Source organism: Citrobacter sp. On2M (assembly GCF_018035235.1).
In the GTDB taxonomy this organism is placed as follows: Bacteria; Pseudomonadota; Gammaproteobacteria; order Enterobacterales; family Enterobacteriaceae; genus Citrobacter; species Citrobacter meridianamericanus.
Genome location: NZ_WPCV01000001.1, coordinates 230,687 through 346,029, shown reverse-complemented (window position 1 = coordinate 346,029; position 115,343 = coordinate 230,687). Strand labels below are relative to the sequence as shown.

100 protein-coding genes, 1 pseudogene and 1 riboswitch (2 of these 102 running past the window's edge) are annotated in these 115,343 nt (G+C 53.0%); of the genes and pseudogenes, 43 read left to right on the top strand and 58 right to left on the bottom strand.

What is annotated here, in order from left to right; all coding sequences use genetic code 11:
• The 4 genes from On2M_RS01540 to feoC all read left to right on the top strand — a co-directional run.
• Nucleotides 1-1,205, top strand: the 3' portion of a protein-coding gene (locus On2M_RS01540) for a Tex family protein (protein ID WP_151224128.1). The gene continues 1,129 nt to the left of window position 1, outside the view; 1,205 of the gene's 2,334 nt are visible here — the last part of the coding sequence; its start codon lies beyond the left edge, outside the window; the stop codon is at nt 1,203-1,205.
• A 373-nt stretch (nt 1,206-1,578) separates the two neighbouring features.
• Nucleotides 1,579-1,806, top strand: a complete 228-nt coding sequence (gene feoA, locus On2M_RS01535; RefSeq protein ID WP_003023519.1) for a ferrous iron transporter A — start codon at nt 1,579-1,581, stop codon at nt 1,804-1,806.
• 18 nt (nt 1,807-1,824) lie between these two features.
• Nucleotides 1,825-4,143 (top strand): Fe(2+) transporter permease subunit FeoB, encoded by a 2,319-nt coding sequence (gene feoB, locus On2M_RS01530; protein ID WP_151216862.1) that lies wholly within the window; start codon nt 1,825-1,827, stop codon nt 4,141-4,143.
• Between the two features lie 11 nt (nt 4,144-4,154).
• Entirely contained in the window at nt 4,155-4,391 is a 237-nt protein-coding gene (feoC, locus tag On2M_RS01525; protein WP_003023516.1) for a [Fe-S]-dependent transcriptional repressor FeoC, read from the top strand.
• Between the two features lie 96 nt (nt 4,392-4,487).
• Here feoC and bioH read toward each other — a convergent pair whose 3' ends face one another.
• Complete coding sequence (gene bioH / locus On2M_RS01520; protein WP_187253799.1) at nt 4,488-5,267, bottom strand: pimeloyl-ACP methyl ester esterase BioH; 780 nt, start codon at nt 5,265-5,267, stop codon at nt 4,488-4,490.
• A 37-nt stretch (nt 5,268-5,304) separates the two neighbouring features.
• On the opposite strand from bioH, the gene gntX reads away from it, so the two are divergent.
• From gntX to gntT, 3 genes are all read left to right on the top strand, one after another.
• Nucleotides 5,305-5,988, top strand: coding sequence for a DNA utilization protein GntX (gntX, locus tag On2M_RS01515; RefSeq protein ID WP_151216864.1), 684 nt, complete (start codon nt 5,305-5,307; stop codon nt 5,986-5,988).
• Between the two features lie 58 nt (nt 5,989-6,046).
• Nucleotides 6,047-6,622 (top strand): Fe-S biogenesis protein NfuA, encoded by a 576-nt coding sequence (nfuA, locus tag On2M_RS01510; protein ID WP_003023509.1) that lies wholly within the window; start codon nt 6,047-6,049, stop codon nt 6,620-6,622.
• 315 nt (nt 6,623-6,937) lie between these two features.
• Nucleotides 6,938-8,254, top strand: a complete 1,317-nt coding sequence (gntT, locus tag On2M_RS01505) for a gluconate transporter (RefSeq protein WP_003023507.1) — start codon at nt 6,938-6,940, stop codon at nt 8,252-8,254.
• Between the two features lie 45 nt (nt 8,255-8,299).
• On the opposite strand, the gene malQ is transcribed toward gntT, so the two are convergent.
• Both malQ and malP read right to left on the bottom strand, forming a co-directional pair.
• Nucleotides 8,300-10,387 (bottom strand): 4-alpha-glucanotransferase, encoded by a 2,088-nt coding sequence (gene malQ / locus On2M_RS01500; RefSeq protein ID WP_210904194.1) that lies wholly within the window; start codon nt 10,385-10,387, stop codon nt 8,300-8,302.
• A gap of 9 nt (nt 10,388-10,396) precedes the next feature.
• Nucleotides 10,397-12,790: a maltodextrin phosphorylase gene (malP, locus tag On2M_RS01495; protein ID WP_210904192.1), complete on the bottom strand. Its 2,394-nt coding sequence runs from the start codon at nt 12,788-12,790 to the stop codon at nt 10,397-10,399.
• Nucleotides 12,791-13,386: 596 nt separating this feature from the next.
• Here malP and malT point away from each other — a divergent pair.
• Entirely contained in the window at nt 13,387-16,092 is a 2,706-nt protein-coding gene (gene malT / locus On2M_RS01490; protein WP_210904190.1) for an HTH-type transcriptional regulator MalT, read from the top strand.
• Between the two features lie 41 nt (nt 16,093-16,133).
• On the opposite strand, the gene On2M_RS01485 is transcribed toward malT, so the two are convergent.
• The 3 genes from On2M_RS01485 to glpE all read right to left on the bottom strand — a co-directional run bounded on the left by On2M_RS01485 (nt 16,134) and on the right by glpE (nt 18,286).
• Nucleotides 16,134-16,892 (bottom strand): DeoR/GlpR family transcriptional regulator, encoded by a 759-nt coding sequence (locus On2M_RS01485; protein WP_151216868.1) that lies wholly within the window; start codon nt 16,890-16,892, stop codon nt 16,134-16,136.
• 161 nt (nt 16,893-17,053) lie between these two features.
• The gene (glpG, locus tag On2M_RS01480) at nt 17,054-17,884 is read right to left on the bottom strand and encodes a rhomboid family intramembrane serine protease GlpG (protein WP_210904188.1); all 831 of its coding nucleotides are present in this window, start codon (nt 17,882-17,884) and stop codon (nt 17,054-17,056) included.
• A 75-nt stretch (nt 17,885-17,959) separates the two neighbouring features.
• Nucleotides 17,960-18,286, bottom strand: coding sequence for a thiosulfate sulfurtransferase GlpE (glpE, locus tag On2M_RS01475; protein ID WP_151216870.1), 327 nt, complete (start codon nt 18,284-18,286; stop codon nt 17,960-17,962).
• A 198-nt stretch (nt 18,287-18,484) separates the two neighbouring features.
• Here glpE and glpD point away from each other — a divergent pair, with 198 nt between their 5' ends.
• Nucleotides 18,485-19,993, top strand: coding sequence for a glycerol-3-phosphate dehydrogenase (gene glpD, locus On2M_RS01470; RefSeq protein ID WP_151216871.1), 1,509 nt, complete (start codon nt 18,485-18,487; stop codon nt 19,991-19,993).
• Nucleotides 19,994-20,183: 190 nt separating this feature from the next.
• Here the strand turns inward: glpD and On2M_RS01465 are convergent, their stop codons facing one another.
• From On2M_RS01465 to asd, 7 genes are all read right to left on the bottom strand, one after another.
• Complete coding sequence (locus On2M_RS01465; RefSeq protein WP_151216872.1) at nt 20,184-20,954, bottom strand: hypothetical protein; 771 nt, start codon at nt 20,952-20,954, stop codon at nt 20,184-20,186.
• 42 nt (nt 20,955-20,996) lie between these two features.
• Complete coding sequence (gene glgP / locus On2M_RS01460) at nt 20,997-23,444, bottom strand: glycogen phosphorylase (RefSeq protein ID WP_151216873.1); 2,448 nt, start codon at nt 23,442-23,444, stop codon at nt 20,997-20,999.
• Between the two features lie 19 nt (nt 23,445-23,463).
• Nucleotides 23,464-24,897, bottom strand: a complete 1,434-nt coding sequence (glgA, locus tag On2M_RS01455) for a glycogen synthase GlgA (protein ID WP_151216874.1) — start codon at nt 24,895-24,897, stop codon at nt 23,464-23,466.
• Complete coding sequence (gene glgC / locus On2M_RS01450) at nt 24,897-26,192, bottom strand: glucose-1-phosphate adenylyltransferase (protein WP_151216875.1); 1,296 nt, start codon at nt 26,190-26,192, stop codon at nt 24,897-24,899. Before glgC ends, glgA begins: the two co-directional genes overlap by 1 nt.
• A 13-nt stretch (nt 26,193-26,205) precedes the next feature.
• The gene (gene glgX / locus On2M_RS01445; RefSeq protein WP_210904187.1) at nt 26,206-28,182 is read right to left on the bottom strand and encodes a glycogen debranching protein GlgX; all 1,977 of its coding nucleotides are present in this window, start codon (nt 28,180-28,182) and stop codon (nt 26,206-26,208) included.
• Nucleotides 28,182-30,365: a 1,4-alpha-glucan branching enzyme gene (glgB, locus tag On2M_RS01440; RefSeq protein WP_187259963.1), complete on the bottom strand. Its 2,184-nt coding sequence runs from the start codon at nt 30,363-30,365 to the stop codon at nt 28,182-28,184. The genes glgX and glgB overlap by 1 nt, the downstream gene beginning before the upstream one ends.
• A gap of 273 nt (nt 30,366-30,638) precedes the next feature.
• Nucleotides 30,639-31,745 carry an aspartate-semialdehyde dehydrogenase gene (gene asd, locus On2M_RS01435; RefSeq protein WP_151216877.1) on the bottom strand — a complete coding sequence of 369 codons (1,107 nt, stop codon included), beginning with the start codon at nt 31,743-31,745 and terminating at the stop codon, nt 30,639-30,641.
• A 191-nt stretch (nt 31,746-31,936) separates the two neighbouring features.
• Between asd and yhgN the strand changes: the two genes are divergently transcribed.
• On the top strand, nt 31,937-32,530 hold the full coding sequence (gene yhgN / locus On2M_RS01430; RefSeq protein ID WP_151224134.1) for an NAAT family transporter YhgN: 594 nt from the start codon (nt 31,937-31,939) through the stop codon (nt 32,528-32,530).
• Between the two features lie 179 nt (nt 32,531-32,709).
• On the opposite strand, the gene On2M_RS01425 is transcribed toward yhgN, so the two are convergent.
• Complete coding sequence (locus tag On2M_RS01425) at nt 32,710-33,120, bottom strand: hypothetical protein (protein ID WP_210904240.1); 411 nt, start codon at nt 33,118-33,120, stop codon at nt 32,710-32,712.
• A gap of 268 nt (nt 33,121-33,388) precedes the next feature.
• On the opposite strand from On2M_RS01425, the pseudogene On2M_RS01420 reads away from it, so the two are divergent.
• Nucleotides 33,389-33,713, top strand: a pseudogene (locus On2M_RS01420) (hypothetical protein).
• A gap of 94 nt (nt 33,714-33,807) precedes the next feature.
• Here On2M_RS01420 and gntU read toward each other — a convergent pair.
• The 5 genes from gntU to On2M_RS01395 all read right to left on the bottom strand — a co-directional run bounded on the left by gntU (nt 33,808) and on the right by On2M_RS01395 (nt 38,801).
• A complete protein-coding gene (gene gntU, locus On2M_RS01415) occupies nt 33,808-35,148 on the bottom strand; it encodes a gluconate transporter (protein WP_003023477.1) in 1,341 nt (446 codons plus the stop codon).
• Nucleotides 35,148-35,678: a gluconokinase gene (gntK, locus tag On2M_RS01410; RefSeq protein WP_003023475.1), complete on the bottom strand. Its 531-nt coding sequence runs from the start codon at nt 35,676-35,678 to the stop codon at nt 35,148-35,150. Before gntK ends, gntU begins: the two co-directional genes overlap by 1 nt.
• Before the next feature lie 141 nt (nt 35,679-35,819).
• A complete protein-coding gene (gntR, locus tag On2M_RS01405) occupies nt 35,820-36,815 on the bottom strand; it encodes a gluconate operon transcriptional repressor GntR (protein ID WP_106107687.1) in 996 nt (331 codons plus the stop codon).
• Nucleotides 36,816-36,944: 129 nt separating this feature from the next.
• The gene (yhhW, locus tag On2M_RS01400) at nt 36,945-37,640 is read right to left on the bottom strand and encodes a quercetin 2,3-dioxygenase (RefSeq protein ID WP_003023472.1); all 696 of its coding nucleotides are present in this window, start codon (nt 37,638-37,640) and stop codon (nt 36,945-36,947) included.
• A gap of 123 nt (nt 37,641-37,763) precedes the next feature.
• On the bottom strand, nt 37,764-38,801 hold the full coding sequence (locus On2M_RS01395) for an oxidoreductase (RefSeq protein ID WP_187253808.1): 1,038 nt from the start codon (nt 38,799-38,801) through the stop codon (nt 37,764-37,766).
• Between the two features lie 457 nt (nt 38,802-39,258).
• On the opposite strand from On2M_RS01395, the gene yhhY reads away from it, so the two are divergent.
• The 6 genes from yhhY to On2M_RS01365 all read left to right on the top strand — a co-directional run bounded on the left by yhhY (nt 39,259) and on the right by On2M_RS01365 (nt 45,046).
• Nucleotides 39,259-39,747: an N-acetyltransferase gene (gene yhhY, locus On2M_RS01390; protein ID WP_151216880.1), complete on the top strand. Its 489-nt coding sequence runs from the start codon at nt 39,259-39,261 to the stop codon at nt 39,745-39,747.
• Nucleotides 39,748-39,794: 47 nt separating this feature from the next.
• A complete protein-coding gene (locus On2M_RS01385) occupies nt 39,795-40,679 on the top strand; it encodes a hypothetical protein (RefSeq protein ID WP_210904186.1) in 885 nt (294 codons plus the stop codon).
• A gap of 319 nt (nt 40,680-40,998) precedes the next feature.
• Complete coding sequence (locus tag On2M_RS01380) at nt 40,999-42,213, top strand: PfkB family carbohydrate kinase (protein ID WP_187253810.1); 1,215 nt, start codon at nt 40,999-41,001, stop codon at nt 42,211-42,213.
• A 15-nt stretch (nt 42,214-42,228) separates the two neighbouring features.
• Nucleotides 42,229-42,990, top strand: a complete 762-nt coding sequence (locus On2M_RS01375; protein WP_210904185.1) for a glutamine amidotransferase — start codon at nt 42,229-42,231, stop codon at nt 42,988-42,990.
• A gap of 53 nt (nt 42,991-43,043) precedes the next feature.
• Nucleotides 43,044-44,012 (top strand): DMT family transporter, encoded by a 969-nt coding sequence (locus tag On2M_RS01370; protein WP_187253812.1) that lies wholly within the window; start codon nt 43,044-43,046, stop codon nt 44,010-44,012.
• Entirely contained in the window at nt 44,012-45,046 is a 1,035-nt protein-coding gene (locus On2M_RS01365; protein WP_187253949.1) for a phosphotriesterase, read from the top strand. Before On2M_RS01370 ends, On2M_RS01365 begins: the two co-directional genes overlap by 1 nt.
• A 44-nt stretch (nt 45,047-45,090) precedes the next feature.
• Here the strand turns inward: On2M_RS01365 and ggt are convergent, their stop codons facing one another.
• Nucleotides 45,091-46,836, bottom strand: coding sequence for a gamma-glutamyltransferase (ggt, locus tag On2M_RS01360; protein WP_016151116.1), 1,746 nt, complete (start codon nt 46,834-46,836; stop codon nt 45,091-45,093).
• A gap of 118 nt (nt 46,837-46,954) precedes the next feature.
• Here ggt and On2M_RS01355 point away from each other — a divergent pair, with 118 nt between their 5' ends.
• Nucleotides 46,955-47,395 (top strand): DUF2756 family protein, encoded by a 441-nt coding sequence (locus On2M_RS01355; protein WP_151216885.1) that lies wholly within the window; start codon nt 46,955-46,957, stop codon nt 47,393-47,395.
• On the opposite strand, the gene ugpQ is transcribed toward On2M_RS01355, so the two are convergent.
• The 10 genes from ugpQ to livK all read right to left on the bottom strand — a co-directional run bounded on the left by ugpQ (nt 47,392) and on the right by livK (nt 57,474).
• Nucleotides 47,392-48,135: a glycerophosphodiester phosphodiesterase gene (gene ugpQ, locus On2M_RS01350; protein WP_210904184.1), complete on the bottom strand. Its 744-nt coding sequence runs from the start codon at nt 48,133-48,135 to the stop codon at nt 47,392-47,394. The genes On2M_RS01355 and ugpQ overlap by 4 nt on opposite strands.
• The gene (locus tag On2M_RS01345) at nt 48,132-49,202 is read right to left on the bottom strand and encodes a sn-glycerol-3-phosphate import ATP-binding protein UgpC (protein WP_151216887.1); all 1,071 of its coding nucleotides are present in this window, start codon (nt 49,200-49,202) and stop codon (nt 48,132-48,134) included. The genes ugpQ and On2M_RS01345 overlap by 4 nt, the downstream gene beginning before the upstream one ends.
• A gap of 2 nt (nt 49,203-49,204) precedes the next feature.
• Nucleotides 49,205-50,050, bottom strand: coding sequence for a sn-glycerol-3-phosphate ABC transporter permease UgpE (gene ugpE, locus On2M_RS01340; protein WP_151216888.1), 846 nt, complete (start codon nt 50,048-50,050; stop codon nt 49,205-49,207).
• Complete coding sequence (gene ugpA, locus On2M_RS01335; RefSeq protein ID WP_151216889.1) at nt 50,047-50,934, bottom strand: sn-glycerol-3-phosphate ABC transporter permease UgpA; 888 nt, start codon at nt 50,932-50,934, stop codon at nt 50,047-50,049. Before ugpA ends, ugpE begins: the two co-directional genes overlap by 4 nt.
• Before the next feature lie 62 nt (nt 50,935-50,996).
• Nucleotides 50,997-52,313 (bottom strand): sn-glycerol-3-phosphate ABC transporter substrate-binding protein UgpB, encoded by a 1,317-nt coding sequence (ugpB, locus tag On2M_RS01330; protein ID WP_151216890.1) that lies wholly within the window; start codon nt 52,311-52,313, stop codon nt 50,997-50,999.
• A 294-nt stretch (nt 52,314-52,607) separates the two neighbouring features.
• Nucleotides 52,608-53,321, bottom strand: coding sequence for a high-affinity branched-chain amino acid ABC transporter ATP-binding protein LivF (gene livF, locus On2M_RS01325; protein WP_151216891.1), 714 nt, complete (start codon nt 53,319-53,321; stop codon nt 52,608-52,610).
• A gap of 17 nt (nt 53,322-53,338) precedes the next feature.
• A complete protein-coding gene (livG, locus tag On2M_RS01320; RefSeq protein ID WP_003023438.1) occupies nt 53,339-54,106 on the bottom strand; it encodes a high-affinity branched-chain amino acid ABC transporter ATP-binding protein LivG in 768 nt (255 codons plus the stop codon).
• Complete coding sequence (gene livM, locus On2M_RS01315; protein WP_003023436.1) at nt 54,103-55,380, bottom strand: branched chain amino acid ABC transporter permease LivM; 1,278 nt, start codon at nt 55,378-55,380, stop codon at nt 54,103-54,105. Before livM ends, livG begins: the two co-directional genes overlap by 4 nt.
• Nucleotides 55,377-56,303, bottom strand: coding sequence for a high-affinity branched-chain amino acid ABC transporter permease LivH (gene livH / locus On2M_RS01310; protein ID WP_003023435.1), 927 nt, complete (start codon nt 56,301-56,303; stop codon nt 55,377-55,379). The genes livM and livH overlap by 4 nt, the downstream gene beginning before the upstream one ends.
• A 61-nt stretch (nt 56,304-56,364) precedes the next feature.
• Nucleotides 56,365-57,474, bottom strand: coding sequence for a high-affinity branched-chain amino acid ABC transporter substrate-binding protein LivK (gene livK / locus On2M_RS01305; protein ID WP_151216892.1), 1,110 nt, complete (start codon nt 57,472-57,474; stop codon nt 56,365-56,367).
• Between the two features lie 546 nt (nt 57,475-58,020).
• Here livK and panM point away from each other — a divergent pair.
• Nucleotides 58,021-58,404, top strand: coding sequence for an aspartate 1-decarboxylase autocleavage activator PanM (gene panM, locus On2M_RS01300; RefSeq protein WP_151217210.1), 384 nt, complete (start codon nt 58,021-58,023; stop codon nt 58,402-58,404).
• A gap of 157 nt (nt 58,405-58,561) precedes the next feature.
• Here panM and livJ read toward each other — a convergent pair whose 3' ends face one another.
• The 5 genes from livJ to ftsY form a co-directional block, all read right to left on the bottom strand.
• Nucleotides 58,562-59,665, bottom strand: coding sequence for a branched chain amino acid ABC transporter substrate-binding protein LivJ (livJ, locus tag On2M_RS01295; protein WP_151216893.1), 1,104 nt, complete (start codon nt 59,663-59,665; stop codon nt 58,562-58,564).
• Between the two features lie 271 nt (nt 59,666-59,936).
• Nucleotides 59,937-60,791, bottom strand: coding sequence for an RNA polymerase sigma factor RpoH (gene rpoH, locus On2M_RS01290; protein ID WP_003023425.1), 855 nt, complete (start codon nt 60,789-60,791; stop codon nt 59,937-59,939).
• A gap of 270 nt (nt 60,792-61,061) precedes the next feature.
• Nucleotides 61,062-62,120: a permease-like cell division protein FtsX gene (gene ftsX, locus On2M_RS01285; protein WP_103769551.1), complete on the bottom strand. Its 1,059-nt coding sequence runs from the start codon at nt 62,118-62,120 to the stop codon at nt 61,062-61,064.
• Complete coding sequence (ftsE, locus tag On2M_RS01280) at nt 62,113-62,781, bottom strand: cell division ATP-binding protein FtsE (protein ID WP_003023420.1); 669 nt, start codon at nt 62,779-62,781, stop codon at nt 62,113-62,115. Before ftsE ends, ftsX begins: the two co-directional genes overlap by 8 nt.
• A 2-nt stretch (nt 62,782-62,783) precedes the next feature.
• Complete coding sequence (ftsY, locus tag On2M_RS01275) at nt 62,784-64,310, bottom strand: signal recognition particle-docking protein FtsY (RefSeq protein WP_210904183.1); 1,527 nt, start codon at nt 64,308-64,310, stop codon at nt 62,784-62,786.
• A 150-nt stretch (nt 64,311-64,460) separates the two neighbouring features.
• On the opposite strand from ftsY, the gene rsmD reads away from it, so the two are divergent.
• Both rsmD and On2M_RS01265 read left to right on the top strand, forming a co-directional pair.
• Nucleotides 64,461-65,057, top strand: a complete 597-nt coding sequence (gene rsmD / locus On2M_RS01270) for a 16S rRNA (guanine(966)-N(2))-methyltransferase (RefSeq protein WP_210904182.1) — start codon at nt 64,461-64,463, stop codon at nt 65,055-65,057.
• Nucleotides 65,047-65,322, top strand: a complete 276-nt coding sequence (locus tag On2M_RS01265) for a DUF1145 family protein (protein WP_042311836.1) — start codon at nt 65,047-65,049, stop codon at nt 65,320-65,322. Before rsmD ends, On2M_RS01265 begins: the two co-directional genes overlap by 11 nt.
• Nucleotides 65,323-65,365: 43 nt before the next feature.
• Here the strand turns inward: On2M_RS01265 and On2M_RS01260 are convergent, their stop codons facing one another.
• Nucleotides 65,366-65,725, bottom strand: coding sequence for a DUF2500 domain-containing protein (locus tag On2M_RS01260; protein WP_187253818.1), 360 nt, complete (start codon nt 65,723-65,725; stop codon nt 65,366-65,368).
• Nucleotides 65,726-65,866: 141 nt separating this feature from the next.
• Between On2M_RS01260 and On2M_RS01255 the strand changes: the two genes are divergently transcribed.
• On the top strand, nt 65,867-66,493 hold the full coding sequence (locus On2M_RS01255; protein ID WP_210904181.1) for a lysoplasmalogenase: 627 nt from the start codon (nt 65,867-65,869) through the stop codon (nt 66,491-66,493).
• 74 nt (nt 66,494-66,567) lie between these two features.
• Complete coding sequence (gene zntA / locus On2M_RS01250) at nt 66,568-68,766, top strand: Zn(II)/Cd(II)/Pb(II) translocating P-type ATPase ZntA (protein WP_210904180.1); 2,199 nt, start codon at nt 66,568-66,570, stop codon at nt 68,764-68,766.
• Between the two features lie 41 nt (nt 68,767-68,807).
• On the opposite strand, the gene tusA is transcribed toward zntA, so the two are convergent.
• Nucleotides 68,808-69,053, bottom strand: coding sequence for a sulfurtransferase TusA (tusA, locus tag On2M_RS01245; protein ID WP_005121576.1), 246 nt, complete (start codon nt 69,051-69,053; stop codon nt 68,808-68,810).
• Nucleotides 69,054-69,221: 168 nt separating this feature from the next.
• Here tusA and On2M_RS01240 point away from each other — a divergent pair, with 168 nt between their 5' ends.
• Together On2M_RS01240 and On2M_RS01235 are read left to right on the top strand one after the other, a co-directional pair.
• Nucleotides 69,222-69,887 (top strand): 7-cyano-7-deazaguanine/7-aminomethyl-7-deazaguanine transporter, encoded by a 666-nt coding sequence (locus tag On2M_RS01240; protein ID WP_019078120.1) that lies wholly within the window; start codon nt 69,222-69,224, stop codon nt 69,885-69,887.
• A gap of 72 nt (nt 69,888-69,959) precedes the next feature.
• The gene (locus On2M_RS01235; protein ID WP_151216899.1) at nt 69,960-70,517 is read left to right on the top strand and encodes a DcrB family lipoprotein; all 558 of its coding nucleotides are present in this window, start codon (nt 69,960-69,962) and stop codon (nt 70,515-70,517) included.
• A 3-nt stretch (nt 70,518-70,520) separates the two neighbouring features.
• Here On2M_RS01235 and On2M_RS01230 read toward each other — a convergent pair whose 3' ends face one another.
• Nucleotides 70,521-71,738, bottom strand: coding sequence for an MFS transporter (locus On2M_RS01230; protein ID WP_187253820.1), 1,218 nt, complete (start codon nt 71,736-71,738; stop codon nt 70,521-70,523).
• A 132-nt stretch (nt 71,739-71,870) separates the two neighbouring features.
• Between On2M_RS01230 and On2M_RS01225 the strand changes: the two genes are divergently transcribed.
• The 3 genes from On2M_RS01225 to nikR all read left to right on the top strand — a co-directional run bounded on the left by On2M_RS01225 (nt 71,871) and on the right by nikR (nt 74,012).
• Entirely contained in the window at nt 71,871-72,920 is a 1,050-nt protein-coding gene (locus On2M_RS01225; protein WP_151216900.1) for an AI-2E family transporter, read from the top strand.
• Between the two features lie 62 nt (nt 72,921-72,982).
• Nucleotides 72,983-73,561 (top strand): 4'-phosphopantetheinyl transferase AcpT, encoded by a 579-nt coding sequence (acpT, locus tag On2M_RS01220; protein WP_151216901.1) that lies wholly within the window; start codon nt 72,983-72,985, stop codon nt 73,559-73,561.
• Nucleotides 73,562-73,610: 49 nt separating this feature from the next.
• Nucleotides 73,611-74,012 (top strand): nickel-responsive transcriptional regulator NikR, encoded by a 402-nt coding sequence (nikR, locus tag On2M_RS01215; protein WP_151216902.1) that lies wholly within the window; start codon nt 73,611-73,613, stop codon nt 74,010-74,012.
• A gap of 17 nt (nt 74,013-74,029) precedes the next feature.
• On the opposite strand, the gene On2M_RS01210 is transcribed toward nikR, so the two are convergent.
• Genes On2M_RS01210 through On2M_RS01200 form a run of 3 tightly spaced genes read right to left on the bottom strand, consistent with a single transcriptional unit; the run spans nt 74,030 to nt 78,965 of the window.
• Nucleotides 74,030-75,154: an ABC transporter permease gene (locus On2M_RS01210; protein ID WP_187259953.1), complete on the bottom strand. Its 1,125-nt coding sequence runs from the start codon at nt 75,152-75,154 to the stop codon at nt 74,030-74,032.
• Nucleotides 75,154-77,901: a ribosome-associated ATPase/putative transporter RbbA gene (rbbA, locus tag On2M_RS01205; RefSeq protein WP_210904179.1), complete on the bottom strand. Its 2,748-nt coding sequence runs from the start codon at nt 77,899-77,901 to the stop codon at nt 75,154-75,156. The genes On2M_RS01210 and rbbA overlap by 1 nt, the downstream gene beginning before the upstream one ends.
• The gene (locus On2M_RS01200; RefSeq protein ID WP_151216905.1) at nt 77,898-78,965 is read right to left on the bottom strand and encodes an HlyD family efflux transporter periplasmic adaptor subunit; all 1,068 of its coding nucleotides are present in this window, start codon (nt 78,963-78,965) and stop codon (nt 77,898-77,900) included. Before On2M_RS01200 ends, rbbA begins: the two co-directional genes overlap by 4 nt.
• Before the next feature lie 401 nt (nt 78,966-79,366).
• Nucleotides 79,367-79,550: riboswitch (M-box (ykoK) riboswitch) on the top strand.
• Between the two features lie 56 nt (nt 79,551-79,606).
• Here On2M_RS01200 and On2M_RS01195 point away from each other — a divergent pair.
• Entirely contained in the window at nt 79,607-80,620 is a 1,014-nt protein-coding gene (locus On2M_RS01195) for a magnesium transporter (RefSeq protein ID WP_151216906.1), read from the top strand.
• A 38-nt stretch (nt 80,621-80,658) separates the two neighbouring features.
• Here On2M_RS01195 and On2M_RS01190 read toward each other — a convergent pair whose 3' ends face one another.
• Nucleotides 80,659-81,852 (bottom strand): NAD(P)/FAD-dependent oxidoreductase, encoded by a 1,194-nt coding sequence (locus tag On2M_RS01190; protein WP_210904178.1) that lies wholly within the window; start codon nt 81,850-81,852, stop codon nt 80,659-80,661.
• A gap of 229 nt (nt 81,853-82,081) precedes the next feature.
• Here On2M_RS01190 and pitA point away from each other — a divergent pair, with 229 nt between their 5' ends.
• The gene (gene pitA / locus On2M_RS01185; RefSeq protein WP_187253825.1) at nt 82,082-83,581 is read left to right on the top strand and encodes an inorganic phosphate transporter PitA; all 1,500 of its coding nucleotides are present in this window, start codon (nt 82,082-82,084) and stop codon (nt 83,579-83,581) included.
• Between the two features lie 64 nt (nt 83,582-83,645).
• On the opposite strand, the gene uspB is transcribed toward pitA, so the two are convergent.
• Complete coding sequence (gene uspB / locus On2M_RS01180) at nt 83,646-83,981, bottom strand: universal stress protein UspB (RefSeq protein WP_151216907.1); 336 nt, start codon at nt 83,979-83,981, stop codon at nt 83,646-83,648.
• Between the two features lie 392 nt (nt 83,982-84,373).
• Between uspB and uspA the strand changes: the two genes are divergently transcribed.
• Together uspA and dtpB are read left to right on the top strand one after the other, a co-directional pair.
• Complete coding sequence (uspA, locus tag On2M_RS01175) at nt 84,374-84,811, top strand: universal stress protein UspA (RefSeq protein WP_003023368.1); 438 nt, start codon at nt 84,374-84,376, stop codon at nt 84,809-84,811.
• A gap of 281 nt (nt 84,812-85,092) precedes the next feature.
• On the top strand, nt 85,093-86,565 hold the full coding sequence (dtpB, locus tag On2M_RS01170; protein WP_048215357.1) for a dipeptide/tripeptide permease DtpB: 1,473 nt from the start codon (nt 85,093-85,095) through the stop codon (nt 86,563-86,565).
• A gap of 86 nt (nt 86,566-86,651) precedes the next feature.
• On the opposite strand, the gene On2M_RS01165 is transcribed toward dtpB, so the two are convergent.
• A complete protein-coding gene (locus On2M_RS01165; protein WP_210904177.1) occupies nt 86,652-87,155 on the bottom strand; it encodes an Rrf2 family transcriptional regulator in 504 nt (167 codons plus the stop codon).
• Nucleotides 87,156-87,385: 230 nt separating this feature from the next.
• Here On2M_RS01165 and On2M_RS01160 point away from each other — a divergent pair, with 230 nt between their 5' ends.
• Entirely contained in the window at nt 87,386-88,585 is a 1,200-nt protein-coding gene (locus tag On2M_RS01160; RefSeq protein ID WP_210904176.1) for an NAD(P)/FAD-dependent oxidoreductase, read from the top strand.
• Nucleotides 88,586-88,628: 43 nt separating this feature from the next.
• On the opposite strand, the gene rsmJ is transcribed toward On2M_RS01160, so the two are convergent.
• Complete coding sequence (rsmJ, locus tag On2M_RS01155; protein WP_210904175.1) at nt 88,629-89,378, bottom strand: 16S rRNA (guanine(1516)-N(2))-methyltransferase RsmJ; 750 nt, start codon at nt 89,376-89,378, stop codon at nt 88,629-88,631.
• 8 nt (nt 89,379-89,386) lie between these two features.
• Entirely contained in the window at nt 89,387-91,429 is a 2,043-nt protein-coding gene (prlC, locus tag On2M_RS01150; protein ID WP_151223965.1) for an oligopeptidase A, read from the bottom strand.
• A 214-nt stretch (nt 91,430-91,643) separates the two neighbouring features.
• Here prlC and On2M_RS01145 point away from each other — a divergent pair, with 214 nt between their 5' ends.
• Nucleotides 91,644-92,486 (top strand): 23S rRNA (adenine(2030)-N(6))-methyltransferase RlmJ, encoded by an 843-nt coding sequence (locus tag On2M_RS01145; RefSeq protein ID WP_187259780.1) that lies wholly within the window; start codon nt 91,644-91,646, stop codon nt 92,484-92,486.
• Nucleotides 92,487-92,590: 104 nt separating this feature from the next.
• The gene (gene gorA, locus On2M_RS01140) at nt 92,591-93,943 is read left to right on the top strand and encodes a glutathione-disulfide reductase (RefSeq protein ID WP_187259781.1); all 1,353 of its coding nucleotides are present in this window, start codon (nt 92,591-92,593) and stop codon (nt 93,941-93,943) included.
• Between the two features lie 66 nt (nt 93,944-94,009).
• Here gorA and dinQ read toward each other — a convergent pair whose 3' ends face one another.
• The gene (dinQ, locus tag On2M_RS01135; protein ID WP_003837776.1) at nt 94,010-94,093 is read right to left on the bottom strand and encodes a damage-inducible type I toxin DinQ; all 84 of its coding nucleotides are present in this window, start codon (nt 94,091-94,093) and stop codon (nt 94,010-94,012) included.
• Nucleotides 94,094-94,120: 27 nt separating this feature from the next.
• Between dinQ and On2M_RS24355 the strand changes: the two genes are divergently transcribed.
• Nucleotides 94,121-94,252: a hypothetical protein gene (locus On2M_RS24355; RefSeq protein ID WP_005122496.1), complete on the top strand. Its 132-nt coding sequence runs from the start codon at nt 94,121-94,123 to the stop codon at nt 94,250-94,252.
• 223 nt (nt 94,253-94,475) lie between these two features.
• Here On2M_RS24355 and On2M_RS01130 read toward each other — a convergent pair whose 3' ends face one another.
• Nucleotides 94,476-95,870 carry a cytochrome-c peroxidase gene (locus tag On2M_RS01130; RefSeq protein ID WP_151216911.1) on the bottom strand — a complete coding sequence of 465 codons (1,395 nt, stop codon included), beginning with the start codon at nt 95,868-95,870 and terminating at the stop codon, nt 94,476-94,478.
• A gap of 427 nt (nt 95,871-96,297) precedes the next feature.
• Between On2M_RS01130 and On2M_RS01125 the strand changes: the two genes are divergently transcribed.
• A complete protein-coding gene (locus On2M_RS01125; protein WP_151216912.1) occupies nt 96,298-97,947 on the top strand; it encodes an alpha,alpha-trehalase in 1,650 nt (549 codons plus the stop codon).
• A 27-nt stretch (nt 97,948-97,974) separates the two neighbouring features.
• Here the strand turns inward: On2M_RS01125 and On2M_RS01120 are convergent, their stop codons facing one another.
• Nucleotides 97,975-99,564 (bottom strand): STY4199 family HEPN domain-containing protein, encoded by a 1,590-nt coding sequence (locus On2M_RS01120; RefSeq protein WP_187253830.1) that lies wholly within the window; start codon nt 99,562-99,564, stop codon nt 97,975-97,977.
• A gap of 168 nt (nt 99,565-99,732) precedes the next feature.
• On the opposite strand from On2M_RS01120, the gene On2M_RS01115 reads away from it, so the two are divergent.
• On the top strand, nt 99,733-100,272 hold the full coding sequence (locus On2M_RS01115) for a GNAT family protein (RefSeq protein ID WP_151216914.1): 540 nt from the start codon (nt 99,733-99,735) through the stop codon (nt 100,270-100,272).
• An 86-nt stretch (nt 100,273-100,358) separates the two neighbouring features.
• Nucleotides 100,359-100,709, top strand: a complete 351-nt coding sequence (locus On2M_RS01110; protein ID WP_151223970.1) for a lysozyme — start codon at nt 100,359-100,361, stop codon at nt 100,707-100,709.
• 18 nt (nt 100,710-100,727) lie between these two features.
• Here the strand turns inward: On2M_RS01110 and On2M_RS01105 are convergent, their stop codons facing one another.
• The 4 genes from On2M_RS01105 to On2M_RS01090 form a co-directional block, all read right to left on the bottom strand.
• Complete coding sequence (locus tag On2M_RS01105; RefSeq protein ID WP_187253833.1) at nt 100,728-101,330, bottom strand: response regulator transcription factor; 603 nt, start codon at nt 101,328-101,330, stop codon at nt 100,728-100,730.
• Between the two features lie 404 nt (nt 101,331-101,734).
• The gene (locus tag On2M_RS01100; protein WP_210904174.1) at nt 101,735-101,845 is read right to left on the bottom strand and encodes an EAL domain-containing protein; all 111 of its coding nucleotides are present in this window, start codon (nt 101,843-101,845) and stop codon (nt 101,735-101,737) included.
• Between the two features lie 148 nt (nt 101,846-101,993).
• Nucleotides 101,994-102,434, bottom strand: a complete 441-nt coding sequence (locus On2M_RS01095) for a winged helix-turn-helix domain-containing protein (RefSeq protein ID WP_151216916.1) — start codon at nt 102,432-102,434, stop codon at nt 101,994-101,996.
• Between the two features lie 588 nt (nt 102,435-103,022).
• Nucleotides 103,023-103,781 carry an SDR family oxidoreductase gene (locus tag On2M_RS01090; protein ID WP_210904173.1) on the bottom strand — a complete coding sequence of 253 codons (759 nt, stop codon included), beginning with the start codon at nt 103,779-103,781 and terminating at the stop codon, nt 103,023-103,025.
• Between the two features lie 119 nt (nt 103,782-103,900).
• Between On2M_RS01090 and On2M_RS01085 the strand changes: the two genes are divergently transcribed.
• The 3 genes from On2M_RS01085 (at nt 103,901) to On2M_RS01075 (ending at nt 107,493) form a co-directional block, all read left to right on the top strand.
• Nucleotides 103,901-104,800: a LysR family transcriptional regulator gene (locus On2M_RS01085; RefSeq protein ID WP_151223973.1), complete on the top strand. Its 900-nt coding sequence runs from the start codon at nt 103,901-103,903 to the stop codon at nt 104,798-104,800.
• A gap of 47 nt (nt 104,801-104,847) precedes the next feature.
• Nucleotides 104,848-105,876 (top strand): inner membrane protein YhjD, encoded by a 1,029-nt coding sequence (gene yhjD, locus On2M_RS01080; RefSeq protein ID WP_151216919.1) that lies wholly within the window; start codon nt 104,848-104,850, stop codon nt 105,874-105,876.
• Between the two features lie 294 nt (nt 105,877-106,170).
• Nucleotides 106,171-107,493: an MFS transporter gene (locus tag On2M_RS01075; RefSeq protein ID WP_003023312.1), complete on the top strand. Its 1,323-nt coding sequence runs from the start codon at nt 106,171-106,173 to the stop codon at nt 107,491-107,493.
• Between the two features lie 44 nt (nt 107,494-107,537).
• Here On2M_RS01075 and On2M_RS01070 read toward each other — a convergent pair whose 3' ends face one another.
• Both On2M_RS01070 and pdeH read right to left on the bottom strand, forming a co-directional pair.
• Nucleotides 107,538-109,598, bottom strand: a complete 2,061-nt coding sequence (locus On2M_RS01070; protein ID WP_210904172.1) for an AsmA family protein — start codon at nt 109,596-109,598, stop codon at nt 107,538-107,540.
• A 77-nt stretch (nt 109,599-109,675) separates the two neighbouring features.
• Nucleotides 109,676-110,443 (bottom strand): cyclic-guanylate-specific phosphodiesterase, encoded by a 768-nt coding sequence (pdeH, locus tag On2M_RS01065; RefSeq protein WP_210904171.1) that lies wholly within the window; start codon nt 110,441-110,443, stop codon nt 109,676-109,678.
• 230 nt (nt 110,444-110,673) lie between these two features.
• Between pdeH and On2M_RS01060 the strand changes: the two genes are divergently transcribed.
• On the top strand, nt 110,674-111,603 hold the full coding sequence (locus tag On2M_RS01060) for a sugar kinase (protein WP_187259786.1): 930 nt from the start codon (nt 110,674-110,676) through the stop codon (nt 111,601-111,603).
• A gap of 60 nt (nt 111,604-111,663) precedes the next feature.
• Here the strand turns inward: On2M_RS01060 and On2M_RS01055 are convergent, their stop codons facing one another.
• The 3 genes from On2M_RS01055 to hmsP all read right to left on the bottom strand — a co-directional run.
• Nucleotides 111,664-113,157, bottom strand: coding sequence for a pitrilysin family protein (locus On2M_RS01055; protein WP_151216922.1), 1,494 nt, complete (start codon nt 113,155-113,157; stop codon nt 111,664-111,666).
• 222 nt (nt 113,158-113,379) lie between these two features.
• Entirely contained in the window at nt 113,380-114,666 is a 1,287-nt protein-coding gene (gene dctA, locus On2M_RS01050; RefSeq protein ID WP_003023301.1) for a C4-dicarboxylate transporter DctC, read from the bottom strand.
• Between the two features lie 157 nt (nt 114,667-114,823).
• Nucleotides 114,824-115,343, bottom strand: the 3' portion of a protein-coding gene (gene hmsP, locus On2M_RS01045; protein ID WP_151216923.1) for a biofilm formation regulator HmsP. 1,487 nt of this gene lie beyond the right edge of the window; only the last 520 of its 2,007 coding nucleotides appear in the window; its start codon lies off the right edge, out of view; its stop codon occupies nt 114,824-114,826.

Here is a 115,343-nt window from a genome sequence, read left to right as displayed (position 1 = left end):
AATACCACGTTGAGCTGGTAGCGATTGGTAACGGCACGGCGTCACGCGAAACCGAGCGTTTCTTCCTCGACATGCAGAAACAGTTCCCGAAAGTCACCGCGCAGAAAGTGATCGTCAGCGAAGCCGGGGCATCGGTTTACTCAGCTTCCGAGCTGGCGGCGCAGGAGTTCCCGGATCTCGACGTTTCATTGCGTGGCGCGGTGTCCATCGCCCGTCGTCTGCAGGATCCACTTGCAGAGTTGGTGAAAATCGATCCTAAATCGATCGGCGTGGGCCAATATCAGCACGACGTTAGCCAGACGCAGCTGGCACGTAAGCTGGATGCGGTGGTGGAAGACTGCGTGAACGCCGTCGGCGTCGATCTCAATACCGCCTCCGTACCGTTGTTAACCCGCGTTGCCGGTCTGACGCGCATGATGGCGCAAAACATCGTCGCCTGGCGCGATGAGAACGGTCAGTTCCAGAACCGTCAGCAGTTGCTGAAAGTCAGCCGTCTGGGGCCTAAAGCCTTTGAACAATGCGCGGGCTTCCTGCGTATCAATCATGGCGATAACCCACTGGATGCCTCCACCGTTCACCCGGAAGCCTACCCGATTGTGGAACGCATTCTGGCCGCCACCGAGCAATCGTTGCGTGACCTGATGGGTAATAGCAACGAACTGCGCAATCTGAAAGCTGCCGATTTTACCGATGAACGTTTCGGGGTGCCGACCGTCACCGACATCATTAAAGAGCTGGAAAAACCGGGCCGCGACCCGCGTCCTGAATTTAAAACCGCACAGTTTGCTGATGGCGTAGAAACCATGAATGACCTGCTGCCGGGGATGATTCTGGAAGGGGCAGTCACCAACGTCACCAACTTCGGCGCGTTTGTTGATATTGGTGTTCATCAGGACGGTCTGGTGCATATCTCTTCATTGTCGAATAAGTTCGTCGACGATCCGCACACCGTGGTGAAAGCGGGCGATATTGTGAAGGTGAAAGTGCTGGAAGTTGACCTGCAACGCAAGCGTATCGCGCTGACCATGCGTTTGGACGAGCAACCGGGTGAAACCAATGCGCGTCGCGGCGGTGGGAACAACGATCGCGCTCAGGCTAATCGCTCGGCCCCCAAAGCCGCGAAACCTCGCGGTCGTGACGCACAGCCTGCGGGCAACAGCGCCATGATGGATGCGCTGGCGGCGGCAATGGGTAAAAAACGCTAAGTTTGGATCGTGTGCCGGATGGCGGTGTAAACCTCTGTCCGGCATATTTAATATATTATTTTCTCTTCCCTCCTTATATTTATCATTTCGTTAACAAATAAAACCTTAATTACACATTAAGAAAGTCAATAATGACACTGCAGAAACATTCATTCCAAAGCGGAATAAATGTTGAGAAATATCAAAATTGGCTCAAATTATTGTTCAATTCTACATTCCGTCACATTTATTCTATTGATGATAGAAACCATTCTCATTATCATTGTTCTGTTGATTATTTACTCTTTCCTTACGTTGGCTAATCATCTGGTCTCATGCCGCCCTGTCGCCCCATGAGGTAATCATCCAGTTAGCGAGATATAAGTAGGTCCCTATGCAATTCACTCCTGACAGTGCGTGGAAAATTACCGGTTTTGCCCGTGAAATCAGCCCGGCTTATCGTCAGAAACTGTTGTCACTTGGCATGCTGCCCGGCTCCTCCTTCAACGTGGTACGCGTCGCCCCGCTCGGCGATCCTATCCATATCGAAACGCGTCGTGTAAGTCTGGTATTGCGTAAGAAAGATCTGGCGTTATTAGAAGTGGAAGCGGTTTCCTGTTAATACAGTGAGTCTATAAAAATGAAAAAACTAACCATTGGTTTAATTGGTAATCCTAATTCCGGCAAGACAACCTTATTCAACCAGCTCACCGGCGCGCGCCAGCGTGTAGGTAACTGGGCTGGCGTTACCGTTGAGCGTAAAGAAGGTCATTTCGCCACAACGGACCATCAGGTCACGCTGGTGGATTTACCCGGCACCTATTCTCTGACGACAATCTCATCTCAGACTTCTCTCGATGAGCAGATTGCCTGTCACTATATTTTGAGCGGCGACGCAGATCTGTTGATCAACGTGGTCGATGCGTCAAACCTTGAACGCAATCTCTACCTGACGTTGCAACTGCTTGAGCTGGGCATCCCCTGCATCGTCGCGTTGAATATGCTGGATATCGCTGAAAAGCAGCAAATCCGTATCGATATAGACGCCCTCTCAGCGCGTCTTGGCTGCCCGGTGGTTCCGCTGGTTTCCACCCGCGCCCGCGGCATAGAAGCGCTGAAGCTGGCGATCGACCGCTACAAAGAAAACGACACCGTCGAGCTGGTCCATTATGCCCAGCCGCTGCTGCAGGAAGCGGACTCTCTCGCCGACGCGATGGCCAAAGATATGCCGCTACAACAGCGCCGCTGGCTGGGCCTGCAGATGCTGGAAGGCGATATCTACAGCCGCGCCTACGCGGGTGATGCCGCGCAAAATCTCGATGCCTCCATCGCACGCTTGAGCGAAACAATGGACGATCCGGCGCTGCATATCGCCGATGCGCGCTATCAGTGCATTGCCGCTATCTGCGATACCGTAAGCAATACCTTGACGGCAGAGCCAAGCCGATTCACCACCGCAGTAGATAAAATCGTTCTCAACCGCTTCCTCGGGCTGCCGATTTTCCTGTTCGTGATGTACCTGATGTTCCTGCTCGCCATTAACATTGGCGGCGCGCTGCAACCTTTGTTTGACGTCGGCTCCGTAGCGCTCTTTATCCATGGTATTCAGTGGATTGGCTACACGCTGCACTTCCCGGACTGGCTCACTATCTTCCTGGCCCAGGGGCTTGGCGGCGGGATTAACACTGTGCTGCCGCTGGTACCGCAAATCGGCATGATGTACCTGTTCCTCTCCTTCCTTGAAGACTCCGGTTACATGGCGCGCGCCGCGTTTGTGATGGACCGTCTGATGCAGGCGCTGGGACTGCCGGGCAAGTCCTTCGTCCCGCTGATCGTCGGCTTTGGCTGTAACGTACCGTCAGTGATGGGCGCACGTACGCTGGACGCCCCGCGTGAGCGTCTGATGACCATCATGATGGCGCCGTTTATGTCCTGCGGCGCACGTCTGGCGATTTTCGCCGTCTTTGCCGCGGCGTTCTTTGGTCAGAACGGCGCACTGGCGGTCTTCTCGCTGTACGTACTGGGTATCGTGATGGCGGTGTTGACGGGCCTGATGCTCAAACACACCATTATGCGTGGTGAAGCAACGCCGTTCGTGATGGAGCTGCCGGTATACCACGTGCCGCACATCAAGAGTCTGATCATTCAGACCTGGCAACGCCTGAAAGGCTTCGTTCTGCGTGCGGGTAAAGTCATCATCATCGTCAGCATTTTCCTCAGCGCGTTTAACAGTTTCTCACTGAGCGGGAAAATCGTCGATAACATCAACGACTCTGCTCTGGCCTCCGTTAGCCGTGTTATTACTCCCGTGTTTAAACCGATTGGCGTTCACGAAGATAACTGGCAGGCAACCGTAGGTTTGTTCACCGGCGCGATGGCAAAAGAAGTGGTCGTTGGTACGCTGAACACGCTCTATACCGCAGAAAACATTCAGGAAGAAGAGTTCAATCCGGCAGATTTCCACCTCGGTGACGAGCTGCTCGGCGCAGTGGATGAAACCTGGCAAAGCCTGAAAGACACCTTCAGCCTGAGCGTACTGGCTAACCCTATCGAAGCCAGCAAGGGCGACGGTGAAATGGCTACCGGCGCAATGGGCGTGATGGGCGAGAAATTTGGCAGCGCCGCCGCCGCGTACAGCTACCTGATCTTTGTTTTGCTGTATGTGCCGTGCATTTCAGTGATGGGCGCTATCGCACGTGAATCCAGCCGTGGCTGGATGGGCTTCTCGATTCTGTGGGGCCTGAATATCGCCTACTCTCTGTCGACGCTGTTTTATCAGACGGTCAGCTACAAAGAGCACCCGACCTACAGCCTGGTGTGCATTTTAGCGGTCATCCTGTTTAACATCGTGTTACTGGGCCTGCTGCGTCGAGCTCGTAGCCGCGTAGACCTCGCCCTGCTGGCAACCAACAGAACGGCGAGTTCCTGCTGTTCCAGCACAACTGGCGATTGCCACTAAGGTTATCGACAATGGCATCACTAATTCAGGTTCGTGATTTATTGGCTTTGCGGGGGCGCATGGAGGCAACACAAATTAGCCACACGCTACATACCCCACAGCCTATGATTGACGCCATGCTGAATCAGTTAGAAAAAATGGGCAAAGCGGTGCGGATTCAGGAGGATGCCGACGGGTGTCTTTCCGGAAGCTGCAAAAGTTGCCCGGAAGGTAAAGCCTGCCTGCGCGAATGGTGGGCCTTGCGTTAATTTGCCGCTCCTGCCGGATGGCGCTACGCTAATCCGGCCTACAAATAACTGCAAATGTTCAGGCCGGATAACTCGTTTATGCAGATATCCGTTACTTTAGAAACAATTCAGTTTCTGTTTTAACGCCACCAGCGCTGCGCAAAACTCGGCAGGATGCGAGATAAACGGTGCATGCGCCGCTTTGGCAAACACCAACGACTCGCTCTGTGGCCACAGGGCATCGAGCATCGGGACGACTTTGCGCGGAACCAGTCCATCGAGATAGCCGTACAACCGCAGGAAAGGCATTTCCACCGAGCACAATGGCTCACGCAAATCGACCGTTTTCAGGATCTCCAGCCCGCCATTAAGTACCTCAACATCCGGCATGGGTAAAGCCAGTACCGTTTTCTTCAGCGCTCGCGCATCCTGACGGGCGGTTTCCGTGCCCATCGTTTGCAACGCCAAAAAACGCTCCACCGTACGCTGGAAATCTTCACTCAGTTGCTGCTGGAAACCGGCCAGCACTTCTGGCTTGATGCCCGGCCACTCCTCACGCGCGCTAAAGCAAGGGGATGACGCCACGGTCACCAACGCCTGAACACGCTCAGAATGAGTTAACGCCACCTGGCTTGCAACCAACCCCCCCAGACTCCAGCCGAGCCAGATAGCGTTCTCCGGCGCCTGTTTTAATACCCGCCCAGCCATCTCTTCCAGCGACATCGCGCCGAAACCCTGGCTGCGGCCAAATCCCGGTAAGTCGACAAGATGCAGCGTGAAATGCGAGCTCAGTTCCTCGCTTATGCAATGCCACACTTGCGCATTCAGTCCCCATCCGTGCAGCAGCACAAGATGGCAATTTCCCGAACCCTGGGTCTGCCACCAGATGTCATTCATCAGTTATTGTTCTCTTTTAGCCTAACAGGATGTTTCTATGCTAACAGTACCGGGATTGTGCTGGCTATGCCGAATGCCCCTGACGTTAGGGCATTGGGGGATCTGTTCAGTCTGCGCACGGGCAACGCGTCAGCACGTCAGCCTTTGCCCTCAATGCGGACTCCCTGCCGCCCACGCCGTCGTTCCCTGCGGACGTTGCTTGCAAAAACCCCCACCGTGGCAGCGCCTGGTCACCATCAGCGACTATCTTCCGCCGTTGAGCGGACTTATCCACCAGTTCAAGTTTTCGCGACGCAGTGAAATGGCCTCCGCCCTTTCACGTTTGCTGTTGCTGGAGGTATTACAGGCCCGGCGCGTCAGCGGTCTTCCCCTGCCAGACAGGCTCGTCAGCGTCCCGCTCTGGCAACGACGGCACTGGCGCAGGGGGTTTAATCAGAGCGAATTGCTGTGTCGCCCACTGGCGCACTGGCTGGGTTGCGACTGGGACAGCCGGACCATCTCGCGGGTTCGGGCAACCGCCACGCAGCACCATCTCAGCGCCCGATTGCGTAAACGTAACCTGAAAAACGCCTTTCGCCTTGAATTGCCGGTGCAGGGACTCCATATGGTTATTGTGGATGATGTCGTCACTACCGGAAGTACCGTCGCGGAAATCGCGCAGCTGCTTTTACGCAACGGCGCCGCGACTGTCCAGGTATGGTGCCTGTGTCGAACCTTGTAGAGCCTCGATGATGGGCGTATTATAACCAAGTAAAATAGTCAACTATTAGGCCATTACTATGATCCATATTTCCGATGCTGCACAAGCGCACTTTGCCAAACTGCTGGCAAATCAGGAAGAAGGGACACAAATCCGCGTATTTGTGATTAATCCCGGCACGCCTAACGCTGAATGCGGCGTTTCTTATTGTCCGCCGGACGCCGTGGAAGCAACCGACACCGCCATTAAATTTGACCTGCTGACCGCATATGTTGATGAACTGAGCGCACCGTATCTGGAAGATGCAGAAATCGATTTCGTTACCGACCAGTTAGGTTCCCAGCTGACGCTGAAGGCACCAAACGCCAAAATGCGTAAAGTGGCCGATGATGCACCGCTGATGGAACGCGTGGAGTACATGCTGCAATCACAGATCAATCCACAGCTGGCAGGCCATGGCGGTCGCGTCTCACTGATGGAAATCACCGATGAAGGCTACGCCATTCTGCAGTTTGGCGGCGGCTGTAACGGCTGTTCAATGGTCGATGTGACGCTGAAAGAAGGTATCGAGAAGCAGCTGCTGGCTGAATTCCCTGAACTGAAAGGCGTTCGCGATTTAACCGAACACCAGCGTGGCGAACACTCTTACTACTAAGCCCGTCTGTATTTGCCCGGTAGCCTAATCCCTGCCGGGTCGAAAATTCTTCGCATATCTCCTGCAACAATCTCCCTCATAATTTGACCAGCCTCTCATAATTTAAATTTTGCCTGCCCAGGTGATTTTCAAGCGCCATATGTTACCCGTATCATTCGTATCAGCACCTAACACACACATAATAGTCCGCTAAACTGATTAGTTTTGCAGGCAACCAGCATTGGTGCTGAGAATACTCTGTTCCCGGTCGGGACAATCGGAATTTGTCATCTAAACACTGACGTTACCCATAACAAAGTTAAGGCCAGGTAAATCATGCCATTAGTCATCGTTGCTATCGGTGTAATCTTGTTACTCCTCCTGATGATCCGTTTCAAAATGAACGGTTTCATCGCTCTCGTCCTGGTGGCGCTTGCTGTCGGATTGATGCAAGGGATGCCACTGGATAAAGTCATCGGTTCGATTAAAGCCGGCGTCGGCGGAACCCTTGGCAGCCTCGCCCTGATTATGGGTTTTGGCGCCATGCTGGGCAAAATGCTGGCGGACTGCGGCGGCGCACAGCGCATCGCAACCACCCTGATTGCTAAATTCGGCAAAAAACATATTCAGTGGGCGGTGGTATTAACCGGCTTCACCGTTGGTTTTGCCTTGTTCTACGAAGTTGGTTTCGTACTGATGCTGCCGCTGGTGTTCACCATTGCCGCAGCTGCCAACATCCCGCTATTGTACGTTGGCGTGCCGATGGCTGCGGCGCTGTCCGTAACGCACGGCTTCCTGCCACCGCACCCGGGTCCGACTGCTATCGCCACTATTTTCCATGCAGATATGGGCAAAACCCTGCTGTTTGGTACGATTTTGGCAATCCCGACCGTTATTCTCGCCGGTCCGGTATACGCACGTTTCCTGAAAGGTATCGACAAGCCGATCCCGGAAGGTCTGTACAGCGCAAAAACCTTCACTGAAGAAGAGATGCCTGGCTTTGGCGTCAGCGTCTGGACCTCTCTGGTACCGGTGATCCTGATGGCGATGCGTGCCGTGGCGGAGATGATTCTGCCGAAAGGTCATGCTTTCCTGACGGTTGCAGAATTCCTCGGTGACCCGGTTATGGCAACGCTTATCGCGGTGCTGATTGCGATGTTCACGTTTGGTCTGAACCGTGGACGTTCGATGGATCAGATTAACGACACGCTGGTGTCCTCAATCAAAATCATTGCGATGATGCTGTTGATCATCGGCGGCGGCGGTGCCTTCAAACAGGTCCTGGTTGATAGCGGCGTGGACAAATACATTGCATCAATGATGCACGGCTCTAACGTGTCTCCACTGCTGATGGCATGGTCTATCGCGGCGGTCCTGCGTATCGCACTGGGTTCTGCAACTGTTGCAGCAATCACCGCAGGCGGGATTGTGGCACCACTGATTGCAACGACCGGCGTAAGCCCTGAGCTAATGGTTATTGCGGTGGGTTCCGGTTCGGTCATCTTCTCCCACGTGAACGATCCAGGCTTCTGGCTGTTCAAGGAGTACTTCAACCTGACTATCGGTGAAACCATCAAGTCATGGTCAATGCTGGAAACCATTATCTCCGTCTGCGGCCTGGTAGGGTGTCTGCTGCTGGGTATGGTAGTTTAACAACACACGTTTCAGACAAAAAAAGCCGGGGAATCCCCGGCTTTTTTACTTCTTCTTCGCGGCCACTTTTCGCCGCTTATCCAAATCCTTAATCAGCTTGTTCACTCTCTCATCGGCAAACATCTGCTCCAGCATGGCGGTGAGCTTACGCCGCCAGTTTTTGTACTGGTCGCTGGTCCCCGGAATGTTGACCGGTTCAGCCATATCCAACCAGTCTTCCGGTTGTAGGCCCAGCAGCGCACTGTTGCTGTCAGCGATGTAGCGTTGCATGCCGCGATTAAGAATCGGCGTCATCGACATCAGTGACGCCTTGTGACCAGCACGTTTTGGCAAACAGCCGTACTTGTGCAACGCGTCCAGCAGCCCCTGCTTCGCCAGTTCTCGGTCCTGATACAACCCACGCAGCACAACCTCATCCGGGTACAGGCCCAGCGCCTTACCCAGCGTCAGATCGCCGCTATCCCAATAACCTTTAAGCGTAGGAAGGTCATGCGTCGCCGCGACTGCCATTGATTGTTCCGGGTACGCTTTCGGCGCACGGAAGTTTTTCTCATGGTCATTCTCAAAATAAAGCACTTTATAGGAGTACACGCCGCTGTCGCGCAGCTTGCTGACGATTTCTACCGGCACGGTGCCCAGATCCTCACCAATTACCATGCAATGATGACGTTTACTTTCCAGCGCCAGAATTGAAAGCAGGTCATCGACCGGATAGTGCACGTAAGCGCCGTGATCGGCAGTTTCACCGTAGGGGATCCACCACAGACGCAGCATCGACATAACATGGTCGATACGCAGCGCGCCGCAGTTCTGCATATTGGCGCGCAGCAGTTCGATAAACGGTTCGTAGGCGCGTGCCGTGATGATGTGCGGATCCATCGGCGGCAGCCCCCAGTTTTGCCCGAGCGGACCGAGAATATCCGGCGGAGCGCCAACCGAGGCTTTCAGGCAATACAGCTCGCGGTCGCACCAGGTTTCCGCCCCGCCTTCGGCCACACCAACCGCCAGATCGCGATACAGTCCAATCGGCATCGCAAAACTTTGGCTGGTTTTCCAGCAGTCAGCAAACTGGGTATACGCCAACCACTGTAACCACAGATAGAAATCCACATCGTCACGATGTGCTTCGCAGAAGCGTTTTACTTCCGGTGAGTCCACCGTCTGGAGTGCCTGCGGCCACACCGGCCAGCCCCAGCGCAATGCATCCTCTTGCACCTGATGCGCATGCAGCGCGTCAAAGGCTGCCTGCCAGTACAGGCTATCTCCCTCCCGAGTGACAAACTGGCGAAATGCCGCCATCTGCTCATCGTCACGTGCAGAGAAATTTTTCCATGCCATACGTAACGCGGTCATCTTCAGGACGGTAACGGTAGAGTAATCAACCCATTCACTATCGCGCGCGCGTTGCAGCGCTTGCTGAGTCGCGGGTTTCTGCCACCAGGCCTGCGCCTCTTTACTCAGGCGGAAATCATCTACTGCGTTAACATCAATATAAATAACGTTCAGCCAGCGACGTGACGACGGGCTGTACGGGCTGGCGCTCTCCGGGTTCGCCGGGTACAGCGCATGAATCGGATTGAGCCCGATAAACGCGCCGCCGCGTTGCGCCACATCCACCAGCATGGCGCGCAAATCGCCAAAGTCGCCAATCCCCCAGTTTTTTTCTGAACGCAAGGTGTAGAGCTGAACGCATGCGCCCCACAGCTTCTGCCCGGCTAACAGCGCCTGCGGTTCATAACAGCGTTTTGGCGCCACGATGACGCGACAATGGCTACGCAGCTCACCCTGGGTCAAGGTCAGCGTGTGATATCCCTCCGGCAGCCTGGCCGGAAGGTTGAAAGATTTACCACCGACGGCATGCCCTTTGTGCTGCACGCCCTCTTCGGTAGTCAGCAGCCAGGTAAACTCTCCGCTTCCCTCAACCGCCAGCGGCATTTTCTTACCGGCGGTATAAACCATGACATTCGGCACTGGGGTCACCGCCACCGGAGTGGCGGCGGTGGTGCGATGCATGGCGTCAAGCAAACGCCGCTTGGTTTCGGTACCAATAGACTGCGGTTTACCGTGGGCATTAATGTAATTGGGGCTGATCCCCGCCGCCAGCGCGGCATTATCCAGACGTTTGCTTTCCATCGCGATTCCTTAACGTTTCGCCTGCCAGATACGCGCCTGATAATCGCGGATGGAGCGATCTGAACTGAACATGCCGCAACGGGCAGTATTCAGAATCGCCGCCCGGGTCCAGGCTTCCTGGTCACGATACAACACGTCAACCTGCTTCTGCGCTTCAACGTAAGCCGCGAAGTCTGCCATCACCAGATACGGATCACCGCCCTGCTTGCCGATACTGTGCAGCATCTGGTCAAAAGCATGTTTGTCGCCGTTGCTGTATTTCCCGCTTTCCAGCTCTTTCAGGACCGCATCCAGTACTTTGTCTTTCTTACGCCATTTCACCGGATCGTAACCTTTGGCCTTGAGCGCCTTCACCTCTTCCACAGTATGACCAAAGATAAAGATATTCTCGTCGCCCACTTTTTCGGCGATTTCGACGTTTGCACCATCCAGCGTACCGACGGTTAAGGCACCGTTCAGCGCCAGCTTCATGTTGCCGGTGCCGGAAGCCTCTTTCCCTGCTGTTGAGATCTGCTCGGAGATATCCGCCGCCGGGATCAGCATTTCCGCCGCCGAGACACAATAATCCGGCAGGAACACGACTTTCAGCTTGTCACCCACTTGCGGGTCGTTATTGATGGTTTCCGCCACCTTATTGATGGCGAAGATGATATTTTTCGCCAGGTAGTAACCCGGCGCGGCTTTCGCGCCAAACAGGAATACGCGCGGCACGCGATCGGCCTGCGGGTTCTCACGAATTTCTTTGTACAACGCCAGAATATGCAGCAGGTTCAGGTGCTGACGCTTGTACTCATGCAGGCGTTTGATCTGAATATCAAAAATCGCGTTAGTCGTTATTTCAATACCGGTACGCGCTTTAATAAACTTCACCAGACGCGCTTTGTTCGCCAGCTTGATGTCACGATACTGCTGACGGAACTTCGCGTCGTCGGCGTATTTTTCCAGATTAATCAGCTGGTCGAGATCGTTGGCCCACTCTTTTTTCAGCGATTTATCCAACAGCGCGGCAAGCGCCGGGTTGCACTGCTTAATCCAGCGACGTGGGGTAATCCCATTAGTGACGTTGTGGAATTTGTTCGGCCACAGTTGGTGATATTCCGGGAACAGATCTTTCACCACCAGATCGGAGTGCAGTGCCGCCACACCGTTAACCGCAAAGCCGCTGACCACACACATGTTGGCCATGCGCACCTGTTTGTTATGTACCACCGCCAGCTTCGCCCAGACTTCAGCATCACCCGGCCAGGTTTTATCGACCAACATCTTAAAGCGGTCGTTAATCTCTTTGATGATTTGCATATGGCGCGGCAGTAGCGCTTTCACCAGCTTCTCGTCCCAGCACTCCAGCGCCTCTGGCATCAGAGTATGGTTGGTATAAGCAAAGGTTTTGCTGGTGATGGCCCACGCATCGTCCCAGCTCATCTGGTGCTCATCAATCAGTACACGCAACAGCTCGGGAATAGCGATGGTCGGGTGAGTATCGTTGAGCTGGATAACTTCAAAATCAGCCAGCTCATGAAGTTTACGCCCAGCCAGATGATGGCGGCGCAGAATATCGGCTACGGAGCAGGCGCACTGGAAGTACTGCTGCATCAGGCGCAGCTTTTTACCTGCCGTGTGGTTGTCGTTAGGATACAGCACTTTGGTCAGTTTTTCGGCGTCGATACCCTGCTGCTCTGCGCGCAGGAAATCACCGTCGTTGAATTTTGTCAGGTTAAACGGATGCGCGTGGCTGGCCTGCCACAAACGCAGCGGCTGCGCCACGCCATTACGGTAGCCGAGAACCGGTAGATCCCAAGCCTGACCGGTGATGATGAATCCCGGCTCCCAGTGGCCTTGTTTGCTGACCTTGCCGCCAATCCCTACCTGCACATCCAGCGCTTCGTTGTGACGGAACCACGGATAGCTGTCGCGATGCCAGTCGTCCGGGGCTTCCATCTGCTGCCCATCGGCAAAGGACTGACGGAACAGGCCGTATTGATAGTTGAGGCCATAACCCGTCGCCGACTGGCCGACAGTCGCCATCGAATCGAGGAAGCAGGCTGCCAGACGCCCCAACCCACCGTTACCCAACGCCGGATCGATCTCTTCTTCAAGCAGATCGGTCAGGTTGACGTCATGCGCTTTAAGCTCATCGCTCACCCCCTGATACCAGCCGAGGTTGAGTAAGTTGTTGCCGGTCAGACGGCCAATCAAAAACTCCATCGAGATGTAGTTAACATGACGCTGGTTTTTTGCCGGCTTAGCCGCAGGCTGGGCGCTGAGTAACTCAGCCAACGCCCCACTCACTGCCTGCCACCACTGGCGTGACGTCATTTCTTGAGCCGACAGTAAACCGAAGCGCTGCCACTGACGCGTCAGGGCAGCCTGAAATTGATCTTTATTGAAAGTAGGCTGTGACATAGGGGTTCCAGATCCTTAGGTAATAAAACAACGTTATCGCTAGTTTGCCTGGCTCGTTGTTGACATTCCTCATCCTGGCACGGATTAGGCAGGGAGGAGGAGCGGGGATGAGCATAAAAGTGTGATCGACACCGCTTAAAGGGAAGCGTAATCACCCATGGGCCACGGCGTCCCCCTTATTACCGGGCAATTAATCGACAATATCAAATAGAGGGGTGACGATGGGAAACAATGTGTAAACAGAGAAATAGTTTCTAACCTGAAACACCTGTGATGAATAAGATGATTCACATAAAAACTTTAAATCGGCCACAAAATTCGGACATTTTTATTAACCCGCCGAATAACCTTGCAAAGAGATGGGGTTTTTTACGCATCGTAAAAATCGCGACGGATCCAGTCACCACGCCTGTTGCGACTCTTTAAAGTAATTATTGCAATAGATGTATAGATTTGTGACATAGTGCAAAATCAGACACACAAAAAGGCCGCTTAGCTTGCATAAAACATTAATCTGGCCGACCTTATACCCATTAATTACGAAGCGCAAAAAAAATCATTCTTCCCCCATGTTCACACAGTGAAGTGACAAACATATGTTGATTCCGTCTAAATTAAGTCGTCCGGTTCGACTCGACCATACGGTGGTCCGCGAGCGCCTGTTGGCTAAACTTTCCGGCGTGAATAATTTCAGGCTTGCCCTGATAACAAGTCCCGCTGGCTATGGAAAAACGACGCTGGTCTCACAATGGGCAGCGGGGAAGAACGACTTAGGCTGGTACTCACTGGATGAAGGCGATAATCAACAAGAGCGTTTTGCCAGCTATCTGATCGCCGCTATTCAGCAGGCAACCGGTGGACACTGCACCACCAGCGAAGCGATGGTGCAAAAGCGCCAATACGCCAGTCTGACGTCACTGTTTGCACAGCTATTTATTGAACTGGCCGAGTGGCATCGCCCACTCTACCTGGTGGTGGACGATTATCATCTGATCTCCAACCCAGCTATCCACGAAGCGATGCGTTTCTTCCTGCGTCACCAGCCTGAAAATCTCACGCTGGTCGTGTTGTCGCGCAATCTCCCACAGTTGGGCATTGCCAACCTGCGAGTACGCGATCAGTTGCTGGAGATAGGCAGCCAGCAACTGGCGTTTAACCACCAGGAAGCCAAACAATTTTTCGATCGCCGTTTGTCTTCTCCTATCGAAGCAGCGGAAAGCAGTCGAATGTGCGACGACGTTGCGGGCTGGGCCACGGCGTTACAGCTGATTGCCCTCTCCGCCCGCCAGAACAACCATTCTGCACACCAGTCCGCACGCCGCCTCGCGGGGATAAACGCCAGCCATTTGTCCGATTATCTGGTTGATGAAGTGCTGGACAGCGTTGACCTCGGCACCCGTCACTTCCTGCTGAAAAGCGCCATTCTGCGCTCCATGAACGACGCGCTGATCGTCCGGGTTACCGGGGAAGAAAATGGCCAGATGCGGCTGGAGGAGATCGAGCGCCAGGGATTATTTCTGCAGCGGATGGATGACGTCGGTGAATGGTTCAGCTATCACCCGCTGTTTGGCAGCTTTTTACGTCAACGCTGTCAGTGGGAACTGGCGAGCGAACTGCCCGAAATACACCGCGCGGCTGCTGAAAGCTGGATGGCGCAAGGTTTTCCCAGCGAAGCTATCCACCATGCGCTGGCGGCAGGCGATGCCCATATGCTGCGCGATATCCTGCTTAACCATGCGTGGGGACTGTTTAACCACAGTGAGCTGACGCTACTGGAAGAATCCCTGAAAGCGCTGCCATGGGAAAGCCTGCTGGAAAATCCGCGTCTGGTTCTGCTGCAAGCGTGGCTGATGCAAAGCCAGCACCGCTACAGCGAGGTGAATACCCTGCTGGCACGCGCTGAGCAGGAAATGAAAGGCGACATGGAGCCGACGCTGCATGCCGAATTTAACGCCCTGCGAGCGCAGGTCGCGATTAACGACGGAAATCCTGATGAAGCCGAGCGTCTGGCGAAACTGGCACTGGATGAGCTACCCATCGCCTGGTTCTACAGCCGAATCGTCGCCACCTCGGTGCACGGCGAAGTTCTGCACTGTAAGGGCGACCTCACGCGTTCTCTGGCGTTGATGCAGCAAACCGAACAAATGGCGCGCCATCATGACGTCTGGCATTACGCCCTGTGGAGTCTTATTCAGCAAAGTGAAATCTTGTTTGCCCAGGGCTTTTTGCAGGCCGCCTGGGAAATCCAGGAAAAAGCGTTCCAGTTGATCAAAGAGCAGCATCTCGAACAGCTACCGATGCACGAGTTCCTGGTGCGCATCCGTGCGCAGCTCCTGTGGGCATGGGCGCGCCTGGACGAAGCGGAAACGTCTGCCCGCTCGGGTATTGAACTGCTTTCCACTTTCCAGCCGCAGCAGCAGCTACAGTGCCTGGCACTGCTGGTTCAGTGTTCGCTGGCGCGGGGCGATCTGGACAACGCGCGTAGCCTGCTCAACCGTCTGGAAAACCTGCTGGGTAATGGCCACTATCACAGCGACTGGATCTCGAACGCTGATAAAGTCCGGGTGATTTACTGGCAAATGGTCGGCGACAAAAATTCAGCCGCCAACTGGCTGCGCCACACGCCGAAACCGGAATTCGCCAATAACCACTTCCTGCAAGGCCAATGGCGCAACATCGCCCGCGCGCAGATCCTGCTGGGCGAATTTGAACCGGCTGAGATTGTGCTGGAAGAGTTGAATGAAAATGCGCGCAATCTGCGTCTGATGAGCGATCTGAACCGCAACCTGCTACTGCTTAATCAGTTGTACTGGCAGGCAGGGCGCAAAAATGACGCACAGCGCGTGTTACTCGACGCGTTACAGCTGGCGAACCGCACCGGGTTTATCAGTCACTTTGTTATCGAAGGTGAGGCTATGGCGCAGCAACTGCGTCAGCTGATTCAGCTCAATACGCTGCCGGAACTCGATCAGCATCGCGCCCAACGCATTTTGCGTGAGATTAACCAGCACCATCGCCATAAATTCGCCCACTTCGATGAAGGGTTCGTTGAGCGTCTGCTTACGCACCCGGAAGTACCGGAGCTTATCCGCACCAGCCCGCTGACCCAGCGCGAATGGCAGGTTTTGGGACTGATTTATTCGGGCTACAGCAACGAGCAGATCGCCGGAGAGCTGGCCGTCGCGGCAACGACTATCAAGACGCACATCCGCAATTTGTACCAAAAACTCGGCGTCGCACATCGCCAGGATGCAGTGCAACATGCGCAGAAGCTGCTGAAGATGATGGGATATGGGGTGTAGTGAGAGCCTGACGAGCGATGCTAATCAGGCCTGTAATTAACTTAGCACAGCTCTAACTGAATATGATGGTCAGCGATCACCTGCATCACGCCTGCGGGCGGTAGCGTGTCAGTATACACCGCATCCACCATGCTGATACTGCCCATATTCACCATCGCGTTACGACCAAACTTCGAGTGATCCACCACCAGCATCACATGGCGTGAATTCTCAATAATCGCGCGTTTGGTGCGGACTTCGTGATAATCAAATTCCAGCAGGGAACCATCGCTGTCGATGCCGCTGATGCCTAAAATGCCGAAATCCAGACGGAACTGAGAAATAAAGTCGAGGGTCGCTTCGCCCATAATACCGCCGTCACGGCTACGCAGTTCGCCACCCGCCAGAATAATACGGAAATCCTCTTTCGCCATCAGGGTATTCGCCACATTGAGGTTGTTGGTCACAATGCGTAAATTGCTGTGACTGAGCAGCGCGTGGGCCACCGCTTCCGGGGTAGTGCCGATATCAATAAATAGCGTCGAGCCGTTCGGGATCTGCGTGGCGACTTTGCGGGCAATGCGCTCTTTTTCAGCCGTCTGCGTCGCTTTACGGTCATGCCACGGGGTATTGACCGAGCTGGATGGCAGCGCCGCGCCGCCGTGATGTCGCAAAATCATATTCTGATCGGCCAGATCGTTGAGATCGCGGCGAATCGTCTGTGGGCTGACGGAAAAATGCTCCACCAGCTCCTCGGTGCTGACGTATCCTTGTTTCTTTACCAGTTCGATGATCGCGTCATGTCGTTGTGTTTGTTTCATTATAGTTCCCTGAAAATATAGAATTCGTCTATCAGGCGTTATCGTTGCAGGCCGTCTGGGCATGGCCAGCGCGCAGAAACCGCAGCGTACTTACGGTACGTGAGGATTTTGAGCACTGCCCTGGCTCATACAGGCAAATAAGATTACCTACAGGCGAATTTCTACGTTCGTTTTCGCACATGAATAGTATCAGCAAACGCCATTGCCAGACCCACGGCCAGCCCGGCGATATGTGCGCCATTCGCCATCGACATACCGAACACATCAAACCAGCCGGCAACAATCCAGATCAAAGCAAAGATAATCAAACCACGCTGCAGGAAAATACCGCTTTGCGGATCGCGCTCGCCGCGCAACCACACGTAGCCCATCAGCGCATATACCACGCCAGACAACCCACCAAACCACGGGCCGCTAAACTTCTGCTGAACATACCCGCTCAGCAGGGCGCTAATCACGGTAATGACTATCAGTTTTCCGCTACCCAGACGTTTTTCCACCGCGCCGCCGAGATACCACCACCACAGCAGGTTGAACAGAATATGCATCAGCGAGAAGTGCATAAAAGCGTGGGTGAAATAACGCCAGAATTCAAATTTCAGCGAAGGATCAAACGGCCATGCCAGCCAGAGCATCACCGCCTGGTCGCCCAGCGCGCTCATCGCGATAAACACCAGCACGCATGCGGCCATCACTATCCAGGTTACCGGGCCTGCACGTTCGCGCAATGTGGCAAGGAAAGGATAACGCTGATAGCGTAAACCGCTGTCGGTCTGACCCGACTGCCAGCTTGCCGCGAGGTAACGCGGGTCGCCCGGGTTCTCCAGAAATTGCGCCAGTTCGGCGCGTACGCGCTCGGCCTGGGACTCATCCGCCAGCCAGACATCCGTTTGCTGATGTTGTTGAATTGTCAGGATAACGCCCTGTGTCGCCATATAATCAACAAATGCCTGCGCCACGCGGGGGTTAGCAAAAGAGGTAATCATCAACATGGTTGCTGTCGCTTATTCCACACAAAAGAGGACAGTATATAGACCCTGCCTGTTTCAGGCTGCATCTTTGTTAGCTTACGAACCGTATGCCACTTCTGCCGGAAAATGTCGATGCCAGGCGTCGAAGCCGCCGTCAACGCTGTAAACCGCGTCATAGCCTTGCTGAAGAAGATATTGCGCCGCGCCTTTACTGCTGTTGCCGTGATAACACATTACTAACACAGTGGTGTCAAAATCATGCTCACGCATAAATAACCCAAGCGTGTCGTTCGTCAGATGAAACGCCTGCGGGGCGTGCCCCATCGCATAGCTTTGCGGGTCGCGGATATCCACTAGCACCGCAGCGCCCTGATTCAGCTTCTGATGCGCTTCTTCGACATTAATACATTCAAACTGATCCATTGCTCTCTCTTCTTAATATTGCAGGTGACGCTTTTCAGACATGTTACTTCTTAGTGTACGTCCCGACGGCAGTTAAACGCCATAATGTTATATGTATCACTGTAAATTGTTTATCCGATGTTACCAATAGCGCAATTCTTTGCTATTATGCTCGATAACGAACATTAATGAGCTATAACGAAAGTGCGAGAGGCCAGCATGGAAACCAAAGATCTGATTGTGATAGGTGGAGGCATCAACGGTGCCGGTATCGCGGCAGATGCCGCTGGACGCGGTTTATCCGTGCTGATGCTGGAAGCGCAGGATTTAGCCTGTGCCACCTCTTCCGCCAGCTCCAAACTCATCCACGGTGGCCTGCGCTACCTGGAACACTATGAATTTCGACTGGTGAGTGAAGCGCTGGCCGAGCGTGAAGTGCTGTTGAAAATGGCACCGCATATCGCCTTCCCGATGCGCTTTCGACTGCCCCATCGCCCGCACCTGCGTCCGGCGTGGATGATTCGTATTGGTCTGTTTATGTACGATCATCTGGGCAAACGCACCAGTTTACCAGGTTCTACCGGTTTGCGTTTTGGCGCGGATTCTGTAATGAAACCTGAGATTGTGCGCGGTTTCGAATATTCTGACTGCTGGGTAGACGATGCACGACTGGTTTTGGCAAACGCCCAAATGGTCGTACGTAAAGGCGGAGAGGTGTTAACCCGCACGCGTGCCACTTCCGCGCGCCGTGAAAACGGTTTGTGGATTGTGGAAGCTGAAGATATTGATACCGGCAAAAAGCACACCTGGCAGGCGCGTGGTCTGGTCAACGCCACCGGCCCGTGGGTGAAAGAGTTCTTCGACGACGGCATGCATCTGCCATCACCGTACGGTATTCGCCTGATTAAAGGCAGCCACATCGTGGTGCCACGCGTCCATACCCAGAAGCAAGCTTATATTCTGCAAAACGAAGATAAACGTATTGTGTTTGTCATCCCATGGATGGACGAATTCTCAATCATCGGGACGACTGACGTCGAATACAAAGGCGACCCGAAAGCGGTGAAAATTGATGAGAGTGAAATCAATTACCTGCTTAAGGTCTACAACGCACACTTTAAGAAACAACTGGGCCGTGATGATATCGTCTGGACTTACTCGGGCGTGCGTCCGTTGTGCGACGATGAGTCCGACTCACCGCAGGCAATCACCCGTGATTACACGCTGGATATCCACGACGAAAACGGCAAAGCGCCGCTGCTGTCGGTCTTTGGCGGTAAGCTGACGACCTATCGTAAGCTGGCTGAGCACGCGATGGAAAAACTGGCGTCGTACTATCAGGGCATCGGTCCGGCGTGGACCAAAGAGTGCGTTCTCCCAGGCGGAGACATCGGCGGCGATCGCGAAGATTACGCGGCCAAACTGCGCCGTCGCTACCCGTTCCTGACCGAGTCGCTGGCGCGCCATTATTCACGCACCTACGGCAGCAATACCGAATGGATTATCGGCGAAGCCACCTCGCTTGCCGAGTTAGGTGAAGACTTCGGCCACGAGTTCTATGAGGCCGAACTGAAGTATCTGGTTGACCACGAATGGGTTCGTCGTGCAGACGATGCGCTGTGGCGTCGTACGAAAGAAGGGATGTGGCTGAACGCCGAGCAGCAGTCGCGCATGACCCAGTGGCTGGCTGAATACATTGAGAAGCGCCAACTGTCGCTGGCGTCCTGATAAAAATGCCGGGTGGCGGCTGACGCCTTATCCGGCCTACAAAAGTGCATAACTACAAAAGTGCATAACTACAAAAGTGCATAAACGTAGGCCGGGCAAGCGAAGCACCCCCGGGCATTTTGCCGGATGGTGGGTAGCGAAAGGTTTCAACAGCAAAATAACGTTGCAGATATGTCACTATCACGTAAGGTTATTTGCCACCAATTCTTCCCAAATTAGGAGCAATAATACTGAATGCCAGTAACTGTAGTGGCGCAGTGACAACATCCAGAGCAACTGTAAAAGGGGCCAGAATCCATTTTCCTTGATTTGAAGAGTATTGATATTTTACAAACTCAACGGTAAAAGGATGATAAAACTTCATTATTTTTCTAGGGTCTTGCTCAACATTCTTTTTATGGATCGTACCTTCAAGCCCATTATACGTACGCTGACAATCATTTTTTATACATGAGAATCCTTTCTCAAGGATTTGTTTTTTATCATCCTCATTCTGAGCCTGATAATTAATTTTTAACAAACCAGTGAAATTTTTCTTACTTGTATCAATAGCAAAATTAGCATGTTCATCTACTGATAATTGCTCACGATGAATATTCTTATTATTCAGCAGATTTATAATTTCATCCCCTCCCTTATACAGCAAGTAATCAAAGCTTCTGCCAATAAAGACCCATCCCTTCTCACCATTTGTATTCTCAGCAAGAGATAACCCTCTGATCTCATCAGAGCGCCATTTTTTTGAAGTGGATGATATTCCCTGAGTACTGTCATCAAGCATCATCGTCATACATCCAGATAATAGACCGGTACTAACAATAGCCAACAATACGCCTCTAGCTGCCTGTCTAATCGAGTGTTTTTTCCCTTTGCTCATACTTTCAATCCATCTAAATAAGATTTGCAATATCAAAACTGTTATTGCTAGCACATTAGTAAAAAATAAAGGCAGTAACGACATTCGCTACTGCCTGAACAGATTATATTAGCAGCCGTGTAATAGTTACAACCGCACCGAATCAATATGCCAGATGTTTTCGGCGTACTCTTTGATCGTCCTGTCAGATGAGAAGTAGCCCATGTTGGCGATATTAATCATCGACCTGGTAGTCCACTCTTCCGGGTGACGATACAGTTCATCAACCTTATCCTGACAATCAACGTAACTGCGATAATCCGCCAGCACCTGATAGTGGTCGCCAAAGTTGATCAATGAGTCCACCAGGTCGCGATAGCGTCCCGGCTCCTCTGGGCTGAATACGCCACTGCCGATCTGCGTCAGCACCTGGTGCAGCTCTTCGTCTTTCTCGTAATATTCACGCGGCTTGTAGCCCTGACTACGTAAGGCTTCAACCTCTTCCGCCGTATTACCAAAGATAAAGATATTTTCTGCGCCCACATGTTCCAGCATCTCGACATTGGCACCATCCAGCGTACCGATGGTCAACGCGCCGTTCAGCGCAAATTTCATGTTACTGGTCCCGGAGGCTTCGGTCCCAGCTAGTGAAATCTGCTCAGACAGGTCGGCAGCAGGAATTATCACCTGTGCCAGGCTGACACTGTAGTTCGGGATAAACACCACTTTCAGTTTGTCGCCAATTTGCGGATCGTTATTGATCACTTTCGCGACATCGTTGATCAGATGAATGATGTGCTTCGCCATGTAATAGGCCGAAGCCGCTTTACCGGCGAAGATATTCACGCGCGGCACCCACTCAGCGTCAGGATCGGCCTTCATGCGATTGTAGCGGGTGATCACATGCAGCACGTTCATCAGCTGGCGTTTGTATTCATGAATACGTTTGATCTGCACATCAAACAGCGATTTCGGATTCACCACCACGTTAAGCTGCTGGGCAATAAGCGTGGCCAGACGCTTTTTGTTCTCCAGCTTCGCTCGGCGTACCGCCTGGTTCACCAACGGGAAATCACAGTGCTGTTCAAGCTCGCTTAGCTGACTGAGATCGGTACGCCAGGTGCGGCCAATATTCTCATCCAGCACCTCGGAGAGCGGCGGGTTAGCCAGTGCCAGCCAACGACGCGGCGTCACGCCGTTGGTAACGTTACAGAATCGGGTCGGGAAGATCTTCGCAAAGTCAGCGAACAGCGACTGCACCATCAGGTTGGAGTGCAGCTCGGAAACACCGTTAACCTTGTGGCTTACCACTACCGCCAGCCATGCCATACGCACCCGGCGGCCGTTGGATTCATCGATGATCGACGTCCGCCCCAGTAGAGCGGTGTCGTTCGGATACTGTTCCTGAAGCGTCTTCAGGAAGTAGTCATTGATCTCAAAGATGATTTGCAGATGACGCGGCAGGATTTTGCCCAGCATATCAACAGGCCATGTCTCCAGCGCTTCGCTCATCAAGGTGTGGTTGGTATACGAGAAGACCTGGCAACAGACCTCAAACGCGTCGTCCCAGCTGAATTTGTGCTCATCGATTAGCAAGCGCATCAGCTCAGGGATCGACAGCACCGGATGGGTGTCGTTGAGGTGAATAGCTATTTTATCCGCCAGGTTATCGTAAGTTTTGTGCAGTTGATAATGACGATTCAGAATGTCCTGCACTGTGGAGGAGACCAGGAAATACTCCTGGCGTAAGCGCAGTTCGCGTCCTGAATAGGTAGAGTCATCCGGGTAAAGCACACGGGAGACGTTCTCGGAGTGGTTTTTATCTTCCACCGCCGCAAAATAGTCACCCTGGTTGAATTTCCCAAGGTTGATCTCGCTACTGGCCTGGGCACTCCACAGGCGCAGCGTGTTGGTGGCGTCGGTGTCGTAACCGGGGATAATCTGGTCGTAGGCAACCGCGAGGATCTCTTCGGTTTCTATCCAGCGCGTTTTCTTGCCTTCCTGCTGTATACGCCCGCCAAAGCGTACTTTGTAGCGCGTATTGTGGCGTTTGAACTCCCATGGGTTGCCGTATTCCAGCCAGTAGTCCGGCGACTCTTTCTGTCGGCCATCGACAATGTTCTGCTTGAACATGCCGTAATCATAACGAATACCGTAGCCGCGTCCCGGCAGCCCAAGCGTTGCCAGCGAGTCCAGGAAACAGGCCGCCAGACGCCCGAGACCGCCGTTGCCAAGACCCGGGTCGTTTTCTTCATCGATCAGATCTTCAAGATCCAACCCCATACCTTCCAGCGCATTTTTAACATCGTCATAAATGCCCAATGATAACAGTGCATTGGAAAGCGTGCGGCCAATCAGAAACTCCATTGACAGGTAATAGACCTGACGAGTTTCCTGGGATAATTGCGCACGGTTAGAACGCAGCCAGCGCTCCACGAGACGATCGCGCACCGCGAACAACGTGGCGTTCAGCCACTCATGTTTATTGGCAATGACCGGGTCTTTACCAATCGTGAACATCAGCTTGTAGGCAATAGAATGCTTAAGTGCCTCTACGCTGAGTGTGGGCGATGCATAAGTAAATGGAGCATTCATATAGGTGATTCCTGGATATCTATTTCAAGCGATAGTAAAGCTCACGGTATGACTTCGCCGCGACTTGCCAGCTAAAATCCATGGTCATGGCCTGACGTTGTACAAACCGCCACAGCGAAGGCCGGGACCACAATACGAAAGCACGCCGGATCGCGCGTAACAGCGACCAGGCATTACTATCTTCAAATACAAACCCACTGGCGATACCGTCCGCCAGGTTTTCCAGCGAACTGTCAGAGACCGTATCAGCCAGCCCGCCGGTGCGCCGCACCAGCGGCAGCGTGCCGTACTTCAGTCCATACAATTGCGTTAAGCCACACGGCTCAAAACGGCTGGGAACCAAAATGACGTCGGCCCCACCCATGATGCGATGCGAGAAGGCTTCGTGATAACCAATCTGTACGCCCACCTGCCCCGGATGTTCCGCCGCTGCGGCGAGGAAACCTTCCTGCAACACCGGATCGCCCGCGCCAAGTAACGCCAGTTGTCCCCCCTGCTCTAACAACCCCGGCAGCGCTTCCAGCACCAGATCCAACCCTTTCTGGCTGGTCAGGCGGCTGACTACGGCAAACAGCGGCACTTTGTCGTTAACCTTAAGTCCCATCGCGATCTGTAGCTGACGTTTGTTCTCCGCCTTCTCTTCCAGCGTGTCACGCGTATAGCGCGACGCCAACAGCAGATCGGTTTCCGGGCTCCAGATTTTTTCATCAACGCCGTTCAGAACGCCGGAAAGACGCCCTTCGCGATGGCGCTGCTGCAACAAACCTTCCATGCCGTAGGCGAACTGCGGTTCGGTAATTTCCCGCGCGTAGGTCGGACTGACCGCCGTAATGTGGTCGGCGTAGTACAACCCGGCTTTCAGGAACGAAATCTGCCCGTTAAACTCCAGTCCGTGCACGTTAAAGAACGACCATGGCAATTGGATGTCATCCATATGCTTTGCATAAAACATGCCTTGATACGCAAGGTTGTGTACGGTAAACACCGATTTCGCCGGATGGCCGCGCGCCGCCAGATAAGCCGGAGCCAGGCCGGCATGCCAGTCGTGCGCGTGCACCACATCCGGGCGCCAGAATGGGTCAAAGCCGCAGGCCATTTCACAGCCAACCCAGCCCAACAGCGCAAAACGCAGCACGTTATCGGTATACGCAAACAGGTTAGTGTCGTGATACGGGCTACCGGGACGGTCATAAAGATGCGGCGCGTCAATCAGGTAAATACCGACACCGTTGTAGTGACCGAATAAAAGCGTGACCCGCCCAGCGAAGGTATCCCGGCGCGTCACGACCTGCGCATCGGGAATGCCGCGACGGATATCAGGAAATGCCGGGAGCAGTACGCGGGCATCTACACCGTCCGCTATTTGCGCTGCGGGTAGCGCCCCAAGAACATCCGCCAGTCCCCCAGTTTTTAACAGGGGGAACATCTCTGAACATACGTGTAAAACCTGCATTATCGCTCCTGTTTGATCTGCAGTTTGCGCAGCATTTCACGCGTGACCAGCACAATACCTTCCTCTGAACGGTAGAAGCGACGTGCATCTTCTTCCGCGTTTTCACCAATTACCATGCCTTCAGGAATAACGCAGGCGCGGTCGATGATGCAGCGACGTAAGCGGCATGAGCGTCCCACCCACACTTCAGGTAACAACACTGCCGAATCAATGTTACAGAATGAATTCACCCGCACGCGCGGGAACAGAACGGACTGCACCACCACAGAACCCGAAATAATACAGCCGCCGGAAACCAGCGAGTTCAACGTCATTCCGTGGCTACCCGAACGGTCCTGAACAAATTTCGCTGGTGGCAGCGATTCCATATGCGTACGGATTGGCCAGTCCTGGTCGTACATATCCAGTTCAGGCGTCACTGAAGCCAGATCAAGGTTCGCTTTCCAGTAGGCTTCCAGTGTTCCCACATCGCGCCAGTACGGCTCGGATTCCGGGTCAGACTGCACGCAGGACAATGGGAATGGATGTGCGTACGCCATGCCAGCTTCGGTGATTTTTGGGATGATGTCTTTGCCAAAATCGTGACTGGATTTTTCATCGAGATCGTCTTCCGCCAGCAGTTCATACAGATAATCGGCGTTGAAGACGTAGATCCCCATACTGGCAAGCGATTTGGTCGGATCGCCAGGCATCGCCGGCGGGTTGGCTGGTTTTTCAACAAACTCGATAATTTTATCGGTGTCGTCCACATCCATCACGCCAAACGCGCTGGCTTCTTCGATCGGCACCGGCATACAGGCCACAGTGCAGCGCGCGCCTTTCTCGACGTGGTCGATCAGCATGCGTGAGTAGTCCTGCTTATAAATATGATCGCCCGCGAGGATCACCACGTATTCCGCTTTATAGCGTCGAATGATGTCCAGGTTTTGGGTCACTGCGTCCGCCGTGCCGCGATACCAATTTTCACCCTGCATTCTCTGCTGGGCAGGCAGCAGATCGACGAACTCGTTCATCTCTTCGCTGAAGAACGACCAGCCGCGCTGAATATGCTGCACCAGCGTGTGGGACTGGTACTGAGTGATCACGCCGATACGGCGGATCCCGGAGTTAATACAGTTGGATAAAGCAAAATCGATAATGCGGAACTTACCGCCAAAGTGCACGGCAGGCTTGGCACGTTTGTTGGTTAAATCTTTCAGACGGGTTCCGCGGCCACCGGCCAGGATCAGGGCAACAGATTTTAATGGCAGCTGGCGCGCCAACATTACACGATCGTTCTTCTCTAAACTCACCATGACTAACTCCTTTTTATCTTCTCTGGAACACACACAGTCCGTGCGCAGGTCCCTGCCAGACAGCCGTAAGCACCGGATTATCCTCTCCGGCAAATGGGGGAATAGCGTGCCATTCCCCTTCAGGTAAAACGATATCTGTCACCTCAAGCGTGGCGTTTATTGCAATCAGGAAACGGTCTGAAAGCTGGATTTGCATCTGCCTCGGGCCGTTTTGCCACTCATCCGCACTTAAGGGTTGTGCGTACTTATTCAGCCAACGAACATTGCCATCGCCCTCTTCCCACCAGCAATCCCCCGTTAATGCGGGTATTTGCCGGCGCAGATGAATCAGCGCGGCAGTAAATGTGGTTAACCCACTGTTTGCCTGCTGCCAGCCCAGCCACGTTAAGGCGTTATCCTGACAGTAAGCGTTATTGTTGCCGTGCTGGCTATGACCATGCTCATCGCCCGCCAGCAACATCGGCGTCCCCTGGGAAAGCAACAGCGTGGTTAACAGCGCATGAATGCTGTCACGCCGCCGCTCAATCAGGTCCAGCGTGCCACCTAATCCTTCTTTACCATGATTGTCGCTGTAGTTATTGCTAGTACCGTCGCGATTTTCCTCACCATTCGCTTCATTGTGCTTATTTGTGAAGCAAACACAGTCGCGTAGCGTAAAACCGTCGTGCGCGGTCACCAGATTCACCGTGGCACTGGGTTTGCGGCCCTGGCGTTTAAACACATCGCTGGATGCGGCAAAACGCCCGGCAAACTCGCCCAACGAGAGATTACGCTGGAGCCAAAAGCGTCGCGTCGCATCGCGGAAATGGTCATTCCACTCGGCAAACGGCGGGGGAAAATTCCCCACCTGATACCCGCCTTCACCAATATCCCACGGTTCCGCAATCAGCTTAACGCGTGAGAGCAGCGGACAGTTTTGGATCGCGGTAAACAGCGGCGCATCCTGACGAAACGCAGGCGTACGCCCCATGACGGAAGCCAAATCAAAGCGAAAGCCATCCACATGGCAGGTTTCAACCCAGTAGCGCAGGCATTCACATGCGTATTCCACAACGCCAGGATGGCTCAGATTGAGGGTGTTCCCACAACCGGTCCAGTTGTAGTAATCGCCATCATCCCTGATCCAATAATAGCTACGGTTATCAATTCCGCGCAGTGAGAAGACGGGGCCGTCGAGATCCAGCTCGGCACTGTGGTTCAAAACGATGTCGAGAATGACCTCAATTCCCGCTTTGTGCAGCGCTTTTACCGCATCGCGAAACTCATCGAGTGCGCTCTCCGGCGAACAGGCATAGGCCGGATGTAACGCGAACATTGCCACCGGGTTGTATCCCCAGTAGTTCGACAGACCCAGCCGTTGAAGCCGCGGCTCGCTGGCGAAATGCGCCACCGGTAACAGCTCCAGCGCGGTAATGCCGAGGCGCTTGAAATAGTCGAGCATCACCGGATGACCCAACGCTTTGTAAGTCCCGCGAATCTCTTCCGGCAAGTCAGGATGCAAATACGTCAGCCCTTTGACGTGGGCTTCGTAAATCACGGTATTGCCCCACGGCGTGCGCGGTGGGACATCATCCTCCCAGTCATAATGGTCGGACACCACCACGCCCTTCAGCGCGATGGCTGCGTTATCATGGTGATTCGGTTCATTTAGCCCGCCGTGTAGCAGCGGATTATCTTTTAACTCGCCCTCTACCCGACGCGCGCAAGGGTCGAGCAGCAGTTTCGCCGGATTAAACCGGTGGCCCTGCTGTGGTTGCCACGGACCATGTACACGATAGCCATAGCGCAGACCGGGACGGGCGTTGGCCAGATAGCCGTGCCAGACATCGCCGCTACGCCCCGGCAGGTCGTAGCGGAGTTCGCAACCGTCCTCGTCAAATACGCATAATTCAACGCGTTCAGCGTGGGCTGAGAAGAGAGTAAAATTGACGCCATGGCCGTCATACGTTGCGCCATGGGGAGTGGCGTTGCCGGTTGCCAGTTGCGTCATTACCCCTCCCGAACCAGCCAGACCGTTGCCAGCGGCGGCAACGTAAGGCTCAGTGAGTGCTGCCGACCATGACTGGCGATCTCATCGCTGTGCACCGTGCCGCCATTTCCAGTATTGCTGCCGTGGTAGTGCATCGAGTCGGTATTGAGAATTTCACGCCATTTGCCCGGCTGGTTAATACCGAAGCGATAGCCGTGGCGCGGCACTGGCGTAAAGTTGCTGATAACGATGATTTCATTACCCACCTTGTCACGACGTACGAAAGCCAGCACCGAACGTTCTTTATCATCCACCACCAGCCATTCGAAGCCATAGCCATCAAAGTCGAGCTCATGCAGCGCTTTGTGATGACGATAGGTGAGGTTCAGATCGCGCACCAGACGCTGTACGCCGTGGTGCCAGTTGTCGCCGCCTTCCAGCAGGTGCCAGTCGAGGCTGACGTCATGGTTCCATTCGCGTCCCTGAGCAAACTCATTGCCCATAAACAGCAATTTCTTGCCGGGGAAGGCCCACATCCAGCCATAGTAGGCACGCAGGTTGGCAAATTTCTGCCACGCATCGCCCGGCATGCGATCGAGGATCGATTTCTTGCCGTGCACCACTTCATCGTGCGACAACGGCAGGACAAAGTTCTCGGTGTAGTTGTACAGCATGCCGAAGGTTAGCTTGTCGTGATGGTACTGACGATGAACCGGATCCAGTTTCATGTAATCCAGCGTGTCGTGCATCCAGCCCAGGTTCCACTTATACCAGAACCCTAAGCCGCCCATGTCCTGCGGTCTTGAGACGCCGGCAAAGTCGGTGGACTCTTCCGCCATACTCACCGCACCTGGCACCTGTTCGCCAAGAATACGGTTGGTATTGCGTAAAAACTCAATAGCCTCGAGGTTTTCACGACCGCCAAATTCGTTCGGAACCCATTCCCCTTCTTTACGGCTGTAGTCGCGATAAATCATCGAAGCCACGGCATCCACGCGCAGCGCATCAATACCAAAGCGTTCAATCCAGTACAGAGCGTTGCCGACCAGGTAGTTGCTGACTTCACGGCGACCATAGTTGTAGATCAGGGTGTTCCAATCCTGGTGATATCCTTCGCGTGGGTCGCTGTGCTCATACAGCCTGGTGCCATCAAACTCTGCCAGACCAAAGTCGTCCGACGGGAAATGGCCCGGCACCCAGTCGAGAATGACGTTCAGCCCCGCCTGATGCGCGGCATTCACAAAATAGCGGAAATCATCACGCGTGCCGAAACGGCGGGTCGGCGCATACATACCGGTTGGCTGGTAGCCCCAGCTACCGTCAAACGGGTGTTCATTAATTGGCAGCAGCTCAAGATGGGTAAAGCCCATCCACTTCACGTAGGGGATCAGTTGATCCGCCAGTTCGCGATAACTCAGCCAGAAGTTATTGTCGGTATGACGACGCCACGAGCCCAGGTGCACTTCATAGATGGAGATTGGCGCATCAAACTGGTTGGCTTTTTTGCGCTCTTCGGTTTGCACCACTTTTTCCGGCAGACCGCAGATAAGCGACGCGGTTTCCGGGCGCATTTGCGCTTCGAAGGCGTAAGGATCCGCTTTAATGCGCAGCTTACCGTTCGCATCGATCATCTCGTATTTATACAGCTGACCATTATGCGCACCGGGGATAAACAGCTCCCAGATACCACTTTCTTTGCGCAGGCGCATCGGGTGGCGACGTCCATCCCAGTAGTTGAACTGCCCTACTACTGACACACGTTGCGCGTTAGGCGCCCATACGGAGAAGCGCGTACCGGTTACGCCATCCATGGTATCCGCATGCGCGCCCAGCGTTTCGTAAGGTCGCAGGTGCGTACCTTCAGATAGCAACCAGGCATCCATATCCTGGATTAGCGGGCCAAAACGATAAGGGTCATCAATCAGATTCTGCTGTCCATGCCAGACAACGGCCAACTGATAGCGAAAGAAATTTTTACGGCGGGGAAGTACAGCACAGAAAAAACCGCGAGAGTCGAGGCAGTCCAGCTTGCCGACTTTGCGTCCGGTTTTGGGTTCGATCACCCACACTTCGGTGGCGTCAGGTAATAGGGCGCGGACTTCAAGTCCAGCGTCAGTTTGGTGCATACCGAGTACGGAAAAAGGATCCGCAAAATGGCCTGCAATTAGCGCATTAATCACGTCTCTATCGATACGAACGGACATGGTTGTCATCCTGTTTTATGGTGTCACCCCTTCCAACTGATCTTCGACATCAGGTAGCGACACTTTTTTTTGACCTGAACGGCGCAGCACAATTGTGCATCCTCTCTGCGTCGTCCCACCTTCAGGCAACAACTTAATACCTCCGGTACTAAGTCACCCTTAAAGAATAGCCAATGCTTTATCTTACTCCTGGTAAAAAATGAAACATCTGCGCTTACTCCTGTATTACGCAAAAAAAGGGTGACTTAGCACCCTTTGATCATTAACAAACCATTACGCCAGTTGACGTAACATGCGGCGCAATGGCTCCGCAGCGCCCCAAAGCAGCTGGTCACCTACGGTAAAGGCTGACAGGAACTCCGGTCCCATATTCAGTTTACGCAGACGACCTACTGGCGTGGTCAACGTGCCGGTAACGGCCGCTGGGGTTAACTCACGCATGGTGATTTCACGATCGTTTGGTACTACTTTCGCCCACGGGTTGTGCGCCGCCAGCAGTTCTTCCACGGTCGGAATAGACACATCTTTTTTCAGTTTGATGGTGAACGCCTGGCTGTGGCAGCGCAGCGCGCCGACGCGCACGCACAGACCATCAACCGGGATCACGGAAGACGTGTTAAGAATTTTATTGGTCTCCGCCTGTCCCTTCCATTCTTCTCGGCTCTGACCGTTATCGAGCTGTTTATCGATCCACGGAATCAGGCTACCGGCCAGCGGTACGCCGAAGTTATCAACCGGCAGTTCACCGCTGCGGGACAGCGTCGTCACTTTACGTTCGATATCGAGAATAGCAGAGGACGGCGTCGCAAGTTCATCGGCCACATGACCATACAAATGGCCCATCTGAGACAACAGCTCGCGCATATGACGTGCGCCGCCGCCAGAAGCAGCCTGATAGGTCGCTACAGATACCCAGTCGACCAGGTCGTTGGCAAACAGGCCACCGAGGGACATTAGCATCAGGCTAACGGTGCAGTTACCGCCGACAAAAGTTTTAATCCCTTTATTCAGGCCATCAGTGATGACATCCTGGTTAACCGGATCGAGGATAATGATGGCATCGTCTTTCATGCGAAGCGAAGAGGCCGCGTCAATCCAGTAACCCTGCCAACCGCTTTCACGAAGCTTTGGATAGATTTCGTTGGTATAATCGCCGCCCTGACAGGTCACGATGATATCGAGCGCCTTCAGCGCGTCCAGATCATAAGCGTCCTGAAGCGTGCCGGTCGCGGTTCCACCGAACGTCGGTGCCGCCTGCCCGAGCTGGGAAGTAGAAAAGAAAACAGGGCGAATGGCGTCGAAGTCACGCTCCTCAACCATGCGTTGCATGAGAACAGAGCCGACCATACCGCGCCAGCCGATAAAACCAACATTTTTCATAGCGTTTTTTTCCTGCAGAGATGTGTGCTGTGTATGTATGCCAGTGTCCTGGTGGCATATCCTTCACCATACAAAATGCAGCCAAAGTCGCAAGTGAAATTAATCAATGATAGCGAAGCCATCAGTAATGCGACTTATCCCGCTGCGCAAGCAAGCAGAAAGTCCGCGGTAATTATCAGGGAATTTGACTTATGAGTGAAATCATTTCTGCAGCAGTTTTATTGATTCTGATTATGGATCCGCTTGGAAACCTGCCCATTTTCATGTCCGTATTGAAACATACCGAACCAAAACGCCGCCGCGCGATTATGATTCGCGAGCTGTTCATTGCGCTGTTGGTGATGCTGATATTCCTGTTTGCGGGCGAGAAAATTCTGGCATTTCTGAATCTGCGCGCGGAAACCGTGTCGATTTCCGGGGGCATCATTTTGTTCCTGATTGCCATTAAGATGATTTTCCCCAGCGCCACCGGGAATAGCGCCGGACTTCCGGCGGGTGAAGAGCCGTTTATCGTTCCGCTGGCGATCCCGCTGGTAGCGGGTCCAACAATCCTGGCTTCATTAATGCTGTTGTCGCATCAGTATCCTAATCAGATGGGGCATCTGGTAATCGCCCTGCTGATCGCATGGGGCGGTACGTTTGTGATTCTGTTGCAGTCGTCGCTGTTTCTGCGTCTGCTCGGGGAGAAAGGGGTGAACGCGCTGGAGCGCCTGATGGGGCTGATTCTGGTGATGATGGCAACCCAGATGTTCCTCGATGGCGTACGGATGTGGATGAAGGGGTAACCGTTTTGAAGCTGGAGAACATGGCATTTAGAGAACGATTCCGTTCACGTTATGTTCATTGCTTCTCTGAGATCTCGTCACCAGTGAACGTGTTAAGGGGGCTACGCAGCCCCCTTAACAATCCCGGCTCCCGGCAGGAAAATTACCACTTCGTGGTTCCCTCCACTTATTCCTCCAGTCTACCGGGCCGGGCGCGAGGCAGCGTCCATGCAAAACGCGCCCTGAACCCGCATCCCTGCGGGTTCTCCCGGCCTTACGGAAACGCGTCGGCAATTTTCAGCCGGACCAGCCCACACCTGACCACCTGAGCGTTTACTTGAATACCTCTGAACAGCAAAACGGATATAGCTGAAAGCCAGAGCGCTGAAGCGACACCCTGGTCCGGCTGAAAATCGATGAGGTGTTGACGGCTGACCGGGTCTGCCCGCAGGGATGCGGGCAGAGGGGACGGCCTGCATGGATGCAGGCTCGGCCCCGACCCGACAGGCAGACGGAATAAGACGAATAACTCGCGCAGCGACGATTTTCCCGCCGGGAGCCTGGGTTGCAAGGGAGGCGGCGGTGAGCCTCCCTTGCACGTTCACGGGCATCAGCGCTTCAGAGAAATGACACCACTGAGGTGAACGGAACCCTGAGCAATAATCACATGTTCACCCTACATGCTCAACTGAACGGCATTGCACTGTAATACCAGGTATTCCTTATGCTTTTAAACCGCTGAGAAAACGTATTTTCATTTCTGCGAAGCGCCTTCCGGAATACCCTCTTGCCAGCATCGCGGATAAGCATTATCTTCTCGCTGCACCTGCAAAATCAGGTGCCAGAATTAGCCTTCTGAACGCCTTCAGAGACTGCCCTATGGCGACGCCCCCTCTCTTTTCACACTCTTTATTTACCCTGCCCTTTAGCCATGCCACGGACTTCACCGAACTGGCGGATAACTGCGAGCGTGTTGTTGAAGGGCTGGTTGAATGTCATGACCCGTTTTCCCCTTTTCGAGCCTGAAACAGACCAGATGGGGCGTTACTGCCAGCTTTTGACGCATTTACTGATGAGCAAAACGCTTTCTGATGATATGGAGCGAGTAGCGGGTGATTTGCTGCAGGATTTGGTGGGCTATTTCGCCGACACGCTGAAAGCGCCGCGCTGGTTGAAAACCGAGGATGGTATGATGGTGCTGTAAAAAGCCGGGTGGCGCTTGCGCTTACCCGGCCTACGATGCGGATGTGTGCTCGTTTCCAGGCCCGGTAAGCGCAAGCGCCACCGGGCAACAAGACTCAGCTCAACAGCTGGAAAGCAATCATACCGACAATTGCGCCGACCGTGCCGAGGATGGTTTCCATCATCGTCCAGGTCTTCAGCGTTTGTGCTTCCGTTGCGCCGGTAAATTTACCGAACAACCAGAAACCGGCGTCGTTAACGTGGCTGACCACGATCGAGCCGCCTGCGATACAAATAGACAGTGCTGCCATCTGCGCACCGGAGAAGTTTAGCTGTTCAATCACCGGCATCACCAGACCGACCGCCGTTAAGCAGGCCACGGTCGCGGAACCCTGAATGATACGCACCGCTGCCGCCAGCACGAAGCAGGTAATGGCAATCGGCAGACCCATTCCGGTTAATGCTTCGCCCAGCGCTGGACCGACGCCAGAATCAACCAACACCTGTTTAAACACGCCACCTGCACCAATCACCAGCAGGATAATCCCCGCCGGTTGCAGCGCGTGGCCGCAGATCTCCATCACTTTGTCTTTTGGCATACCCTGGCGAATCGCCAGACCGTAAATCGCCACCAGACACGCTACCAGAATCGCAGTAAACGGGTGACCGATAAACTCAAACCATTCATAAGTTGAAGAACCAACCGGCACAAAACGCGCGGCGATGGTTTTCAAACCAACCAATACCAGCGGCAGCAGGATCAGCGACAAGCTAAAGCCGAAGGACGGCATTTTACCTTCGCCCAGATGCGGCTCGGTAATGTCATCAGGAATGTTCAGCTCAACGTAACGGCTGATGAAATTCCCCCACAGCGGTCCGGCGATAATCATGCCCGGAATCGCGGCACACAGGCCAATCAGGATCATCCAGCCAAAGTCAGCGTGCATCTGCGAAGCCAGCAACATCGGCGCTGGCCCTGGCAGTAAAAACGCCGCAGCTGCCGCTACGCCTGCAAACAGCGGAATGACTAATTTAACCAGGTTGGTACCGGTGTGACGCGCCATCGAGAACGCTACGCTAATCAGCAGCACAATTGCCACCTCAAAGAACAGCGGCAATGCACAGATAAGCCCGGCCAGGCCAATCGCGTAATGTGCGCGACTGTGACCGAAGGATTTCAGCATTTTGACGGCAATTTGATCGACTGCGCCGGTCTCATGCAAAATCTTGCCGAACATCGCCCCCAGTGCCACAACAATCGCCAGGAAGCCAAGCGTGCCGCCCATCCCCTTTTCCATGGTTGCCGCGATTTTATCGAGCGGCATACCGGAAAAGAGACCTGCACCAATAGACACCACCATCAAAGCAAGGAAGGCGTGCATACGCGCCTTCATCACTAAAAACAGCAGTAATAAAACGGACCCTACTGCTGTTAAAACAAGCGTTAATGTACTCACTACTTACTGCCCTGGTTAATAACCTCAATGGTGCTGGCGACCACACCGTCCAGTGGCTGATCGATATCGACCACCAGTACATCGTTTTCATTCGCACCCGGTTCTTCCAGCGCTTCAAACTGAGTTACCAGCATCTGCGTTTTGAAGAAGTGGCCTTTACGTGCTTTCAGGCGGCTTTCGATAACGTCAAAATCCCCTTTCAGATAGATGAAAGAGAGGTTCGGGTTACCGTCGCGCAGCTGGTCGCGATAGACTTTTTTCAGGGCGGAACAGACGATCAGCGAAACCTTGTTGGTACGCTGCATCGCAAAGGCGGCGTCATTCAGCGCCTGTAACCACGGTTTACGGTCGTCATCGTTGAGTGGCTCACCAGAAGCCATTTTCATGATGTTGCTGCGCGGATGGAGAAAATCGCCATCAAGAAACGCGGCCTGCAGTTGATGCGCCACTTCACTGGCTACAGCAGATTTACCGCTGCCCGATACGCCCATCAGAACGTAAACGTGGTGATCATGATTAGTCGTGCTCAAAGCGTTGCCCCCACTGGTACAAGAATCTGGAAATTGTTACGGGTAACTGTTATCGGTAACATTGTCCAGCCGGATAAATAGAGAAGCAATATCCATTCGTGCTCGAAGTGTATAAGTGTGAGCTACTTCAAACTTGTTGGCTTAAATAGATCCGCCCGGTGACAAGGTGAAACCTAAATCTAACATTTTAGGTGTGACTGCTTCACCACGGATGCGCGCCAGCAGACGTTCAGCGCCAATGCTGCCCATGCGTTCACGCGGCGTGAGCACGCTCGCCAGACGCGGCTCCATCACCTGTCCGATGTCGTGACCGTGGAAACCGGCAATCGCCATATCGTCAGGAATTCTCAGCCCTAAACGCTGGCATTCAAAGGCCGCCCCTACCGCCAGGTCATCGTTGGTACAGAAGACGCCATCAAGCTGCGGGTATTCACGTCGCGCCTGACGGATGAGTTCAATACCGGACGAATAGGAGGAAGATTGTTCCACCATCACGCTATATGGCACCAGACCGGCATCATGCATGGCCTGCTCGTAGCCTCTCTGTTTGATGATAGTACGTTCATCAAGACGTGCGCCAAGATAGGCAACATGACGATGCCCGCGGGCAATGATCGCCGCAGTCATTTGGCGCGCAGCTTCGAAGTTGTCAAAGCCGACGGCAATATCCAGACACGGAGACTGGCTGTCCATCAGCTCAACCACCGGGATACCGGCGACCTCAATCATTTTCAGGGTACGAGGCGTGTGGCTACGCTCGGTGAGGATCAGACCGTCGATATTCCACGACAGCATCGACTCCAGACGCTCCTGCTCCATTTCGGGTTTATAACCGTAGTGCGCCAGCATGGTCTGATACCCATGGGCGTCGGTAACGGCCTCAATGCCGCGTAATACTTCAGCAAAAACCTGGTTGGTGAGAGAGGGCAACAGAACGCCGATAGCGCGGCTGGTGGCGTTGGAAAGGATATCAGGAGCGCGATTGGGAATATAACCCAGCTCATCAAGTGCAGCGGCAATTTTGCCCCGCAGCGCCACGGAGACCTGCTCCGGATTACGCAAAAAGCGGCTGACCGTCATTTTGGTCACGCCCACGCGGTCGGCTACATCCTGAAGTACGGGTCTTTTCTTTTTCATCGTCCTGAAGCGTTAAAAAGGGATAGATTTCCCCAGTTTACCACGGACGCATGGAATTAATGACAAACGATGAAAAGCCGGATGTCGACGTTTTCGCGTCTTATCCGGCCTACAAAGGGTTACAGCACGTTAGACTGGCGGCAGATCAAACAGTAACACTTCGCTGTCGCTGTCGGCATGAATAGAAATTGCCTGTTCATCCCAGATTGCCAGGCCATCGCTGGTAGTCGCTTTAGTTCCGTTAATGGTGACGTTGCCTTTAACGACCTGGATCCAGACGCGACGTTCAGCGGCAATCTGATGTACCGACTGCTCATCTTTGACCAACGCCCAACGGTACAGCTCCATATCCTGGTACACTTTCAGCGAGCCATCACGAGCATCCGGCGACAGCACCAGTTGTTTGCCCTGAGCGGCATCGAAACGACGCTGTTCATAGCGCGGCGTAATACCGTTCTCTTGCGGCATGATCCAGATTTGATACAGATGCAGCTTCTCAGTATTGCTCGGGTTGTACTCCGAGTGACGGATCCCCGTCCCGGCGCTCATAATCTGGAACTCACCGGCAGGAACCTGCTCTTTGTTACCCATGCTGTCCTGATGTTCTACCGCGCCTTCCAGCACGTAGGTCAGGATTTCCATATCTTTATGGGGGTGAGTGCCAAAGCCCTGGCCTGCGTCAATCACGTCATCGTTAATCACGCGCAGTGCCGAGAACCCCATAAAATTCGGGTCATAATAGTTGGCAAAAGAGAAGGTATGCCAGGAATCGAGCCAGCCATGATTCGCATGACCACGGTCATTAGCTTTGCGTAAATAGATCATTGTGTTCACCCCCAGATGTTTTCGATGGAGTAAGTGTGGACTCAATCCGCCTGGGATCATAGAGGGTGAAAATTGACTCCTCTGTTCAAAAAATATGAACAAGCCCAGAGGAGTCTGTGCAAGCTATTTGGCGAGGGTTATCGTCGCCGGAGATGCCTGTTCAAAGGCGCGTTCGAGAAGTTCCAGGTTGGTAAGAACTTCAGATTCCTTGACGTAATTAGGCGTACCGGCGGTCAGCGTCTGGTATAGCGCATCATAGACGCGACCATAGTCCCCTACTTCCGGTTTCATCTCTTCTTTTATCGTCAGGCCGTCATCGTTAACGTACTCCAGTACCCCGATGGAATCGTCAGCAGCGAAACCTGGATCACCCGGCATGATATTGGCCTTCAGGCTGGTTTCCTGCTGGTCGATGCCGTACTTCACAAACGAGCCTTTGGTGCCGTGAATGATAAACTTCGGATAGTCGATTTTCACCAGATGGCTGGTTTTAACAATGGCTTTCAGGTCACCGTAGAACAGTTGCGCTTCAAAGGTGTCGTCCGGGTTCGCTTTATTACGCAGGCTGCGAATGTCATAGGCCACGTGTTCAGGGCGACCGAACAGCGAGATAATCTGGTCCATAGTGTGTACGCCCAGGCCATAAAATGCGCCGTCCTGCGGCAGTCCCGGCTTAATTTCCGCCTCGGGACGGTAGTAATCAAAATGGCTTTCAACCTCAACAATTTCGCCGAGTTTACCGCTCTCAATCGCCTTTTTAGCGGTTAGGAAGCAGGAGTCAAAACGACGATTCTGATACGGCGTAACGGTCAGCCCTTTGCTTTGCGCCAGTTCGAACAGCACTTTTGCTTCTGCCAGCGTCGGCGTGAACGGCTTCTCAACCAGCACGTTTTTACCCGCCTCCAGCGCACGTTTGGCGTAGTCAAAATGGCTGTCAGCATGGGTACAGACGATCACTAACCTCACCTGCGGATCGTTTAAGATCTCGTCGAGGTCGCTGGTGAAGTGAATATGCGAATACTGCGGCGCCTGCTCTTCCGGCCTGGCGTTACGGCGGAAAATGTGCGCGACATGCCAGCTATTTTTGCGGTTGAGGACGTACGGCAAATGGTAGCGAGTGGTACTTTTACCAAAACCAATAAATGCGCAGTGTAAGGTCATGAGACAGTCCTTTTGAAGATGATTGTCTACACCATAGCGCAAAGCGTGAGGAGACTGAATGTTGGATTCTTTGCCGGATAGCGCTTGAACGGCACCACTGGTGCGACAGGATCGGCCGCCGGCGTCGCAGGCAGTTTGTTCACGGCAAGCGCGCAGGGCCCGGAGCGTACTAAATGTACGTGAGGAGCACGAGCACTTCCCGGGGACAAAATGACAAGTAAGCCAGGCTGAAACAAAACCCCAAAAAAAAAGCCAGCAAAAGCTGGCTAAAGTAATACTGGAAGCAATGTGAGCAATGTCGTGCTTTCAGGTTCTCCATAGGGGTTCCCCTGAATGCAGAGCAATAATAATCATTCTCATTCGCACTTGTCTACTTCTTTTTGCAAAAAAATGCAGTTGACGGAATTTTCTTTCTCAGCGAGGGTAAAGACTCAATTAACCCTGAAGGAGATAAGGAATGAGTGAGATAGTGATTCGCCACGCTGAACCTAAAGATTACGACGCAATTCGTCAGATCCATGCCCAGCCGGAGGTGTATCACAACACGCTACAGGTTCCTCATCCTTCCATGGAGATGTGGCAAGAGCGACTAACCGAACGGGTCGGAATCAAACAACTGGTCGCGTGCATTGATGATATCGTCGTCGGACATCTCTGCATCGACGTTGCTCAGCGCCCCCGCCGCAGCCATGTCGCCGATTTTGGTATCTGCGTTGATGCCCGCTGGCAGAATCGCGGCGTTGCCAGCGCGCTTCTCCGTACGATGATCGACATGTGCGACAACTGGCTGCGCGTCGACCGTATCGAGTTAACGGTGTTTGTTGATAACGAACCTGCAATTGCGGTCTATAAAAAGCATGGCTTTGAGATCGAAGGGACAGGTAAGAAATACGGACTGCGCAACGGCGAGTACGTGGATGCGTATTTTATGGCGCGTGTGAAATAATGTTGAAGGGCGAGTCATCTCGCCCTGCTTATTGAAAGGACGCAATAGTGAAAAAGTTTGTTCCCCTGGTTTTACTGGCCTCGCTCTCTCCAGCTTTCGCCACGACCGTACAAAATCTCGATGCTGTCCCCGGCGCTATTCAACATCCTGAAGGTAAACAGATTTTTGCTGAGCAAATGGCAGGGGCAACACCTGCGAAAGGATTTGGTGAACTTCCGCAGGGATTATCAGAGAACCAGTGGATTGGCTGGGTTGCGCCAAACGAAAATCCTAATAATCTGATCCTCACCGGCGCCAAAGCCTGGGGCAAAGACGGAAAATACATTGGCGTCGCCTGTTTCGCAGACAATCAGGCCGATGCCGGGCAGGCAAAAAAGTACGCGGATAACACCTGTCCGGAAAACTACAGCAACGGACGCGCCAATAAATTATATCTCGGCGTTTTTTCCTGGCAGAACCAACAGCTAGTGCCTATTGCCCGCTCAGAAAAACCGTTAAACCAGATCTCGGCGTGGAATAAAGCCACCGATAAAGAGAGCGATGATGAGTCCGTCAGAGCGCTGGCTTATTATACAAAATTGGATCTGGCACCGTACCGGATCTCTCCCGATACTCTGGCGTTCGGGGTGCGCGGTGGCTACTCTGAGGCGTATTCAGGCGGCGGCGCATTTTATGAAGTGCTGGAGTTGTACACGATCAAAGACAACAAGATAATCAACGTGTTTTCCGACCTTGTTTATCAATATCAGGACATCGCCGGAGACTGGAACCAGGACGGAACGCGACAGCACGACATCAGCGAGAGTAAGTACATCCTGAAATTGCGGTCAGCAAAGACGCAGGGATTTTATGATTTGGAGGTCGTTAACCTGCAGGATAAAAGCAGTCACATATTTCGCTGGTCCGAATCACTGCAACAGTATGTTCCTTAACGAACTAATAAGGCCTACAACTTTCAGAGCGTTGTAGGTCATTATCCTTTATTTCCCCGCCGTTAAATCCAGAAGCGGAATTGCCATCCAATCCTGACATAAAGTTGTTGATTACGGCTCATCCCCCAGCGTCACCTTGAGGCTAACAACCATCTGAATCATAGGACTATTCTACTTATTATCTTCATCGATATTTTTCGTGACTTTAATAAAATTAATATTTCATTTTTGTTTTTTTTTGGTTTCTGCCATCACTTTATGGTGACAATCACAACAATATACTTCACCTGGGATTAACTTAACCACGGTGAGGTAAAAAATGAAATTTGAACGCCATCATAGAATATTGAAAGAACTCAGTATTTCGGGAGTTGTAAAAGTTTCCAATCTGGCGAAAAGTCTCAAGGTAACAAAAGAAACTATTCGCTCAGATCTCAATGAACTTGCCGGACAGGGATATCTCACTCGCTGTCATGGTGGTGCATTTATTACCCTTGACTCTCTTGATAACGTTGCAAAAAACGAAATTGCTTATGTGCTGGAAAAATATGAATCAGCACAAAAAATAAAAAAAGGTCTCTCTGCCATGAAAAATAATGTATGTGTTATTGGCTCCTTCAATGTTGATATTATAAGTTACCTACCGAGGCTACCCTCGACAGGCGAATCATTACTTGCCGATAATTTTATTTTTTCGCCAGGCGGTAAAGGATGTAATCAGGCATTAGCGGCAAGCTATGCCGATTCTGATGTACATTTTATTACTAAAGTAGGGTCAGACCATTTTAGCGATTACGCCATTAATTTTATTAACTCATCAAAGATCCATAAAAGTGTTATCTATCAAACCAAAGAAACACAAACTGGCACAGCCACCATCATGGTGAATGGGGATACCGGAGATAACGTCATCGCTATCTATCCCGGTGCGAACATGACAATTTCCCCTGATGAAATCACCATACAAAGAGAAGCTATTATTCATTCAGATATTGTTCTTGTACAGCTGGAGACAAATTACGAGGCGCTTCACCAAACAATTCGAATCGCGCAGAAAAATGATATCCCTGTCATTATCAATCCAGCACCATACAATGAAATGGTCAATACCATTATTGATAATATTGATTATATTACGCCAAATGAAACCGAAGCTGGTCTGCTGGCAAATATGTCCGTCAATGATATTGAGTCGGCAAAAAGTGCGGCAAAGATTATTCATCAGAAAGGCGTCAAAAATACCATTATCACCCTAGGGAGCAAAGGCTCCCTCGCTTATGACGGAACACAATTCATCTATTCCCCGGCGTTCCCGGCAGTTGTAAAAAATACCGCTGGAGCGGGCGACGCCTTTAATGGCGCTCTCGCATCAGGCCTTGCTAAAGGAAAATCACTGGCATCCGCATTGTGCTATGCCAGCGCATTCGCCTCACTTGCTGTTGAAACACCCAATGCCTCTGACATGCCAGAGAACGATTCTGTTCTTCATCGCATTCAGGGTTCAAATTATAAACAAACTATCTCGACTCACTAAATCAAGGAGCAGACTATGAATAATACGCAGAAAAAATTAAAGGTGCTCTTTATTGGAGAATCCTGGCATATTCACATGATTCATTCAAAAGGCTATGACAGTTTTACCTCCAGTAAATACGAAGAAGGTGCCACATGGTTACTGGAATGCCTAAAGAAAGGCGGAGTGGAAGTTGATTATATGCCTGCTCACACCGTACAAATCGCTTTTCCAGAAAGCGTTGATGAGCTAAACCGTTACGATGCCATTGTCATTAGCGATATCGGCAGCAATACGTTCCTGTTGCAAAACGAGACGTTCTATCAGCTAAAAATAAAGCCGAATGCTCTGGAATTAATTAAAGAGTACGTCAAAAATGGTGGTGGACTGCTCATGATTGGCGGCTATCTGTCATTTATGGGTATTGAGGCCAAGGCTAATTACAAGAACACCATTCTTGCCGAAGTCCTGCCAGTTATTATGCTAAACGGCGATGACCGGGTGGAAAAACCAGAGGGTATTTACGCTGAGGTAGTCTCGCCTGAACATCCTGTTGTTAACGGATTCTCAGACTACCCGGTATTTCTTGGATATAACCAGGTTGTAGCCAAAGAAGATACCGATGTCGTATTAACCATTAATAATGATCCATTGTTGGTGTTCGGTGAATACCAACGGGGCAAAACCGCCTGTTTTATGAGTGACTGCTCACCACACTGGGGAACGCAGCAATTCATGTCCTGGCCGTTTTATACCGACCTGTGGGTTAACACGCTTCAATTCATTGCCAGAAAATAAAAAACAATGGAGTAACGAAAGTTACTCCTTTTATAAAATATAAGGATTGATGTATGAACAAGAATAAGTACTCAACCCCCTTACTGATGCTTGCAACTATCTTAGCAGGTATGCTTTCCCCCATGCAGTCTGCCGTTAATGGACAATTGGGACACTGGTTGCAAGATGGTAATGCTTGCGCAGTAATCTCGTTCGCCAGTGGTCTGGTCGTCATGTTTTTTATTATTATTGCACGCAAAGAAACACGCCAGCAATTCGCGTCGATCCCTGCTCTGATTAAAACGCGGAAAATCCCGTTGTGGAATTGGTTTGCCGGATTATGCGGGGCGATGGTCGTATTTTCTGAAGGCGCATCAGCCAGTGCGTTGGGCGTTGCTACTTTTCAAACCGCATTGATTTCCGCTCTGCTCCTTTCCGGCCTACTGTGCGACCGTTTTGGTATCGGTGTGGATGAGAAGAAATATTTCACGCCATGGCGCATTACTGGCGCATTATTCGCTGTTATTGCCACCATTTTTGTCGTATCGCCACAGTGGCACTCAACATCGTTTATTCTGCTCGCTATCCTTCCATTTTTGGCAGGGTTACTTGCTGGCTGGCAGCCAGCAGGAAATGCCAAAGTCGCCGAGGCAACGGGCTCCATGCTGGTTTCCATTACCTGGAACTTCATCGTCGGCTTTTGTGTGCTGGGCGCTGCGCTGGCGATACGTGTCGCATTAGGTCATGTCACCGTCCAGTTACCCGATACGTGGTGGATGTATCTCGGTGGCCCGCTGGGTCTGCTGTCCATCGGGCTGATGGCGATTCTGGTCAGAGGCTTAGGTCTGTTGATGCTCGGAGTTGCTTCTACCGCAGGTCAGTTGCTTGGCTCAGTGTTGATTGATGAACTTATCCCATCACTAGGCAATACGGTCTACCTGGTCACGATCATTGGGACGCTGTTTGCGCTAGTAGGCGCAATTGTTACCACCATCCCCGAATACAGAGCATCCAAAATGGCGCAAAAAATGGAGGTGTCATGATGAAAGGTTTCCTGCAAACCGTAACAGGCCCCATTGCGCACACGGATATGGGTCTGACGCTACCGCATGAGCACCTGTTTAACGATTTATCATCAGTTGTTGACGAACCGCAATATGAATTTTCACAGCAACTCGTGGGGAAAAAAGTCAGCGCTGCTCTGCAGTGGGGATTGAAACACGATCCCTACTGCTGCGCCGATAACATGGACAGAAAGGAGATTGATGATGTCATCTTTGAAATCAACAACTTTATGTCATTGGGAGGCCGAACTATTGTCGACGCGACAGGTTCTGAATCGATCGGCCGGGACGTCTTATCTTTACGAGAAGTAGCATTAAAAACCGGTTTGAACATCGTGGCTTCATCAGGACCTTATCTGGAGAAGTTCGAAAGCGCCAGGATCCATAAACCTGTCGAGTTGTTAGCCTCACTTATTGATAAGGAACTGAATCAGGGGATAGGCGAGACGGATATTCGCGCCGGCATGATCGGTGAAATTGGTGTATCACCCGCTTTTACGCAGGCGGAACGCAACAGTCTGCGGGCGGCTTCTCTGGCACAACGTAATAACCCCCACACGGCGATGAATATCCATATGCCAGGGTGGCTGCGGCTGGGCGACGAGGTACTGGATATTGTCCTTGAAGAGATGAACGTCTCTCCGGCAAAAGTCTCGCTGGCGCATTCAGATCCTTCAGGAAAGGATGTTGCTTATCAATGTAAAATGCTTGACCGCGGCGTATGGCTAGAATTTGACATGATTGGCCTGGACATCACCTTCCCAAAAGAAGGGATAGCCCCGGGCGTTCAGGAAACCGCAGATGCGGTAGCACATCTGATTGAACTGGGATACGCCGACCAGATCGTCTTAAGCCATGATGTCTTTCTCAAACAAATGTGGGCAAAAAATGGGGGAAACGGCTGGGGATTTGTCCCGAATGTTTTCCTCGCCTATCTGGCTGCCCGTGGAGTAGACAACGATATTCTTCGTAAACTCTGTATTGATAATCCAGCACGATTACTCACGGCGTAACCAATAAAGAGCCCGGTGCCAGGCACCGGGCTATGAAAAAAAAATCAGTATCCCGCCGTTAAATCATCCACGGAACGCGGATCGGACGCGCCATACAGTGCGCCATCCGGTCCTACCATAATGCTCTGCGTGCTGCCCATCGCTTCCTTCAGTGCGACTTTCTGCCCTTTCTGTTCCAGCAGCTTAATGGTGTCCGGGCTAAACCCTTTCTCAACGCGCAGTTCATCGGGCAACCACTGATGATGGAAGCGCGGCGCGTTGGTCGCTTCGGCGACATTCATTCCAAAATCAATGCTGTTGACTACCATTTGCAGCACAGTAGTGATAATTCGGCTTCCGCCAGGACTGCCAGTAACCAGCCAGGTTTTCCCGTCTTTAACCACGATAGTCGGCGACATTGATGACAGTGGACGCTTCTTCGGCCCAACCGCGTTGGCATCGCCACCCACCAACCCGTAAACGTTCGGCACGCCCGGTTTGGCGGAGAAATCGTCCATTTCGTTATTAAGCAGAATGCCGGTGTTTCCCGCCACAATCCCGGTGCCAAAGGTGGTGTTCAGCGTATACGTCACCGCCACAGCATTGCCGTCTTTATCCACCACCGAGAAATGGGTGGTCTGATTGCTTTCATACGGCGCGAGCTTGCCAGGTTTGATCTGGCTGGAAGGCTTAGCCTTGTTGATATCAATCTGATCGGCAAGCGATTTGGCATAGGCTTTATTGGTCAGCGCCTGCCACGGCACTTTCACAAAATCCGGGTCGCCCAGATACTCCGAACGGTCGGCGTAGGCATATTTCTCCGCTTCAGCCATTACCTGCATGGCATCAGCGCTGCCAAACCCGTACTTCTTCATATCGAAGTTTTCGAGAATATTGAGGATCTGCACGATATGAATTCCGCCAGAGGACGGCGGCGGCATCGAGAAGACCTGATATCCGCGATAGTCGCCGCTAATCGGCGTACGCTCCACGGCTTTATAGGCGGCTAAATCCTCTTTGGTCATCAGCCCGCCGTTCTTCTGCATTTCCTCAGCAATCTGATCGGCAATCGCCCCTTTATAAAACGCATCCGGGCCATTTTCGGCAATCATCTCCAGGCTTTTCGCCAGGTTCGTTTGCACCAGCTTGTCGCCCTTTTTCAGCGGCTCGCCGTCTTTCCAGAAAATGGCTTTGCTGTTTTCGTGATTAGGGAGCACTTCGCTGCCATAGGTTTTCAGATCGTCAGCCAGCGCGTCGTTAACAACAAAGCCTTCTTCCGCCAGCTTCATTGCCGGGCGCACGACTTTGTTCAGCGGCATCGTGCCATATTTCTCCAGTGCCAGCGAGAACCCCGCCACGGTACCCGGCGTACCGGATGCCAGATGTGAGGTTAGCGATTTTTTCGCATCGGCGTTGCCCTGCTCATCGAGGAACATGTCGCGGGTCGCGCCAGCAGGGGCCATTTCACGAAAATCAATCGCTGTGGTGTTACCGTCTTTGGTGCGCAGCAGCATAAACCCACCGCCGCCCAGATTGCCCGCCTGCGGATGCGTCACCGCCAGCGCGTAACCCACGGCAACGGCGGCATCAACGGCATTCCCGCCCTGTTTAAGAATATCCACCCCAACCTGGGTGGCTAACGCATCCACGGAAGCCACCATCCCCTGTTGCGCACGCACGGGATGGAACACATCTTCCTCTACACCGTAAGACACCGGCGGTGGTGCAGCCGGCGCAGCAGCCACGCTAAAACAACTTCCTGAGAGCAGAGCAGCAATGGCTACCCGGCGTAAAAACGTCGGTTTTATCATCGTTATTCTCCAGATGTATGGGGGTCGGCCCCCACTAAGCCTGGTGCATAACTCTGAAATAATCATCGTCACGGCGAGAAAGGAGTAAACTTAAACGATCCCCGAGAGGAGAAAAGCGATGAAACGACTCTTACTTTTAGCCATGCTCTTGCCCTTTGCAGGCTTTGCACAGCCCATCAACACCATGAATAACCCGAATCAGCCCGGTTATCAGATCCCGAGCCAGCAGCGTATGCAAACCCAAATGCAATCACAGCAGATTCAGCAGAAAGGGATGCTCAACCAGCAGTTGCAAACGCAGACGCGCATGCAGCAACAGCATATGGAAAACCAAATCAACACGAACACCCAGCGCGTGCTACAGTCGCAGCCGGGCGAGTTGAATTCTGGACGGCAGCAAATGCTGCCTAACAGCAACGGTGGGATGTTGAGTGGACCCCGTAATCCGGACAGCTCGCTGAATAAGCAACATATGCTGTCGGAGAAAAAGAACGGCGACATGCTGAAGCCCTCCAGCACGCCGCAACCTAACGTTCCGTTAAAAACGATTGGGCCTTAACTGGGCTGGAAATCCGGACCAATGGTATCAATGGCATCGGTACAGATGCTGTCTACGCCCCAGCGCAGCAGTTCTGCCGCGCGCTGGGGTCGGTTTACGGTATAAACCAGTATACGTAGCCCCGCGTCGTGCAGCGCATCCACGCGCGTTTCATCCAACAGCTTGTGATTAAGGTGAATAGAAACGCAGCCAAGCCGGGTGGTCAGCTCAGGCCAGTCCTCGCGCCACTCATCAAGCAGCAAGCCTCTCGGCAGTTCAGGCACCGCCTGTTGCGCCGCTTCAAGAGCATCAATCTCAAAGGATGACAACAGCGGTGGCGTCATTCCCGCCCACAGTTCACGCGCGGCCAGCGCCACGACCTTCCCGGTGAGCGCCCCCGTCCCGGTGGTGGGTTTGATCTCAATATTTGCCATCATGCCGTGTTGGCGGCAGCGCTCAGCAACTTGCGTGAGCAGCGGCAGCGGTTCGCCTTTAAACTCACCGCTAAACCAGCCCCCGGCGTCCACGCGCAATAAATCCTGCCAGTTCAATTCGCCTGCCACGCCCCAGCCGTTGCTGGTGCGTTCCAGGTTGTCGTCATGCAGCAAGAAGATCTCACCGTCTTTCGACAATTTAGCGTCAAACTCAATCATGGTATGCCCGTATCGCGCCCCCACGTCGATCGCCGCCAGGGTATTTTCCGGTGCCAGCTTACCGCCGCCACGATGGGCGACAATATGGGGGTAAGGCCAGTTACTCATACACGTTGTCCTGTTTCGCCATCAAAAAGATGCAGATGATTTTCTGGCAGATGCAGCCACAGCGTGCTGCCTGCAGTCGGGCGATGCTGATGCGCCAACCGCACCACCAGTTTTTGCTCACCCCAACGTCCATGTGCCAGATTATCCGCACCCAGCATTTCCAGCGTGTCGACGACCAACGGCACGCCACCTTCGGCCTGCGAGCTTAGCGCAATATGCTCCGGGCGGATACCCAGCGTCATGTTACGCCCAACACACTCCCCGGCGCTTCTACCGATAGGTAACGACATACCATCGCCCAGCTCAAAATGCGTACCCGAGGCGCTGATGCGACCGTCCAGCAGATTCATTGCGGGGCTGCCGATAAAGCTCGCCACAAAGCGGCTGGCAGGTTTCTCATACACCTCAACCGGGGTACCGATTTGCTCGGCAATGCCTTTGTTCATCACCATTACCCGTTGGGCGAGGGTCATCGCTTCAACCTGATCGTGTGTCACGTACAGCGAGGTGGTTTTCAGCCGACGATGCAGATGTTGTAATTCCAGACGCATCTGTACGCGCAGCTTGGCATCGAGGTTAGAAAGCGGCTCATCGAACAGGAATACCGCCGGGTCGCGGACAATCGCCCGCCCCATGGCCACGCGCTGGCGCTGGCCGCCGGAAAGCTCACGTGGACGACGTTTAAGCAGGCCATCCAGTTCGAGAATACGCGCTGCCTCTTTCACCCGCTCAGCAATATGCTCCTTGCCCATCCCGCGAATTTTCAGCCCCCAGGCCATATTTTCTTCCACGCTCATATGCGGGTACAACGCATAGTTCTGGAAGACCATCGCAATACCACGATCCTTTGGCTCCATTTCGGTGACGCGTTTATTATCAATCCAGATATCGCCGCCGCTCACCCGTTCAAGCCCAGCCACCATCCGCAATAGCGTAGATTTACCGCAGCCGGATGGCCCAACCATCACAATAAATTCCCCGTCCGCGACGTCCAGCGTCAGCGGTTTAATTACCTGGGTTTTGCCGTCCCAGCTTTTGGTTACTGCCTGTAGTTTTAAACCAGCCATTTTTATTTCTCACTATCGACCAGGCCACGTACGAAGGCACGCTGCATGGCTAACACGATGATTACCGGAGGGATGAGCGTCAGCAGCATGGCTGCCATTACCTGGTTCCACTGTGTGGTGCCTTCACCAGTGGCAATCATGCCTTTGATGCCCGCCACCGCAGTGCCCAAATTGACGTCGGTAATAATTAACAACGGCCACAGATACTGGTTCCAGCCGTAGATAAAGGTGATCACGAATAGCGCAGCCAGATTGGTTTTTGACAGCGGTAGTACGATATCGCGGAAAAAACGCATCGGTGACGCGCCGTCAATACGCGCCGCCTCAACCAGTTCATCCGGCAGGGTCATAAAGAACTGACGGAACAGGAAAGTCGCTGTCGCTGACGCCATCAACGGCAGCGTCAGACCTGCATAGCTGTCGAGCATTTTCAGGTTGGCAATCACTTCTACCGTCGGGAAAATACGCACCTCAACCGGTAGCATCAGGGTGATAAAAATCATCCAGAAAAACAGGTTGCGCAGCGGAAAGCGGAACCAGACGATGGCGAATGCGGAGAGCATAGAGACAGTAATTTTCCCTACCGTAATGCTGAATGCCATGATGAAACTGTTGAGCATCATCAGCCAGAACGGCGCGCTGTTGACGCCCACGCCGTTGACCCAGATGTATTTCATGTTTTCCAGCAACTGTGTGCCGGGAACCAGCGTCATCGGCGTCTCAAACACCGCTTTATTGTCCAGCGTCGCCGCGACAAACGCGACGTACAGCGGAAACAGGATCACCATGATCCCCATAATCAACATGGTATGGCTGAATATTGTCAGCCCAGGACGGTTCTCAATCATTGGTAACGCACCTTACTTTCCACATAGCGGAACTGCACCACCGTCAAAATAATGACCAGGAACATCAGCACCACCGATTGTGCAGCGGAAGACGCCAGATCCAGCCCGACAAACCCTTCGCGATAGATCTTATAAATCAACGTAGTGGTCGCCTGTACCGGTCCACCTGCCGTGGCGGCATCGATCACCGGGAAGGTATCAAAGAAGGCATAAACCAGATTCACCACCAGCAGAAAGAAGCTGACCGGCGCAATCAGCGGCAGCGCCAGTTTAAAGAAGCGGCGAACCGGTCCTGCGCCGTCGATCGCGGCGGCTTCGATCAGCGACCGCGGAATAGACTGCAGTGCGGCAAAGAAGAACAGGAAGTTGTAACTAATCTGCTTCCAGACCGACGCGAACACCACCAGAAACATCGCCTGACCGCTGTTTTGCGCATGGTTCCAGTCATAGCCAAACTCACCGAGAAAATGGGTAATTAGCCCGCGTCCCGGGTTAAACAGGAAGATCCACAATACGGCAGCGACGGCCGGCGCAACGGCGTAAGGCAATAGCATCAGTGTCTGGTAAAAACGGCTGCCGCGTACCACGTAATTCACCAGCGCCGCAAAAAATAACGACACCAGTAAGCCGCTCACCGTGACTAACGTACTGAACTTAATGGTGGTCCAGAATGAATCAAGGTAGTACGGGTCATGGAACAGCGCGACAAAATTCTCCAGTCCGACAAACTGGCTGGAAAGACCAAACGGATCAACGGATAGTAGCGAGTACCACAGCGCTTCACCGGCGGGCCAGATAAAGAAAATAACAGTGATAACCAGCTGCGGGGCCACCAGCAAATAAGGAAGCCAGCGCGAGCGGAACACCGGACGAGATGAGGACATGTAGATTCTTTTCCTGGAAGGTGCCGGATGGCGGTGCAAGCACCTATCCGGCACTTATACACTTAAGACTTGGTCGATTGCTCAAAGCGGCGCAGTAACTGATTACCACGCTCAACGGCGGCATCCAACGCCTGCTGTGGGGTTTTCTTCCCGGTCCATACCCCTTCCAGTTCCTCGTCCACAATAGTGCGGATCTGCGGCATGTTGCCCAGACGCAGCCCTTTGGTAAACGGCAACGGCGGTTTGTTCAGCATCTGGCGGGTGGCAATATCGGCCCCAGGATTCTTATCATAATAACCCTGCTCACGTGTCAGGTCGTATGCGGCAGTCGTGATCGGCAGGTAACCGGTTTTCTGATGCCATTCAGCCGCAATTTCTGGCTGTGCCAGGAAGTTGAGGAACTTTGCCACGCCTTCGTAGGTTGCTTTATCTTTGCCCTGCATCACCCACAGGCTGGCCCCGCCAATAATTGCGTTCTGCGGTGCGCCCTTCACATCAGCATCGTACGGCATCATGCCGACGCCGTAATTGAATTTGGCGTACTGGCGGATATTCGCTAATGAGCCGGAGGAAGCTGTAGTAATAGCACATTCACCGTTATAGAACTTTTCTGTGGATTCATCTTTACGCCCGAAGTAACTGAAATCCCCTTTTTTGTTCAGCTCTTGCAGCAAGGCAATGTGTTTTACCTGCTCGGGTTTATTGAATTCCAGTACCGCGTCAGCACCGTCAAAGCCATTGTTTTTGGTGGCGACCGGCAGACCGTTCCAGGCGCTGAAGTTTTCAATCTGAATCCAACCCTGCCAGCCACTGGCGTAACCGCACTTCATACCTGCGGCTTTCAGCTTCGCAGTGTATTCCGCCAGGTCCTGCCAGGTTTTCGGCGGTTGCTCAGGGTCTAAACCTGCTTTTTTGAAGGCATCTTTGTTGTAGTACAGCACTGGGGTGGAACTGTTAAAAGGCTGGGAGAGTAAATGTCCGCTTTTAGAGTCGGTGTAATAGCCGGAAACCGTCGGTACAAACTGAGACTCATCGAAGTTAATGCCAGCCTCTTTGAATACTTCATACACCGGTTTAATGGCTTTCGAAGCCATCATCGTTGCCGTACCCACTTCATAAACCTGCAGCAACGCAGGCGCGTTTCCGGTACGGAAAGCGGCAATACCTGCGCTCAGGTTCTGCTCATAGTTGCCTTTGTACTGCGGAACAATTTTGTAGTCGGGATTGGCGGCATTAAAGCGTTGCGCCAGAGAATCAACTTCTTTACCCAGTTCGCCTTCCATTGAATGCCAGAATGGGATGGTGGTGACCGCCAGTGCCTGACCTGCAAACGCCAGGCTAAGTGCCAGTCCTAAAGCTGTATGTCGTAACGATATCATCGGTTATCTCTCTTGTTGTGCCGGATGCGCGATATCACGCGTTTTATGCTCGCGGGGGTAACATGACATGCTCGAATGACAGAAAAATAACTTTTTTATTACAAAAAAAAGATAGTAAGGCGACAAACAGATGGCAAGGCGGTGAAAGTTGTAAGAAGGGAAAGTGGGAGCTGAGACACGTATAGGCAATTTAAATGAAACACCAGATGGCGATGTTTATGCCTCTTACCCGGCCTACACATACCGTAGGCCGAATAAAGCGTTTACGCCGCCATCCAGCAGGGAAGCAGAGAATTAACCGCCCAGATACGCGCTGCGCACCGCTTCATTAGCCAGTAACGCATCGCCGGTGTCTTCCAGCACCACATGACCGTTTTCCAGCACGTAGCCGCGATCGGCGAGCTTCAGCGCCTGGTTCGCGTTCTGTTCGACGAGGAAGATGGTCATCCCCTGCTCGCGCAATTGCTCTATGGTGTTAAAGATCTGCTGGATGATAATCGGCGCCAGGCCCAACGATGGTTCATCAAGCAGTAGCAGCCTCGGCTGGCTCATCAGCGCACGGCCTATCGCCAGCATCTGCTGTTCGCCGCCGGACATCGTTCCCGCACGTTGAATACGGCGCTCATGCAGGCGAGGAAACAGGTCATACACCCACTTGATGCGTTCCTGAAACTGGTCCTTCTCGGCAAAAAAACCGCCCATCGCCAGGTTCTCCTCCACCGTCATGCGGGAAAACACGCGACGCCCTTCCGGGACAATCGCCACCGCTTCGCGCATGATTTTCGCCGTCTGCCAGTCGGTAATGTCTTTATCATCAAAGACGATTCGCCCGCTGGTCGCGCGCGGGTCGCCGCACAACGTACCGAGCAGCGTGGTTTTTCCCGCGCCGTTGGCGCCAATAAGCGTCACGATTTCACCTTGATTGATATACAAGCTGACGTCGTGCAGCGCCTGTATCTTGCCGTAGTGGGCGCTGACTTTATCAAACGATAACATCACCTTATCCATATTATCTCTCGCCCCCATTATGCTTCACCTAAATAGGCGCGGATCACGTCCGGGTTGTTACGAATCTGTTCCGGCGTCCCGTTCGCCAGCGGCGTGCCCTGGTTCACCACGTAAATACGGTCCGAAATCCCCATCACCAGCTTCATGTCGTGTTCAATCAACAAGATTGTCGTGTTGTGATGATTACGCAGCTCAGCAATCAGCTCGTCCAGCTCTTTGGTCTCTTTCGGGTTAAGACCTGCGGCGGGTTCGTCGAGCATCAGGATCTCCGGCTGGGTCACCATGCAACGGGCGATCTCCAGACGACGCTGATCGCCGTAGGCCAGGTTACTGGCCTGACGGTTGGCATGCTCCAGCAAACCAATACGCTCCAGCCAGGTGGCGGCGCGATCCAACGCTTCACTCTGCGCGCGGCGGAACGACGGGGTTTTCAACAGGCCCGAAAACACGCCGGTTTTCAGCTGCTGATGTTGCGCCACCAGCAGGTTTTCAATCACCGTCATCTCGCGAAACAAACGGACGTGCTGGAAAGTGCGCACCACGCCCATCCGCGCGATTTGCTGTCCCGGCAGCCCTTCCAGATGCTGGTCGCGCAGCTTAATGGTACCGCCGGTGGGTTTATAAAAACCGGTCAGACAGTTAAAGACCGTGGTTTTTCCCGCGCCGTTTGGCCCAATTAACGAAACTATCTCCTGTGGCCGCAGCTCCAGCTCAACGTTGTTTACCGCCAGCAGACCGCCGAAGCGCATCATCAGGCCGTTAACGGATAATAATGGCTGACTCATGCCTGCTCTCCTTTTGCTTCCCCGTTTTTCAGTTTCAACTGTGGACGGGTCATCGGCAACAAGCCCTGCGGACGCCAGATCATCATCAGTACCATTAAACCACCCAGCATTAACATGCTGTATTCATTGAAATCACGCATCAACTCGCGGGACACCACCAGCAGGATGGCCGCGAGGATCACCGCGAACTGTGAGCCCATTCCGCCCAGAACCACAATTGCCAGCACAAAGGCCGACTCGGCAAAGGTGAAGGATTCCGGGCTGACAAAGCCCTGGCGCGCGGCGAACAACGTACCGGCAAAACCGGCGAACGCGGCGCTGATGGTAAAGGCGGTCAGCTTGATGCGCGTAGGGTTTAAGCCCAGTGAGCGACAGGCAATTTCATCTTCGCGCAGCGCTTCCCACGCACGACCCAACGGCATACGCAGCAGACGGTTGATAACAAACAGCGAGAAGACCACCAGCAGCAGCGCCACCAGATACAGGAAAATCACACGGTCGGAGGGATCGTACTTCACGTTAAAGAAGTTGCTGAAGGTATCCCAGCCGCCTTCACGGGCGGTACGGCTAAACTCCAGACCGAAAAAAGTCGGTTTCGGGATCTGGCTGATACCGTTCGGGCCACCGGTCACTTCGGTGTTGTTGAGCAGCAGGATACGAACGATTTCGCCGAAGCCTAAGGTCACAATCGCCAGATAATCCCCGCGTAGACGCAGCACCGGGAAACCGAGCAAGAAGCCCGCAGCAGCGGAAACCAGCCCTGCCAGCGGCAGGCATGTCCAGAAGCCGAGGCCGTAATAGTGGTTCAGCAGTGCGAAAGTGTAAGCGCCGATGGCATAAAAGCCGCCGTAGCCCAGCACCAGCAGGCCGGAAAGCCCCACCACCACGTTTAAGCCGAGGCCGAGGATGATATAAATCATCGTCAGCGTGGCGATATCCACCGTACCGCGTGACACCATAAACGGCCACGCCACGGCAATCACCAGCAGCGCCACCAGAAACAGCTTCTGTTTAACGGTGGAGCCATCAATCGCCGGCAGAATAAACTTCGGCCCGGAGACGCTCTTCAGACCCTTCTGGAAGGCTGGACGCAGCAACTGGAAGAGGAAGACCACGCCAGTACCGATAAACACCCACTGCCAGCGAATATCCGCCGCGGAATCCACCACCAGTTTGGTGCCGTCAAGCTCCAGCTGGACGCCCATAAAGACGCCCGCCAGGACGAAGAACATCGCGGCAGAGAGCAGCGCCATTGCAAAATGCATCGGTTTCATACTTTCTCTACCTCCGGGCGACCCAGAATACCGGTCGGCATCACCAGCAGCACCAGAATCAGCAGCGCGAACGACACCACGTCTTTGTATTCAGTACTCAAGTAAGCAGAGGAGAGCGCTTCCGCGACGCCCAGAATCAGGCCGCCGATCATCGCCCCTGGAATACTACCGATACCGCCCAATACCGCTGCGGTAAAGGCCTTCATCCCGGCCATAAAGCCGATGTAGGGGTTAATTACGCCATAGAACTGACCGAGCAGCACACCCGCGACCGCCGCCATTGCCGCGCCAATCACAAAGGTCAGCGCAATCACGCGATCGGTATTTATACCGAGCAGGCTGGCCATTTTTAGATCTTCCGCGCAGGCACGGCAGGCGCGTCCCATACGGGAGTAACGGATAAACAGCGTCAGCGCCAGCATCGCCAGGAAGGTTACTATCCAGATAACCAGCTGCATGGTGGTGATGGAAGCAGAGAAGTTTTCGCTGCTGCCGACGGTCCACTGGCCGTTAAACAGGCTGGGTAATGCGACGTCGCGCGAGCCTTCCGTCAGGCTGACGTAGTTTTGCAGGAAGATGGACATCCCGATAGCGGAAATCAGCGCGATCAGGCGCTTGGAGCTGCGCACGGGCCGATACGCCACGCGTTCTATGCTCCAGCCGTAGGCGCTGGCAATCACAATCGCGCCGACGAAACCCGCCGCGACCAGTAGCCAACTGGAATCAATGCCCATCATCATTAGCGCAGCGATGATCATAAAGGAGACATAACTGCCGATCATATACACCTCGCCGTGGGCGAAGTTGATCATGCCAATAATGCCGTACACCATCGTGTAGCCGATGGCGATCAGCGCATAGGTGCTTCCCAGCGTGACGCCGTTAAACATCTGCTGCAAGAAATAGAGGAACTGCTCGGACATAAGGTAACCTTTCTTAACCCGCCCGTTTTACACGGGCGGTGGGATAACTCGTCTTCAGCGATTACTTCGCAACGGTCGATGATCCGTCCGCGTGCCACTGGAAGACACCAAACTCAAATCCCTTCAAATCGCCTTTTTCGTCCCATTTCAGCGGCCCAATCACGGTATCAGCCCCGTGTGCTTTCAAATCTTTCACCAGGTCCAACGGCTCTTTGCTGCCGCTGCGGTCCATGGCGGTTGCCAATGACTGGACGGCTGCATACGTGATCCACACGTACGGGCCGCTTGGATCTTTCTTGTCAGCTTTGAGCGCATCAACGATCGCTTTATTCGCTGGATCCTGGTCATAACGTTTAGGCATAGTCACCAACATGCCTTCAGCGGCATCACCGGCAATGTTAGACAGCGACGCATTACCTACGCCCTCTGGTCCCATAAACTGGGTTTTCAGGCCGACAGAACGAGCCTGGCGCAACATTTGTCCCATTTCCGGGTAGTAGCCGCCGTAATAAACAAAGTCGATATTTTCTTTTTTCAGGCGGGCAATCAGCGCAGAAAAATCTTTTTCTCCGGCGGTGATTCCGTCAAAGAAGACGATATTGGCATTGCCTGCTTTCAGGCTGTCCTGTACCGAACGCGCCAGACCTTCACCATATTGCTGCTTATCGTGAATGATGGCGATACGCTGTGGTTTCACCTTCTCCAGAATGTATTTCGCGGCGGTCGGCCCTTGAGAGGAGTCCAGGCCCGCTGTACGCATAATGTGTGCGTAACCGCGCTGGGTCAGCTCCGGGTTGGTCGCGCCCGGGGAAATCATCAGAATGCCTTCATCTTCGTAGATATCGGATGCCGGTTGCGTGGAAGATGAGCACAGATGTCCAATAACGTACTGAATGCCGTCATTGACGATTTTGTTCGCTACCGCCACGGCCTGTTTCGGATCGCAAGCGTCGTCATATTCCACGGCGACCAGTTTGTCGCCTTTGATCCCGCCTTTGGCATTGATATCTTTAATGGCCTGACGCGCGCCATTAAATTCCATATCACCCCACTGCGCGACCGGGCCTGACATCGCGCCAACCACAGCGACCTTGATATCATCCGCCATGACCGCGTGTGACATGACCAGTGCTATCGCTCCTGCGATGATTGTTTTTGCATTCCGTTTCATATTCCTGAATCCCCATTCGTGACGTGTTTACACTTCATCCTTCAAGCTGCCTCTGTGTTGGCTATGTTCGCTCACCCCAGTCACTTACTTATGTAAGCTTCTGGGGATTCACTCTCTTGCCGCCTTGAGGCAACTTGAATAATTTTGTGTATATATGTTGTATTTATATGGTTAAAAAGCAGACTGTGCTTTTTTTGAACTGCACTATTTTTACCAGTCTCATTAATGGTTTAGCGCAGTTTTTTAAGCAAATTGATGCTAAAAGCTCTATTTTTCAGTCGATTAAGAAAAGATAATATTCTGCTTTTCACTATAGATAAACAAAAAAAAGCACGTTTGTCAGCATAAAATAACGGCACAAAGAGCGGAATAAAATGCTGCATTCCAGGGTATTATCCTGCCTATTTTTCAATCTCTGATGTTTCAAACTGTCAATATCGTTGTTACAAAACTATTAACCTGGTTAATCGAATAAAAAAGAGAAAGCATCCGGGTGAATTATTTCGGTACACTGATTCCATCTTTTGTGATTTGGACATGCTGTTAATGAAGCTGACCATCGTTCGTTTAGATAACTTTAGCGCCCAGGATCAGATTGATCTGGGCAAAATCTGGCCAGAATATTCCCCCTCATCGTTAAGCGTAGATGAAACGCATCGGATCTACGCCGCGCGCTTTAACGAGCGCCTGCTCGGCGCAGTGCGGGTCACGCTGAGCGGCACACAAGGCGCACTGGATTCATTGCGCGTGCGCGATATCACCCGCCGTCGTGGTGTGGGCCAGTATTTGATCGAAGAGGTCATCCGGGTAAATCCTGATGTGAGTGCATGGTGGATGGCCGATGTCGGCGTTGAAGACCGCAGCGTGATGGCCGCGTTTATGCAGGCGTTAGGGTTTACGGCCCAGGAAAATGGTTGGGAGAAACGGTAGAAAACCGCCCCCAACCAATTGTATTACTAGTAGTTTCCCAAGAATTACGTGTTGCAGGCAGGCGGCAAGTTATAAAATCCCCGGAGCTTACATAAGTAAGTGACCGGGGTTGAATAACGCAGCCAACACACCTGCGGCGCGAAAGGCGCCGGGAAAATCACTTGGCGTCTGTCGCCGTCCCGTTAGCATGCCAGTCAAACACGCCAAACTCGAAGCCTTTCAGATCGCCCTTCGCATCCCAGGACAACGGCCCCATGACGGTTTCCACCGAGTTTGCTTTCAGGTATTTGGCAATTTCAGCCGGGTCGTCAGACTGGTTCAGACCAGCCTGCAAAGATTGCAGCGCAGCGTAGGTGGTCCATACGAATGCACCACTCGGATCCTGTTTCTTGGCCTTGATGGCGTCCACAATCGGTTTGTTCGCTGGTACCTGGTCGTAGTTCTTCGGTTTCGTTACCAGTAAGCCTTCTGCTGATTCACCGGCGATATTAGACAGCGACACGTTCGCTACCCCTTCTGGTCCCATAAACTGAGTTTTCAGACCCGCAGCGCGTGCCTGACGCAGGATCTGCCCCATTTCCGGGTGGTAACCGCCGTAGTAAACGAAATCGATGTTCTCTTTCTTCAAACGCGCCACCAGCGTAGAGAAATCTTTCTCACCGGCGGTGATCCCGTCGAAGAACACCACGTCAGCGTTGGCTTTCTTGAGGTTGTCCTGCACGGAGCGCGCCAAGCCTTCACCGTACTGTTGTTTGTCGTGAACGATCGCAATGCGCTGCGGCTTCACTTTTTCAACAATATATTTGGCGGCCGTAGGGCCCTGATCGGAATCCAGACCGGTGGTACGTAACACCAGGTTATAGCCGCGTGCGGTCAGCTCTGGCGCCGTTGCCGCTGGGGTGATCATCAGAATACCTTCGTCTTCATAGATATCTGACGCAGGCTGAGTGGAAGAAGAGCACAGGTGACCGATAACGTATTTAATCCCGTCGTTGACCACTTTGTTAGCAACCGCTACCGCTTGTTTCGGGTCACAGGCATCGTCATATTTCACCATGACCAGTTTGTCGCCTTTCACGCCGCCCTTGGTGTTAATATCTGCAATCGCCTGCTCTGCGCCGGTAAATTCCTGATCGCCATATTGTGCTACCGGACCGGACATCGCGCCGACAACAGCAACTTTAATATCCTTAGCAAACGCCATATTGCTCAAAGACAGGGCGATACATCCTGCCAATAACGCTTTACCCTTCATATTCATCCTGACAATCCCCATTATTGTGGTTATTACGTGTGTTGTGATGTTGTTGTTCAGCACTTTATTTCAATTATTGGATAGCTACCCGTGCTTTAGCAGCATACTCTGCTAAAACATACCCGATTTTTATGATTATGGAATAGCTAAATTTGACATGCAGATAACAACTTGATGACAAAAAGCATAGAACGTCAGGAGAGAGAAGGAGAGATAAAAACAAAAAACCCCGGATTTTCATCCAGGGTTTATTAGCATTTCCAGTTTGGCAGGAAGATTACGCTTCGATCGCCGCACGCAGTTTTTTCATGGCGTTTTTTTCAAGCTGACGAACACGTTCAGCGGAGACGCCGTAGCGATCGGCCAGTTCCTGCAACGTTGACTTGTTATCTTCATCCAGCCAACGAGCACGAATGATGTCCTGGCTACGTTCGTCCAGACCTTCCATTGCGTGGGTCAGTTTGTTCGCAGCCTGATCTTCCCAGTTGTCTTCTTCAATGCCGTCAGCAAAGTTAGATGACTTATCCTGAAGATACAGAACCGGTGCCATCGGCTGGCTGTCAGACTCGTCGTCTGAAGACATATCAAACGTCATGTCCTGCGCCGCCATACGGGATTCCATTTCACGCACGTCTTTACTGGACACGCCCAGCTCACGAGCAACCATTTCGACTTCGTCCTGGTTAAACCAGCCCAGACGCTGCTTGGTTTTACGCAGGTTAAAGAACAGCTTACGCTGTGCTTTGGTGGTCGCGACTTTAACGATACGCCAGTTACGCAGAACGTATTCGTGGATCTCAGCTTTGATCCAGTGCACGGCGAAAGACACCAGGCGCACACCCACTTCCGGGTTGAAACGGCGCACGGCTTTCATCAGGCCGATATTACCTTCCTGAATCAGATCCGCCTGCGGCAGGCCATAGCCCGCATAATTACGAGCAACATGAACAACAAAGCGCAGGTGAGACAGGATCAGCGTTTTAGCTGCTTCCAGATCGCCCTGGTAATGCAGCTTTTCAGCCAGTGCCCGCTCCTCGTCAGCCGACAACATCGGCCACGCGTTTGCAGCCCGGATGTAAGATTCCAGGTTACCAACAGGGGCTAAAGCTAAATTTTGCATTTCTTTGGTCATTCAAATCCTCTCAATCTTTTCATCTGGCGCATTGGCAAAATGCTAATTAGCAAAAACCAGTAGCAACAACCATGCCAGAGCTTATGAGCAACGAGAATATCATTCAATCTTTTATCAGACAGTGATTTTATCCACAAGTTCCATGTCGTACTGTGTATAGATTACGCACAAAATGTGACATCACGGTGAATGCATCGGGAAGAGGTTACAGGGACTCTTTCCCTGCAGAGCGAACGACTCAGTGCAGGGAAAGATTATACCAGAGATTTTTTAATCGGGGGTAAAGTGACGTAAATGTTGAACCGTGGCAAGCCAGGCTGCCACCCAGCCAATCATTGAGCACACCAGCAGTAACAGCAGGCATTCATCGAATGATAAGCCGTTGATATCAAACTTGGTCCCGAAAACCTGTGCCACTTCAGTCACCGCTGACGACAGCCGCATCACCAAAATTTCTGACAAAATCAGTGAAAGAAATGCACCGGAAAAACCCAACAGCGCGCCGCCGTAAAGGAACGGACGCAGGATAAATCCATCCGTCGCACCAATCAGTTTCTGGACGTTAATGGTATCGCGACGCGCAAAAATACTCAGACGCACGCTGTTACCGATGACGAGGAAGACCGCCGCCACCATCAGCACGCCAATCATCGCGGAAACGCGTCCGACAAGGCCCGTCAGCGCCGCCAGGCGAGCGAACCAGCTGTCATCCATCCGCACTTCATCAATCCCGTTGATTTGTGCGATACGGTCGCGCAGGGTGTTCAGCGATTCCGTGCCCTGAAAATCCAGTTTCGGGATCACCACCGCCACAGCCGGCAGCGGGTTCTCTTCCAGCATATCCAGCGCGCCGCCAAAGCCAGACCAGTTACGGAATTCGCCCAGCGCGTCGTCGCGAGAAAGATAATTCACTTTCTCCACGCCCTGCTCAGCCTGCAACTGACCAACCACTCGCGCCGCCGCATCATCATCCAGCGTTTTTTGCAGGTAAACGGTGATCTGCGGGGACGGATAATACTGGCTCGCCGCGTGGTTTACATTCTTATAAACCATGTAGCACACGCTTGGCAGCGTCAGGGAGATGGCAATAACCATCACCGTCAGAAACGTCGCCAGCGGCTTACTTTTCAGGTCTTGTAACGCGCCCTGGAACGCGTAACGTACCTGCTCGTTAAAGACGTTGGTTTTCCGCGAGTTCGGTTTTGGCGCGGCTTTTGCCCGCTTTGGCGCGTTGCGACCGCCGTCACCAGGCGCACCGCCCGATTTACGAAAACGATCCAGTCGGCTACCGAACTGTTTGATTTGATTGATAGCGTCACGTCTATTCATGCGCCAGGCCTCCATGCAGATGCCCATCGCTCAGAACCATTTGGCGATAGGAGCGACGGGAGATCAGGCCAATATCGTGCGTAGCCATTAATACCGTGACCCCGACGCGGTTAAACTCTTCAAACAGACGCAGGATCCCTTCTGACAGCGCGTCATCCAGGTTACCCGTTGGTTCATCCGCCAACAGTACCGCAGGTTTATTCACCACCGCACGGGCGATGCCCACGCGCTGTTGTTCACCGCCGGAGAGCTGAATCGGAAAGTTTTTCGCTTTGTCCAGCAGCCCTACCTTATCCAGCGCCGCTGACACGCGACGACGAATATCGTCCCCACTGGCACCCGCAATGATCAGCGGGATTGCCACGTTGTCAAACACGGTTCTGTCCATCAACAGGTGGTGATCCTGAAAAATCATACCAATCTGACGACGCAGAAACGGTACCTCACGGTTTTTCAAACGGCTGATGTCATGCCCGCTGAAGTAGATTTTCCCGGCGCTGGGCCGTTCAATCCCACAGATCAGCTTCAGCAGGGTACTTTTCCCCGCGCCGGAATGGCCGGTCAGAAACGCCATCTCGCCAGGCTGCATATGGAAGGTCACTCCCTGCAGCGCTTGTCTCCCACCGAGATAGGCCTTGCTGACATGTTCAAAGCGAATCATTGTTAATCCTCTCGGGCAAAAAGTGCCTCTATAAAATCGCCCGCTTTAAACGGACGTAAATCCTCGATACGTTCGCCCACACCGATATAGCGGATAGGGATGCCAAACTGATCGGCAACCGAGAAAATGACCCCGCCTTTCGCCGTTCCGTCCAGCTTGGTCAGGGTGATACCGGTTAAGCCCACCGCTTCATGGAACAGTTTGGCCTGGCTTATCGCATTCTGCCCGGTACTGGCATCGATAGTCAGCATAACCTCATGCGGCGCATCAACGTCCAGCTTCTTCATGACGCGAACGATTTTTTTCAATTCTTCCATCAGGTGCGATTTATTCTGCAAACGCCCTGCGGTATCAGCGATCAGCACGTCTACGTTACGCGCCTTTGCCGCCTGGATGGCATCAAAGATGACGGACGCAGAATCCGCGCCGGTATGCTGGGCAATCACCGGAATGTTGTTACGTTGACCCCAGACCTGCAGCTGCTCTACCGCCGCCGCACGGAAAGTATCGCCCGCCGCCAGCATCACCGATTTTCCCTGCTGCTCAAACTGACGCGCCAGCTTGCCGATGGTGGTGGTTTTCCCCACACCGTTAACGCCAACCATTAAGATAACAAATGGCGTTTTACCCTCAACATTCAGCGGTTCGTCAACCTTCGCCAGAATCTCGCCCATCTCGTCTTTCAGCAGACCGTACAGCGCTTCTGCGTCTTTGAGCTGCTTGCGGCTGGCGCCTTCCGTCAGATTCGCAATGATCTTGCGGGTCGTTTCTACGCCCACATCGGCAATCAGCAGTTGCTCTTCCAGCTCTTCAAATAGATCATCGTCGATCTTTTTACCCCGGAAAAGACTGATAAATCCGGAACCAAGGTTTTCTTTGGTTTTCAGCAAGCTGCGTTTCAAGCGCGCAAAGAAACCTTCTTTCGTCGGTTTTTCCTGCTCCTGGACTACCTCTTCTTCTTCCGGTTCTTCTACAGCAGGTTCTTCTGGCGGCACCACCATAACCGATTCTTCAGCAGCCTCAGCGGCCAGCGCCTGTGCTTCGAGCTCTTCGTCGGTCAGTTGCGGCTCGTTTTCAGCTTCTTCTTCAGCCGCCTCAACGATTTCCACGGTTTCCGCTTCGGCCTGCCACTCTTCGGCAGAAACTTCTTCGGTTTTCACCTCTTCTGGCAGCGGCAATTCTTCGCGTTCGATAACCGCCGCCGCTGGCGTTTCCACTACAGTTTCAGCAACGGGTTCAGCAACCGGCTCAATTTCCGGCTGCGGTTGTTCGGTAACCGGTTCTTCTTCCGGCTGCAGTTTTTCGATTTCCGCAACCTGCTCAGTGACTTCCACAACCTCAGCAGCAAATGCTTCCGTTTCTGCTTCGCTATGGGTTTCCTGCGCGCGAGACGGTTCCTCAACGACGGCAATTTCTTCAGTAACCGGTTGTTGTTCTTCGTTTTTTACTTCTGTCTCGTTTTCCGGTGCCTGCTCTTTTTGACCAAAGCCCAGCCAGGAAAAAAAGCCACGTTTTTTCTCTTTCGCCATTTGCGACTACACTCCCCGCTGTTGCTTCATGGCACAGCGTCAACGCTATGTACATAGCAGCTAAAAAAATGATGAAATAGTCTATCACTTAACTTAACTCACATCACCGCCTGGAATGACATGCTATAGGCGGATTGAGCAATAATAGAAATGAAAAAACCGAATCACTCTGGCAGCGGACAGATCCGCATTATTGGCGGGCAATGGCGAAGCCGTAAACTCCCGGTTCCGGACAGCCCCGGATTGCGTCCGACCACCGACCGCGTACGCGAAACGCTGTTCAACTGGCTGGCGCCGGTAATGGTCGATGCCCACTGCCTGGACTGCTTCGCTGGCAGTGGCGCACTGGGGCTGGAAGCGCTCTCTCGCTATGCGGCAAATGCAACGCTACTGGAAATGGATCGCGCGGTATCTCAGCAGCTCCAAAAGAATCTCGCCACGCTGAAGGCAAATCACGCCCGAGTCGTTAACGCGAATACACTGGCATTTCTGGCTCAGGCAGGTACGCCGCATAACGTGGTATTTGTTGACCCACCGTTTCGCAAAGGATTACTGGAAGAAACATTAACTCTTCTGGAAACGAATGGCTGGCTGGCGAACGAAGCGTATATTTACGTGGAAAGCGAAGTTGAAAACGGTTTGCCGCCGGTTCCGGTGAACTGGTCGCTATACCGTGAGAAAGTCGCCGGACAGGTCGCCTATCGCCTGTACCAACGTGAAGCACGAGGAGAACACGATGCTGATTAACCTGGGACGCCTGCTGATGCTGTGCGTCTGGGCATTTTTACTACTGAATATTTTCCAACCTTTTCCACGCCCGCTTAACATCTTCGTTAACGTCGCACTGATATTTATGGTGCTGATGCACGGCATGCAGTTGGCGCTGCTAAAAAGCACCATGCCCAAAGATGGCCCGCAGATGACCAGTGGAGAGAAAATCCGTATTTTTCTGTTTGGCGTCTTTGAGCTGCTGGTCTGGCAAAAGAAGATTAAAGATCAGTTGAAGAAATGAGGTGATGCCGGATGGCGGCTGACGCCATTTCCGGCCAACTTAACTACGGTTGCGCACTAAACCCTTCAAAATGCGAACCTTTGTAGCTCAGCGTCCCTTTATCTCCGACCGTTAACGCATGGTACTGCTGAGCATCCAGACGAAACGTTTGTTCCAGGCCACCGCTTTGTGGCTTAAAGCTGGCTTCATAGCGCATGCTGGTTCCCGCCGGACTCACTTCCTGTTGACGGGAGCGTCGGTCGTTAAGCGGCTTTTCCCGCTTATTCGTCACCACCACCTGCTTTTGTACCAGCGGCGCGGCATCATTATCCGCTTTTTCACGTCGCTGCTGAACAAAGCGAAACGACGCTGCGACAACGATTAAGACAATGATAACAATGAAAAAAAGTGGTGGTTTGCTCATATTATTAACCCATCAGAAAATGCGGAAATAAGCATACATTGCCCGTTATGGTGTTGTCATCTGGCAGTATCGACCTCTACACTGGACAATAGAGCCGTAAGCACCCCGCTTACGAAAAAATAACGAATTCAAGGAACTAAGATGCTTTGGTCGTTTATCGCTGTCTGCCTTTCCGCATGGTTGTTCGTGGATGCTTCCTATCGTGGGCCTGCCTGGCAACGCTGGGTCTTTAAACCCCTGACGTTACTCCTGCTGGCGCTGCTGGCCTGGCAGGCGCCAATGTTTAACGCTATCAGTTACCTGGTACTGGCTGGCTTGCTGGCCGCGCTGCTGGGCGACGCGCTGACGCTATTGCCGCGCCAACGCCTGCTGTACGCAGTAGGGGCATTCTTCCTGTCGCATCTGCTGTATACCATTTACTTCGCCAGCCAAATGACGTTGTCGCTCTTCTGGCCTTTGCCGTTGGTACTGGCGGTGCTGGGGGCGTTGCTGATTGCCGTGATCTGGACGCGTCTGGAAGAATTGCGCGTTGCTATTTGTACCTTTATTGGCATCACGCTGATGATGGTCTGGATGGCTGGCGAACTGTGGTTCTTCCGCCCGACCGCTCCGGCGCTGTCGGCATTTATGGGCGCATCACTCCTGTTCATCGGCAATATTGTCTGGCTGAGTAGCCATTATCGTCGCCGCTTCCGCGCCGATAACGCCATTGCAGCCGCCTGCTACTTCGCCGGACATTTCCTGATTGTTCGTTCGTTGTATCTTTAAAAAGCTTGACTCTGGAGTCGACTCCAGAGTGTATCCTCCGGTTAATACGAAATGATTATCAACCGGAGGATGCCATGCCGACACCCGCTACCAATGGCAAAAAAGCCCCACAATTCTCTTCTTTCAAGCCAGTCCCTGCGCCACAAAAGGCTGACGATTGCTGCTGCGAGGGAAGTTGCTCTACCCCACCCCCCGTATCCGATACCGTAATAGGTACCCGTTATTCCTGGAAAGTGGCAGGCATGGACTGCGCGGCCTGCGCCCGAAAAGTAGAGAATGCAGCCCGCCAGGTCAGCGGCGTCAACCAGGCCCAGGTGTTGTTTGCCACCGAAAAACTGGTCGTCGACGCCAGTTCCGATATCCGCCAGCAAGTTGAAAACGCAGTGCAAAAAGCAGGCTATACCCTGCGCGATGAAAACGCGACGGAAGCCGCCCCCGAGTCACGTTTTAAAGAAAACTTGCCGCTGATTTCGCTGATTATCATGATGGCGATTAGCTGGGGGCTGGAGCAATTCAATCACCCCTTCGGCCAGATAGCGTTTATCGCTACCACCCTGGTCGGTCTGTACCCCATTGCCCGTCAGGCTCTGCGTCTGATGAAAACTGGCAGCTACTTTGCCATTGAAACGTTAATGAGCGTGGCCGCCATCGGCGCGCTGTTTATCGGCGCGACGGCGGAAGCCGCCATGGTGCTGCTGCTGTTTTTAATTGGCGAGCGCCTGGAAGGATGGGCTGCCAGCCGTGCCCGTAAAGGGGTCAGCGCGCTGATGGCGCTCAAACCGGAAACCGCCACACGTCTGCGTAACGGCGAACGCGAAGAGGTGGCTATTAATACCCTCCGCCCTGGCGATATTATCGAAGTTGCCGCGGGTGGGCGTTTACCAGCTGACGGCAAACTGGTTTCCGGTTTTGCCAGTTTTGATGAAAGCGCCCTGACCGGCGAATCGATCCCGGTTGAACGAGCCACCGGCGAGAAAGTCCCGGCAGGCGCCACCAGCGTGGATCGTCTGGTCACGCTGGAAGTGCTCTCCGAACCGGGCGCCAGCGCCATTGACCGTATTTTGCAGTTGATTGAAGAAGCGGATGAACGTCGCGCTCCCATTGAGCGCTTTATTGACCGTTTCAGCCGGATCTACACCCCAGCCATTATGGCGGTTGCGCTGCTGGTCACCCTTGTACCACCGCTGCTGTTTGCCGCATCCTGGCAGGAGTGGATTTATAAAGGGCTGACGCTGCTGCTGATTGGCTGCCCATGCGCGCTGGTGATTTCAACCCCCGCAGCCATTACCTCTGGTCTTGCCGCCGCGGCGCGTCGTGGCGCGTTAATCAAAGGCGGGGCCGCGCTGGAACAACTGGGTAGAGTTACGCAGGTCGCGTTTGATAAAACCGGCACTCTGACCGTGGGTAAACCGCGCGTCACGGCGATTCACCCGGCGAGCGGTATTGGTGAAGCTGAACTATTGGCGCTGGCGGCGGCAGTAGAGCAAGGCGCGACACACCCGCTGGCGCAGGCGATTGTTCGGGAAGCACAAACGCGTGAACTGGTTATACCTGTCGCGAAAGAACAGCGCGCATTAGTCGGCACTGGCATTGAAGCGCTGGTCGATGGCGAGCACGTGCTGATTTGCGCCGCCGGTAAGCAACCTGCCGATGCTTTTGCCGGGCAAATAAGCGAACTTGAAAGCGCGGGCCAAACGGTGGTGCTGGTGCTACGCAACGAGGCCGTACTCGGCGTGCTGGCCTTACAGGACACGCTACGCGAGGACGCCCGCCACGCCATCAGCGAACTTAATCAGATTGGCGTGAAAGGGGTGATTCTGACCGGTGATAACCCACGTGCAGCGGCCGCCATTGCAGGCGAACTGGGTCTTGAATTCAAAGCGGGGCTATTGCCGGAAGATAAAGTACAGGCCGTTACCCATCTCAACCAACAGTCGCCGCTGGCGATGGTTGGCGACGGCATCAACGACGCTCCGGCGATGAAAGCAGCCACCATCGGTATTGCCATGGGGAGCGGAACCGACGTCGCGCTGGAGACCGCCGATGCCGCCCTGACCCACAACCGCCTGCGTGGTCTGGTGCAAATGATTCAACTGGCGCGCGCTACCCACGCCAATATTCGCCAGAACATTGCGATTGCGTTGGGTCTGAAGGGGATTTTCCTCGTCACCACACTGCTCGGGATAACCGGACTGTGGCTGGCTGTACTGGCAGATACGGGGGCGACGGTACTGGTGACCGCTAACGCGCTGCGGTTGTTACGTAAAGGATAGTTTTTTGCCGGATAAGCATTGGCGCCATCCGGCAAACAAAACTACTGACCTTTACGCAGCAGATAGCGGTACGGCAGCGAGTCGGTCTCTTTGGCCACCAGCTCATGTTCCATAAAGGTACAGAAACCGGGAATATCACGGGTTGTCGCCGGATCGTCGGCGACAATCAGCAGTGTTTCACCCGCCTGCATGCCGCGCACGGTTTTGCGCACCATCATAACAGGTTCCGGACAGCGCAGCCCCTGAGCATCAAGAGTATGGTCGGGAGAGGTAAACAGATCGCTCATCGTAGTCTCGTTCATTCAAAAACGGCGTTATTTTACGCTCTGTTGTGACGTAAGCCAATCAGGTTAACGATTGCGTGAAAAACAACCATTGCAATGTGTTCTTAAAGCAGTATCATGCGACGGTTTTTTATTGGGTTCCCTCACCCCATCCAACAAAAAGGTCACAATATGACTCCGTTTACACAATCTCAGCGCGTAAAAGCGTTGTTTTGGCTATCGCTATTTCATCTGCTGGTGATCACCTCCAGCAACTATCTGGTGCAGCTACCGATCTCCATTTTTGGTTTCCATACCACATGGGGCGCGTTTAGCTTTCCGTTTATTTTCCTCGCCACTGACCTGACCGTGCGTATTTTTGGCGCGCCGTTGGCACGACGCATCATCTTCGCGGTGATGATCCCCGCGCTGCTGATCTCTTATGTCGTTTCATCACTGTTCTATATGGGATCGTGGCAGGGATTTGGCGCACTGCTGCACTTTAACCTGTTTGTTGCCCGTATCGCCGCCGCCAGCTTTATGGCTTACGCGCTGGGACAAATTCTGGATGTGCATGTCTTTAACCGCCTGCGCCAGAACCGTCGCTGGTGGCTGGCACCAACGGCCTCCACCCTGTTTGGCAACATCAGCGATACGTTAGCCTTCTTCTTTATCGCCTTCTGGCGCAGCCCGGATGCCTTTATGGCCGAACACTGGATGGAAATCGCGCTGGTCGATTACTGTTTCAAGGTGCTGATCAGCATTATTTTCTTCCTGCCGATGTACGGCGTGCTGCTGAATATGCTGCTGAAAAGGCTCGCAGATAAATCCGAAATCTCTGCATTACAGACGAGTTAAAGGTTCATTTTCCGAGTTGTGATAAGATGGACGAATGAGCCGTTATGGCCGTTTATCGAAAGGAAGAAGTCAATGCGCAATCTGGTTAAATATGTCGGTATTGGCCTGCTGGTTATGGGGCTTGCGGCCTGTGATAATAGCGATACAAAAGCGCCAGCAGAGAAGACCGCCGCAGAAAGTAACGCCACCGGACAACCGGTCAGTCTGCTGGACGGCAAACTCAGTTTTTCTCTGCCAGCGGATATGACCGATCAGAGCGGTAAGCTGGGTACTCAGGCGAACAATATGCACGTCTATTCTGACGCAACCGGCCAGAAAGCGGTGATTGTGATTGTCGGCGACAATACCAACGACGACCTGGCTGTGCTGGCAAAACGCCTGGAAGAGCAGCAACGTAGCCGCGACCCGCAGCTGCAGGTCGTCACCAATAAATCCATTGAGCTGAAAGGCCACACGCTGCAGCAGTTAGACAGCATCATCTCGGCTAAAGGCCAGACCGCTTACTCTTCTGTGGTGTTAGGCAAAGTAGATAACCAACTGCTGACCCTGCAAATCACGCTGCCTGCTGACGATCAGCAAAAAGCGCAGACGACAGCAGAAAACATCATTAACACGCTGGTTATCCAGTAACGGTTAAGACGATGACGCGGCCTCCGGTGACCCCACCTGAGGCCGTTTTTTTAACCGCCAGGTCAGCAATAGCGCCACCGCCACCAGCCCAGCTGCCGCCAGATAGATAACCGGCACGCCCGCCCACGTCATTACCAGCCCAGCCAGCGGCCCGGTAACCCCCAGCGATAAATCCATAAACACCGTGTAGGTCGCCAGCGCAGCGCCCTGGTTTTGCTGCGGGACGGCTTTTACCGCCACCACGCCCAACGCCGGGAAAACCAGCGAGAACCCCGCCCCGGCCAGCAGAACACCGATTTTTGCCATCCACGGCATGGAAGCCATCCCGACCAGTAACAGCCCAACAATCTCGACGCTAAAGCAGATCATCGCCACATTCAGTCCGCCTAAGCGGTTGATCCCATTTGGGAACAACAGACGCGTGCCCACAAACGTGCAGCTAAAAAGCGTCAGCGCGAAAGCCGCGCCGTCCCAGCCTTTGGCATCATAAAACAGGGTAATGAAAGTGGCGATCACGCCAAATCCGGCGGAGGCCAGGGCCAGCGCCATACCATACAACCAGACGCGCCCGAGCACCGCGCGGAACGGCAATGGTTTGCCTTTGCTGGCCTTTACCGCCTCACGAGGAAGCGCCAGCAATATTGCCGACAGCGCTACGCCCATTACCGTCAGCGCCAGCCCCTGTAAGCCACCCCAGGCATAACACAGTACACCCAGTGGGGCGCCTATCGCCATCGCACCATAGGTCACGATGCCGTTCCAGGAAATCACCCGCCCTATGTGCATTGAACCCACGACCCCTACGCCCCACAGCGTAGAGCCGGTCCCGGCAAAGCTTTGCCCGATCCCGAGGATCACGCGACCCAGGCATAACAGCAGCAGACTGGCCAGCGGCCAGTCGTTCGTTGACCCCGCCAGTAAATAACCCAGACCACTTAAAAAACAGCCGCACAGTCCGAATACCACAATCTTCTTTGGCCCCAGCAGGTCGGCATAGCGACCGGCATGTGGACGGCTCAGCAGCGTAGCGAAATATTGCAGGCTGATGACCAATCCAGCCCAGAAGGCGCTGAACCCCATCACATCATGGACATAGCCCGGCAATACCGCGAGCGGCAGGCCGATGGTCAGATAGCTGGCGAAGTTGAACATCACCACAGAGACAATGCGCAGATTAAGGCGTAAACCGCTCAGCGTCGGTTCAGCGACGGGTTCGGGCATGGAGGGTCACCACGTTTTCACAACAGTGTTTCATTTCTACCATGTTGCCGCACAGAAATCAGCAGTCAGTTTAGGAATCTCAGCCGCAAGCCAGCCGCTACACTTAATGCAAAACGCAAACAGGAAGAAAATATGACAACTGCTCAGCCCGATAAAACGGGTTTGCACATTTTACTCAAACTGGCTGCTCTGGTGGTGATCCTCGCGGGTATTCATGCTGCGGCGGATATCATTGTACAGCTGCTGCTGGCCCTCTTTTTTGCCATTGTATTGAATCCGCTGGTCACCTGGTTTATTCGCCGGGGAGTAAGCCGCCCGGTAGCCATTACGCTCGTGGTAGTGGTCATGCTGATCGTCCTCACGGCACTGGTCGGCGTTCTGGCATCTTCGATCACTGAATTCATGGCCATGCTGCCCAAATACAATAAGGAGCTGACGCGCAAGGTCCTGCATCTGCAAGAGATGCTTCCCTTTCTAAATCTGCATATGTCCCCGGAGCGCATGCTACAACGCATGGACTCCGACAAAATAATGACCTTCACCACCACGCTGATGACAAGTCTTTCCGGCGCCATGGCCAGCGTTGTTCTGCTGGTAATGACGGTCGTCTTTATGCTGTTTGAGGTGCGTCATGTTCCTTATAAGCTGCGCTTTGCGCTGAACAACCCACAAATCCATATTGCGGGGCTGCATCGGGCGCTCAAGGGTGTATCTCACTATCTGGCGCTGAAAACGTTGCTCAGCCTATGGACCGGCGCTATCGTCTGGTTGGGGCTGGCGCTAATGGGGATTCAGTTTGCTCTGATGTGGGGCGTACTAGCCTTCTTGCTAAACTACGTGCCCAACATTGGCTCGGTCATTTCCGCCGTCCCGCCCATGATCCAGGCGCTACTGTTCAACGGCATTTACGAATGCGTGCTGGTTGGCGCGCTGTTCCTGGTGGTGCATATGGTGATTGGCAATATCCTCGAGCCGCGCATGATGGGGCATCGCTTGGGATTATCGACGCTTATCGTCTTCCTCTCTCTGTTGGTATGGGGATGGCTGCTCGGCCCGGTAGGCATGCTGCTCTCTGTGCCGTTAACCAGCGTATGTAAAATCTGGATGGAAACGACCACAGGCGGCAGCAAACTGGCAATTTTGCTTGGACCCGGCAGGCCCAAAAGTCGATTGCCTGGATAAACTTGCAAACAGCATGTGAAGAATGGTACACAACCCCATTATTACTAAAGGTTAGCCCTGATATGTACCGGATCGTTCTTGGGAAAGTTTCTGTTTTAAGCACTGACGCACTGCCCAACGCACTGAGTGAACAAGCCCCACAAGGAGCTCACCGTGCGCGCTGGATTGCAGGCCGGGTGCTGCTTTCCCATGTTCTTTCACCATTACCGGACATCGTCTACGGCGAGCAAGGAAAACCGGCTTTTTCCGCCGACACCCCGTTGTGGTTCAATCTCAGCCACAGCGGCGATGATATCGCCCTGCTGCTCAGCGACGAAGGGGAAGTCGGCTGCGATATTGAAGTCGTCCGCCCACAAGATAACTGGCAAACGCTGGCAAATACGGTATTCAGTCTCGGAGAACATGCCGAAGTCGAGGCTGAACACCCGGAGCAGCAACTGGCAGCATTCTGGCGCATCTGGACGCGTAAAGAAGCTATCGTTAAACAGCGCGGCGGCAGCGCCTGGCAAATTGTCAGCGTCGACAGTACCGCGCTAACTTCCTCGCTCTCTGTCAGCCAGTGCCAGTTTGACACCCTGAGCCTGGCGGTATGCACGCCAACGCCGTTTACCCTGACCGCCGACGCCGTACAAAGGCTGTAACGCTTTCATTCCCGTGCGCCGCCGCGCAATATCGTAAGGTTGAAATCTGATGCAACGTATCACCATCACACTTGATGACGATTTATTAGAAACGCTCGACGGCCTGAGCCAACGCCGTGGCTACCACAACCGTTCCGAAGCGATCCGCGATATTCTGCGCAGCGCACTGGCGCAGGAAACGACCCAGGAGCACGGCACACAAGGGTTCGCGGTGCTTTCGTATGTTTATGAGCATGAGAAGCGTGACCTGGCGAGCCGCATTGTTTCGACCCAGCATCACCACCACGATTTGTCGGTCGCTACACTGCACGTGCACATCAACCATGACGACTGCCTGGAAATCGCCGTACTAAAAGGCGACATGGGCGATGTGCAACATTTTGCCGATGACGTGATCTCCCAACGCGGGGTGCGCCACGGTCATTTGCAGTGCCTGCCGAAAGAAGAGTGAGTGCCTGTGCCGGATGTTTACGCCATCGTACCAATCGTCTTTCTAAAGCGCAGCAGCGCTATCATGAAGAACGCACTGCCAATCGCCAGCAACGTCAGGAACTGCGGCCAGACAATACCGAACCCTGCGCCACGGTAAAGTATCGCCTGCGCGAGACTCACAAAATGCGTCGTTGGCATCGTCAACATGATGTCCTGCACCACCTGCGGCATGCTTTCACGCGGTGTGGAGCCGCCGGAGAGCATCTGTAACGGCAACAACACCAGAATCATCAGCAGTCCCAGCTGCGGCATAGAGCGCGCCAGCGTGCCCATAAAAATACCGATCGAAGTGGTTGCGAACAGGCTCAGCGCCACCCCCAGCATAAACAGAGGAATCGATCCCTCAATCGGTACGCCGAGCACGCCTTTTACCATCAGCATCAGCGACAGACCGGAAACCACCAGCACCACCAACCCCATCGACCAGATTTTTGCCATCATGATCTCAAACGGCGTCACCGGCATCACCAGCAGATGTTCTATTGTCCCGTGCTCGCGCTCGCGAATTAGCGCCGAGCCAGTGAGCACAATCGCCAGCATGGTGATGTTGTTGATAATTGCCATCACCGCACCGAAGCGTGCAGGTTCCAGATTGGGGTTAAAGCGCATGCGCATTTCCAGCGCCACCGGCGGCTCACTGTTGTCACGGTAACGGGCCACAAAGCTATTCACCTCGCCGCTGATGATGTTCTGGATATAGCTGTTGCCGGTAAAAGCCTGGCTCATCCGCGTGGCATCGACGTTAACCTGAATATCCGGCTGACGCCCGGCCAACACATCACGCTGAAAATCAGGCGGAATATTCACGGCGAAGGTATAGCGTCCGGCATCCAGCCCGGCATCCATCTCATCGGCGGTGATCATCTCCGGCGGTAAAAACCACGGGCGATAAAAGCTGTTCACAATCCGATTCGACAACTGCGACTGGTCCATATCGGCGATGGCAATCGGTGCCAGGTGCAACGAGCCCGGAAGGACGGTGGCGGAGGAGTAAACCGAAATCGTGAAGGCGAAGACAATCAGCGTCAGCATCGCCTTGTCGCCTAGCAGGCTGCGTAACTCTTTGATACCGAGGTTATAAATATTACGTAGTCGGCGCATCACCCCTCCTGTTTTTTCAGCAGTAATACGCTCAAACCAATCACCACCGGAATGGCTATCGCCAGCGGCATAAACAGCTGCCAGAGATCCGTCAGATCCAGCGCTTTAGAGAACGTCCCGCGCGCGATGGTCAGAAAATGGCTGGTCGGGTAAATTTCGCCAATCCAGCGTCCAGGCCCTTCGAGCGAGGCGACCGGGTCAATCATCCCGGAAAACTGCGTCGCCGGGATCAGCGTAATAATTGCCGTACCAAAAATGGCCGCGATCTGGCTTTTCATAAACGTGGAGATGAATAGCCCAAGCCCGGTGGCAATGGTGACGTACAGCAGCGCGGCCAACGTCAGGGTCATAAAGCTGCCCTTATGCGGGACGCCAAACACAAACACCGACAGCGCGCACAGCAGCAGGAAGTTCAGCATGCCCAGCACGATGTAAGGCAACTGTTTACCGAGTAAAAACTCGCTGCGGGTGGTGGGCGTAACGTACAGGTTGATAATCGATCCAAGTTCTTTCTCGCGCACCACGCTCAAGGCGCTGAGCATAGAAGGGATCATCATCAGCAGCAGCGGGATGACTGCTGGAACAATCGCCGGCAAACTCTTCACATCGGGGTTGTAGCGATAGCGAGTTTCAATGGTCATCAGCCCGTTTTGCCCTCTGGCATTGGGTTGACGTGCCATCACGTCCTGTAGCCAGGTCTGGTGCATCGCCTGCACATAGCCTCTGACCGTTTCAGCACGGCTCGGCATTGCGCCATCGACCCAGACGCCAATCTTCACCGGCGTGCCACGCGCGATATCGCGGCCAAAGTTTGGCGGGATCTCTATTGCTACCGCTACTTCGCCCGAACGCATCCGTTTGTCCAGCTCGTCATAACTGGTGAGCGGCGGCTGTTCGATAAAATAACGCGATCCCGCCAGATTGAGCGTCCACGCCTGGCTGCTGACGGTCTGGTCACGATCGAGCACCGAAAAACGCAGGTTTTCCACATCCATGCTGATGCCGTAGCCCATGATCAGCATCAGGATCACTGTGCCCATCAGCGCCAGCGTTGAACGAACCGGGTCACGTCGCAGCTCCAGCGCTTCACGTCGGCTGTAGCTAAACAAGCGCCGTAGGCTAAAGCCCTGCCGCGGCGGCTGACTATTTTCATGCGCTTTCGGAACATTGGCGGGCGGTAACTGAGCTTCCGGTACCGGGCCTGCCGCTTCCTGTAACCAGGAGATAAACGCCTCTTCCAGACTGGCGGCGCCACGCTGTTTCACCAGTTCCTGCGGCGTGCCGCTGGCGAGTACTTTTCCGGCGTGCATCAGCGACATCCGGTCGCAGCGCTCCGCTTCGTTCATAAAGTGGGTGGAGATAAAAATGGTCACTTTGTCCTGCCGCGACAGATCGACCATCAGTTGCCAGAACATGTCCCTCGCCACCGGATCGACCCCGGAGGTCGGCTCATCAAGAATGAGCATTTCCGGACGATGGATCACCGCCACCGCCAGCGACAGGCGTTGACGGATCCCCAAGGGCAGCGCGCCAGGCAACGCGTCTTCGACATCGGTCAGCGAAAAGCGCTCGCTCATCTCTTGTACCCGTCCCGGGATTTCTGCCTCGGTGATATGGAACAGTCGCGCGTGCAGCTCAAGGTTTTGCCGCACGGTCAGCTCGCTGTAAAGCGAAAACGCCTGCGACATATAGCCTACCCGGCTGCGGGTATCGATATTCTTCGGATCTACCGCTTGCCCAAACAACCATGCCTCACCTTCGCTTGCGGGCAGCAGACCAGTGAGCATCTTCATGGTGGTGGATTTACCGCACCCGTTGGAGCCGAGAAAACCGAAGATCTCCCCGCGCGGAATACGAAAGTTAACGTGGTCAACGGCAACAAACTTACCGAAGCGCATAGTCAGATCTTTCACTTCAATAGCAATCTCTTCGTGTTCAGCGTGATACGGCGGGATCACCACCGGCTTATGCGCCTGACGCTGGGCTTCGGGTAACAGCGCGATAAACGCCTGCTCCAGCGTGTCGCTGTTGGTTTGTTCACGCAGCTGCTGGGCGCTCCCGGTGGCTAATACTTCCCCGGCGTTCATCGCCACCAGACAGTCAAAACGCTCGGCTTCTTCCATGTAGGCGGTCGCAACCAGCACGCTCATGTTGGTCTGCCGCTGGCGAATGCTGTTAATCAGATCCCAGAACTGGGCGCGGGACAGCGGATCGACCCCGGTGGTGGGTTCATCGAGAATTAACAGTTCCGGGTCGTGAATTAACGCGCAGCACAGTCCCAGCTTTTGCTTCATCCCACCTGAGAGTTTCCCGGCGGGACGGTCGCGAAACGGCGCCAGTCCGGTGCTGTTCAGCAGCTCGGTTATCCGCGCTTCGCGTTCCGCTTTGTCATGACCAAACAGCCGGGCAAAGAAATCGACGTTCTCATATACCGACAACGTATGGTACAGGTTTTTCCCTAATCCCTGCGGCATCCAGGCAATACGCGGACAGACATCCTGGCGATGTTTCGGGTCACGCATATCGCCGCCCAGCACCATCACGTTGCCGTGTTCAATGACCCGCGCGCCGGAGATGAGCGACAGCAGACTCGATTTTCCGACGCCATCCGGACCAATCAGCCCCACCATACAGCGGGCGGGAATATCCAGCGTGATATTGTTCAGCGCTACCGTTTTCCCGTAATGCTGACTCACGCCGTCAAGGTGCGCCACGGGAGGAACGGGAAGGCGCGCCAGATGCGTCATTGCGGCAACCTCACGACCAGGTCGTCAGGCCAGGGGCGATTTTCATCGACACGCACCCACGCCATGCCCGGTAGACCGGTTTTCACATACTCCAGATGCTGCTGCAACAGTTCTGGCGGGATACGCGCTTTAACACGGAACATCAGCTTCAGTCGTTCATCGCTGGTTTCGACCGTTTTCGGCGTGAACTGCGCCACGCTTGCCACAAAGCTGATGGTCGCCGGAATACGCAGATCCGGCGCGGCGTCCAGCACCAGGCGGGCTTCACCGCCAATCTTTAATAAACCGGCCTGTTCAGTCGGTAAGAAGAACGTCATGTAAACATCACTGAGATCGACCATATTCAGCACGCGCCCCCCCGCGGAAAGGACCTCACCCGGTTCGGCTACGCGGTACTGTACGCGACCATCGCGCGGGGCTTTCAGTTCGCTGTCATCAATATCAGCTGCAATACGACGTTCGGTGGCCTGCGCGGCTTCTACGCGGGTTTGCGCCTGAATAATGCTGGTGCGGGCGGCCTCAATCGCGGCTTTTGCCGCAGAGACCTGCGCCTTTGCGGATTCCAGCGCCGCGCGCGCGCTTTCCGCCGCGGCCCTGTCGTCATCCAGCTGTTGCTCAGACACAGCCCCACGCTGGGACAGCGAGCGGGAACGTACGTGACGTTTAGAGACCGATTGCAGTTCCGCCTCGCGCTGCTTTACCACCGACTGCGCGGCGCGCATTTCACTTTGCCGCTGTTCCAGCAGCGCTCGTGCCGCCGCCACCGCGCTTTCGGCTTCTTTGATTTGCGCGACAGCTTCCAGTCGCTGCTCCTGCAGCACACGGGTATCCATTTTCGCCAGCACGTCGCCCTGGCGAACGAACTGCCCTTCCGAGACGAGGATTGTGTCAATTCGTCCGGCAATCTTGGTGGCAATATCCACTTCGGTAGCTTCAATTCTGCCGTTGCTGGCCGCGAAACCTTCCGGAATTCCCGCAGGACGTAACATCCACCACGCTATTGCGGCAACCGCTACCACAATACCCGCGCCCCACCACACCAGATGACGCTTAATCTTATCCATATCCGACCCGCCGTAATCCCTGTTATCAAACGATGCGTGTCACAAAGCCCACTGAACAGCTATTCAGCGGGAGATTCCATCCGGGATGAGAAGGAATGAGAAATAATGGCCAGAGTGCGGACAGGCGTGAAAGCAACGCACACCGTGAAGGACGTGAGTGACGAAAATGCTGTGAAATCGGGTAGTAATGTTGTCATCATCAGCGTTCCTGGCCGGAAATGAAACACGCATACTCATAACTGTTGTCTATTGAATACTAACACCTGGATTCAATATGTCTATTCGGTTGTCGTTTCCAGTTCAGACCTGGCACAAGGAATATTTCGTATATCAACGATTGATAAACAATCGCAACTATAAACATAATCAATGATTAGGCATCCCTATAATAGCGGCTCATTTACCGATCTCGTTATGGCGAGGCTCCTGTACAAATACAAGTTACCGCCCTGCTGGTATCGAGAGAGACCACTCAGGGAAATACAGGCATCCATCGAATCAAGGTGTTGCCAAGGTAACTTCTGACGATTTCACCATCGGACAGATACGTTGTTCAGTGCTAAAACCAGGACGTAGGGATCTGCCTGCGCTAACCCTGTCTTGTTCGCCCCTATGAGAGATTTTTTATAGGGAATTACATCATGTCATCTATGCCACTCTGCGCCGCCCATCATCCTATGCCGGATTTCAATGGCGACGCTATCGCGCAATATATGCGCACCGATTTTATTACTCTACCCGACCATCTCAGCGTGAACGGCGCTCGCGAATACTTTGTTTCCCAACTCACAACAGATGATATTCCAGGCCAGGTCTTTGTTGTGGCAGGAAAGGCGCTGCGCGGGGTGTTATCCATCAAGCGCTTATTACAGGAAAAAGATACGTCGCTTAACATCAACCATCTTACGGACAGCTGTTTATTTCATGTAAAGCCTGATGATGAACGGGCGCAGGTCGTTGCCGAGTTAGCCGAACGCGAAGTCGACCTGGTTGCTGTCGTTGAGAAAGGCGAGCTGATTGGTTGTCTGATGGAAAAAGAGATCGCTCATCTACAGGAAGATGATGTTACCGAAGACGTTCAGCTTCAGGGCGCCACGCTGCCGCTGGAAAAACCCTATCTGGAAATTAGTCCGTGGACATTGTGGAAAAAACGTTCGGTCTGGCTCCTGCTGCTGTTTGTCGCAGAAGCCTATACCAGCAGCGTGCTTCAGCATTTTGAAGAAGCGCTGGAATCCGCGATTGCCCTGGCCTTTTTTATTCCGCTATTAATTGGTACTGGTGGCAACAGCGGTACGCAGATCACTTCGACGCTGGTACGTTCAATGGCGCTGGGGGAAGTGCGGCTGCGCGATATGGGCCGGGTGATCCGCAAAGAAGTTTCAACTTCGCTGCTGATCGCTCTGACGCTGGGTCTGGCAGGGTGCTTGCGCGCGTGGATGATGGGTATCGGCATGGAAATCACGCTGATCGTCAGCCTGACGCTGGTTTGCATTACGCTGTGGAGCGCCGTGGTGTCATCAGTGATCCCCATGGTGCTCAAGCGTATCGGCATTGATCCCGCCGTGGTTTCGGCCCCGTTTATCGCCACGCTTATCGACGGTACCGGGTTAATTATCTACTTTAAAATCGCCCAGTATTTTCTGGGTCTGAACTAATGATAACGCCCGACAGCTCAGGTTGTCGGGCATCACAGTCAGGCTGGCGCCAAATCCTGCGCGCACGCCCAGGCACTCGACCATGCCCACTGGAAGTTATAGCCGCCCAGCCAACCGGTGACGTCCATAACTTCGCCGATAAAATAGAGTCCCGGTACTTTACGTGCTTCCATCGTGCGCGATGACAGCTCATTGGTATCAACGCCGCCCAACGTGACTTCAGCGGTACGATACCCTTCCGTACCGTTCGGCTGTACCCGCCACTCGGTTAGTGTCTCGACCAACGTTTGCTGATCGCGCACATTAAGCTGCTTAAGCGAAACATCCGGGATTTGTCCAAGCTGTTGCAAACATTCCACCAGCCGCTTTGGCAACTGCATTGCCAGGGTGTTCTTTAAGCTCTGGTTAGGATGAGCACTGCGTTGGTCATCGAGGAAGCTCGCGAGGTCAACATCTGGCAACAAATTAATGCTGACAAATTCACCAGGTTGCCAAAAACTGGAAATCTGCAGCACGGCCGGGCCAGAAAGCCCACGGTGCGTAAAGAGCAGATTTTCACGAAAGACGGTGCCGTCCTCGGCGGTGATAACGGAGGAAACGGATACGCCAGAGAGAACCTGAAGCTGCTCCAGCAGCGGCTTGTGTAAGGTGAAAGGCACCAGACCTGCGCGCGTTGGCAATACGTTCAGGCCGAACTGCTCGGCAATTTTATAACCAAACGGCGTCGCGCCCAGACCCGGCATAGAGAGACCACCAGAGGCAATAACCAGATTTTTCGTGCCCACGGTCATCCCGTTCAATTCGAGGATGAAAGCATCACCCTCTCGCCCGACGCTCAGGACTTCGCTACGTAACCGCATAGTTACGTTACCTTTTTCGCATTCCGCCACCAGCATATCGACAATTTGTTGGGCGGAATCATCACAAAACAGCTGACCCAGCGTTTTTTCATGCCAGGCAATGCCGTGTTTGCCCACCAGATCGATAAAATCCCACTGCGTATAACGCGCCAGCGCCGATTTGCAAAAATGCGGGTTTTGGCTCAAATATGCGGCCGGTTCGACATAAAGGTTGGTAAAGTTGCATCGGCCCCCGCCAGACATGAGAATCTTACGTCCAGGCTTTTTACCATTATCAATCAGCAGTACACGACTACCTGCTTGTCCTGCCTGCGCGGCACAAAACATACCTGCTGCGCCAGCGCCTATAATAACGGTATCAAACCTTTCCACGTTGCGATCCTCTCAAAAAAGCGGGTGTGAATTGTAAAGATTCCTCAGTGGTCGCACCAGCACCAAACTATCGATAAAGGGTATTTATCTGAAATATATAGGATAATTCTTTAGTGGTGTAAAACAAAGCAGGAGACAAATCAAAAAAACTCTATATTTCACTTTGCCCGCGCCGCCAAAGTCACTGATAATGCGCCGCGTTCATGTCCTCAAAATGGCGTAACGTCCTATGCTACATTTGTTTGCTGGCCTGGATTTACATACCGGGCTTTTACTATTGCTTGCTCTGGCTTTTGTGCTGTTCTACGAAGCGATTAACGGCTTCCATGATACAGCAAATGCTGTCGCAACCGTGATCTATACCCGTGCAATGCGTTCGCAATTGGCGGTGGTCATGGCTGCGGTGTTCAACTTCTTTGGTGTTTTGCTGGGCGGTCTCAGCGTGGCATATGCCATCGTGCATATGCTGCCAACGGATCTGCTGCTCAATATGGGATCGTCACATGGCCTCGCCATGGTGTTCTCCATGCTGCTGGCAGCAATTATCTGGAACCTGGGTACCTGGTACTTTGGTTTGCCTGCATCCAGCTCCCACACGCTAATTGGTGCCATTATCGGTATTGGTTTAACCAATGCGCTGATGACCGGCACTTCTGTGGTAGATGCACTTAACATTCCGAAAGTAATGGGTATTTTTGCCTCGCTTATCATCTCGCCGATTGTCGGTCTGGTGGTTGCAGGTGGTCTCATTTTCATTCTGCGTCGCTACTGGAGCGGTACGAAAAAACGTGCCCGTATCCACCTGACGCCAGCAGAACGTGAAAAGAAAGACGGTAAGAAAAAGCCGCCGTTCTGGACGCGTATTGCACTGATCCTCTCCGCTATCGGCGTAGCGTTCTCTCATGGCGCTAACGACGGGCAGAAAGGCATTGGTCTGGTGATGCTGGTGCTGATTGGCGTCGCCCCCGCTGGTTTCGTAGTAAATATGAATGCTTCCGGTTACGAAATTACCCGTACCCGCGATGCAATCAATAACGTCGAAATCTTCTTCCAGCAACGCCCTGACCTGCTGAAGCAAGCCACCGGCGTGGATCAGTTGATTCCATCTCCGGAAGCGGGCGCACCAACGCAAGCTAACGAGTTCCATTGTCACCCGGCTAATACTATTAACGCGCTGGAGCGTGCGAAAGGTATGCTGGCGAATCTGGAAACTTTCGACAAGTTAAGCGTTGAACAGCGCGGTCAACTGCGTCGCATTATGCTGTGCATCTCTGATACCACCGATAAAGTGGTGAAACTGCCTGGCGTAAGCGCTGACGACCAGCGTCTGCTGAAGAAACTGAAAGCTGACATGCTGAGCACCATTGAGTATGCACCTATCTGGATCATTATGGCCGTCGCACTGGCGCTGGGCATTGGTACCATGATTGGCTGGCGTCGTGTGGCGACGACTATCGGTGAGAAAATCGGTAAGAAAGGCATGACCTATGCTCAGGGGATGTCGGCGCAGATGACCGCCGCAGTCTCTATCGGTCTCGCCAGCTACACCGGTATGCCTGTTTCCACCACGCACGTTCTCTCCTCTTCCGTTGCAGGAACGATGGTTGTTGATGGCGGCGGTTTACAGCGTAAAACGGTGACCAGCATTCTGATGGCCTGGGTCTTCACCCTGCCAGCCGCAATTCTTCTTTCCGGCGGGCTTTACTGGCTCTCTCTGAAGCTTATCTAAGCGAATGCACGGAAAAAAAGCGGGTCAGAAAACTGGCCCGCTTTTTTTGTATCTGTCGTTGGCATCAGTGCCAGATAATCAGCGCAATCATGCTGATTAGCACCAGGCCACATAGCGCGCTGGTGAGAATGAACTGACCGCGAACCCGCTCACAGCGGCGAATAAACTCATCATCATGATGATCGCGGTAACGCTGAGCGTAGATATACCACACCAGACGCATCTGCTTGTTTGGTTGCCCATGCGAGGTAAAAAAGCCCCCACCATCTACATACTGGTAAAGCAATGGATCGCAACCACGAAGTACCACTAACAGTGCGCGTAACGAAGAAAAATAGCGCGCCATATTAACAATGCAAACGACACATAAAGCCCAGAACAATGCAATGGTGCTAATCATACCTCCTCCCCGGCGACCCGCCCACGGAACTCCTTTCCGGGACTACCGCTCCCCGATACCCTGCCAAATCATTCAGTGAAGAGTTCTGTCGAACCGTTCGTATTAGTATCACGCATCCGAACGCCTCTCTAGATAGTGTAGGAGATTAGTTAATTTTTTTGCCAGAAGGTTAATCGCTATCAATGCAATTAACTAAAAAATTTGTTTAACTGCTTGGCAAGCAAGGTGGATTGACGGATTATCCTGGTCGCTATAATGTAAGGATAGTCCTTATATGGTACGTTTTTACGACTGGGCTAGCCCCGCGCGCAAGGTTCGCAGGACGCGGATGACGCGGCGGCAGGTAAATGCCAGCAGGCTAGTCATCGACAACTTATGGAAGGAGTAACACTATGGCTTATAAACACATTCTTATCGCGGTTGATCTTTCTCCGGAAAGCAAAGTTCTGGTTGAAAAAGCGGTCTCTATGGCGCGGCCTTACAATGCTAAAGTCTCCCTTATCCACGTTGACGTAAACTATTCCGACCTGTACACCGGGCTTATCGACGTGAATCTGGGCGACATGCAGAAACGCATTTCTGAAGAAACCCACCACGCGCTAACCGAGCTTTCCACAAATGCAGGCTACCCTATCACCGAAACCCTGAGCGGTAGCGGCGACCTGGGTCAGGTTCTGGTTGATGCCATCAAAAAATACGACATGGATCTGGTCGTTTGTGGCCACCACCAGGATTTCTGGAGCAAACTGATGTCCTCCGCACGCCAACTGATCAACACCGTCCACGTCGACATGTTGATTGTTCCGTTGCGTGACGACGAAGAAGCATAAAACGCTGGCCGTCGGGAGATAACCCGGCGCGCTGCAAGTCGTAAAGCCTGTAAACGCCCGCCTGTGCGGGCGTTTTTGTTTTTATCATCCAGACTCAATTAGTACATCAATCCAACAAATAAATCATAATTAGTGTGATCAACTAATTGGATCGAAAACTATCTCTATAATACTCTACGCTTGCGGTCAATAACCGCAGTCTATAACAAAATAAGACTTTTTCGGCGCGTTTAAGCATACGCGTTCATACTTTTCGGGATGGCTTTGAAAGGCGATGGAATATGAATAAAACTGCACCTACGGGCTTGCTGCAGCAACCTCGTCCGTTCTTCATGATCTTCTTTGTGGAATTATGGGAACGATTTGGCTATTACGGCGTTCAGGGCATCCTGGCGGTATTTTTTGTTAAGCAGCTCGGCTTTTCGCAGGAACAGGCGTTTGTCACCTTTGGTGCATTTGCCGCGCTGGTCTACGGTCTGATCTCGATCGGCGGCTACGTCGGCGACCACCTTTTAGGCACCAAGCGCACGCTGGTGCTTGGCGCCATTGTGCTGGCGATAGGCTACTTCATGACCGGGATGTCACTGCTTAAGCCCGATCTGATCTTTATTGCTTTGGGTACCATTGCCGTCGGTAACGGGCTTTTTAAAGCCAACCCGGCAAGCCTGCTGTCAAAATGCTATCCACCGAAAGACGCTCGTCTGGACGGGGCTTTCACTCTGTTTTATATGTCGATTAACATCGGCTCGCTGCTATCGCTGTCGCTGGCACCGGTGATTGCCGATAAGTTTGGCTACGCGGTGACCTACAACCTGTGTGGGGCCGGGCTTATTGTCGCGCTGTTGGTCTACTTTGCCTGCCGTGGAATGGTGAAGAATATCGGTTCAGAGCCGGACCATAAGCCGCTGAATTTCCGGAATCTGCTGTACGTGCTGGCTGGTACGGTAGTGATGGTATTTATCTGTGCCTGGCTGATGCATAACGTGCAGATTGCCAACCTGGTGCTGATCGTCCTGTCGATTGCCGTGACCATCATCTTCTTTCGTCAGGCATTCAAACTGGATAAAACCGGGCGCAACAAGATGTTCGTGGCCTTTATCCTGATGCTGGAAGCGGTGGTGTTCTACGTGCTGTACGCGCAGATGCCAACTTCGCTGAACTTCTTTGCTATCAATAACGTGCATCATGAAATTCTTGGTTTCGCCATCAACCCGGTAAGCTTCCAGGCATTGAACCCGTTCTGGGTGGTACTGGCGAGTCCGGTGCTGGCCGCAATCTATACCCGTCTGGGAAACAAAGGCAAAGACCTGACCATGCCGATGAAATTTACGCTCGGTATGTTCCTGTGCTCGTTGGGCTTCCTGACGGCCGCCGCTGCCGGGATGTGGTTTGCTGATGCGCAGGGGCTGACATCGCCGTGGTTTATCGTGCTGGTGTATCTGTTCCAGAGCCTGGGAGAACTACTGATTAGCGCCCTGGGACTGGCGATGGTCGCCGCTCTCGTGCCGCAGCATCTGATGGGCTTCATTCTCGGGATGTGGTTCCTGACGCAGGCCGCCGCCTTCCTGATGGGGGGTTATGTCGCGACGTTCACCGCTGTACCTGAGAACATCACCGACCCGCTGCAAACGTTGCCTATCTACACCAACGTCTTCAGTAAGATTGGTCTGGTGACCCTGGCCGTAACGGTGGTGATGGCGATTATGGTGCCATGGCTGAACCGCATGATTAATACGCCAAGCACCGAGCAATAACCTTCAGTGCCGGATGGAGGCTATTGCCCAATCCGGCCTACATTCAACATGCCCGATCGCCTTGCGCTATCGGGCATTTTCACTCACTACCCTTTACGCGCGTCTATCCACTCTTGCACTTCCACCACAAAGGTGTCCGGCGCTTTGCGGTACATTTTGCGCGCCAAGTCCAGTATCGTATGCTGACCGAGCGCTTCTTCCATCCGCTGCTGGGCCATGTCCATTACCGAACGTACACCACAAATGCCTTCACAGGCCCACTGGGGCGGATGTTCCTCAAATACCGCCATCCGCTGGCGAATTTCACGACATTCAAAGATGCGTTTATCGCCATCAATGGCATTCACCACATCCAGCACCGTGATGTGTTCAGCGGGTTTAGCCAACTGGAAACCACCGCCCTTACCCTCAATGCTGCGTACCAGGCCCGCTTTCGACAGACGGGTGAAAATTTTCGCCAGATAGTCATACGGTACGCTTTGCAGTTCGGCAATTTCCCGCACGCTCATATCCCGCGCATCGCCCTTACTGTCGACCATACACATCAGGCTATGAATACCGTACTCAACCCCGGAACTGTAGAATGCCATTCTCTTATCTCAGCCAAAATTAATCTGAGTTGATTGTAGCTTTTTCGTTTCACTCATTCCAGACAGCAAAGTACCCCTCTTCACAATTAAAATTTAAATACATATTTATCAAACAGATAATAAAAACCCCCACCCTTTAAGGCAAAAAGAATCTCGATCGCATTGCAATCCTTAACTACGATAAATAAAATCCGAGTAAATAATTCGTAGTCACCAGTGAGAAAAAACCAATGCATAAACAAATTCTGATCGTGGGCGCCGGCTTTGCCGGTATGTGGGCAGCATTAAGCGCCGCGCGACTGGCGGACAAACACCAGCAGCCCATTGATATTACAGTGATTGCGCCACAGCCAGAGCTGCGTGTCCGCCCGCGCTTTTATGAAAGCGCCGTGCAAACCCTGGTCGCACCGCTGCAACCCTTGTTTGACGTCACTGGCGTCAACTTCCTGCAAGGTCACGTCGAGCAGATCCTCCCGGACTCTAAAGAAGTCAGTTGGCAAGATGCCAACGGTGAAATTCATTTACGCCGCTACGACCGCCTGGTACTCGCCAGCGGCAGTCACGTAAACCGCGACGCCGTTGCCGGTGCTGCCGAGTACGCGTTTGACCTCGACCAGCTCGAAAGCGCCGCCGTACTGGAGCAACACATTAAGGATCTGGCGCAGCAGCCAGAGAGCGAGGCTCGCAATACGGTCGTGGTCTGCGGTGGCGGCTTTACCGGGATTGAGATGGCGCTGGAATTACCGGGCCGTCTGCGCGAGATTTTGGGTACTGATGCTAAGACCAGAATTGTCGTAGTTGAGCGCGGTGCTCAGCCTGGCGGACGCTGGAGCCAGGAATTACGCGACGTGATTATCGAAGCCTCCGCTGAACTGGGCGTTGAATGGCTGGTTAATGCGGAAGTAGAGTGCGTGGATGCCTGCGGCGTCACGCTGAAAGATGGGCAGGTAATTGCCTCTCAAACGGTTATCTGGACCGTCGGTGTTCAGGCTAGCGGCCTGACCGGGCAGATTAACGCCCCGCGCGATCGTCAGGGTCGACTGCATGTAAACGGCAATCTGCAGGTGGTGGGCCATGAGGATATCTACGCCACCGGTGACGTCGCCTATGCGGCCACCGATGACAAAGGCAATCATGCGCTGATGACCTGCCAGCACGCCATTTTGCTGGGTAAATTCGCCGGTAACAATGCCGCCGCCAGCTTGCTGAACGTGGCACCACTGCCGTATCGCCAGGAAATGTACGTCACCTGTCTGGATCTCGGCGCGTGGGGCGCGGTGTATACCGAAGGATGGGACCAACAGGTGAAACTGACGCGAGCAGAAGCGAAAAAGCTGAAGGTGTCGATTGTCAGCGAGCTGATTTACCCGCCGAAGGCAGAGCGTGCGGCAGCGTTTGAAGTTGCCGATCCGTACGCGCCGTTTGTTTAAGCCGTAATGCCGGATACGGCTACCGCCTTATCCGGCCTGGAAACTACGCCGTCCCCGCATAAATATCAAACCGATGCCCTTTCGTAACTACCGCGTTCGGCGTGGCGACATCCGCCAGCGGTGGCGCGTAGTCCGGGCGCTTCACTACCACGCGTTTAGTGGCCAATTGACGTGCCGGCTTCAGCAGCCCATCGGCGTCGAGGTCCGGCCCCACCAGCGACTGAAACACGCGCATCTCTTTCTTAACCAGCGCACTTTTCTGCTTATGTGGGAACATCGGATCGAGATAGACCACCTGCGGGCGTGGCGTGATATCGGTTAATGCCGTCAGGCTTGAGGCGTGGATTAGCTGTAAACGTTCCTGCAGCCACGGGCCGATTTCCGGGTCCGCATAGCCCCGCGCCAGGCCATCATCAAGCAGCGCAGCGACCACCGGATTTCGTTCCAGCATCCGCACACGACAGCCCACCGAGGCCAGCACGAACGCATCGCGTCCCAGCCCGGCAGTGGCATCAACCACATCCGGCAGGTAATCGCCTTTAATACCGACCGCTTTCGCCACCGCTTCGCCGCGACCGCCACCAAACTTGCGCCGGTGAGCCATTGCGCCGCCAACAAAATCGACGAAGATACCGCCGAGCTTGGGTTCATCGCGTTTGCGCAGTTCCAGATGTGCTGTCGTCATCACCAGCGCCATCAGGTTATCTTCATCGTGTTCCAGTCCCCAACGGGCAGCAAGAACAGATAAGGCGCCGTCTCCGGCGCCTGTTTCATCGACTAAGCAGATTTTCACGTGAATAATCAGCCTTTAATCCCGTAATGCTCCAGCATCGCATCCAGCTGCGGCTCACGGCCACGGAAGCGTTTGAACAGCGCCATAGGCTCTTCAGAACCGCCACGGGTGAGGATGTTATCGAGGAACGACTGTCCGGTTTCACGGTTGAAAATCCCCTCATCTTCGAAGCGAGAGAAGGCATCCGCCGCCAGTACGTCGGCCCAAAGATAGCTGTAGTAACCCGCCGCGTAGCCCCCTGCAAAAATGTGGCTGAAGGCATGCGGGAAGCGGCCCCAGGTTGGGCCCGGCACCACGGCGACCTGTTTCTTGATTTCGGCCAGCGTGTCGAGGATTTTCGCCCCTTGTTGCGGATCAAACTCCGCATGCAGACGGAAATCAAACAGGCCGAACTCCAGCTGACGCAGAATAAACAACGCTGCCTGGTAGTTTTTCGCCGCCAGCATTTTATCCAGCAGTTCCTTCGGCAGTGGTTCGCCGGTTTCATAATGACCGGAGATAAACTCCAGCGCGTCCGGCTCCCAGCACCAGTTTTCCATAAACTGGCTTGGCAGCTCGACCGCATCCCACGGCACACCGTTGATCCCGGAAACACCGGCGGTTTCGATACGGGTCAGCATGTGGTGCAGACCATGACCGAACTCGTGGAACAGGGTGATCACTTCATCGTGGGTAAACAGTGCGGGTTTGCCGTTCACCGGACGGTTAAAGTTACAGGTCAGGTAGGCGACCGGTTTTTGCAACGTGCCGTCACTTTTACGCATCTGGCCGACGCAGTCGTCCATCCACGCCCCGCCGCGTTTATGTTCACGGGCAAACAGGTCGAGGTAGAAGCTGCCGCGCAGCTCGTTGTTTTCGTCATACAGCTCGAAGAAACGAACTTCCGGATGCCAGACATCAACATCGGTGCGCTCCTTAGCGGTAATGCCGTAAATACGTTTAACCACTTCAAACAGGCCGTTAACGGCTTTGTTTTCCGGGAAATATGGGCGCAGTTGTTCATCGCTGATGCTGTACAGATGCTGTTTTTGTTTCTCGCTGTAGTAAGCGATATCCCACGGCTGCAGCTCTTCAACGCCAAATTCCGCTTTGGCGAAGGCGCGCAACTGGGCCAGCTCTTTCTCACCCTGTGGACGGGCGCGTTTCGCCAGATCGGTCAGGAAGTCGAGGACCTGCTGCGGGTTTTCCGCCATTTTGGTGGCCAGCGATTTAAAGGCGTAGCTTTCAAAGCCCAACAGTTGTGCCAGTTCGTGGCGCAGCGCGAGGATCTCTTCCATTATCGGGCTGTTGTCCCATTTGCCCGCATTCGGCCCCTGGTCAGACGCGCGGGTGGAGTAAGCGCGATACATCTCTTCACGCAGCCCCTGGTTGTCACAGTAGGTCATCACCGGCAGGTAGCTTGGGATATCCAGCGTTAACAGATAGCCTTCCTGCTCTTTGGCTTCCGCCTGAGCCTTCGCCGCAGCCAGCGCGCTTTCCGGCATACCTGCCAGCTCGGCTTCGTCGGTGACTAACTTCGTCCAGCCCATCGTGGCATCAAGGACGTTATTGCTGTACAAGTTGCCGAGCTCGGACAGACGGGTGGCGATTTCACCATAACGCTGCTGTTTTTCCTTCGGCAGACCAATACCAGAAAGCTCAAAATCGCGCAGCGCGTTATCGACCGCTTTTTTCTGTGCGGTACTCAGGGTGGCGTAATAATCGCCATCACGCAGGTCGCGATACGCTTTGTACAGGCCTTCATGTTGTCCAACCCAGGTGCTGTATTCAGACAGCAGCGGCAGCGTTTGTTCATAGGCTTCGCGCAGTTCCGGGCTGTTTTTCACCGAGTTCAGATGGCTGACCGGAGAGAAAATACGCCCCAGCACGTCATCAACTTCCGCCAGCGGCTGACAGAGATTTTCCCAGGTGTACGGCGCGCCCTGCGCAACCACGCGTTCAACGTTTTCGCGGCAATCGTTCAGCGCCTTAGTGACGGCAGGCACGACGTGCTCAGGCTGAATTTTAGAAAACGGCGGCAGTTCGAAGGGAGTCAGCAATGGATTGGTCATTAGCGCGGTCCTGTTGAAAAGAGTGAATGAAGCGCGTATCCGGCGCTGTGCATATTAATTTGTACAATGGGGTTAAGTGTAGAGGATTTCAATGCCAGGCGTTGCGCTTTCGCGGCAGTGACGACTTTTCTGTATACTGTGGCGATACGCTTTATTTTCGCCCGATATCGCGCTGTTTTCGGGCCTACGTTTATAACCTGGAACACGTTTACCCATGCTCAGTTATCGCCACAGTTATCACGCTGGCAACCACGCCGACGTCCTGAAACACACCGTCCAGAGCCTGATCATCGAGTCGCTCAAAGAGAAAGAAAAACCGTTTCTCTATCTGGATACCCATGCTGGCGCTGGCCGTTATCAGCTGAGCAGTGAGCATGCCGAACGTACCGGTGAATATCTGGAAGGGATCGCCCGTATCTGGCAGCAGGACGATTTGCCTGCCGAACTGGAACCCTACATTGGCGTGGTGCAGCACTTCAACCGTAGCGGTCAGTTGCGCTACTACCCTGGCTCTCCGTTGATTGCTCGCCAGTTGCTGCGCGAACAGGACAGCCTGCAGTTAACTGAACTGCACCCGAGCGACTTTCCTCTGCTGCGCGGCGAATTTCAGAAAGATGAGCGCGCACGCGTGGCCAAGGCCGATGGTTATCAGCAGCTAAAAGCGAAATTACCGCCGGTTTCCCGTCGCGGGTTGATCCTTATCGATCCCCCCTACGAGATCAAAAGCGACTACCAGGCGGTGGTGACCGGTATTAACGAAGGCTACAAGCGTTTCGCGACCGGCACCTATGCGCTGTGGTATCCGGTGGTTCTGCGTCAGCAAATCAAGCGCATGGTCCACGACCTGGAAGAGACCGGCATCCGCAAAATTCTGCAAATTGAACTGGCAGTGCGCCCGGACAGCGATCAGCGTGGTATGACTGCGTCAGGCATGATTGTCATTAACCCGCCGTGGAAGCTGGAGCAACAGATGAACAGCGTTCTGCCGTGGTTGCACAGCAAACTGGTTCCGGCAGGAACCGGTCATACCTCAGTAAGCTGGATCGTGCCTGAGTAATCGCAGCCATCGGTGGAACCTTTTAATATCAGGTATACAATCGCGAATATTTTGGCGGATGGCGTAACGCTTCTCCGCCCTACAATGAACATGAAGGAGCGGTCATGACCAAGCACTATGATTACATCGCTATTGGCGGCGGCAGCGGCGGTATTGCCTCCATTAACCGTGCAGCAATGTACGGCCAGAAATGCGCACTGATTGAAGCCAAAGAACTGGGCGGCACCTGCGTTAACGTGGGCTGCGTACCGAAAAAAGTGATGTGGCATGCCGCCCAGGTCCGCGAAGCGATCCACATGTACGGGCCGGATTACGGTTTCGACACCACCATCAATAAGTTCGATTGGGATAAACTGATCGCCACACGTACCGCTTACATTGATCGCATTCATACCTCATACGACAACGTGCTGGGTAAAAATAACGTCGATGTGATTAAAGGCTTTGCCCGTTTTGTGGATGCCAAAACCATTGAAGTAAACGGTGAAACCATTACTGCCGATCATATTTTGATCGCCACCGGTGGTCGCCCGAGCCATCCGAGCATTCCGGGTGTGGAATACGGGATCGACTCCGATGGCTTCTTTGAGTTGCCCGCGCTGCCGAAACGCGTTGCGGTCGTCGGCGCAGGTTACATCGCCGTTGAGCTGGCGGGCGTGATTAACGGCCTGGGCGCCCAAACGCATCTGTTTGTGCGTAAACACGCGCCGCTGCGCAGCTTCGATCCGATGATCGTCGACACGCTGGTTGAGGTGATGAACGCCGAAGGCCCGACCCTGCATACGCACGCAATCCCGAAAGCGGTTGTTAAAAACGCTGACGGCAGCCTGACTCTGCAACTGGAAGATGGTCGTAGCGAAACAGTAGATTGCCTGATTTGGGCGATCGGTCGTGAACCTGCCACCGACAACTTCAACCTGGCGGTTACTGGCGTGAAAACCAACGAAAAAGGCTACATCGTCGTGGATAAATACCAGAACACCAGTGTTCCGGGAATTTATGCCGTCGGCGATAACACCGGTGCCGTTGAGCTGACGCCAGTTGCCGTCGCTGCAGGCCGTCGCCTGTCCGAGCGTTTGTTTAACAACAAGCCGGATGAGCATCTGGATTACAGCAATATCCCTACCGTGGTTTTCAGCCACCCGCCGATTGGTACCGTAGGCCTGACCGAGCAGCAGGCTCGCGAACAGCACGGCGATGACCAGGTGAAAGTGTATAAATCCTCGTTTACCGCGATGTATACCGCTGTTACCACCCACCGCCAGCCGTGCCGCATGAAGCTGGTTTGCGTCGGACCGGAAGAGAAGATTGTCGGTATTCACGGTATTGGTTTCGGGATGGATGAAATGCTGCAAGGCTTCGCGGTCGCACTGAAAATGGGTGCCACCAAGAAAGACTTTGATAACACCGTTGCCATTCACCCAACGGCGGCAGAAGAGTTCGTTACTATGCGTTAATCGCACTTCATGAGTGTTAAAGGGCAAAGAGGGGTTAGCTCTTTGCCCTTAGTTACGTTTCCGCTATCAGTTCAAAAGTTGCAGCAGATAGCGGATCAGCTCCAGCAACGCGATTAACGCTCCCAGAACGATGATTGCTTTATCAATCACCCGTTTTCTCCATCAGATGGAGTGAGAATGCACCCGCTTACTCATCCATTGCCTGTCACGGGGCATGCTCCATTGTTAGATGATAACTATCTCACCCCGGCCAGAGCATCGGCCAACGGCACCACCCGTTTCGCCGATCAGGACTTAGAAAGCGTTTAGCGCGCGTCCGGAAGGGATAAGTTACAGAGCTAACTGGATAAGTATACAGTTCTTTTAATCGTAACTGCCAGCGCATTCTTGCAATAGTACCGTTAAGGTAATAGGATTGAAGCGTTAGATGATAACTATCTCACTTCGGCCAGAGCCACCAACTCGGGCTGAAGCGTAAAAAAACCGACGTGAAGTCGGTTTTTTTACGTCCGAATCAGGACCAGGGCAAAGTCTATTTACCCTGCATATACGGCGTATACACCCCATTAAGGCTTTCGAGGAACGCCACGATATCGTCGATATCTTCCTGCGGCAGTTCTTTACCTACCTGATAACGCAGCATCAGTTTTACCGCACCATCAAGCGTCGGCACATCACCGCGATGGAAATAAGGTGCTGTCAGCGCAACGTTGCGCAAACCAGGAACTTTCTGACGCAGTTTGTCACGTAATTCATTAGTGACGTTCATGCGGCCAATATCTGCGGCAGTGACCTCGCCGAAATTAAAGTCCTTTTTCAAACCCAATGGCTCAAATGAGCGTCCGCCCAGAATAATACCGCCATGACAGGTCGCACACTTATTATCTTTAAACAGCTGATAGCCATGTTTTTGCTGGGCAGTTAACGCCGCTTCATCACCACGTAGCCATTTATCAAACGGTGAATTTGGCGTAATCAGCGTTTTCTCAAACTCAGCAATCGCATCGGTAATATTATCCCCGCTGAATCCCTGCGGATAAACCGCGATAAACTCTTGTTTGAGTTGCGGATCCTTATCCAGTTTCTGGATAATTTCATCCCAGGATTTAGACGCCATTTCGATCGGGTTCAACGGTGGACCGCCAGCCTGCGCCTGCAATGTTGGCGCACGGCCATCCCAGAATTGTTCCACGTTAAAGACCGAGTTAAATACCGTCGGCGCATTGATAGGGCCAACCGCGCCGCCTACGCCGATTGACGTTTTGCGGCCATCCACGCCGCCCGCATTCAGGGCGTGGCAGTGCGCGCAAGAAATCGTGCTGTCACCGGAAATACGCGGGTCGTGGTAAAGCGTAAAGCCCAGCGCCACTTTACGGGCATCAGTCGGGATGCTTTCCGGTATCGGCTGCACTGGCTCATTACGATGCTGTGCGGCGGTATCGTTACTGGCGTAATACTGCTCGCGCTGTTTCGCAATCCAGCCCAGGATCTCTGCTCGCTCCGTATCGCTTACCTTGCCAGCCCAATGCAATGCGGTATAACGCGTCGGCGGCATGGTGTCGTACTGCATCACCCATTCAATTTTATTCAGGTCGCTTTGCGAAACGGGTTTATCTGCGACCAGCGCTGCACGAACAGCCTCAAGATTGAATGACTTATATCCCAGTTGAATATCGTAATTCATCAACTGTTTTGCAACGGGAAATGATGCATAGAAAGGTAATTCCGCGGAAGGGGTGTGGCAATAATCACATCCCTTTTCACGTAAAAATCCCAGTACTTTATTATTTTCTTCCAGCGTAGAGGCCTGAACATCAGCCTGTTTACTCCGTTGATTATCGTGATACCACACATAACCGGATAATCCAAAATAACAAATCACGACGCCAGCTATGGCTATCGCGGTAAGACGGGTAATGATTTTCATTATTTTACCCTCACCGTTGTGAGTTATTGTGACCCAGAGAAATTAGAAAAATGAGTGCATAGTCTTTATCAGACTTAACCATCATAGAAAGTAAGGGATTTATTATTTTGATAAGTATCAAGCAATTACATGGGGGATAACTATCGATAGAATAGCCTGTGCCTATTACGGAGATAAGCCGTTATGGTTTTCCGTTCACACCTCGTTGCAATCGAATGTTCTGAAAATGAAATATCTTCAGGTTGCGCGAAACTATGATTTTTTCATTATATTCATTGGGATAGTCTTATTATCTAAATATTACGCTGCACTAAAACGTGATCAACCGCACGCTTTACTCACCAGATACCGAAGCGAATGTCTACGCTTAACTGACGACCGGGCAATAGCCTTAATCTTTCAACGTCCATCGGAGGTCTTTCTCATTATGCTCAACCAGAAACTACCCCACGCCCCTTCAGAAGAATTGACGATCGACATCGATCTGCTTTATGAAATGGATCCGTGCGAGTTAAAGCTGGATGAAATGATTGAGGCAGAGCCTGAGCCGGAGATGATTGCAGGGTTACCCGCCTCAGATGCGTTAACCCCAGCCGATCGTTACCTCGAATTGTTCGAACACGTTCAGTCGTCGAAACTGTTTGCCGATAGCAAAACCTTCCCCGATTGTGCGCCCAAAATGGACCCGTTAGACATTCTGATCCGCTATCGCAAAGTTAAACGCCACCGCGACTTTGATCTGCGACGTTTCGTCGAGAATCATTTCTGGCTACCGGAAACGCCCTCCAGTGAATATGTGTCCGATCCGGCAAGCTCGCTGAAAGAGCATATCGATCAACTGTGGCCGGTGCTGACGCGCGAACCGCAGGATCACATTCCCTGGTCCTCGCTGCTGGCGTTACCACAGTCATATATTGTGCCCGGCGGACGTTTTAGCGAAACCTACTACTGGGATTCCTACTTTACCATGCTGGGTCTGGCAGAGAGCGGTCGCGAAGACCTGCTGAAATGTATGGCGGATAACTTTGCCTGGATGATTGAAAACTATGGCCACATCCCCAACGGTAACCGTACTTACTACCTGAGCCGTTCGCAGCCGCCGGTCTTTGCGCTGATGGTGGAACTGTTTGAAGAGGATGGCGTACGCGGCGCACGTCGTTACCTTGAACATCTGAAAATGGAATACGCATTCTGGATGGATGGCGCCGATTCCCTGGTGCTCAACCAGGCCTACCGTCACGTGATCAGAATGTCGGACGGCTCTCTGCTCAACCGCTATTGGGACGATCGTGATACGCCGCGTGATGAGTCATGGCTTGAAGATGTTGAGACCGCCAAGCATTCAGGCCGTCCGCCCAATGAAGTGTATCGGGATTTGCGCGCGGGCGCGGCCTCCGGCTGGGATTACTCCTCGCGGTGGCTACGCGATTCAGGCCGCCTTGCCAGCATACGCACCACTCAGTTCATCCCGATTGATCTGAACGCCTTCCTCTACAAGCTGGAAAGCACTATCGCCAATATTTCCGCGCTGAAAGGCGACAAAGAAACGGAAGCGCAGTTTCGCCAGAAAGCCAATGACCGCCGAGATGCGGTGAACCGCTATCTGTGGGACGATGAAAACGGCTGCTACCGCGATTACGACTGGCGACGCGAACAAATGGCCCTTTTCTCTGCCGCCAGTATTGTGCCACTGTATGTCGGTATGGCAACGCATGAACAAGCCGACCGACTCGCCAATGCGGTACGCAGCCGCCTGCTCACGCCGGGCGGGATCTTAGCAACCGAGCATGAAACCGGTGAGCAGTGGGATAAACCCAACGGCTGGGCCCCGCTGCAGTGGATGGCGATCCAGGGTTTCAAACTTTACGGCGACGACCATCTCGGGGACGAAATTGCCCGAAACTGGTTAAAAACGGTGAACCTCTTTTATCAGGAACATCACAAACTAATCGAAAAATACCATATAGCCGACGCCGCGCCGCGCGAAGGCGGCGGCGGGGAATATCCGTTGCAGGACGGCTTTGGCTGGACAAACGGCGTGGTACGCCGTCTCATCGGTCTGTATGGCGAACCCTAACAGTTGACAGTATGAGTTATCCGACCGTCAGTTAATTGCGTCGTAGAGCTCAGCATGAATTTTCTGCCATTTCTTGTTCTCGGAGCTTGGCTGTGCGCGAACGCGCAGCTCAGCCTGTTCAAGATCATATTGCTGACGTGCGATGACCGCCGGAACCGAACAAAAACTTTGTAGATAGCTTTTATGTAGCGATGTGAGTGACGTCCCATTCAACATCGCGTGGCTGAGTGAAGTCATAAACTGTCGACAGGGTTTACTTTCACTCATCTGCGAAGGATAACGCAGCAGCAGCCTCAATACCTCAGTATTGCCTGCCGCGAACGCCGGCTCTGTCCACGCCAGCCTCCAGTCCATCCCGCCCTGCAGGAACAGTGACGTCACGCGAGTATCGTTACGCTCGATAGCCGCCCGCATGTTAAAGGCATCCCAGGTTATGCCCATTCGGGTTACTGCCTCCCGCGCAGTGGGAGCATCACGCCGTGGCTCCTCCTGTACGATTTCAACGGACTGGCCGGAAGACGCCTGCGGCGATGGCGAAGTAAATAACCAAAATGCTCCCAGCGAAATCACCAGCACCATCACGCCGACCGCAACCCACAACATGCCGGAAATCAGCTGTTCACGTTCTTCTGCCGTGCGTTTGGCTCGCTTCTCCGGCGGATCGATACTGTCTGCGATTTCCTGCTTATCGCCCCCCGCCTGCTCGTCTTTTTGCTTTGCGGCTTGCCAAAACTGGCGAACCATCGCCTCATCGGACTCCAGATACGACGCGGGATTAATACGCGTACGCCGTTCTTCAAATGCGCGCTGCACAGGGTGAGTAATCTGCCGATACTGGTATTCCAGCAACAGCAATTGTACTGAGGTTAGCGGTTGTTGCGCGATAACGCAGTTACGCGACAGGCGGCAGTCATCCAGAAACATCCGCAGCGTGATGCGTGGTTCAACAAACGACATGAGCACCGAAGTATCGTTAAAGATATCGCTAAAATGCCGAACGAATAACTTCTTATCAACGACCATTAGCGCCAGTTCACTAAACATCATGCCGTCCAACGCATCATGCCCTTCCCCCAACTTTAGCCAGCGACGCAAGCGTTCACCGCCAAAGTGCTGTTTCAGGAAGCTATTGAGCGGATGTTGATCCGGCCATACCTTTGCAATCAGTGACTTGAGGGTTAATTCTAATGCACGAAGCTGACGCTGCGCGCGCATCTGCGCATCCGGCTCTACAGGTGCAATTTCGGTTTGATACTTCAGGATGGGCTGTTGCTGGCGTAATTGCTCCAGAGAAGCGACAAAGCGCAGCGCAGAAATCAGCTGGTTTTCGCTGACGTCCTGGCCATTTTCATATTGTGGCACGCTCTGCTGAAGATGGCGTAGCCGTAGAGTGAACTGGCTCAATTGCGCATCATTCATTTGTAACCGTCTGGCGACAACGCCCCAACCGCCCAGATTCAGTCGCGCCTGGTCAAGTTGTTCGAGAAACCAGCGTGGATCTTTACCTTCTGATATGCGTACGCCTAGCATCAGCAAAATTTCTACCGAGGCCTGGCGGATTATCCCTAAACAATGTTCGAATGGTGTGCATGTCGCCTGTAACGCGCTATTGGTCATTATCTTCCCTAAAAGGACCCAAAAAAAAGCGGCCTCATCATGGTTTGTCGTTATCTTTTTTAAATGCAGCGCTGTGCCGGTGTAGACTAAAACATATTCATATAGCAAATAAATATGTTTTACAGTGACTTCCGCACAATCATTGAAAACTATTCTGGAGGGAAGCCTGTGCCTGTACTGAAAACCTCGCGTCTGATCTGCCGTCCGCTGACAAATGACGACTGGGCGTTCTTCTTAACGTTACAGCAGAATTCAGATGTGATGCGTTTTGTCGCTGACGCGCGTACTGAAGATGAGATACGGGCAGCCTTTGACTCCCGCCTGCCTGAATGGTCTCCCGGCAGCCCGCACTGGCTATGTCTGGTCCTGTGCGATAAGGCATCGGGAGCACCGCTTGGGGTGACTGGATATATTCATGAAAACAATGAATGTGCCGAGGTCGGTTTTCTGCTCGCCCCTGAAGCACAGGGGAAAGGTTATGGTGCTGAATCCCTGCATGCCGTTTGCGATTTTGCATTTACCACCGGAGGGCTACGCCGGCTTACGGCTTGCGTCACCGCAGGAAACGACGCTTCGCGACGTCTACTGGAAAAGGTCGGGTTCATTCACGAAGGCACGCTGCGGGAAAGCTACTGGCTGCATCAAACCTGGAATGATGACTGGATTTTCGGCCTGTTAAAACACGACTATCAGTCACCCGCAGCATAAGACGTTTTGCTGAAAAAACGGGCTGTATGGCAACTGGCGTAACGGAGACGGTTTCTTAAAATAGGTCTCTTTGTACAGAGATGAATATGCCACTCAATTCAACGCATTTCACACCCGCCTGTGTTGCATTTATTAAACAATGGCAAGGTCTGTCACTTGAAAAGTATCAGGATAAAAATGGTGTCTGGGTGATTGGCTACGGGCATGAAATCACATTCGATGAAAGCTTTCCTGCGCCTGTTTCGGTAACGCAGGCAGAAACACTACTGCTCGCGGATCTGGAAATCTGCGAGGAATTCATACACCAGAAAATGCCGCAAATAAAAGAAAGATTTCAACAGGAGGCGTTAATTGCGTGGATTCTCAGCGTGGGGATAAGCCGGTTTTGTGCTGCAGAATTCTGCTCGGGGGCTTTTTCACAGCCAGAATCGTTCTGACTGTGAAATATTCGCCCATTAAATGGCGTCGTTTAACATCATTGCCGCTTGCGTACGGTTTTTTACCTCAAGGCGCTGATACAGCGACTCAAGATGGGCTTTGACCGTTCCGGTGCTGATATTTAACAACCGACCAATTTGTTTATTTGATTCTCCGGCGGCAAGCATAGTCAGAATCTCTCGCTGACGCGCACTAAGCGATCTGATATTTTGCCCGCTGCCCTCGGGAGTTGTCATACAATCTCTGGGGATGAATACCATTCCCATCGCAACGCTATTGAGTGCCAACGTGAAGGTTTCCGCGTCAGAGTCGCGTGGAACAATAGCCAGCACGTTCAATTGCGTAACCTCCTGCAGCCATTTTTTACGGCAGTCCGTTGCTGTCACCAGCACTTTTACCGTCGAAAAGCGTTGCGCTATCTGCTGTAGCAAGTTACGGCAGAACTCAGCGTCCTGGTCGCCATCCAGCATGACCAGCGCATCAGGGGTTTCTTCCAGTTTCTGCCAAAGGTCATCTGCCTGACTGACACCCTGAACATCAACTCCTGGAATACGCCCTTGCAAACTTACATTCATTCCATGAATAAATATCGACTGCCTGTCAAACATTATTACCTGCATTACTTATCTCCGTCTGAATAAGATACTAGCCTTAACACGCGGAAGGGTATTACCCGAGGGGTAAAATAAGAAGTCACCATTTGGCGGGGGCCATTTTACCGATAGACGGAGAAGAAAAAAGTAGAAATCGAAAATAGTTACAGCTCAAACCAAATAATCACACAAAGGGACAAATGTGGCGCCAAATATTAAGGAAATCCTTAATGCTTTGAGATAAAGCTCGGCTTATTAATATTAATTCTTCGAAGTTTATATTCTTTACTAAAAATAATAAACTCACGATAACAGAAAAAAATGTTACAAAACGAAATGTCGCATCAAATGATCATCACCTGTGATTTGCTGCCTGGCAGCGTTGGTATATCAATCGATACGGAAGGCTCCGGGTGATTGCATCACTGTGATCAGGTCTTCAAAGAGACAGGTCTGCATAAATAATACCCTTGAAAAAAATCACAGTTCTTTAAGTGCAAATAGTTGGCCTGAACCTGAGTCTCAACGCCTTCGGCAACCATCAGAATCTGACCCTGTCGTCCGGGCCGTTTTTGATATCTATCGAACCATAACGCTATTTAGCGAACATTAGTTGAAAATAAATAGAAAAGATAACGATAAAAAAAAGCCCCTCGCACAGCATGCTCAGGGCAAATACCTGGGTTGACATCACTCACTCAGGTTATCTATCTTCTCCCTTTTTTTGACAGCATGAGTCGGGAGTTCGCTCACTTTGTAATAAACGGGAATGACATCAGGATAATTGATGACATAACCCTGACCTCTTATATTAAGGATAAAATCTCTGGGTAATCCCAGCAGGCCAAGTTTATTATTAAGATTGTGCAGGACTTGCCATAATCGTTGCGCAGAGGGGCTCAGATTATGCGCCTCCCAGATTTTTTCAAATAATTCTTCTTTCGTTACTGGCTGGCTTCTGGCATTTATTAATAAATACAGGAAAAGCCTTAGCATTGTTTCATTAAAGTAAATTGACGCAAAAGCGATGTTTTTCTCGGTATGGCTACCCGTAAGCCGATACAGTCGGCGATTAGAAATATCAAAATGAATTTCAGCACCAATCATAAATCCATATAGACGATAGCCCATATCTTATACCCACGTTAAATGAAGACGAACATGCACCTCTACATATAAGCGTTGAGATAATCCATACCGTTTGTATGGTGGATTATATGGCTGCTATAAATACTTTCCAATCTACATCCCAATGTACTATGAGGAACCGGTCGTTTAGTATTCGTTTATGGTAGATTTGAGGTTATAAATGAATTTCACGGTTTATTATTCTTCCTATGCGAAATTTTCAGCACATGTACCATGTTTTCATATAAGCGATCAAACACTCAATTTTTAATGTCGAATTTTACACATTTTAAAGAATTAAATCCTGATACGTGGAGAATATCAAGAAAATGGCGCACAGTCACAATCCGTCAGCAATCAAGTGACGTTTATATACTGGCATGGAGATGCGGAGGTGCTCATGGTTTCTTCTGAGGCAAATCCGCTGCCGAAGAAAATACTTAATTCAGAACGTTTATCCCGGATTTCTTTCCGCACCGCGATCGGGATATTAGATTCCAGATAATACCGGTAAACGCCACCAGCTATATTTTTACCTGGGGTGGCGCGCCGGTTTTCTATTGCTTAAAAGTTGAATAAGATACGCGCGACTTACAGGAACATTCCGCCCGATACTTCGATACGCTGCGCTGTCATCCAGGCCAACTCATCACTGAGCAACGCGGCGATCGCGTCGCCAATATCATCCGGCAAACCCGCGCGCCCCAGTGCCGTTTGCGATGCTACATACGCATTCAGCTCTTGATTATCCCGCAGTCGACCACCGCCAAAATCGGTTTCAATCGCCCTAGGCGCGATGATGTTTACTGAAATCCCCCGCTCTCCCAGTTCTTTCGCCTGATAACGCGTCAGTACTTCCATCGCCCCTTTCATTGAGGCATAGGCGGCATATCCTGGCAGCGCAAAACGCGCCAGTCCCGATGAAACATTCAGGATCCTGCCGCCATTCTGGATCAACGGCAACAGACGCTGGGTCAGGAAGAAGGGGCCCTTAAAGTGAATGTTCACTAATTGATCAAACATCGCTTCGGAGGTATCGGCAAAAGTGCCATACAGACCAATACCGGCATTGTTCACTAAATAATCAAATGATTCACGATTCCACATGCTTTTCAGCTGCGCTTGCACCTCACGGGCAAAGGACTCAAAGCCAGCCACATCGCTGACATTCAGTTGTATTGCCGCAGCTTTTCTGCCTTTTTGCTCAATCTCAGCAACCACATCCAGTGCCGCCTGCAGCTGGCTGTTGTAGGTGAAGATAATGTCCGTTCCTCTGTCTGCCAGCTTAAGTGCGGCATTTTTACCGAGTCCACGACTACCACCAGTCACTAATGCAATACGTTGCGTCATAAGAAACCTCATTTCCGACGTTGTGATGATTGAGATAAAGCTTATTAGGTGATAGAAAAACAATAAATATCACCTGTTGCGCATTACTGTTTCATCTGGAACAACAATAGGGCATGAGAATGGATAAAATTCACGCAATGCAGTTGTTCATCCGCGTCGCGGAACTGGAGAGTTTTTCACGCGCGGCAGACACTCTCGGTCTACCTAAAGGTAGCGTATCCCGCCAAATCCAGGCCCTGGAAAATCATCTCGGCACGCAGTTATTGCACCGCACTACCCGCCGCGTTCAGCTCACACAAGACGGCATGATCTATTACGAACGCGCAAAAGATTTGCTGAGCAATCTGGATGAACTGGATGGACTATTTCATCACGATCCCTCCAGCATCAGCGGCAAGCTGCGCGTCGATATGCCGGTTGGCGTAGCAAAAAATCTGGTGATGCCCCGCTTACCCACTTTCTTGCATCAGTATCCAGGCCTTGAGCTCGAACTCAGCAGCAGCGACCGCCTGGTGGATTTGATCCGCGAAGGCTTCGACTGTGTGGTACGCATAGGAACGCTGAAAGATTCAGGCCTGATTGCGCGTCCGCTGGGAAAACTCACGCAGATCAATTGCGCCAGCCCGCAATACCTCGCCCGCTTTGGGTATCCAGAAAGCCTGGAGGATTTAACCTCGCACGCGGTGGTGCACTATTCGGTCAATTTGGGAACGCGTGCGCAAGGATTCGAAGTGGCGACAGACAACGGCGCTAAATGGGTCAAAACCGGCGGCATGCTAACAGTGAACAGTACCGAAACCTATCATGCGGCATGTCTTGCCGGTCTGGGCATTATTCAGGTACCGCGCGTGGGCGTGCGTGATGCCCTGCGTGCCGGTACGCTGGTAGAAGTATTACCGCAATATCGTGCCGAGCCATTACCGGTTTCCTTGCTCTATCCGCACCGTCGCAACCTCTCCCGTCGGGTACATCTGTTTATGGAATGGCTAACCGGCGTGATGAAAGACTACGTGGACTGACAAGCTATACTGTCCTGAGAATGAACAGAACAAGGATTATTGCCCTGATGACGCAGGAAAAAGAGATTAAACGCCCCATTCAGGAACTTGAGCACGCTCCCATCCCAAAAATTGAGACCCTGGAGCGTGAAAATACAGAGACCAACGGTAAGACTAACCAGGCGTTGAAAACTGCCCTGACCTTCGCTGAAAAAATTCAACGTCAGCCCATGATTGCCCATCTGATTCGCGCTGCGGAGCGGTTTAACGATCGCATGGGAAATCAGTTTGGCGCCGCGATCACCTACTTCTCGTTTCTGTCGATGATCCCTATTCTGATGGTGTCGTTTGCCGCCGCGGGTTTTATTCTCGCTTCGCATCCTACGCTGTTGCAGGATATCTTCGGCAAAATTCTGCTCAACGTCAGCGATCCGACACTCGCCTCTACGCTGAAAAACACCATTAACACCGCCGTACAGCAACGTACCACCGTCGGTCTGGTAGGGCTTGGTATCGCGCTCTATTCCGGCATTAACTGGATGGGAAACCTGCGCGAAGCTATTCGTGCCCAGTCGCGCGATGTCTGGGAGCGTACTCCGCAGGATCAGGAAAAAATTTGGGTTAAATATCTGCGTGATTTTATCTCATTGATTGGCTTACTGATTGCGCTAATTGTTACCCTGTCCATTACCTCCATTGCCGGTTCCGCCCAGCAAATGATTATCTCCGCGCTGTATCTCGACGGTATCGAATGGCTGAAGCCCGCCTGGCGGCTGATCGGTCTGACCATCTCCATTTTCGCCAACTACTTACTGTTCTTCTGGATTTTCTGGCGGCTACCGCGTCACCGCCCGCGTAAAAAGGCGCTGATTCGCGGGACATTTATTGCGGCTATTGGCTTTGAAGTGATTAAGATCGTCATGACCTACACGCTGCCATCATTGGTAAAATCCCCTTCCGGCGCGGCGTTTGGTTCAGTGCTTGGACTGATGGCATTCTTTTACTTCTTCGCTCGTTTGACCCTGTTTTGCGCCGCCTGGATTGCCACAGCGGAATACAAAGATGACCCGCGTATGCCGGGGAAAACCCACCGCTAATTCATCAAATACTGCCGGATAACGCTCGCTTATCCGGCCTGACCAATGCTTAATTAGAAATCAACCGCATTATCAGAATTAAAATCCAGACCGTAACTTTTATTTAACCGAAAACCAGTTTTATCATCCAAGTTTTAAATTATGTGAAGCATTTCATGGAAGTGAAATCTCCAGCCTAAAAATTATCCCCTTTTTGCTCTTTTTTTGACCTCTCGCAAGGTTTGTTACAGATTGAAATGTCGCTTTTGCTGTGCGTAATATGGCCTTTCGTTCGGCCAAAAATAAGAAAATATTATGCAAGCAACAGCCACAACGCTCGACAATGAACAGGAACACACCCCGGTCAACTCGCGCAATAAAGTCGTCGTCGCTTCACTCATTGGCACTGCCATTGAGTTCTTCGACTTCTATATCTACGCCACCGCCGCGGTGATCGTGTTTCCTCATATCTTCTTCCCGCAGGGGGATCCGACCGCAGCAACGCTGCAGTCTCTCGCAACCTTTGCTATCGCCTTTGTGGCTAGGCCGATAGGTTCTGCTGTATTCGGGCATTTCGGCGATCGCGTAGGGCGTAAAGTCACGCTGGTTGCCTCACTGCTCACCATGGGGATCTCGACGGTTGTCATTGGCCTGCTGCCGGGCTATGAAACAATCGGCATTTTCGCCCCGTTGCTGCTGGCGCTGGCGCGTTTTGGTCAGGGTTTAGGTCTGGGCGGTGAATGGGGCGGCGCGGCGTTGCTGGCGACGGAAAACGCACCACCGCGTAAGCGCGCGCTGTACGGCTCATTCCCGCAGTTGGGCGCGCCTATCGGCTTCTTCTTTGCTAACGGCACGTTCCTGTTGCTTTCCTGGCTGTTGACCGACGAACAGTTTATGAGCTGGGGCTGGCGCGTACCGTTTATCTTCTCTGCGGTACTGGTGATTATCGGTTTGTACGTTCGCGTGTCGCTGCATGAATCCCCGGTCTTCGCCAAAGTGGCTGCGGCGAAAAAACAGGTGAAAATCCCGCTGGGTACTCTGCTGACAAAACATGTTCGTGTAACGATCCTCGGCACATTCATCATGCTGGCGACCTATACGCTGTTTTATATCATGACCGTCTATTCAATGACGTTCAGCACCGCCGCTGCCCCCGTAGGGCTTGGCCTGCCGCGTAATGAAGTGTTGTGGATGCTGATGATGGCGGTTATTGGCTTTGGCGTAATGGTGCCGGTGGCGGGCCTGCTGGCCGATGCGTTTGGTCGTCGCAAGAGCATGCTCATCATCACCACGCTTATCATTCTGTTTGCGCTGTTTGCCTTTAAACCGCTGCTCGGTTCTGGCAATCCGGTGCTGGTGTTCGCCTTCCTGTTGCTTGGCCTGAGCCTGATGGGTCTGACATTTGGTCCGATGGGCGCGCTGCTGCCGGAGCTGTTCCCGACTGAAGTGCGCTATACGGGAGCGTCGTTCTCGTACAACGTGTCATCGATTCTTGGTGCGTCCGTTGCCCCTTACATTGCCGCATGGCTGCAGGCGAATTACGGCCTGGCGGCGGTTGGTACGTATCTGGCATCGATGGCGGCGTTAACACTGATTGCGCTGCTGTTAACTCACGAAACCCGCCATCAGTCGTTGTGATTCTTTTGCCGGATGCGGTAGTGACACCGCATCCGGTGCTCTCATCACTTCTTCATCTGCGACAGGATCGTCCGACACTGATTCGCGTCCCCCTCTGACGGCGAAATCAGCGCCAGCAGAGCTGCCGCTGGCGTCACCAGCGTTGCCAGCGCGGCAGCAACCGCACCGCGCGCAATCAGCGGTCCGGCCTTCACGCCAGCCTGTGGATTTTTAAAGGTTCCACGGACATACAGCGGCGAACGCAGGGTAATAATACGGATACCTTTGCTCTCCGGATCGATGGTTAAATCCAGTTGCTCCGACGCAAAGCTCGCCGTACCGGTGACATTGATGACCGCGTTTTCGGTGTCGAAAGCAAAAATCTGCGGACGCGCCACCCCGTTAACAATATCCAGATTCGCTGCCGCGCAGTTTACCCGCACCTCATCATCACCAAATATCTGTCCGACGATATAATTGCCCAAATTCAAGCCAACAATTTCCATCAGATTCCGGCTGATTAACCCATCATTCATCAGCAGCTTCAGATTGCCATTGCTGTTACCCAGCAGCGCAGCGATCGAGTTTCCACTCCCGCTAAACCTGGCGTCACCGTTCATTTCTCCAAGCGTTTTCTGCATCAACTCTACATCCGGCATCAGCGCTTTTAGCTTCAGGCGTCGAGCCTGAATGTCCGCCTGCCCCCGCATCGGCTTTTTGCCCCCTTCCAGGTGGATGCTGGAGACAATGCTGCCCCCCGCGAGGCCAAATTTTAGTGGCTGCAGCCGTAGGTCGGCATTTTTCAGGATGATATGTGTGGAGAGATCGCTGATCGGCAAACTACTGCCGTGTTCGATACGTCGCCCTTTGAAACGTACGTCAGCATCCATCACGTTCCATTTGTCGGTTTCAAATCGGTCATATGGCAAAACCTTGTCCGCTGGCTGGACGCTCTTCTCGCCTTTGCGCTGCTCAGACTGTTTTGCCCGCTCCGCCCCTTTGCCTGAATCCACTCCGATCAGCGGCCCCAAGTCTGCCAGCCTCAGTTGGCGCGATTCAACATCCCCCTTCAGCATGGGTCGCGGTTTACCGGTGGTATAGGTCAGCGTTCCGTGAATATCGCTGTCGCCAATGCGGCCATTGAAATCGCGATAATCAAAAACAGAGGATTTTTCCGGATCAATTTTAGCAATCAGACGCCCGTCAGTTTCAAACGGCGGTGTATCCGGGAGCAGCACGCCGGTCAAATCGTACAAATCCCCTAGCGAATCTCCCGAGAATTTAAGTCGCAGATCCGCTCCGCCCATATTCATTGGATCGTTTATCGTACCCATAAACGCCACGCGCGTACTGCCCGAACGGAAATCAGCCTGAATCGGGAAAGAGGTTCCTTCGCCGCGCAGCGCCAGCATTCCGCCAATTTTTCCGCTACCGCTTAGCGGTTCGCCGTTATATCGCCCTTGCGCTTTCAGACCATACACATAGTCCTCAACGCGAACGTTGCTCTCTTTACCTTTTGTGCCAGTCACTTCGCTAAAGGGCAATGGTTTCCCCAGCGGATCGATCAGGATCTCAAGCTCCGACTTCGTCACTTTATCGTTAATGGCGATCCGCCCTTGATCGAACAAAATGTTATCCAGCCGGAAAGACCATGCGGATGGCGGCGGATTAGAGTCGCGGTTTTCGTCCCCAGCGAAGTTAAAGGTCCAGTTATTGTTTTTCTCCGACAGACGGATCAGCCGCGCATCGGGTTTTACCAGCTTGATCCACGGGAGCCAGACTGTCTTTGTCAGCAATGCCAGTGGGGCGAGCGTGGCTTCAACGCGCGGGAGATGCACCATGGTAACGTCAGGAATATCCGGCGGGTTGCCAAGGATGATATCTTCGGCATGAATATGCGGCCACGGAACCCAGCTACGCCAGCCGGTTTCCTGCTTTTGGCGTTCCCAAACCACGCCCAGGTCACCCCGTATAGCGAAGGGCCGATTGAGTTCTGTAGAGACTTTCTGGTTGATGGTCGGTTTGAGCCGATTCCAGTCAAATGTCGCAATCACAATGATGAGTACGACGATCAACAACAAGAAAACCCCTATTATTGAAGTGGTTATTTTGCCTGTTTTCGTCATGTCTAACCTCCTTATTTCCTTCCTTGCCTGTCCTAAAGATAGTCCAGCAGGAAAAAAGGAGGTGTTCTACATCTTCATCAAAGCGACAGCATCACGTCTTCGAGGGCATCAAGAGGCAATGGACGAGAAAGAAAATAGCCTTGCGCAGCAAAAGCCGGTGAGTTTTGGACATCGCGCCACTCTTCCAGCGTTTCAACGCCTTCGACAATCACGCCGCGGCAATAGCGATTCATCAGCTGTAATAGCAGCGTGAAGAGATTGCGACCTTCCGGCGTCTGGCGCAGCATGACAAACAGATCCCGCGCCACTTTGATATAGTCATAGCTCACTTCGCTTAGGGCCGAGAAGTTCGCCATTCCGGTACCAAAATCATCCAGCCAGAGCGGGCCAAACTCGCACATTGAGGCGAACGACGACCCCTTCGGTAAGCGGATGTGCTCCACCAGTTCAAAGCGCAACCACGGCAGACATTCGATGATTTTCAGAACGTCAGCATCCTGGCGCATCGCAATGAGTGTTGGCCCGTCGACATTCACCGATGCCAGCAGGCCGTTAGCTCTAAAAAACGCCCCTTTTTGTTCGAGCTGCAAAAGCTGTTCTTTCACTACATCAACGCGATGCCGGACGGCCACTTCGGCAAAATAGCGATCTGGCGCGATACGGTGGGTGGGGTTTTCAGGATGGCTCACGACGGTCAGCAGCTCAACGGCCATCAGCCTTCCGTTGGTCTGGTAAATTGGCTGGTAGGTGTAAGCACGCTCGCACTGCAGCCAATAGCGTCTCTCCTGCAAGCTTTCAATACTCGCATCAGGCGTAATTAGCCGCTGGGTAACCTGCTTTATCATCTGAGATGTCCTGTAAATAAGAGTGTGACTGACCGGACTCGTCAAAGGTTATCGGCGCTCAGGCGCAGAACTTTACGTTCCGCCTCAGGCAAAATAGAAACTAAGCGGTAAAAAACGACGCAGAACACGTGCTGGCTCAAAAAAATAATGGAACGATGTTTTAATATAGTTGACCACTTAACACCCACAGCGCACACTAACGCTAATTTTTTTCACAGCAGGTTACGACTATGTCCAGAAAGATTGCCGTGATTGGCGAATGCATGATTGAGCTGTCACAAAAAGGCGCTGACGTTCAGCGCGGATTCGGTGGCGACACGTTGAATACATCCGTTTATATCGCCCGCCAGGTCGATGCTGCGGCACTTTCCGTACACTATGTGACTGCACTGGGTACCGACAGTTTTAGCCAACAAATGCTCGAATCCTGGCAGGGCGAAAACGTGGATACCTCATTAACCCAGCGCATGGAAAATCGCCTGCCGGGCCTTTACTACATAGAGACCGACAGCACTGGCGAACGTACCTTCTATTATTGGCGTAATGAAGCAGCCGCAAAATTCTGGCTGGAGAGCGAACAGTCCGCCGCTATTTGTAACGCGCTGGCGACATTTGACTATCTGTATCTGAGCGGGATTAGCCTGGCAATTTTAAGCCCGGCAAGTCGTGACAAACTGCTGTCGTTGCTGCGTGAATGCCGCGCCAACGGTGGAAAGGTCATTTTTGACAATAACTACCGCCCACGTCTGTGGAGCAGCAAAGAAGAGACGCAGCAGGTGTATCAACAGATGCTGGAATGCACCGATATCGCGTTCCTGACGCTGGATGATGAGGACGCGCTGTGGGGTGAAAAACCTGTTGCCGAGGTGATGGCTCGTACTCACGCAGCTGGCGTGCAGGAAGTGGTAGTGAAGCGCGGCGCAGACTCTTGCCTGGTTTCCATCGTGGGTGAAGAACTCATCGATGTCCCGGCCGTAAAACTGCCGAAAGAGAAGGTGATCGATACCACCGCTGCGGGAGACTCCTTCAGCGCAGGGTATCTGGCGGTACGTCTGACCGGCGGCGATGCCGCTGATGCCGCGAAACGCGGCCACCTGACGGCAAGCACCGTTATTCAGCATCGCGGGGCGATTATCCCACGCGACGCCATGCCGCAATAACTTGTTGTTCTTGTAGGCCGGGGGCGCTTCGCTTGCCCGGCCTACAGGTTACGATCCCCTTTATTGTACCGGCGGGATGTCCGTCACTTCAGGATGTGATTCATCCGTTTCAGCCGACGTTGCCGCTGCGCTAACCGGCGCCATAATGCTATCCCACGTCGCTTGCAGATCCTTCATATTGAATTCAGGCTCACCTTTCGGCTGCAGCAGAATTAACGCCATATCTTGCGACAGTTGCTGACGCAGATCCTGGTTCAGCATCTCAACGCTCAGGCTGTTAAGGAAGCTCTGGCGTAAACGCTGATACTGTTCCGGCGCAATATCCACGACCTGGTTTTGCAACGAACGCAAACGCTGGCTGATCAAGATATCGGTGTCGGTGCGGCCATAGGTGGCAAACAGCTTTTGCAGCTCCAGATTCTTTTGTGCGACCAGCGCATTGAACTCTTCCTCCGGCAAGCCCTTATCGCGCACTTTGGCCAGCTCACGCGCAACCGTACCGAGGTTCGCATTCAGCTTATCGTTCGGCGATTCAACGTTGATGGCGCACTGCGCACGCAGGAACAGCACCCGACAGTCAAAACCAAGGCCAATGTCTTTGGTATTGTTTTTACTCAGCTCCTGCTGAATGTGCCAGAACAGCGCCTCACGGGCTAAATCTGCGCGCCAGTAACGTAACAGCGCGGCAGATTCACGGATGGGCTGCCACGGCGTATCCCACATAATGGAAAGGCGATCCTGGCGTACCGCATCGGTCATAATGCTCACGGCTTCTGCACGCAGCGGCGAAAGCGTCGGTACTGGCGCAGGCGTTTCACGTTTTCCTTTTAACTCGCCAAAAGTTTTATTGATTTGCTCAGCCACGCTGCGCGCATCAACGTTACCGACGATAATCAGCGTCATCGCATCCGGGGTATACCATTTCTGATAGAAGGCGTGGATTTTTGTCGCATCGACAGGCGTTTTCAGCGGATCGGCTGGATCGTGGCCCAGCAACGTTGATCCCTTCAGACGATAGCGCCACCATCCCTCTTTGGTATCTGACGGCCAGGTTGCAACCATATCTTCGCTACTCAGCGCATGATTGACCGTTTCAGGGGTAATGCTCAGATTGCCGGAGATATTCGCCAGGTAAGAAAGTGACTCTTTCAGTAGATCGTTACGGCTGTTTGGCAGACTGAGGTTGTACAACGTGGAATCATAGGAAACGATAACGGGCGGCATGGGACGTTTGGGATCGAACCCCTGCTGCCACAATGAACGGGCTTGCGTGGCATCGAGGCCACCGCTTTGCGTCAGCGCGATACGTGGGATCGCATGGCTGAAACCACTCTGTTGCGTACTTTCGGTGAGTGAACCGGTATTAACCAGCAGGCGGACCTCAATACGGTCACTGGGGCGCTGGGGAGTGGCTAACACTTGCCACTGTAGACCATTTGCCAGCGTGCCCTGTTGCCACGCCGGGTCAGGCTGGAGCGCATCTGCCTGCACATAGCCGGCAGTGGCCATCATCAGCAAGCCGCCCGCTAAAAGTCGAATTTTTGTGCCCTGCATGTGAACCCCTGATCAACTATCCTGGAAATAAAAAGACAGCCCGCAAAAGGACTCTCTGAATATGACGTTAAAAACACTTCGTGTTAGACCGCAAGAACATGAAAATGTCACGGAGGAAGTGAAAAAATCCCGACACCGCCGAATCGACGGTTTCAGGCACAGGGGTTAATTATGCGCAAACACCCGCAGTCCTGGAAGGGACTACGGGCATAAGTGGAGAGATTAAGAGGATATTTCGTGCGTTTTGCCATCCGGCGCACGATTATTCAGCACATCGTCCAGCTTTTTATGGTCCAGTTCTTTGACCCATTTGGCGACGACGACAGTTGCCACACCGTTACCGACCAGGTTAGTCAGCGCACGTGCTTCAGACATAAAGCGGTCAATACCGAGAATCAACGCCAGACCCGCAACCGGCAAATGGCCCACCGCGGAGATCGTCGCGGCCAGAACAATGAAGCCACTCCCGGTCACACCCGCAGCACCTTTTGAAGAGAGCAGGAGCACCACCAACAGGGTTATCTGATGGAAGATATCCATATGGCTGTTGGTCGCCTGAGCGATAAACACCGCCGCCATCGTCAGATAGATTGATGTCCCATCAAGGTTAAACGAGTAGCCCGTAGGAATAACCAACCCGACAACAGACTTCCGGCAGCCCAGTTTTTCCATCTTATCAAGCATACGCGGCAGTGCGGACTCGGAAGAAGAGGTGCCCAGAACGATCAGCAGTTCTTCACGGATATAACGGATGAATTTGAAAATGCTGAAGCCGGTTGCGCGAGCAATCGAGCCCAGCACCACGACCACAAACAAAATACAGGTTATGTAGAAGCAGATGATCAACTGGCCCAGCTGCACCAGCGTCCCAACGCCATATTTACCGATGGTAAAGGCCATGGCACCGAAAGCACCGATCGGCGCCAGACGCATGATCATGTTGATGATGCCGAAAATAACCTGCGAAAAGCTTTCAATCACGTTGAAAATCATCTGGCCTTTGCTGCCCAGACGGTGCAGCGCAAAACCAAACATTACCGCAAACAGTAATACCTGCAGGATATTGCCGCTGGCGAACGCGCCAATGACGCTACCCGGGATAATATCCATCAGGAAGCCTACGATCCCCTGGTCTTTTGCCTGTTCAGCGTAAATGGCAACCGCTTTAGCGTCCAGCGTCGCCGGATCGACGTTCATTCCGGCACCGGGCTGCACTACGTTGACGATGATAAGGCCGATGATCAGCGCAATCGTACTGACAATTTCAAAATAGAGCAGTGCAACCGCACCGGTGCGACCGACTGCTTTCATACTTTCCATGCCTGCAATGCCGGTAACGACAGTACAGAAGATGACAGGTGCGATGACCATTTTGATGAGCTTAACGAAAGCATCACCAAGCGGCTTCATTTGGGCGCCTAATTCAGGATAGTAATGGCCAAGGAGGATACCGATGGCAATTGCTGTCAGGACCTGAAAGTAAAGGCTTTTGAATATAGAGGTCTTCATAGGGTGTCCTTAAAGTAAAAACCACAGGTCTTGTAAGGTTTTGTTTAACCTGCGGCCCTAAAGTAACACCCACACAACATGACAGAAATGTGCCTGGATCATAATTGATACAGAAATGTTAAAAATTTTGAGCTGGCTCGCACAAGCGAGACCTTTTTTAACTTTTGTAATCAGCGTTTTCCGGCGCCAGATAACGTTCTTCGAAGATATTAGCCGGAACCGGTCGGGCAAACAGGAACCCTTGCGCCACTTCCACCCCCGCTTGCGATAACCATTCGCGTTGCGCTTCGGTTTCGACGCCTTCGGCAATCATCTGCAAATTGAGTCCATGCGCCAACTGAATAATGGCGGAGATCATACTGCAATCTTCAGGGACGCCATCGACAAACATCTTATCGATTTTCAGTACATCCACCGGTAGCGATTTCATATGCTGTAGCTGTCGCAGACCCGCATATCCCATACCAAAGTCGTCGAGGGCAATACGCACGCCCGCGTTGCGCAGCGGACGTAAAATAGCCACAGCGGCATGGGGATCATCAATATGCCGACTTTCGGTCACTTCCAGAATCAACGTCCCAGGCTTGATACGATAGCGGTTTAGCAATTCCAGCAGATCCGACACCATACTTGGGTGCATTAGCTGTAGCGCAGACAGATTCACCGAAAGCGGCAGC

Excerpts from the sequence above, each read along its gene's own strand:
- feoA (WP_003023519.1), top strand. The coding sequence starts at position 1,579 with ATGCAATTCACTCCTGACAGTGCGTGGAAAATTACCGGTTTTGCCCGT.
- feoB (WP_151216862.1), top strand. The coding sequence starts at position 1,825 with ATGAAAAAACTAACCATTGGTTTAATTGGTAATCCTAATTCCGGCAAG.
- feoC (WP_003023516.1), top strand. The coding sequence starts at position 4,155 with ATGGCATCACTAATTCAGGTTCGTGATTTATTGGCTTTGCGGGGGCGC.
- bioH (WP_187253799.1), bottom strand. The coding sequence starts at position 5,267 with ATGAATGACATCTGGTGGCAGACCCAGGGTTCGGGAAATTGCCATCTT.
- gntX (WP_151216864.1), top strand. The coding sequence starts at position 5,305 with ATGCTAACAGTACCGGGATTGTGCTGGCTATGCCGAATGCCCCTGACG.
- nfuA (WP_003023509.1), top strand. The coding sequence starts at position 6,047 with ATGATCCATATTTCCGATGCTGCACAAGCGCACTTTGCCAAACTGCTG.
- gntT (WP_003023507.1), top strand. The coding sequence starts at position 6,938 with ATGCCATTAGTCATCGTTGCTATCGGTGTAATCTTGTTACTCCTCCTG.
- malQ (WP_210904194.1), bottom strand. The coding sequence starts at position 10,387 with ATGGAAAGCAAACGTCTGGATAATGCCGCGCTGGCGGCGGGGATCAGC.
- malP (WP_210904192.1), bottom strand. The coding sequence starts at position 12,790 with ATGTCACAGCCTACTTTCAATAAAGATCAATTTCAGGCTGCCCTGACG.
- malT (WP_210904190.1), top strand. The coding sequence starts at position 13,387 with ATGTTGATTCCGTCTAAATTAAGTCGTCCGGTTCGACTCGACCATACG.
- On2M_RS01485 (WP_151216868.1), bottom strand. The coding sequence starts at position 16,892 with ATGAAACAAACACAACGACATGACGCGATCATCGAACTGGTAAAGAAA.
- glpG (WP_210904188.1), bottom strand. The coding sequence starts at position 17,884 with ATGTTGATGATTACCTCTTTTGCTAACCCCCGCGTGGCGCAGGCATTT.
- glpE (WP_151216870.1), bottom strand. The coding sequence starts at position 18,286 with ATGGATCAGTTTGAATGTATTAATGTCGAAGAAGCGCATCAGAAGCTG.
- glpD (WP_151216871.1), top strand. The coding sequence starts at position 18,485 with ATGGAAACCAAAGATCTGATTGTGATAGGTGGAGGCATCAACGGTGCC.
- On2M_RS01465 (WP_151216872.1), bottom strand. The coding sequence starts at position 20,954 with ATGTCGTTACTGCCTTTATTTTTTACTAATGTGCTAGCAATAACAGTT.
- glgP (WP_151216873.1), bottom strand. The coding sequence starts at position 23,444 with ATGAATGCTCCATTTACTTATGCATCGCCCACACTCAGCGTAGAGGCA.
- glgA (WP_151216874.1), bottom strand. The coding sequence starts at position 24,897 with ATGCAGGTTTTACACGTATGTTCAGAGATGTTCCCCCTGTTAAAAACT.
- glgC (WP_151216875.1), bottom strand. The coding sequence starts at position 26,192 with ATGGTGAGTTTAGAGAAGAACGATCGTGTAATGTTGGCGCGCCAGCTG.
- glgX (WP_210904187.1), bottom strand. The coding sequence starts at position 28,182 with ATGACGCAACTGGCAACCGGCAACGCCACTCCCCATGGCGCAACGTAT.
- glgB (WP_187259963.1), bottom strand. The coding sequence starts at position 30,365 with ATGTCCGTTCGTATCGATAGAGACGTGATTAATGCGCTAATTGCAGGC.
- asd (WP_151216877.1), bottom strand. The coding sequence starts at position 31,745 with ATGAAAAATGTTGGTTTTATCGGCTGGCGCGGTATGGTCGGCTCTGTT.
- yhgN (WP_151224134.1), top strand. The coding sequence starts at position 31,937 with ATGAGTGAAATCATTTCTGCAGCAGTTTTATTGATTCTGATTATGGAT.
- On2M_RS01425 (WP_210904240.1), bottom strand. The coding sequence starts at position 33,120 with ATGCCCGTGAACGTGCAAGGGAGGCTCACCGCCGCCTCCCTTGCAACC.
- gntR (WP_106107687.1), bottom strand. The coding sequence starts at position 36,815 with ATGAAAAAGAAAAGACCCGTACTTCAGGATGTAGCCGACCGCGTGGGC.
- yhhW (WP_003023472.1), bottom strand. The coding sequence starts at position 37,640 with ATGATCTATTTACGCAAAGCTAATGACCGTGGTCATGCGAATCATGGC.
- On2M_RS01395 (WP_187253808.1), bottom strand. The coding sequence starts at position 38,801 with ATGACCTTACACTGCGCATTTATTGGTTTTGGTAAAAGTACCACTCGC.
- yhhY (WP_151216880.1), top strand. The coding sequence starts at position 39,259 with ATGAGTGAGATAGTGATTCGCCACGCTGAACCTAAAGATTACGACGCA.
- On2M_RS01380 (WP_187253810.1), top strand. The coding sequence starts at position 40,999 with ATGAAATTTGAACGCCATCATAGAATATTGAAAGAACTCAGTATTTCG.
- On2M_RS01375 (WP_210904185.1), top strand. The coding sequence starts at position 42,229 with ATGAATAATACGCAGAAAAAATTAAAGGTGCTCTTTATTGGAGAATCC.
- On2M_RS01370 (WP_187253812.1), top strand. The coding sequence starts at position 43,044 with ATGAACAAGAATAAGTACTCAACCCCCTTACTGATGCTTGCAACTATC.
- On2M_RS01365 (WP_187253949.1), top strand. The coding sequence starts at position 44,012 with ATGAAAGGTTTCCTGCAAACCGTAACAGGCCCCATTGCGCACACGGAT.
- ggt (WP_016151116.1), bottom strand. The coding sequence starts at position 46,836 with ATGATAAAACCGACGTTTTTACGCCGGGTAGCCATTGCTGCTCTGCTC.
- On2M_RS01355 (WP_151216885.1), top strand. The coding sequence starts at position 46,955 with ATGAAACGACTCTTACTTTTAGCCATGCTCTTGCCCTTTGCAGGCTTT.
- ugpQ (WP_210904184.1), bottom strand. The coding sequence starts at position 48,135 with ATGAGTAACTGGCCTTACCCCCATATTGTCGCCCATCGTGGCGGCGGT.
- On2M_RS01345 (WP_151216887.1), bottom strand. The coding sequence starts at position 49,202 with ATGGCTGGTTTAAAACTACAGGCAGTAACCAAAAGCTGGGACGGCAAA.
- ugpE (WP_151216888.1), bottom strand. The coding sequence starts at position 50,050 with ATGATTGAGAACCGTCCTGGGCTGACAATATTCAGCCATACCATGTTG.
- ugpA (WP_151216889.1), bottom strand. The coding sequence starts at position 50,934 with ATGTCCTCATCTCGTCCGGTGTTCCGCTCGCGCTGGCTTCCTTATTTG.
- ugpB (WP_151216890.1), bottom strand. The coding sequence starts at position 52,313 with ATGATATCGTTACGACATACAGCTTTAGGACTGGCACTTAGCCTGGCG.
- livF (WP_151216891.1), bottom strand. The coding sequence starts at position 53,321 with ATGGATAAGGTGATGTTATCGTTTGATAAAGTCAGCGCCCACTACGGC.
- livG (WP_003023438.1), bottom strand. The coding sequence starts at position 54,106 with ATGAGTCAGCCATTATTATCCGTTAACGGCCTGATGATGCGCTTCGGC.
- livM (WP_003023436.1), bottom strand. The coding sequence starts at position 55,380 with ATGAAACCGATGCATTTTGCAATGGCGCTGCTCTCTGCCGCGATGTTC.
- livH (WP_003023435.1), bottom strand. The coding sequence starts at position 56,303 with ATGTCCGAGCAGTTCCTCTATTTCTTGCAGCAGATGTTTAACGGCGTC.
- livK (WP_151216892.1), bottom strand. The coding sequence starts at position 57,474 with ATGAAACGGAATGCAAAAACAATCATCGCAGGAGCGATAGCACTGGTC.
- panM (WP_151217210.1), top strand. The coding sequence starts at position 58,021 with ATGAAGCTGACCATCGTTCGTTTAGATAACTTTAGCGCCCAGGATCAG.
- livJ (WP_151216893.1), bottom strand. The coding sequence starts at position 59,665 with ATGAATATGAAGGGTAAAGCGTTATTGGCAGGATGTATCGCCCTGTCT.
- rpoH (WP_003023425.1), bottom strand. The coding sequence starts at position 60,791 with ATGACCAAAGAAATGCAAAATTTAGCTTTAGCCCCTGTTGGTAACCTG.
- ftsX (WP_103769551.1), bottom strand. The coding sequence starts at position 62,120 with ATGAATAGACGTGACGCTATCAATCAAATCAAACAGTTCGGTAGCCGA.
- ftsE (WP_003023420.1), bottom strand. The coding sequence starts at position 62,781 with ATGATTCGCTTTGAACATGTCAGCAAGGCCTATCTCGGTGGGAGACAA.
- ftsY (WP_210904183.1), bottom strand. The coding sequence starts at position 64,310 with ATGGCGAAAGAGAAAAAACGTGGCTTTTTTTCCTGGCTGGGCTTTGGT.
- rsmD (WP_210904182.1), top strand. The coding sequence starts at position 64,461 with ATGAAAAAACCGAATCACTCTGGCAGCGGACAGATCCGCATTATTGGC.
- On2M_RS01265 (WP_042311836.1), top strand. The coding sequence starts at position 65,047 with ATGCTGATTAACCTGGGACGCCTGCTGATGCTGTGCGTCTGGGCATTT.
- On2M_RS01260 (WP_187253818.1), bottom strand. The coding sequence starts at position 65,725 with ATGAGCAAACCACCACTTTTTTTCATTGTTATCATTGTCTTAATCGTT.
- On2M_RS01255 (WP_210904181.1), top strand. The coding sequence starts at position 65,867 with ATGCTTTGGTCGTTTATCGCTGTCTGCCTTTCCGCATGGTTGTTCGTG.
- zntA (WP_210904180.1), top strand. The coding sequence starts at position 66,568 with ATGCCGACACCCGCTACCAATGGCAAAAAAGCCCCACAATTCTCTTCT.
- tusA (WP_005121576.1), bottom strand. The coding sequence starts at position 69,053 with ATGAGCGATCTGTTTACCTCTCCCGACCATACTCTTGATGCTCAGGGG.
- On2M_RS01240 (WP_019078120.1), top strand. The coding sequence starts at position 69,222 with ATGACTCCGTTTACACAATCTCAGCGCGTAAAAGCGTTGTTTTGGCTA.
- On2M_RS01235 (WP_151216899.1), top strand. The coding sequence starts at position 69,960 with ATGCGCAATCTGGTTAAATATGTCGGTATTGGCCTGCTGGTTATGGGG.
- On2M_RS01230 (WP_187253820.1), bottom strand. The coding sequence starts at position 71,738 with ATGCCCGAACCCGTCGCTGAACCGACGCTGAGCGGTTTACGCCTTAAT.
- On2M_RS01225 (WP_151216900.1), top strand. The coding sequence starts at position 71,871 with ATGACAACTGCTCAGCCCGATAAAACGGGTTTGCACATTTTACTCAAA.
- acpT (WP_151216901.1), top strand. The coding sequence starts at position 72,983 with ATGTACCGGATCGTTCTTGGGAAAGTTTCTGTTTTAAGCACTGACGCA.
- nikR (WP_151216902.1), top strand. The coding sequence starts at position 73,611 with ATGCAACGTATCACCATCACACTTGATGACGATTTATTAGAAACGCTC.
- On2M_RS01210 (WP_187259953.1), bottom strand. The coding sequence starts at position 75,154 with ATGCGCCGACTACGTAATATTTATAACCTCGGTATCAAAGAGTTACGC.
- rbbA (WP_210904179.1), bottom strand. The coding sequence starts at position 77,901 with ATGACGCATCTGGCGCGCCTTCCCGTTCCTCCCGTGGCGCACCTTGAC.
- On2M_RS01200 (WP_151216905.1), bottom strand. The coding sequence starts at position 78,965 with ATGGATAAGATTAAGCGTCATCTGGTGTGGTGGGGCGCGGGTATTGTG.
- On2M_RS01195 (WP_151216906.1), top strand. The coding sequence starts at position 79,607 with ATGTCATCTATGCCACTCTGCGCCGCCCATCATCCTATGCCGGATTTC.
- pitA (WP_187253825.1), top strand. The coding sequence starts at position 82,082 with ATGCTACATTTGTTTGCTGGCCTGGATTTACATACCGGGCTTTTACTA.
- uspB (WP_151216907.1), bottom strand. The coding sequence starts at position 83,981 with ATGATTAGCACCATTGCATTGTTCTGGGCTTTATGTGTCGTTTGCATT.
- uspA (WP_003023368.1), top strand. The coding sequence starts at position 84,374 with ATGGCTTATAAACACATTCTTATCGCGGTTGATCTTTCTCCGGAAAGC.
- dtpB (WP_048215357.1), top strand. The coding sequence starts at position 85,093 with ATGAATAAAACTGCACCTACGGGCTTGCTGCAGCAACCTCGTCCGTTC.
- On2M_RS01165 (WP_210904177.1), bottom strand. The coding sequence starts at position 87,155 with ATGGCATTCTACAGTTCCGGGGTTGAGTACGGTATTCATAGCCTGATG.
- On2M_RS01160 (WP_210904176.1), top strand. The coding sequence starts at position 87,386 with ATGCATAAACAAATTCTGATCGTGGGCGCCGGCTTTGCCGGTATGTGG.
- prlC (WP_151223965.1), bottom strand. The coding sequence starts at position 91,429 with ATGACCAATCCATTGCTGACTCCCTTCGAACTGCCGCCGTTTTCTAAA.
- On2M_RS01145 (WP_187259780.1), top strand. The coding sequence starts at position 91,644 with ATGCTCAGTTATCGCCACAGTTATCACGCTGGCAACCACGCCGACGTC.
- gorA (WP_187259781.1), top strand. The coding sequence starts at position 92,591 with ATGACCAAGCACTATGATTACATCGCTATTGGCGGCGGCAGCGGCGGT.
- On2M_RS24355 (WP_005122496.1), top strand. The coding sequence starts at position 94,121 with ATGCACCCGCTTACTCATCCATTGCCTGTCACGGGGCATGCTCCATTG.
- On2M_RS01130 (WP_151216911.1), bottom strand. The coding sequence starts at position 95,870 with ATGAAAATCATTACCCGTCTTACCGCGATAGCCATAGCTGGCGTCGTG.
- On2M_RS01125 (WP_151216912.1), top strand. The coding sequence starts at position 96,298 with ATGCTCAACCAGAAACTACCCCACGCCCCTTCAGAAGAATTGACGATC.
- On2M_RS01120 (WP_187253830.1), bottom strand. The coding sequence starts at position 99,564 with ATGACCAATAGCGCGTTACAGGCGACATGCACACCATTCGAACATTGT.
- On2M_RS01110 (WP_151223970.1), top strand. The coding sequence starts at position 100,359 with ATGCCACTCAATTCAACGCATTTCACACCCGCCTGTGTTGCATTTATT.
- On2M_RS01105 (WP_187253833.1), bottom strand. The coding sequence starts at position 101,330 with ATGCAGGTAATAATGTTTGACAGGCAGTCGATATTTATTCATGGAATG.
- On2M_RS01100 (WP_210904174.1), bottom strand. The coding sequence starts at position 101,845 with ATGGTTGCCGAAGGCGTTGAGACTCAGGTTCAGGCCAACTATTTGCAC.
- On2M_RS01095 (WP_151216916.1), bottom strand. The coding sequence starts at position 102,434 with ATGGGCTATCGTCTATATGGATTTATGATTGGTGCTGAAATTCATTTT.
- On2M_RS01090 (WP_210904173.1), bottom strand. The coding sequence starts at position 103,781 with ATGACGCAACGTATTGCATTAGTGACTGGTGGTAGTCGTGGACTCGGT.
- On2M_RS01085 (WP_151223973.1), top strand. The coding sequence starts at position 103,901 with ATGGATAAAATTCACGCAATGCAGTTGTTCATCCGCGTCGCGGAACTG.
- yhjD (WP_151216919.1), top strand. The coding sequence starts at position 104,848 with ATGACGCAGGAAAAAGAGATTAAACGCCCCATTCAGGAACTTGAGCAC.
- On2M_RS01075 (WP_003023312.1), top strand. The coding sequence starts at position 106,171 with ATGCAAGCAACAGCCACAACGCTCGACAATGAACAGGAACACACCCCG.
- On2M_RS01070 (WP_210904172.1), bottom strand. The coding sequence starts at position 109,598 with ATGACGAAAACAGGCAAAATAACCACTTCAATAATAGGGGTTTTCTTG.
- pdeH (WP_210904171.1), bottom strand. The coding sequence starts at position 110,443 with ATGATAAAGCAGGTTACCCAGCGGCTAATTACGCCTGATGCGAGTATT.
- On2M_RS01060 (WP_187259786.1), top strand. The coding sequence starts at position 110,674 with ATGTCCAGAAAGATTGCCGTGATTGGCGAATGCATGATTGAGCTGTCA.
- On2M_RS01055 (WP_151216922.1), bottom strand. The coding sequence starts at position 113,157 with ATGCAGGGCACAAAAATTCGACTTTTAGCGGGCGGCTTGCTGATGATG.
- dctA (WP_003023301.1), bottom strand. The coding sequence starts at position 114,666 with ATGAAGACCTCTATATTCAAAAGCCTTTACTTTCAGGTCCTGACAGCA.